Below are 109,020 nucleotides of genomic sequence, written 5' to 3' on the forward strand. Positions count from 1 at the left end.
TCCGCAGTCACAACCAGAAACTTCCGTGTCGGGACACTAGTCTTTGGCGCAGTCCGTTAGGTGTCCAGGGATTCCCTCTTTGGGTACGAAGTAGGGGACCATCGGGAAAGCGCCGCGCCATGACCTTCAAATAGTCGAGCCAGTATTTTGGGATATACAAGAGATATTGCTTACCCTTTGATCTCATCTTGGCAATGCCGTTATTCCAATCAATGTGGCCTGCTTGCATGCAACATAACAAGTGTGGTCGCATTTCTGTACTATCCAACAATTGCATCATAATTCTCAAGTCGGGTGGCGCTGCATCCAAGAGTCGTTTCACTTCATCGTCAGTCAGTAGCAGTGTCCGGCGCTCCATTGAGGGCTTGTGAACACCAGCAACCGGATTCTCTGCAATCAGCTTCTCGCGCTCACACCAATTCAAGAATGCGTTCACAACAGTCAGAACACCACACGCGCCACTGCTCGACCAGCCTTGCTCTCTCGACCAGAACTCTAATTGCCCTGGCGTCAGTTATTCAGGCGCGTACGTCCCGAATCTCTTGCGGAACTTTGAGAGTCGAGCCTTTGCTACCACCCAACTATTTTTTGAGCGCGTAGCCTTGCAATAAGCAAGATAAACATCTACTAGTGCATCCAGTGTGCGCGGCTTTTCTTGCTCATGCGGCGAGTTTGAAGTAATGGGCAGCTTAGTTCCGGTCAGACTATGGAACTTTTCCCATGCTGTTTTTTCGTCTTTGCCGAGATTGATTTGCTTGCCTTGATGGTAAACAAACCAACAGTCTCGATCGGATGTGAACCAAGGTTTTGCTTTCCGTGCCATGATTCTATGCCGTTGGCACAGAACCCGACGCGATGCCCTGCCAGTTGCCCTAGGCGTAAGTCCCTACAGTGTAAAGACTTCTGAATATGCCCGGCAGGATTTGAACCTGCAACCTTTAGCTCCGGAGGCTAACGCTCTATCCAATTGAGCTACGGGCACGTCTTATCTCAAGTATTGTTTCGATTGTGAACGCTGTGTCAAGCGGGTGGTGGGCAGTTGGTAAGGCAGGTCGAGCGGAAAAACGGGCAGGAGTGGCTGAGAACCAAAGGCAGTGAGGGAAGGGAGGAAGCGGTGAGCGCTGAGGAGGGGGTCAGCGCCCACCGGGACGCGTTCGGTCAGGATGAGGATTCCGAGGTTCCAAGTCGGCGCAGGGGGGTGTCGGAGAGCCAGCGTCGTAGGGTGATGAACCAGGAAACGCCCATGTAAAAGGCGGGGTAAAACAGTGAGATCAGGGTCAGGGTCCGGATCTCGGTCGTCCAGACGGGGGGCGAGTCGGACGGCATTCGCCAGAGGATCCAGATCAAGAGGAAGGTCCAGGGAACGGCCAGAAAGTTGCTCAGCATGTTGAGCCGTCCCGGCTGTGAGGGGTAAAGGTAGCGGCTCGGGATGAACGTCAAGAATCCGAACAGAATGAGGGTTGCCAGAGCCGCCCACTCGGGGATGGGAAGGACGTAAAGGTAAAAGGCGACGACATTCCAGTGAGAAGGGAAGCCGAGGAAATAGCCGTCGTCGGTCTTGGCCTCGACCTGGCAAAAGCCATAGGCGCTGGCCAGCAGCGGAAGCAAGAGCCAGGCTTCCAGGCCGGCGGGCAGAATCTCGGCTCGCCAGATGAGCAGCAGAGGCAGAAACGTGTAGGTCAGGAAGTCGGTCAGATCGTCGAGCTTTCGGCCGTCGAAGTTCGGCAAGACGCGTTTCACACCGACACCTCGGGCCATCGTGCCGTCGGTGGCGTCGACGAGGGTGGCGAGAAGCATCAAGGCGAACGACCAGCGGAACGCGTCGGCATCGCCTCGCACCAGAAGCACGGCGATGGAGGCGGCGATTACCAGACCGAGGGCCGTGTAGAGATGCACGCCCCAGGCCATGACGGTGCGGATCGGGTCTCCGGCACCCGGACGGCGCTGGTCGGCGTTTGGCTCGTCGGTGGTCAAGTTCTCTCCCATCAAGGATTCTCGGGATGTCATCCTCGTTCGCCTCCCTCAGGATCAAGCACCATCGTCGCCGGCGCGAGTGTGACGGGCGCGCGGTGGGTTTCCAGAACGCCGGTCTTGTGTCGGCGGACCAGCCAGTAATACGATCCCCCGGCCAGTAGCATGGCGGCCGTCGCCAGCGGGGCACTGTAACGCCGGGCCGTTTCGGTTCCGTAAATTTCCGAGCGGGGCCAGGACAGGTTCACGATCACGAAAATGCCCCAGACCACAGCCAGGAAGTTGACAAGCAGCCCCCATCGTCCCATCGAGAAGGCATCGGAGAAGTGGTGCGGGTGAGCCCCCCGATACGCCTTGCGGAGCCGCCGAGACAGCAGCGGCGCCGTTACCAGCAAATACGCAAGGTTCGCCCAGACAATCGCCACCGAGGCCATAACCTCGATCACCTGCGGGTAGTTGACGTTAACCACCAGCATCAGGATGGCGCACGCTCCGAGGAACACGGCCGGCCAAGTGGGTGTCCGAGACGTCTCGGAGATATGGGCGAGGGTCTCGGAGAACGGCAGGTTGTTATCCCTCGCCATCGCGAACATCAACCGAACAGCTGCGGCGTGCACGGTCAGGGTGCAGACGGTAATGGCCACGACCAGCAGGCAAAGCAAGGGGCGGCCCAGCCGTTCTCCCAGCACTTGCTTGATCACATACGGCATGCCGCCACTGACCATTCCGAGCTGTGGGTCGGCCGGATTCTCGACGGCGCAGAGGGCGGTGACAATCAGCAAGGCTCCGACCAGACCGACTGAGCCCAGCGCGAGCAAGATTGCTCGCGGAGCACGGCGTCTCGGGTTGTCGGTTTCCTCGGCGAGCGATCCAGCGGTGTCGAAGCCGTACATCACATAAGTTGCCGGCAAGGCCGCGGCCAGAAACGCGCCAAGAATGCCCAGCGATCGCCCTTCTCCCAGGCCCTCGACGTTGAGGACGATGGCCGGCCCCCGCCGCGCCGCGAAGGCCATCAAGGCCACAAGCAAGATCGCTCCAACGATCTCGGCAAAGACCCCCGCATTGTTGATTCGGGAGAGCAATCGAACGCCGACCGAATTCACAATCGTGCTGAAGACAATCAGGATGCAACCGAGGAGTACGGCGTTCTTCGCGGCGTCTTCCGCATTGGCGGCCGAACCAATGATCTGAAATCCGGACCAAAGCTGCGGCAGCGTGATCTGGAGCGCCAGGGCGACCGCGGCCAACGTAATGCCCGAGCATGCCAGATACACCCAGCCGGCCATCCAGCCCACACCCGCCGATCCAATGTGCTTGGACCACTGGTAAACCCCCCCGGACAGGGGATACCGGGCCGCCAGTTCGGCAAAGCAGAGCGCCACCAGGAACTGCCCGAGAAAGACCGTCGGCCAGGTCCAGAAGAAGGCCGGTCCACCTGCGGCGTAGCCCATGTAAAAGAGCTGAGGCAGGCCGGTCAGGATTGACAGATACGAGAAGCCGACGGCAAACGAGGAGAAGCTCCCCAGGGTCCGGTCAAGCTTCTGCCGGTACCCGAAGCCGGCCAGTTCGTGGGTGTCTTCGGTGTGTGCCTCCTGAGACACGCGGGAGATCCTCGTCACAGGTCATTCGGGGAGTACAAACGATGAACGCGGCAAGAAGGAACCATAACGTTTTAGCATAGACTGCGTCAGATTGCGCGACGAGTTGTTCGCGCGCACGTCCTTTGCCAGCAACCTTGAGGTCTCCCCTCCCTCGGTGTTGATTGCTCACTAAACCCTTACGACCCAGTTGAGCGGAACCCTTGCGGAGCCGGGGAATGCGTTTTACGATTGATTGGGTTGATTTCGGATTGTCTTGCAGTTCAATGATTGGTCGCATTGGGCACGGGTATGCCGCACCTGTCGGTGCTCTTTAAAATTTGGCTGCTGTTTCGGATCGTGGTCTGTCCCTGTTTGACAGGGGAGAATTTTCACGACTGGTCGTCGCTTGCCTTTTACCGATGGGCAGGAGCGGCCACGATTCCCTCAGATGACCTGTCTGATCCCTTCTCGGTGCCCGACTTCGGGCCCTGTCTCTGCGACGGCGCCCTCACGTCGACCTGCTCCCCTTGTTGGATCAACGACCGCTCCGGCGAGTTTCTGGACGAGTGGGCGATTCCTCTGGTCCGATCTGTCGATCTCGCTGTCGCCCATCTCAATGAGCGTCTTGTCATCGCGACGCGCCGAAACAGTGCGCTCTCCGTGCGCGCGATGCTGCAGAATTTCCGCTGCTAGACGCGGCTCCTCCCCTTTCTTCCCGCGAATCCCGGCATCCGCTCCGATGCAGGGGCTTTTCGCTCGTCGGGATCTGTTCCCCCCTTTCCCGATACCCGGGTCTCGATCGTCACGCCGATCGCTCCAGGTCTCGCGTCTGGTGATCGGCAGTTGAAGCGCCTTCCCCACCCGAGACATTCTCCGGACCCAAAAGGACCTTTGTCATGAGTCGCATGTTCTCATGGCTCGGCAACCTGATTGCCTATGCCGTGATCGCTGTCATCTTGCTCGCGGTGCTTCGACCGGATCTGGTCGAGATTCCAAGCCTCTGGAGCATGCTGGGCGAGCCCGAATCCGAGGCCGAGGAAACAACCGGCATGATCGTCGTCGAGGATGCCACGTCAGAGGATGAAGACACAGAGTCGACCTCGTCTGCGAGCAGCGACACCCCGCAGTATCACACCGCCGTCCGGCTTTCGTCTCCGGAGGTAGCGCAACGCATCGGTATGCAAACGGCGACGGCCGAACGCCGAACGCTCGTCGAACGTGTCGAGGGGAACGCCGAGACGGAATATGACGGCCACCGCTATGCCGAGATCGTCCCTCGGGTTGCCTGCGTGGTCCGGGAGGTGTTGGCGGATCACGGGACCAAATGTCAGCCCGGAGATCGCCTGGCCGTGGTGGATTCGGCAGAGGTCGGAACGGCGAAGGCCAATTACCTCTCCGCCCGAGCCATGGCGGAGTTGGCCGAGGCGACCCTGGAACGCACGATCACCCTCTCGGCCAGCGACGCGCTCCCGAAGGCCCGGGAACTCGAAGCCCGAGCCACCTTGAACACGGCCCGAGCCGACCTGCTCGGAGCCACTCAACGGCTTCGCAATTTCGGGTTCACCGAAGCGGATCTCGACCAAATTGCCGCAACGAACGACACCTCCTCCCTGCTAGACGTGATTGCCCCGATCGAAGGGACCATCGTCGATGTTCATGCCGTGATCGGCGAAGCGTTGGAGCCGAGAACGGTCATGTTCCTCCTCACGGACCTCTCGACCCTCTGGGCCTGGATCGACGTCCCCGAGGCCGAATACAGCCTGGTCAGCCGGGGGCAATCGGTGACCTTCGACACAAAGGTCGGATCCGAGTCCCCATCCGAGGGAATAGTCGAATGGGTCGATACGTCGATCGATCCGGTGACACGCACCGTTCGCGTGCTCGCCGAGTTGGAGAATCCCGAGGGACGGCTCCGAGCCAAGCAGTTTGGCTGGGGTTCAATCGCGGTGGCCAAGCCCCGGGAATCGGTGGTCATCCCGCGAGAGGCGGTGCAGGTGGTTGCCCCGGGCACAACGGTCGTCTTCCTCGACCACGCCGACGGCTCCTTTCTCCCCCGTCAAGTGGAGATTCGGTCGATCCGGGAGCCTGGCATGGTGGAAGTTGTGCAAGGTCTGCAACCGGGGGAAACGGTGGTCACCACGGGGGCCTTCTTCCTGATGTCGGAACTTCGCCGCGAGGAAATGGCGGGCGACTGATCATGTGATGTTTCGAACCGGCCTCCTGCCAGGACCTCCCCCATGCTCAATGCACTGATCAATGCAAGTTTGAATAACCGTTTTTTCATCTTGATGGCAACGCTGATCCTCGTGCTCGTGGGGGTGAATTCGGCGTTGAAGTTACCGCTTGACGCCTTCCCGGACACGACGCCGAACCAGGTGCAGATCAACACCGTGGCCCCCGCGCTGTCTCCAGAGCAGATCGAGCTGCTGGTGACTTACCCGGTCGAGCTTTCGCTCGGAGGGCTGAAGGGACTTCAGGAGGTCCGATCGGTTTCGAAGTTCGGCCTCTCGCAGGTGGTGGCGATCTTCGACGACTCGACGAACATCTACTTCGCTCGCCAGCAAATCACCGAACGACTCACCGGCTTGAAGTTGCCCGAGGGGATCGAGCCTCCTGAGATGGGGCCGGTCGCCACGGGCCTGGGAGAAATCTTTCACTATTACCTCGAAAGTCATGTTTACGATCTCACCGAATTGCGAACGTTGCACGACTGGGTCGTCCGCCCTCGATTAATGCGGGTGGATGGGATTGCCGAGGTCAACACGCTCGGCGGCCTGGCCAAGCAGTACGAGGTCCAGATCGACCCGTCCTTGCTGGCGAAGTACAACCTGACCTTCGACGACATCTCACAAACACTCCAAGAGAACAACCAGAATGTCGGCGGCGGCCCAGTCGACCAGGGGGGACAGATTGCCCTGATTCAGGGGGTCGGCCTTGTCCAATCGACGGAAGAGATCGCCGACCTCGTCATTACTTCGGTCGAAGGGGTCCCAATTCGAATCCGGGACGTGGCCAACGTGACCATCGGCCATGCGATCCGCCGGGGAGGCACCACGGCCGAGGGCCAGGGAGAGGTCGTGCTCGGGCTCGCCTTCATGCGAATGGGCGAGAATTCGAGAGACGTCACCCTGGCCATCGAGGCGGCGATGGACGAGGTCCGCAAACTCCTGCCCGAAGGGGTCGAAGTCGTCGTCGTTTACCGACGGACCGACTTGATCAACCGAGTCTTGCACACGGTCGAGGCAAATCTGTTCGAGGGGGCGATTCTCGTCATCGCCGTCCTGTTTGCCTTTCTCGGGAACCTGCGAGCCGGTCTGATCGTTGCCTCGGCGATCCCGCTTTCCATGATCTTCGCGCTGTCGATGATGCAGCGGGTCGGGATCGCCGGCAGCCTGATGAGCCTCGGGGCGATCGACTTCGGTCTGGTGGTGGATAGCTCGGTGGTAATGGTCGAAAACTGCGTCCGCCGGCTCTCGGAAGACCGTACCAACCGCTCGAAAATCGAAATCGTGCGGCAAGCGGCCATCGAGGTCCGCAAGCCCACCATGTTCGGCGAACTGATCATTATCATTGTATATCTGCCGATCTTGACGCTTGAAGGGGTCGAGGGGAAGCTGTTCCGTCCGATGGCCCTGACGGTGGTCTTCGCCCTGGTCGGCTCCATGATCCTCTCACTCACCCTGATGCCGGTCCTCGCCTCGCTCGGCCTGTCCAAAGGGAAGGAGGAGAAGGAAACGATCCTCGACCGCATCGCCCTCTGGGTCTACCGGCCGATCCTTCGTCTCTCGCTGAAGAACCCTCTCACAACCCTTCTGGCCGCCGTGACCCTGATGGCGGTGATGATTCGGCTGGCCCTCGGGCTCGGCTCGGAGTTCATCCCCCGGCTCGGCGAAGGGGCAATCGTCTTCAACACCGTCCGCTTGGCGAGCGTCAGTTACGACGAGTCGCAACGCTACGGCACCGAACTGGAACGGATCCTCCTGGAGGAGTTCCCCGACGAGATCGACCACATCTGGACCCGGATCGGCACCGCCGAGGTCGCGACCGACCCCATGGGCCTGGAGCTGAGCGACGTCTTCGTCACGCTCCGGCCGAGGGAGAAGTGGATCCGGGCTTCGACCCAGGAAGAACTCGTGGATGCAATGGCCGACGTCGTCGAGCAATTGCCCGGCAACGATGCGGTCTTCAGCCAACCGATCGAGCAGCGGATCAATGAGATGATCGCCGGCATCCGCGCCGATCTCGGTGTCAAACTTTTCGGTGACGATCTGGAGGTGCTTCAGGCGAAAGCGGGCGAGATTGCCGAGATTCTGGAAGCGATCCCTGGGGCGGCCGACGTCAGCGTCGAACAGGTGACCGGGTTGCCGGTGCTCCGTATCGTCGTTGATCGGTCGGCCCTGGCCCGACACGGAGTCCCGGGGCGCGTGGTCCTCGATGCGGTTCGGGCCGTCGGGGGCATCCCCGTCGGCGAGATTTATGCCGAGGAAGGAGGACGCCGCTTCCCCCTGGTCATCCGCTTGCCCCAACGGTACCGCGATCATCCCGATGCCTTGCAAGCGATCCTCATCCCGACCGCCTCCGGGGCTCGCATCCCCCTGGATCGGCTCGTTCGCTTCGAGGAGACGGTCGGCCCATCAACCATCCAGCGCGACTGGGGCCAACGTCGAATCGTCGTGCAATCGAACGTTCGCGGCCGTGATCTCGGGTCGTTCGTCGAGGAGGCCCAACGTCGGATCGAGGACGAACTGACCCTGCCCGTCGGCTACTCCATCACCTGGGGAGGTCAGTTCGAGAACCTGATCCGGGCCCGGAACCGGCTATACCTGGTCGTTCCACTGGCGCTCGGGCTGACGCTGAGCCTGCTCTACCTAACGTTCGGCTCGGCCCGAGATGCGGCCTTGATCTTCACCGGAGTGCTCTTTGCGTCGAGCGGGGGAGTCTTCGGACTTTGGTCACGAGGCATGCCGTTTACCATCTCGGCAGGGGTGGGCTTCATTGCACTTTCCGGGGCCTCGATGCTGATGGGTCTGGTCCTCGTCAACGCGATTCGACATCGCATTGACAGTGGTGTCCCGAAAGATCAGGCGATCCGAGAGGCCGCGCTGGAGCGCTTACGGCCGGTCTTGATGACCGGGACGGTTGCCCTCCTGGGGTTCTTGCCCATGGCGACCTCCGAGCGATTCGGTGCCGAGGTGCAACGTCCGCTGGCCACGGTCGTCGTCGCCGGGATGGGATTCAGCACCTTGACCACCATGGTCGTGCTGCCAATCCTCTACTCGCTCCTGGGACAGGGGCCTCGAAACGACCCCCACGATGCTCCCGAACCCGGGTCCGAGCCAGGCGCAGGGCCCTCTGCCAGCCCTTGAGGGATGGCCCGTTTCGACCATTTCCCGCTGCTCGCCCCAATCCGTGACTGGAGGAGATCGCTCGGACTCAGGACAGCAATCCTCACGGTAAGACCCGCTGGCCGACCGCTGTGTTCAGGGCGAGCATGCTTCGACGGTGTCGAACAAGCAGATCGCGCCAGCGGCGGATCACATCGTTGTATTCGCGTCGAACGTTGAGGTAGGCTACCGCGTCGATCTCGCCGCTGGAGAACAGACGGTCGGTCGATTCCAGAATCTGCTCCGCGGCCGGAAGCTGCTCGGCCTCGACGCGACGCAGGACAGACCGAGAGTTATGGAACTCTTGTTCCGCCTGACGAACTTCAACCACCACTTGCTGGACGATCGCGTCGTATTCCGAACGACTCTGTGAGAAGTTGACCCGTGCCCGCTGGATATTCCCCTGGTTCCGGTTGAAGACCGGCAAGGGAATGGTGATCCCTAATGCCCAGGAGGTCGCTCCCGGCAAGTCAAAGGGGGAATTATCCTGATAGGTAAACGGTTGATAAAGCAAGAAGACATCCGATAACCGATTGGCCACTTCCAGATCAACCTGCGCCTTCGCCCGATCGATCCCGAGCCGATAGGCCAGCAAGTCAGGACGGGCGGCCAGGGCCAGCTCGGTCAGTTCTTCAATGGTGGGAGGGGCGGCGATCGGATCGACCAGTTGCCCCTCGACCGGCATGTCTTCGGCCTCTGCCGGATGGATTGCCAGCAGCGAGCCGAGCGTCCGCTTGGTTCTTCGAAGTGCCTCCTCACTGTCGGCCAGGGCAATCTCGGCGTCGGTTTGCTGAATCCGAACGCGATTGACGTCGGCTTCGGTCTGAAGCCCTTGCTCGCGGAGCGTCTCGGTCAGTTCGAGCACCCGCTCCAGCCCTCGCGCACCGGCTTCGGCCAGTCGTACCGTCTCTCGGGCCGCAAGCACGTCGACAAAGGCAATCGAAAGATTGTCGATCTCTCGACGCACCGCATCCTGATACTGAGCCTCGATCACACTGAAAACCCGGCTGGCAAATCGGATTCGTGCCCGTCGCTTTCCGGTCAAATCGAGGGGATACGAAATGTTCAGATCGTATTGAGTCTGCCCCCCGGGCCGCGCATCGGTGTAGGGCTGATACGGAATCATCTGCGCGTCAGTGAAGAGGATCGGATTGGCCCGCAAGCCCGCCGTGAGCACGTCGGCCTCGGCCTGCGGCAACTCAAACGAGAGGGCTCGCAGGGTCGGATTGACCTCCATCAGGCGCTGAATGGCCTGGTCGAGCGTCAGCGCGTTCGGATCGAACGGAGCATCGGGGTCGGTGGGCAACTCCAGCGTGCCATAAAGCGGCATCGCGGCGATCGGCAACTCAGGAAGCGGCAGCACCCGTTCCAGCCCCGGAGGCGCGAGGCTCGATTCCGGCGTGGTGATCGAGAAGGGTACACGAGGCGTTCCCGGCCCCGGTCGATTGCCGATCGTCCCCTCCAGGCCTGGCCGATCCGACGGCATTTGTGTCGTCATCGACCCGGGGGCTCGCCCCAGCGTCGACTCTTGCAACCCCTGACCAAAGCTGGTGGGTGGCTCGGTCGCCTGCTGCGCCTTGGCCCCGTGCGTCGCCGGAATCACCGCCAGCATCAGCACAGTGCCGAGAATGGTGAAGCGGGTGATCATGAGTCTTTCGATGGCGAGCGCCACCCTCGAATCGGGACACCACACGTGTGTTCGGCCGTGAGATGCGTGCGAATCAGCGCGTCTGGGGTCGAGATGACCCCCACCGTTTCATACACGGCTCGCGGCGAAGCACTCGCACCGGCATCGGGCTCGTTCCGGAGCGTCATACCGATGTTTTCGGCAGAATCGTCCTGAATCCTGCATCCCTTACGTCGCGATTCTCGCGCTCAACACCGCAGCCGACGTTGAAGGCAATCGACGCCGACTGTCGGGAAGATCTCAAAAAAGTTCTCTGGTCGGTCGGGACCCCCATGCCTACAGTTTGCGTCTTGCACTCTCAAGGAGGAGAGTTATGCCTGCGATTCCGCCGCGTTTTCGATGCACACGGATGCTCCATCCGCAATTTCGCCTGTGTGCCCTTGTGATCCTTGGGCTCACCCTGGCTGACTCTGCAATCGGGCAGCCAGCGCAGAGCCGCTTGGCACTCCCTTCGACTTCGAGACCGGCACCCGTATCGGTCGAGCCCGGGCAAAACGGGGAGACCCTGGGGTCCTTGTACCAGGACATTGGCGAATTTGGCGGCCCGGACTCCGCGCCCAACGATCCGCCGGCTCCCGAAGGGATTCCTCGGGAGTTTGGGCCCCCGCCGCCTCCCAGGCTGGCCTTCGACTCCTGGTGGATCGGGCCTTCTCAGATCGGTGGGAGCCAGGCCGAGCTGTCGATGAGCTTCCTCTCCGTTGGCGGAGGCAAGCGATTCAAGCTGGGCAAGTGGTCGCTTCTGAGCGTCAGGCCCCAGTTTCAGACCTTGTTCCTTGGGGGACCGCCGAAGCCGGGGCCGGACCTGCCCGAACAGGTTTACGCGCTCACGACCGATTTCCAGCTCGAGCAGCCGCTTTCGAGGAAATTCAGCATCACCATCGGAGCGACTCCTGGCCTCTACACGGATTGGGAAAATCTCTCGGGAGAGGCCGTTCGAGTACCCGCCCGTCTCTTTGGTTCTTACATATACAGTCCGAAGCTGATCCTGATCGGTGGCGTCGTGTACACCGCACAGCCCGAGATTCCGATCATTCCGGCCGCAGGCCTGATCTGGAAGCCATCGGAAACCTGGCGCGTCGACCTGATCGCGCCTCGGCCTCGCATCGTCTATCGATGGAGTGAACAGCTTCAGCTCTACGGCCAGTTCGCGTTCGACTCGAGCACCTACGCAATACAATCAGCCGGTCGCAACGACCTGCTCGAATACCGAGACTTCCGCGTCGCGATGGGTGCCGAGTGGACGACGACGCAGAAGATGCGCCTCTTCGGAGAGGTGGGAGCCGCCTTCGCCCGAGACCTCGACCTGATGTTCCAACGCGGCAACACGGTCGATCCTGGCATCTACCTGCGAGCGGGCTTCCGATTCTGACACCCAGATGGTCGGGGCCGGGGCGAGCCAGAGTCGTTCATTCAACTCGGTTCGGCATCCCTCCCCCGGCAACCCTCGTGTCCTCACCAGGGGCATCCTTCGACCAACGTAACCGAAGGAGGAACGTCCTGACCGCCTCGGGCAGCGACTCCCACGAGGCGATCACTTCGGCCGGATCGGGGGCCGGACTGGTCACAGTTTGGGTCGCAGTTGAGGACAGACAAAGACGGAGACTGGCGTGATTGTCCGTCGATGGCTTCAGTAGGGGCTTGACGTAAACCCCTGCCAGAGTCGGCGCTTGGCGTCTCGTGTCGGTCAGAGTCAGAGTGCCGGCGGTGGGAGTCGAACCCACACGGAGGTTTCCCTCCGGAGGATTTTAAGTGTCTTTTGTCTGCCGGGGAATGGCACTGGGGCGGCGTGGGAGACGAGTTGGAATGAGCTGCGTCATAAGGAGTTGCGGCAGCCGATGTTTTTCGGACACATTGGGGTCGGATTGCAGCGACATTGGCAAGTAGTGCAGCAAAAACGCAGCGATTTTCCTTGACTGCGTGGATGTTGCCGAAATGGCAATCATAATCACAAATAATATTAATATACAAAAATATATGCCATTGCTGGACGCAACAGCATCTCTGCCTCCGGCGGCAGCTTGCTTCAGCTCATCCACGCTGGGGGGGCTTGAAGGTCACAGTGGCCATTTGTACAATGACACAGCCATTTGGCTTAGCCTGGAAAGGCTGGGAAGGATACCAGCGCAAAAACCGGCGTCACTGCATATCGTCCGTTCGGCCTCCCGACTATGGTAAGGGAGGATGATCCAATGTGTGCCCGCGTGGACATTGCGGGGCACGGGTTCCGCCGACGCTGGAGTAAGACGGGATGCCTCCTAAGTATCGCATCGAAGATTATGACCCAATCTTGGAGCTGGTCCGCAAGCATTGCAAGCACGATAGGATTGAGGACTTCTTGCGAGAGGCCAAGAAGATCAATCCCGACATCAAGTCTTCGGGCAGCAGCGACGAGATGGTCTTCGAGCATCTCAGAGAGGCGATCCAAGGCGGTGGTGAGTTGGCCGACGCCGCCGTGGACATGCTGGTCGATTCCGAGGAGTCGGGCCAGCAGCACATCTTCCTCCACAAGCCGAAGTCAGAGGATGTGAGAGCGGCGACGAGCGACGCCGAGTCAATTGCTTCGCGGCTGTTCGGGGCAGACTGGCGGACGCAGACCGGATTCCCGCTGGTACTCGCCCGGCCGCGCAACGAGCGATGGGCGGATTTTCGCATCGGGCCGACGGGGACGATGGGTTCAGGATGGACGGCGAAGCTCTATTCGGGGAAACTGCGATGGGAATCCCAGGGCAAGACACCTACGGACGATGAGACGCAGATCGAGGTGTGGAAGCACCGCCTCTCCCGCGACATCAAGCTGGTTCGGTGGCACGCCGATGGCATGCTCGAACTCAGGGTGCCCCAGGAGACCAAGCGCAACGATTTGCTGGAGTCGGTCAGCAGCTTGTGGACGGCCGTTGGAGCGGGCTTGAACGAGACCGATTTCGAGCCCTTTAATCTCAACCCTGCGTGCATGAAGCTCATTGAGAATCATCAGGATTACGGAGAGATGTGCCGCTTGGGGGATGCCCGAGTCCAGGATGAGCAGAGGGGTTCGGCTAAATTCGCGCCGCCATCGGGCCGAGATCATTTGATGAGCGACGTCACGCGCGAACAGGCGATCAGGTTGTACCGGTTGTGCAACGAGCTTGTGGTCACCTGGTATCTGGACCGCGAGGCCCACGGCGCGCAAGGCGAGCTCAGGACGGCGGTCGGAAAGTACGGAGCCAACAACATCCACGTGCGGGCGAAGACTACTGGAAAGGCGATCCAGCATGTTACCGACCAACTTCGCCGACTTGGCTGAGAGGCAACCGCAACTTCGCTCGGTCCTGGATACACTCGCGGAGTGGATCGAGAACAATCCGCATCTTGATTACATCGATATTCGTCGCGTTGTGTCCGAGAGGCCAGGCATCGACACCTCGCTTCTGGCGGTTGCGCTCGTCTCATTGGAACGGATCGGGATTCTTCGGGAGAAATTCGGCCTCATCGCGCCCACGAACCATGTCCTGGCCGATGACTTCTATGATTCATTGAGGGACATCCCGCCGGAGTCCCACGACACCACGGATCGCTCCTTTGACACTGGCGACGCGGAAGTGATACCCGTTTACGTCGGTGTCGATCGATGAATGCGAGCGAATCGCCGGACGAAGATGACATCGCGGCAATGATGTGGGACGACGTGATTGATATGCTCAACGAACGAAATGTCAGTCAAAAAAGGCTCATCGAATTCGAGGAAAAATGGCTGAAGGCAGGTGCTTCTCTACATGCCTGCAAGTTAGCCCGCCTCTTCGCCTCCTCAGCTGGCGCGTACCAGGCCGGGCAGGATGATACTATAGGTCGCATGGCGACAGAGTTCACCAGTGCCGTCAAGATGCTGCGAGACGCGCCGAGTGATCCCAGCGACCATGTGGCCACAAAAGCCCTCCCAAGGCTGGGCGATGCGCGGGCGGGTCACGCGCTGATCATGAAAGGGGGTGGCATTAAGGGCTTGGCGTATGTGGGCGCAATCGAGCATCTCACCCGCTGCTATAATTTCGATTGGTATGTAGGGACGTCAGCAGGTGCCGTCGCCGCTGTCCTCCTCGGCGCAGGCTATAACGCCGACGAACTGAGACAGATTCTGCGGGACAAGGATTTCCGTGACTTCTTTGACGCTGCCCATTGGAAGAAATGGGCCAATCTGGCGATTCATCATGGGTTTTATCCCGCGAACACGTTTACCGAATGGCTCGATAAGCTGCTTGCGGAGAAGCTCCGCAAGCCTTCGCGCGTGATGCTGTCAGACCTGCCTCATCGCGTCACGGTTTATGCGAGCCAACGCAACAGGCAGGCGCTGAAGTTCGACTCCAGAGATCGTGACGTCGCCGCTGCCTATGCCGTTCGTTGCAGCATGTCGATTCCGTTTATTTTCATCCCCCAGTCGGACCAGGGATTGAGGGCATATGACGGGGGCCTTCAGCACAATTATCCCGTCAACGACCTCCTGGCTAATAACCCGGGCACGCCGTTCATTAGCCTCTATTTAGGCTCCGAAATATATGAACCGGTCCGGCAACGATGGGTGTTATTGGATCTCCTCTCGATCTGTACGGAATCAGCCGACGCGGAGGCGATTACCAGATACCGCGATCGGACCGTCATCATCGACCCACGGCCAATCGATACTTTGGATTTCGCGCTTACCGACACCGAGAAAGAATATCTCGTCGCCTGCGGACGGGCTGGCGCACTCGCGCACTTGTCGAATGGCGCCGACGAGTGCCTGGAGGCGCAGCGTATCCGCGACAACCTCAAGGCGGATGTCGAAGAAGCTCGTCGGATCAAGCGGGCGAGACGACGTGTTTGGAGGTATCTAACGCTTGCAGCATTTTTTCTGCTGATGGCTGTGCTGAGTTGGTGCTTCTGGCTAAGCACCAGCCACCCCGAATAGACAACAATTAGCATAGACAAAACCAACTCATTCGATTGCAATCAAACTATTATTATCCCGCCTCATGGTAGTGTTCCTTATTTCATCACGCAACAATAAATAATTGACTGCTATTGCAATTCGCAATAGCCTCCATCTGCACGGGCGATGATGCCTGGCTAAACGATGGAGTTTCCTATGAAAGTCAATGAAATCTTAGAAGACGTGCATGAGGAGGTGATCCGTGCCACTACCAATTGGCCGCAGTTCAACAGCGCTCACGAAGGTTACGCCGTCATGCTGGAAGAGGTTGATGAGCTAAAGGCGCATGTCTGGATGAATCAGAAGCGGCGTAATCTGGAAGCCATGAAGAAGGAGGCGATTCAGATTGCTGCTATGGCAGTTCGGTTTGCGGTAGAAGTCTGCGGTGAGGACAAAGGCAGGAAATGAACCCCGCCGAACTGCGAGCAATCTGCGACTCGCTCAACGACGAGCGCGGCACGGGCGGGCAATCCAGGCTCGCCCGTCTGCTTGGTTGGAACTTCAGCACCGTCTGGCGGAAGCTGAACGGCAAGTCGCTGAGCACCGAGTCGGACGCACTGTGGCCATCGAGCGGGCCGTACAGATGGCTGAAGTCGAATAACGGTTACGACTTGCCGAATAGCCCAACGTCACCCCAACGCCAGCGAGCCGCCTGCTGCACTATTGCTGCAATCACCGTCCACCCCGAATCGACGTAAGTTAGTGCCGGCGGTGGGAGTCGAACCCACACGGGGGTTTCCCCCCGGAGGATTTTAAGTCCTCTGCGTCTGCCATTCCGCCACGCCGGCGATCGGATCGAGAGCGGGGATTAATCGAAGTATTCGTCGTCGGGGTGCCAGGCGGGGATTCCGAGCACGATCGTACGGACACCTTCCGTGCTGCGGAGGCGGTGGCGGGTGTACGGCTCGATCACAATCAGCATTCCCGGCTCGACGGAGACGAGGTCGTCATTCAGTTCAAGCTCTCCGGTCCCTTCGAGGATATAGTACAGCTCGGTGCAGCGGGCGTGGTAGTGCTTGACCGAGTCGGTGATGAAGGTGACATGGAAGTTGGCGGGAGAGGCATCCTCGAAGGTCAACAACCGGGTGCTCTGGCCGCACGGGCAAGGAACGGTGGGGGCTTCGTCGAGGCGGCGCACCAGGTAACCTGGTCCGGTTCGGGACGGGGCGGAGGTGTCCATCGCGGAGTTCCGTCGCAGAAATGTCGAGACGAAGACAGTAGGGACACCGATCACCGACTGGGAGGAGGAGGGCCGAGCGCGGCTCTGCCTCCTCCTCGGCGATCCTGGGATCACTTGCCGGTCAGGACGGCATCCTTCAAAGCCTTCAGCGGGGTGACCTTGACGGTGTTCCGCTTGGGCTTGGCCGGGATGTCGATGATCTCGCCGGTCTGGGGGTTGCGACCCTTCTTGGCGGGCGTGGCCTTCTTCTCGGCCAGGCGAATCTTGAGCATGCCGGGCAGGACAAACTGCTTCGGCCCGCCCCGCTTGGTGAGCGAAACGCGGACCAGTTCGTCGAGCTGCTCGAAGACGTTCGCCACGTCCTTCTTGGCCAGGCCGGTCTTCTCGGACAGCGCCGTGTAGAGTTCGTTCTTGGTCATCGGCCGGGCCTTGGCCTTGGCCGAAGCGGCTTCGGCCTTTGCAGGCGCAGCCTTGGGAGCAGCTTTCTTTGCGGCCATGGGTCGCATCCCCTCCTGATCGATGTTCGAATACCGTGTGGGAGCGCTCCTGGTGGCCCCAACCCGCATTGGGGAGGCTCGAACAACGCTCCTGCCGAACCAGATCGACGCTCTGGCCCGAAATATACAGGAAAAATTGTGATCTGGCTGCGCCCCGGCAGTCTTTTTCGCGGGATTGCCGTCTTTCGTGGACTCCGAACCCGTTGAGACTCAGTCTCCAGAGGCCTTTGAGGTCTGTCTCCTGGGGTCGTTGACCCCGTGGAGCAGCCCGGTTTCAGGGTCGATGACGATCGAGTGCGCATCCCCCTGCAACGCCGTCGATCGCACGCGATGGCCGCGGCGGCGGAGATCGTCGAGCATTTCCCTGGGCCACGAACCCCCCTCCACGGTGATCGCGTCGGGGAACCAGGCGTGGTGCGTTCGAGGGGCGTCAATCGCCTCTCGCGGCGATCGCTCGAACTCCAGAACGTTCAGCACGACCCAGAGCACCGTGTTCGGAATCGTCCGACCTCCAGGCGATCCTGTCACGAGTCGAGGTTTACCGTCCTTCAAGACGAGCGTTGGCGACATCGAGCTGAGCATTCGTTTGCCCGGGGCGATCCGGTTGGCCGGCGTCCCGATGAGCCCCGATGCCGAGGTGACACCTGGGACGAGGTTGAAGTCTCCCATCTCGTTGTTGAGCAGGAACCCGGCGCCCGGCACCACTGCCTTCGAGCCGTAACCGAGTTCCAGGGTGTAGGTCAACGCCACGGCATTTCCCAGGCGGTCGACGACCGAGAGATGCGTCGTGTCCGAGCCTTCAGCCAGGCCGGCGATCGGGAAGTCGGCCAGATCTTGACTCGGGGTGGCTTCGGGGCCGATCGACTCGGCCAGTTCGTCCGCGAAGGCAAGGGAGGTCAGTTCTTCGACCGGAACCTCAACGAAGTCGGGGTCGGCGATCCGGGTCGCCCGCACGAAGAAGGCCCGCCGCATGGCCTCGGTGATCCGATGAAGCGTTTCAGGAGCCTCGGGTCCATCGGCGGCGAGATCAAACCGTTCGAGGATCTGGAGCATCAAGATGAGCACAATCCCGCCTGACGACGGTGGCCCCATGCCGTAGACATCGAACTCCCGGAATCGGCCCCGGACCGGAGGCCTGACGACGGCGCGATACGATTCGAGGTCCTCACGGGTCATCACACCCCCGCCGTCCTGCATTGCGGCGACGATCAAATCGGCCGTCTTCCCGCCGTAGAATTCGTCGGGGCCATGCTCGGCGATTCGGGAAAGCGTGGCGGCCAGGTCGGGCTGTCGAAGGCGGTCCCCTGCCTGCCAGGGCATGCCATCGGCCTTGCGGAAGGCCGCGACCGAGCTCGGGAAATCGGCCAGGCGATCGACTCGGCCGCTGCCGTCGAGCAAATCCGCCGCACCGTCATCAACGAATAACTGGGCATTGAGCGACCGGGCGAGGGTCTCCGTCACAGGGAAGCCCTCCTCGGCCAAGGCCACTGCGGGGCGAACCAGTTCGGCCCAGGGGAGTGTGCCGAATCGTTCGTGAGCCAGGGCCAGCCCTCGGACGGTTCCGGGGACTCCGGCCGCCCTTGGCCCGGCCCGGTAGCGGCGGACGGGACGGTTGGCGTCATCCAGATACATCCGCTCGGTCGAGGCGAACGGGGCACGCTCTCGGAAGTCGACGGTGACGACCTCATCCTGTTCGGCCAGGTAGGCGACGATGAATCCTCCGCCGCCGAGATTCCCCGCCGCCGGGTGCGTGACCGCCAGGGCAAAGGCCGTGGCAATCGCCGCGTCGATCGCATTCCCCCCGTTGCGAAGCACGTCGCGGCCCACGTCCGAGGCGTTCGCCTCTTGCGAGACGACAACATGCGATCGGAATTCCTCCGCCCTCAGCGGCATCGTAGCCGCCAAGGGTGTCAGGATGAGCCCCAGGATCACCATCAACGCTCGCCGAGGCCGCCCGCACCAGGAGGCCCGAGGGTCGGATCGATCTCCACTCGACTCGGACCTGAAACCGCCGCAATCGGCCTGCAGGCCGGAGGCAAATCGCTGAGGCATGGCGAACACTCTCCGAAAGCAATCGATCGCGATCGGCCAAGGAGGCCCGATCGCTTGAAAAAAAATGCGAGTTGCGGCACCGATTGCGTCGAATCGGCGTTGACCGCAGGGGGATGGAGGCTATCGTAACGCCCGGAACGTGCCGGATCGCGGTCGGTGTTCCCCGGCGCGAGCAGTTCAAGGAGGGACGACATGGGTGATCGGATCCGAGGAGGGCGGCTGATTGCGCTGGCCGCTCTGATTCACATGGGCTTTGGGCTTGGCACTGCGACCGAGGCCCAGCAAGGAAACAAGGCTCCTGAGGCCAAGGCAGGGCAGCCCCAGAACCTGCCCACGCTGGTGCCCCGAGCCGTGCCGGCAAACCCGAGCGACCCGATCGCCGTGGTCAACGGGGAAATCATTTCTCGCCAACGACTGGCCGACGAGTGTGTCTCTCGTCACGGGCTCGAAGTCCTTGATACCCTGATCATGCGGAGCCTGCTCGACCAGGCGATCAAGAACCGCCAACTGACAGTCACGGCCGCCGAGATCGACGCCGAGATCGATCGCGACGCCGCCCGGGCCGGCATCAATCGGGAAAACTTCCTCCGCGCATTGGCTCGTGAGCGGAACGTCAGCCCCCGGCAATATGCCGAGTATATCGCCTTCCCCGGCGTCGCGCTCCGCAAGCTGGCCGAACCTCGGGTTCAGGTGACCGAAGAAGATATCGAGAAGGCCTTCGAGGCATTCTACGGCGACAAGCTGGTCGTTCGGATGATCCTTGTCGACACCCTGTCCAAGGCCAAGGATGTCTGGAACCGCGTCCGAGAAAATCCGGGCGGCTTCGCCAAGATGGCCCAGGAACTGTCGATGGACCAGGACTCTCGCGTGCTCGGCGGCTTGCTCGCCCAACCGATTGCCCGGTTCGCCGACCCCTTGCACGTCTCCGAGGCCGCCTTCGCCCAGCTCGTCGATGGCGACCCGAACGACAAAGATCCCAGCCACAAGCCCAAGGACGGAGACTTTACCGGCCCCATCCAGGTCAACGAGACCGCCTGGGTGATCTTCCAGCGCGAGCGGATCGAGGAAGGTCAGGAGTACAACCTCGACGACGAAAACCTTGTCGCTCAGGTAAAAACCTCGATCTTCGAGGCCAAGCTCCAGGCCGAGATGAAGACCGTCATGGAGGAGCTGTTCGTCCAGGCGGCGGTCGAAAATCACCTGACGGGCCAGGTCAAGCTCTCCGGCGTTCAGCAGGCCGAGGTCGCGGTCAAGGACGAGGAGGTCAGTCGGGCCCGCATGTCCAAGCCCGATCTGGAACTGCCTCCGTCCGGTGCCGAGGAGAAGCTCCGCGCCTTGCAGCAATCGTCGGGTGATTCGGAAGGAAACGTGGAACGCCCGGTCGGTGCCCCCGAGGCCCCCGCGCTGCCGAATCCGGCCGAGCCGAAGTGATCGGATTGACGTCCCGTTGATCCCTTCCGTCTCGGTTGCTGGTCTTCGAACGGTCGCATACGCGAACCGGGCGGCATGGCGTTGAGCCGTGCCGCCCGGTTCATGTTCGTGGAGTGTGTGTGGCCAGACGTTTCCAGTCCTCAGGCAGAGCAACGCTCTCGGTGATCGATCAATGCCCGGCTCGATGGGCTCCGTGACCTTGTCCCGAAGCCACTCCTTCCATTCGTCCAAAGATCATGCGGCCGGCACTGGTCTGCAAGACGCTGGTCACGGTGATCCGAACCATCTCACCCAGATGCCCTGAGCCCTGCTCGGCCACAACCATCGTGCCGTCATCAAGGTAGCCTACCCCCTGCCCCGCCTCCTCGCCGCGCTTGATCAGCTTCACGGCCAGTGCCTCGCCCGGCAAGACGACCGGCTTCAGGGCATTGGCCAGGTCATTGAGGTTGATGACATCAACCCCCTGAAGCCGAGCGATTTTGTTCAGATTGTAGTCATTTGTGACCACCTTGCCGTCGAGATGCTTCGCCAGAACGACCAACCGCTGATCCACCTCGCGGATGCCGGCCAGTTCGGGCAGCTCGGTGTCGAAGATCCGGATCTCCACCTCGGGCGATTTCTGCAGCCGATTGAGGATGTCCAGCCCTCGGCGACCCCGGTTCCGCCGAAGTTTGTCCGAGCTGTCAGCAATTCCCTGCAACTCTTGAAGCACGAACTGAGGGATCACGAGCGGTTGATCCAGGACCCGGGCCTCGGCCACATCGGCGATTCGTCCGTCGATGATGACCGAGGTGTCGAGCACCAATGGACAGGCCCCTTTGACCTCCTTCGAGAACTCCATGTAAGGAATCACGAACCGGAAGTCGTCCTTCGTCTGAAGCAAGGTACTGACGCAGATGTAGCAAATGGCCACCGTGCCCAGGGCGAAGACCGCCTGAACAATCTCCGTGGCGAGCCCCCCCCCAAACATGTCGATCGTCGGCTGCAGGGCGAGTTGCAAGAAATAGCTGAGAATCAGGCCGACAATCAAACCGAAATACACGGCCGAGATGGTCTGAATCCGCTTGCGAGGGGTAAGAACGTCGATCACCACCACAACGGCCGCGGCACCCATGACTATCGGGAAAAGCACCGCGGGAGCCCACGGAGGTCCACCTGCGAGCGTGGCCAACCGCGCCGCCAGACCGCCGGCCACCAGGATGAAGACTGCTCGAATCGCCACCAACATCATGATCCGATTTCTCCGAGGCAATCAGTTGCCCGACGCCCGTTTGTTCGTCTTCCATCTCGCATGATCATCAGAAGTCCTCAGAAGACCGTCGGGCCGATCCGGCGGTTCCCTCAATCATCCGGTCACGGTTCAACTCCGCAACCAGGCGATCGTACAGCTCCACAAGCCCCTGGATAATGACCTTCGTCTGCCCGAGGACAGGCATAAAGTTCGTGTCACCATCCCATCGAGGGACGATATGCCAGTGAAGATGACCGGGTAAACCCGCCCCGGCCGATCGTCCTTGATTCAATCCCACATTGTATCCGTCAGGACGAAAGATGCGGTCGAGGACACCGATCATCAGCCGAATCGTCTCGACCGGTTCCAGCAGCTCCGCGCCCTGGAGTTCACCCAGCTGCCCTCGATGCGATCGGGGAGCGACCAAGAGGTGCCCATTATTGTACGGGTAACGGTTCAAGTAAACCGCCGAGTGGGAACGCCTCCAGACCAGCAGATGAGTTCGATCGTCCTGCTGCTCCAACCCTCGGCAAAGGAAACAGGCGGCCGCCTGACCCTCCGGAGTCTGGCCCTGCTCAATATACTGTGCCCGCCAGGGAGCCCAGAGTTGTTGCATCGGTGATCGATCCGCCCCAGGTCTCGGCTCGAACCCTCCAGACCGAATGTGGCCGGAATCGGGCAACCATCAACTATACCAACACTTCAGCCCACAAGGTCGGACGCTTTCGTCTTTTTTTCGAAGGTGAACGTTCCCCGGTTCGAGGCAGTCGACCGCCGGTTCGAGTCGTTTGTAACACCCCCTTCACGCGTCCAGGAGTTCCCCGAGACCATCGTCTTCCCGAACGCTCGGATTGTGAAGCGGTTCGTTGACCTGAATGCCCCCCGTTGCGCACCGGTCTAGTGCGGTTTCCGTTTGCCTGTGAAGGGTCAGGGAAATGGGGACTGGCTCCGAGTCTTCGAGGTGCCTGTCCCACATTTCCCGGCGAGCCGCTCCGCTCAATCGATAACCACTCTAACCGATCAACCGACGTTTCCAGATGGGGTACGAGCAGGCCCAGGGCCGCCCAATCACCCAATCCGTCGGAACCAGTTCCAGTCGACTCGAAGACAGAATTTCCTGCTGCCACGACCCCTGACGTGAACGAGGCCCTTCGCAAACCACCAGCAGGGCTCGCTCAGGAACCTCGAATCGCCCCTGAGTCCTGGGCGTCAGCAACAAGCCCTCCGAATCGACAACGGGCTTGCGACCGTCAATCAAGATTCCCCCGTTGGACCAGGAAACAACCTGGCCTGCCACGGCAACCACCCTCGCCATCCCCTTTGGCCTGTCGATCGAGGACGCGGAAGTCTGCCGGTCCAGCCAGACCCATTGTCCGGGAGCCGGAGCCTGCTGCTCGTAGGCCCGACGATTGACCAGATAGCCTCCGTCCTTCGTCCAGGCCGGATACGCCAGCGTCAGGGCGACAAGAAGCCCCGGAACATAGCCGACAACCCCCAGGCCCACCGCCGCTGAGAACCAGGGGGCCCACGACCCAAACCCCGGAAAGGCCGACTGGCGAACCTCATCGGCCACCGATGCGCAGTGTGCGAGAAACGCTGCTCCCAGCAGCATCGCGCCAATCATCGATCCCCAGCCAAACCCCGCCACCATGACCGCAGACCAGTACCAGCCAAGGATGACCAACCCCCTCGACCGCTCTCCCCGCCGCCACTGAGGAACGCCCGGCAGGAGGAGAAACCACCCATGCCCCGCACCACCGGCGAACGCTCGATCCCCTCGCGCGCCCAGCCCGATCTGGTTCGTGATCATGGGCTCGCCCCTCTCGATCGACAACGCATCCGCTCCATCACGCTTGACTCGGACAAGTGTCAGGGAAATTAACGGGAGTCACGCCCGGTGTCAAAATGATTCCGATAACACAGGTAATCCTTCCTCCGGACGAACAATAAGAGGTCCTACCGCCGCACCAAGCGATTCGGTTACGCCGCCGGAACATTTCCGCTGCCCTACCGAATTTTCCCGATCCCGGAGCTCACCGCTCATTCGAACCTCACCCGGGGTTCCCACCCCCTCGGTCACGGCATCAGGACCTTCAGGAACACCCGCTCAGACGCCCGCAATGACCCTCTGGGGTCAGGGAACCGCATTGAACTGCTTGACCGAATTGCTACGATCGCTAGAATAGGTGCTCTGTACACTCACCAGACCTGCACGCCCCCTTCACACGCCTGACACGCGCGGTCCTTAACATGGAATGATCGCCTTGTCGGTCATCGCGTCGTGGCACAATCACCTGCTCGCGCGTCCGAATTATTGAGGTGCTACGGGGTGGCGGTCTCCCGTCGATCCGGCTGATCTTTCCCTCTCTTTTTTTCCTTTTAGTTCTGTTGAGGGGCTTGCTTCCCCTCGATGCAGAGGCGTCACCGGCCCATGGATAATCTCCGCGACCTGCGCAATATCGGTATCTCGGCCCACATCGACTCCGGCAAGACCACCTTGACCGAGCGGGTCCTGTTCTACGCCGGCAAGATCCACAAGATCGAAGACGTCCGTGGCGGCGGCGACGGCGCCAAGATGGACCACATGGAGTTGGAGAAGGAACGGGGCATCACGATCACCTCGGCCGCCACGACGGTGGCCTGGAAAGATCACAAGATCAACATCATCGACACGCCCGGCCACGTCGACTTCACCGTCGAGGTCGAGCGTTCGCTCCGCGTGCTCGACGGCGCCATCCTCGTCGTCACCGCGGTCGAGGGGGTTCAGTCCCAGACTTTGACCGTCGACCGTCAGATGAAGCGGTACGGCGTTCCCCGCCTCGTCTTCATCAACAAGATCGACCGCACCGGCGCCAACCCCCAGAAGGTCATCGAGACCGTCGAGCAGAAGCTCGGCCTGACCGCCGTGCCGCTGCAGATCCCGATCGGCCTGGAAATGAACTTTGAAGGGGTCGTCGACCTGCTCTCGATGGAGGCCGTCTACTTCGACGGCGAGAAGGGAGAGATCGTCCGCCGCGAGTCGATCCCCGACGGTCTGATCGAAGTGGCCAAGCAGCGCCGACAGGGCATGCTTGAGGCCCTCTCGCTCTACTCCGACGAGCTGATGACCATCCTTCTGGAAGAGGAAGAGCCGCCGCTGGAACTGGTCCTGAAAATCATTCGTGAGGCGACCATCGCCCAGCAGATCGCCCCGGTGCTGATGGGGACCGCTTACAAGAACAAGGGGATCCAGCCCTTGCTCGACGCGATCACCAACTTCCTGCCCAGCCCCCTCGACCGCGACGTGAAAGCCCGGGACAACCTCAACGAGCAGTCCGAGGTTATCCTGAAGCCCGACGACAACGAGCCCCTGGTCGCCATGGCCTTCAAGCTCGTCGAGGAGCCGTTCGGCCAGGTCACCTACATGCGGATCTATCAGGGCACCCTCAAGAAGGGGGAGTTCTACTACAACACCCGATCCAGCAAACGGGCCAGAGTGAGCCGGATCCTCCGAGTGCACTCTGACGAGCGCGAGGACATCGAGTCTGCCGGCGCCGGTGATATCGTCGCCGTCATGGGCATCGACTGCGCAACCGGCGACACGTTCTGCTCCGAGGGGATCAACTACTCCCTCGAAAGCATCTACGCCGCCGAGCCAGTGATCGACCTGTCGATCACCCCGAACAAGCGGGCCGACTACGACAAGCTTTCGAAGGCCTTGAACCGCTTCATGCGGGAAGACCCGACCTTCCGCGTGCACGTGGACCATGAAACCGGTGAGACGATCATCTCCGGCATGGGCGAGTTGCACCTGGAAATTTACGTCGAGCGGATCCGCCGCGAGTACAAGGTCGACTGCACCATCGGCCAGCCGAAGGTCAGCTACCGGGAGGCTCCCACCAAGGAAACTCCGTACAGCTATGTTCACAAGAAGCAGACCGGCGGCTCGGGTCAGTACGGCAAGGTCGTCGGCAAGCTGATCCCTCTGGTCGAGCCCTTCGAAGAGCCGTTCGAGTTCGAGAACAATATCACCGGCGGCCGTATCCCCGGCGAATATATCCCGTCCATCGAAAAGGGCTTCCGCCGTGGCCTGGTCAAGGGTCCGCTGGCCGGCTACGAGGTCATCGGCGTGAAGATGGCGCTGGACGACGGTGCCTATCACGACGTCGACTCCTCGGCCATGGCCTTCGAGATCTGCGCCTTCGACGCCTTCCGAGAAACCTTCCGCAAGGCGGACCCCGTCTTGCTCGAACCGATCATGAAGGTTGAGGTTGAGTGCCCAATCGAGTTCCAGGGCCCCGTCTCTGGCCAGGTCTCTTCCAAGCGGGGGATCATCACCAACACCGAGGCCCGCGAGGGCTTCGTGGTGATCTACGCCGAAGTTCCTCTCTCCGCCATGTTCGGCTACTCCAATGACCTCCGCTCCATGACGCAGGGCAAAGGCACCTTCAGCATGGAGTTCTACAAGTACCAGCGGGTGCCCGCCAGCCTTCAGGACGAGATCATCAAGAAGGCCCAGGAAGACGCCAAGACCATGGCCAAGGCCTGATCGCCAGGCTCCTTCCTGACTGATTGCGAAGGACTTGGTGCTGCCCCTCGCTTGACTGACGCATTCCACCACACCGGGCCTGACCCTCTCCAGTGAATGAGGGTCAGGCCCGGCGTGCGTTTTGCCTCCAGGTCCCCAGGGCGCTGAGCTCTCATCCCGCCCCTTTGCACGCAAGCGGTCGTGGCGGATCTGATTGCGAGCGACATGCATTCCCGTGTGTAGATTCTTCCACACCGTGTTGCGCAACTCCTTGACACACGGCGGCCTCGCCTCACATAACCACACCAAGGCGCTCTTCCCGAGCAACCGTCACGCTGCCCCTGCTCGGTCCCGGGTCTGTTGCCCGTCTTCTCAGGAGATCTCCAGGCATTCCCGCCTCTCCCGACCGCGGAGCCGCATCATGTCAAGCCATTCCCAGCCGCCGATCGAGTCGTCCGCCTCGGGGCATCGCACCAAACCTGCTCCCCGAGGGGTGGTGCTCTGCGGATTTGTCGCCCTGTTCGGGTTCCTTCTCTACCAGGGCCCTTCCCTCTGGGACGAGGTGAAGGCCCTGCGGCGCGAACTGACCGTGATGGACACGAACTCCGTCATCGGCTATGTCGGCATCAGTCCGAATCCGTCCTCGGCTCAGCCTCCTGGGAACTGCTACCGGGTCGAGGGGCAACACGCGCAGCTCTGGGCCGGCTGGCACTCGGAACAGGGCCACCGCTGGTTCAACACCCAGCCCACAGATCTCGACCAAAACCAGTTAAGCAACTCAATTGGCCGAGACCTGTTTCGGGGAATCGACCTGCCCCTCGTCGAGGTTGGTGGCGGTCCCATCTCCGAGAGAATCCCCGATCATCACGAGGTCGAGGCCATGCTGCTCGATGGTCAGGCCTGTGCGTACCCGATCCTGGTGCTCGATAAGGTTCTGGTCGTCAATGATGAGATCGACGGAACTCCCCTCTTGATCCTCTATGCGAAACCACCGGCCAAGGGTTCCTCAATCTTCGAAACGGTGCTGGATGGCCAGCGGCTTCACATGGGGTTCGCCGGCTACTTTTACAAGAATCAACCCTTGCTCTACGACCGCTCGACCGAGGGCTTATGGGTGGAACAGGAACAGGGGCTCCTCTCCCTCTCCGGTCCCAACCGGGGACGGATCCTCAAGCGCCTTGGGCGGATGCATCGGGTCCGCTGGGACGACTGGAGCCAGCAGTACCGCGACGGACGGGTCCTCATTGGAGCGGATCGGGCCGTCGCTTCCGCCGCCCTCTGAGCCGCTCGCCGAACGACTTGACGAGCCGGAATCGGCACGATAAGCTATGCCCGTTCATGGACTTACGCTTGAATCGCGCCGAGTCCGGCGTCGCGGTCCTCGCGTGAGGGTCCGCACCCCGGGCGCCGGCGATCCAGGGCGAACCGGGAGTCATCGCATCCGATGTCCGATCCCCAGAAACACGTTTACTCGTTTGGTGCAGGACAGGCCGAGGGCACGGCCAAGATGAAGGAACTGCTCGGCGGCAAGGGAGCCAACCTCGCCGAGATGAGCGCCATCGGCATCCCCGTGCCTCCGGGCTTCACGATCACCACGGAAGTCTGCGACCTCTATTACAAGAACGGGCAAACCTTCCCCGACGGCCTCGAATCTCAGGTCTCGGCCGCCCTGGCCAAGATGGAAGAGGCCTACGGATCGAAACTTGGCGATCCGAGCAACCCCTTGCTCGTCAGTGTCCGCTCCGGCGCCGCCCTGTCGATGCCGGGCATGATGAACACCATTTTGAATCTTGGTCTCTCCGACGCCTCGACCGAGGGCCTCGCCAAGAAAACCGGCAATCCTCGCTTCGCCTACGACGGTTACCGCCGCTTGATCGACATGTTCGGCTCCGTCGTCATGAACGTCGATCACGAGCACTTCGAGCACGAGCTGCAATCGCTCAAGGACGAAAAAGGGGTCAAGCTCGACACCGAGCTGTCGGCCGACGACCTCAAGGAACTGGTTCGCCGCTACAAGGCTGTATATGAGAAGCACGTCGGCACCGGCTTCCCGCAAGACCCGATGGAACAGCTCTGGAAGGCCGTTCAAGCCGTCTTCCGCAGCTGGATGGGCAAGAAGGCGATCGAGTACCGCCGGATCGAGAAGATCACCGGCCTGAAGGGCACCGCCGTCAATGTTCAGGCGATGGTCTTCGGCAACACCGGCAATACCTCTGGCACCGGCGTTGCCTTCACCCGAGACCCGAACACCGGCGAGAACGTCTTCTACGGCGACTTCCTCATCAACGCCCAGGGGGAAGATGTCGTCGCTGGCATCCGGACCCCCGAGCACATCGCCGATCTCGAAGGCGAAATGCCTGCGGTGTACAAGCAGTTGATGGAGATTCGGTCCAAGCTCGAATCCCATTACAAGGAAATGCAGGATATCGAGTTCACGATCGAGGACGGCACCCTCTACATGCTCCAGACCCGGACCGGCAAGCGCACCGGGACGGCCGCCGTCAAGATCGCCGTCGACATGGTCCACGAAGGGCTGATCGACGAGAAGACCGCCGTGCAGCGGGTCAATCCCGATAGCCTCAACCACCTGCTGCTTCCCCAGCTTGACCCGAAGGCCGGCGTCACCCCGGTGGCCCGAGGCATCGCCGCCAGCCCCGGCGCCGCCTCCGGCAAGGTCGTGCTGACGGCCGAAGACGCCGTCGCCCAGCGTGAGGCGAACCCGAACGTCAAGCTGTTGCTCGTCCGCAAGGAGACCAGCCCCGAAGACGTTGCCGGCATGGACGCCGCCGCCGGCATCCTCACCTCGACCGGCGGCAAGGCCAGCCACGCAGCGGTCGTCGCCCGAGGCTGGGGCAAGCCCTGCGTCGTCGGCTGCGAGGCCATCCGCATCCAGGAGAAGGATGGGCAGATCACCGTTGATGGCCAGGTCGTCAAGGCTGGCGATTTCCTCACCATCAACGGCACCACCGGCGACGTCATGATCGGCGAGGTGCCCACCATCCCCCCCAAGATGGCCGGCGACTTTGCCGTCCTCATGGAGTGGGCCGACAAGTACCGGACCCTCAAGATCCGGACCAACGCCGATAACCCGAAGGACTCCACCAAGGCCCGAGAGTTCGGGGCCGAGGGGATCGGCCTTTGCCGGACGGAGCACATGTTCTTCGAGGGTCAGCGCATCATCGACATGCGCAAAATGATCCTCGCCGATACCGAGGCCGACCGCCGCAAGGCCCTCGACTCGCTCGAACCGTATCAGCGCGACGACTTCATCGGCATCTTCGAAGCCATGGCCGGCCTGCCGGTTACGATTCGATTGCTTGACCCGCCCTTGCACGAGTTCCTGCCGCACGACGACGCCGGGCAGCAGGAAGTCGCCCGCCAGCTCGGCATCGATGTGCAGAAGGTCAAGGACCGCGTTGAGTCGCTCCATGAGTTCAACCCGATGCTCGGCTTCCGCGGCTGCCGACTGGCCGTCCGCTACCCCGAGATCCTTGAGATGCAGGTCCGCGCCATCATCGAAGCGGCCATCGCCGTCAAGAAGAAGGGGATCGAGGTCCTGCCTGAGATCATGATCCCCCTCGTCGGCACGGTGGAGGAGATGGCCCTGCTCCGCCAGGAAACAGATCGCGTTGCCAAGCAAACCATCGAGAAGGCCGGTACCCCCGTCGAGTACCTTGTCGGCACGATGATCGAGGTCCCTCGCGCTGCCCTGACCGCCGACAAGATCGCCGAGCACGCCGAGTTCTTCTCCTTCGGCACCAACGACCTGACCCAGATGACCTTCGGCTACAGCCGAGACGACATCCGGTCGTTCATGAGCTCGTACCTGGAGAAGAAGATCCTCCCCGAAGACCCCTTCCAGTCGCTCGACGAGACCGGCGTCGGCCAGCTCGTCGCCATGGGCGTCCAGAAAGGGCGATCAACGGGCAAGACCAAGGACGGCCCGCTGAAGATCGGCATCTGCGGTGAGCACGGCGGCGACCCCGCCAGCGTGGCGTTCTGCCACAAGGTCGGGCTCGACTACGTCTCCTGCTCCCCCTTCCGCGTGCCGATCGCCCGACTCGCCGCCGCTCAGGCCGCCATCAACGACGGCGCAACCGTTTCTCGAGACCGCTGATCGACTCCTACCTTGATCGGAATCGTCCGAGATCACACCCTAACGCCCCCGATTGGCCCCGGCCGGTCGGGGGCGTTGTCGCGTCCAGACCTCACGATCGGCCAACCTGTCACCGAACGCCAGTCGGATGCTTGCGTTGGGCGATTCGGCATGCTAGTCTCGGACCATTCCATTCTCTTTTATCTCGATCATCGTGTGACGTCCGGGAATTCCCCCATCGCGCCTTTGGAATCGATTCCCATGTCTCATTGCCGGACCCGATCCGGCCGATTCCCGGAACATTGGTTCCGATTCGCACGGTACCGTTCCGAGTTGCCTCTGCCTCGTCTCGTTCCTCGCCCGGGAGCAACGGCTCTCGTGGCTTTGCGTGCTGCGCGCCCCGCCGATCGGAGTCCCTCGCCATGGCCAAACACACCAAGGACTGGACCGACATCCTCGTCAAACGCGGGATTGTCGGCGCCGACCAGATCCAGGAAGCCCGAGGCATGGGCGACGCCCTTGAGGAGTCGCTCGTGCGACTCGGCTACGCCGAGATCGAAGACATCACCAAGGCCAAGGCCGAACAGAACGGCCTGGACTACGTCGACCTCCAGGAAATCGAGATCCCGGCCCAGGTCGTCGAACTCGTTCCCGAATCCCTCGCCCGGGAAAACGTCGTCATGCCCCTGGCCCAGGAAGGGGGCGCCATCAAGGTCATCATGCATGACCCGATGGACTTCGAGACGCTCGACAAGCTTCGCTTCGTCCTGAACCGGGAAATCAGCATCGCCCTGGCCCCCCGAGAGGCCATCGTCGAGGCCATCAACCGCTACTACGGCGGTGCCACGACCGAGTCCGAGTCGGTCGACTCGATGCTCCAGGAATTCACCGACACGGCCATCGACTATGCCGACGACATCGCCGCCGGCAAAGGGGTCGGCGGTGCCGAGGAAGACGATAGCGCCCCGGTCATCCGCCTGGTCAATCTTATTCTCGAAAAAGCGGTCCAGATGCGGGCCTCGGACATCCACATTGAACCCTTCGCCGACCGTATCCGCATCCGCTACCGGATCGACGGCGTCTGCCAGGAAATCGAGAGCCCCCCGCGCCGGTTGCTCGGCCCGATCATGAGCCGCCTCAAGATCATGGGCTCAATCGATATCGCCGAGAAACGACGCCCCCAGGACGGCCGGATCAAGGTCCACGTCACCGGCAAGGACATCGACCTGCGGGTCAGCGTCTTGCCCACCAACCACGGGCAGTCGATGGTCATGCGGATCCTTGACCGCGACAACATCAAGGTCAGCCTCCGCGACCTCGGCTTCGGCGAAGAGGACTTCAAGCGCTACCAGAACCTCATCAAACGGCCCAACGGCATTCTCCTCGTCACCGGGCCAACCGGGTCAGGCAAGACGACCACCCTCTACGCCTCGCTCAACGAGTTGAACCGGCCCGACGTGAAGATCATCACCGCCGAGGACCCGGTCGAGTACTACCTCCCCGGCATCAACCAGTGCGAGGTCAAGGCCCGCATCGGAATGACCTTCGCCCGGATCATCCGGGCCATGCTCCGGCAAAATCCCAACATCCTGCTCGTGGGCGAAATTCGAGACGAGGAGACGGCGAACACCGCCATCCAGGCCTCACTGACAGGACACTTGGTTTTCAGTACACTGCACACGAACGATGCGCCCAGTGCCTTGACACGTCTGGTCGATATCGGTGTTCAGCCGTTCCTGGTCGCCAGCTCGATCATCGGTATCATGGCCCAGCGCCTCGTGCGGAAAGTCTGCCCGAAATGTCGGGCCCGATACGAGCCACCGCCCCACCTGCTGAAGAGCCTCGGCATTCGCCCTGAGATTGCCTCAAAGGCCAACTTCATGCGCGGCAAGGGTTGCTCGTACTGCAACAAGACCGGCTATCGCGGCCGTCTGGCGATCTACGAGCTGATGAATATGTCCAGCCAGATCCGGGAGATGACCTTCAAGGGCGAAAACACGCAGGCCATCCGTAAACTCGCTCGGAAACAGGGGATGCGCACACTCTTCGAGGACGGGATGATCAAGGCCCTCAAGGGGATCACCACCATCGACGAGGTCCTCCGCATCACCCATCACGACGTCTCCGGCTCCTCCTGAACCGAATCGGCTCGGGGGAGAGGCCGAACAGACGCCTCCCCCTGCGCTTGGGGCGGGCCAACACCCGCTCCCCGCCGTTCACCTCGGCTCCCCCGGGCCCTTGCGACGGGATTGACCCTCGCTCTGGCCTGTTGTGTGAGGGAGTCAATTGTGTTCGGTTGCTTGATCCGTTCCGTCGTCTCTCCGAATAATGGGAGTGAACCGGGTTCCCGGGTCCTCTCGTCGCAACTCGTGATTCAGGGTCGTTCTTCCGTTTGACAGTTGGGTTGCGAGACATTGTCAAGCCCCGGCGTTCGCTCGTTTCGGGGCCACCCCCTTCCCTTATCGATCTCGATCGACGTGAGGAACCGGAGTCCATGGGCACGCTGCTGATCGACAAGCTGCTCCAGACCGTCTGTACCCAGAAAGCCAGCGACCTGCACCTGACCGTCGGCAGCCCCCCGATGCTCCGGTTGCACGGTCACATGCGCCCCCTGGCCACCAAGGTGCTCGAACCACCCGACACGGTGGCCCTGATGAAAAGCATCACCCCCGAACGCTGCCAGCAGGAGTTGCAAGAGGTCGGCGGCACCGACTTCGGCTTCGCCTTCGGCGAGATGGCTCGGTTTCGCGTCGCCATCTTCAAGCAGCGCGGCAATATCGGACTGGTGCTCCGGCGGATTCCGAATGAGTTCCTCACCTTCGAGCAACTCGGCCTGCCCTGGGTCATCGAGGAATTGATCCAGCGACCCCGAGGTCTGATCCTCGTCACCGGCCCGACCGGCTCGGGCAAGACCACCAGTCTTGCTTCGATGATCAACTGGATCAACGACAACCTCGATCGCCACATCATCACCATCGAAGACCCGATCGAGTATTTCCACCAGCATAAGAAGTCGCTTGTCAATCAGCGCGAGATCGGCATCGACGTTCCTGACTTCCCCGAGGCGATTCGTCGCGCCCTTCGAATGGACCCCGACATCATCCTCGTCGGCGAGATGCGAGACCTGGCCACCATCTCCGCGGCCATTACCGCGGCCGAAACCGGCCACATCGTCTTCGGCACCCTCCACACCAACTCGGCCGAAGGCACGGTCAACCGCATCATCGACGTCTTCCCGAAGGAGCAGCAGGACCAGATCCGCACCCAGCTCTCGGTGGCGATCATCGGTATCCTCGCCCAGACCCTCCTCCCGCGCAAGCCCAAAGGTCTGGTCGCCGCCTATGAGTGCCTGGTCGTCACCTCGGCCATCGCCAACCTGATCCGCGAAAACAAGACCTACCGAATCGATTCCTCCATCCAGACCGGCCGCAAACACGGCATGATCCTGATGGACGACTCACTGTTCAATCTCTGGCGGCAAGGCCTCGTCGAAGAAACCGAGATCATCTACAAGGCCCGCAAACCCAGCGACTTGCGCGAACGTATCGAACTGGCCAAGAAGGGCATCTTCGACGACCTGGATGAGGAGGACGAGGAGGAGGAAGGCGCCAAGAAGCGTTGATCCGCTCACTCCGTTTCGAGTGGCGCTGGCCATCACGATTTCCAGCGCCGCTCGTCAGCCCCTATCCCATCGGATGATGACCCCGTCCCGCTCACTTCCCGGCTCCGGCCGAGCAGCCCGAAGGTGATTCTCAGCCATGGCTCGACGTCTCGGAACGATCCTGGTCGACATGGGCTACCTCGACGAGGACGCCCTCTGGAAAGTCCTGGAGGAGCAAAAGAACACCGGCGGCGAGCTGATCGGCAAGGTCGCCGTCCGCCTCGGCCTGGTGCGCGAGGAACACGTGCTGCGTGCCCTCGGCGAACAGCTCGGTATGAAGGTCATCAAGCTCTCCGACACGACCGTCCCCCCCGAGGTGATCGAGACGGTCAATCAGTCGATGGCCGAAGCCTTCAAGGTCGTGCCGGTGGCCATCGGCCGCAAGGACAAGGCCGTCACCGTTGCCATGGCCGAACCCCAGAACCCGGCCACGCTCGATAGCCTGCGCTCCTTCCTCGGTGTCGAGGTACGCGGCGTCATCGCCTCGGAATCCGAGGTCATGGCCAAGATCGAGGAACTCTACGCCGGATCGGACAAGGAATCACTCAACGACGTCATCCGCCAAATCGAGTCCGACAAGGATCTCTCCCGCTTTCAGAACCGCAACGAGAGCACCATCGACCTCGAAGCCATCGAGGAAATGGCCGACGCCGCTCCGGTCCGCAAGCTCCTGAACATGGTGCTCCTGCTCTCGATCAAGGACAAGGCCTCCGACATTCACTTCGAACCGTTCGAAGATGAATACAAGATGCGCTACCGCGTCGACGGCGTGCTTTACGAACTCGTCCCGCCCCCCCGCCACCTCGCGCCCGCTATCGCCAGCCGCATCAAGGTCATGTCCAACCTTGATATCGCCGAGCGCCGCCTGCCGCAGGACGGCCGAATCGAGCTGAACATCGGCGGCAACTCGGTCGACATCCGCGTCTCGACCCTGCCGACCATGTTCGGCGAATCGGTCGTGCTCCGAATTCTCGACCGCACCGTTGTCCAGCTCGACCTCGAAAAAATCGGCATGACCCAGGAGACCCTCCGCCGATGGCGCGAGCTGGTCCACAAGCCCAACGGCATCATCCTCGTCACCGGCCCCACCTCCTCCGGCAAAACAACCACCCTCTACGCCACGCTCAACGAACTGAACACGGTTGAAGATAAGATCATCACCACCGAGGAACCGGTCGAGTACGACATCGACGGCCTCATCCAGTGCCCCATCAACGCCGAAATCGGCGTGACCTTCGCCGCGTGCCTGCGAGCCATCCTGCGGCAAGATCCCGACAAGATCCTGGTCGGAGAGACACGCGACCTTGAAACCGCGGAAATTTCCATTCAGGCCTCTCTCACCGGCCACATCGTCTTCACCACCCTGCACACCAACGACGCCCCCTCGGCCGTCACCCGGTTGCGGGACATGGGCATCCCCCCCTTCCTCATCACCGCCACCGTCGAAGGGGTGCTCGCCCAGCGACTCGTCCGCAAAATTTGCCCGAGCTGCCGAACCGAGTTCCGTCCCAGCGAAGAAATCCTGATGGAGCTCGGCCTCTCGCCCGAGGAAGGGGCCGCCCAGAAGTTCTTCTACGGTCGCGGTTGCGATCGCTGCAACAACACCGGTTACAAAGGACGCATGGGCCTTTATGAACTGGTCATCATGAACGATTCACTGCGCGAGCTGGTCGTCCGCGAGACCTCGCTCGACGAATTCCGAGACGCCTGCCGCAAGTACGGCATGCAAACCCTGCGCGAGTCGGGCCTCGAAGCCATCAACGATGGCCTGACCACCGTTGAAGAAGTGCTCAAGGCCACCATCACTGAAGACTGATCTCATTCCCATCGAATTCCGCAACGTTCTCAAAGCAACCGACCACCGCCCGCAAACCGACCGATCAGGACCACCCAGGGGGACGAGGAGATGCCGACCTTTCAGTACGAGGCGATGGACCACACCGGCAAGGAAGTCAAGGACTCCATCGACGCCTCGACCCAGGAAGAAGCCCAACAGCTGATCCGCCAGAAAGGCTACTTCGTCACCAAGATCAGCGAGCGGGCCGCCAAGAAAGCCAAGAAGGGCGGCACCGCCGCCGCCAAGAGACCGGCCGGCCGTCGCAAGAAGAAGTCGTTCACCATCGGCAAGGTCTCATCCAAGCAACTGACGACCTTTACCCGACAGCTCTCCACCCTTCAGGATGCCGGCCTGCCGATCCTTCGCAGCCTCAAGATTCTCGAAGGCCAGGCCAAGCCCGGCGTCTTAAAGAACTCCCTGGCCGACGTCATCGAAGACATCGAGAGCGGCTCGACCCTCTCCGAGGCCATGGCCAAGCACCACAAGTGCTTCGACCGCCTCTACTGCAACATGGTCAAGGCCGGTGAGGCCGGCGGTGCCCTCGAAGCGATTCTCCAGCGCCTCGCCGACTTCATGGAAAAGAGCCAGTCGCTGAAGCGCCGGATCAAGTCGGCCATGGTTTACCCGGTGGTGGTCATCTTCGTGGCCATCCTCATCGTCGGGTTCATCATGTACTGGATCGTGCCGAAGTTCGAAGCCATCTTCATCGACTTCGGCGTCGAGCTTCCTCAGATGACCGTGGCCCTGATCAATGGCAGCCACGTCGTGGTCAATTACTGGTATCTTGCCCCCTTGATCCCAGCCATCTGGTGGGTCTTCGTCAAACTCCTCTACCGGAGTAAAACCGGGGCCTACATCGGTGACCGCGTGCAGCTTTTGATCCCCGTCATGGGCACGATCCTCGAAAAATCGGTCGTCGCCCGGACCACCCGAACCCTCGGCACCCTCGTCCAGTCGGGCGTGCCGATCCTCGAATCTCTGAACATCGTTCGAGACACCGCCGGCAACGCGGTCTTCGAACGAGCGTTCAACCGCATTTACGACTCGATCCGCGAGGGTGAGACCATCGCCCAGCCGCTCCGCGAGGCGCGGATCGTCGACGATATCGTCGTCAACATGATCGACGTCGGCGAGGAAACCGGTGAGCTTGATACCATGCTCATGAAAATCGCCGACAACTACGATGAAGAAGTCGAGGCGGCGGTCGAGTCGCTCGTCAGCCTGCTCGAACCGATCATGATTGTCGTCCTCGGCGGCATCATCGGCTTCATCGTCATCGCTCTGTTCATGCCGCTGGTCAAGCTAATTAGCGAACTGTCGGGCTGATCCATCCTTCCGGCTCAGCGTCCGACGCCGATCCCCCTTCCCCTCGGGCCAATCGCGGCCCGAGGGGAGCCGACCGCAAGCCCGTCTCCACCCCGTCCGTCGTGCATGTCTCGGCCACCACTTGGCATCAATGCATGGCCACCCGCCTCAATGAGGGGTCAGGGGGATGGATTCGGGACATCGAGATGAAATTTCGTGAAACATCGTGTCACTGTTCTCGCTCGTAAGCGTAGTTCCCTTACCTCCCGACTCCCTTCTCGGATCGGCCCCCGCACTTCGGAGGATGCGATGATGACCCCCGCCGAACGCCGTCGGACCGGCTTCACCCTGGTCGAGCTCCTGGTCGTGATCACGATCATCGGGGTCCTCGTCAGCCTGCTCGTCCCCGTCATCTGGGCCGCTGTAGCCCGCGCCAACGACGCCCGGGTCGGGGGGGAGATCAACATCCTCGCGCAGTCGTTGGCCAGCTTCCAGACCAAGTTTGGCGACTTCCCGCCGAGCCGGATCATCCTGGTTGAGGACGGCGGCTATGACGTGGCCTCCGCGCCCGCCGCGCTCGATGCGGTCCCCTTCTACGCCGGCATGAGCTACCAGAGCCCCCCGCCCAACCTCGGCGGAAATCCCCAGGTGGTCACCGGTGCGGGTGATAAGACCTACGCTGCACTTGCGACCCAATCAATTTCATTTATGAGAAAGTTCTTTTCCAAGACTCAGTTCACTACCGGCCCGGCCGCATCGGGAATTCCGGGAGGCTTCTACGACTTCAACGGCAATGGCGTGGGCGACCAGAATCCGATCTACCTGGAAGGGCACGAGTGTCTCGCCTTCTTCCTCGGCGGTATTCCGACCCACACCATCGTCGGCAGCAGCTACACCCTCGAAGGCGTCGGGGGCTTCGGCGGCAATCCTCGAAACCCGTTCCGGCCCGCCTTCCTGCCCGACGGCACCCTCGACCCCATCGGCCAGAACCGCACCGAACCCTTCTTCGAGTTCCGCGCCGAGCGCTTGGTGGACGACGACTTCGACGGCATTCCCGGCTATATCGACCCGCTCGGACAGGGTCCGGCCGGTCGTTACTTCGCCTACTTCAGCGCCTACGGCGGCCGCGGCTACGACCCGAACGACGTCAACTACAACGCCGGTGCCATCTCCGAGCCCAACCCGGTCGCCCTGCCCTTCTCGGTCTCGTTCCCGGTCGTAGGGGGACCGAATCCGAGGGTCACGGGCTCCCCGCTGCCGAACCCTTATACCAGCAGCCTCCCCGTCGCCACGGGCGACAAGCCGGCCACGTTCCACCAGCCGCAGTCGTACCAGATCATCTCCGCCGGCCGCGACCGCCTCTTCGGCACCGGAGGCCAGTACACCGACAGCGGAACCGGCGACCGCCTTCCCGGCAATGAGCGCCGTCGCGAACGCGACAACGTCACAAACATTTCCAACGGCACGCTCGACTGATCACTTGCCCGTCGCTCTGAACCAAAAGGCGTGAAGGGATGAACCTCGGTCGATTCTCGAAAGACCGTTCACCAGGGGAGGATGCCATGCATCCCCGATCCTCGCCACGACGCCGCGCCGGCTTCACGCTGGTCGAACTGGGCGTCGTGATCCTGATCATCGGCATCATGATGTCCTTCCTCCTGGTCGCCTCCTTCGATGGACTCAAGCGCGCCAACGAACGGGCCACCCAGTCGCTCATTCAGAAACTCGATATCGCCGTCTCCGACCGGATCGAGGCCCTCGTCGGCCAGCGACCCGAGCCGAACAACGGCCACCGCTTCATGGCCATGTCGGTTGCCCCCGAACCGGTGAGCGGGACCATCCGCTACGTCGATTCGGAAGCCCGTGCCCGCCTCATCGCTCAGATAGACTACCTCAAGCGCGAGCTGCCCGACGTCTTCTTCGTGCAAGGGGATCAGCTCTACCCCTTGAACTTCGCCGGGGTTCCGTTCAAGCCGTCGTCGATGGCCCCAGGTCCAGGTTCCAGCTCCGCCTTCCCGCAGATCCCGGCGGCCTATGCCCCGTACGTCTTGCCGCTCGGCCACGCCATGCAGATCAATCAAGCCTGGGATGCCGATTCCAAGCTCTTCGGTGCGGGCCTCACGCGGCTCGGAGATATGAGCGGCATGGACCCGACTCAGGTCCGCTTCACCAGTCCCCCCGCAGGCCAGGGGATCTTCGGCGCGTCCTACTCGGCCATCGGCAGCCTGACGCGGCAGCTCGGCTACCCCCCCCGCGGCTACAACGGCATCGACGACGACGGCAATGGCCTCATCGACGAATTCACGATCGACGAACTCTATCGCTCCAACGACCCGGACCGCTCGGCCAGTTTCTCGGCCTTGCAGACGGACATCACGACCAGGCTCGGCAATCATCGGCATATCACCGCGCGTTCGGAGATGCTCTACGCCATCCTTGTCAGCGGGGTCGGGCCGCTCGGCAGTGTCTTCAGCGCCGATGATTTCACTCCTCAGGAAGTTCAGGACACCGACAACGACGGCCTCCCTGAATTCGTCGATGCCTGGGGCCAGCCGCTTCAGTTCTACCGCTGGCCGGTCTACTTCGTCACCGACTACGCTGCACCGTCCCGTGGCCTCCAGAAGGGTGATGCGCCCTACACTGCGGGCGATCTTCGGGAAACGCGAGAGGAAAACCCGCTCGATCCGAATCAGTTGCTCATTTCTCCCGGCTGGTGGGCGGATCCCACGACCGGCTATCCTGACAACGCTGCTCAGATGAGTGCGCGAGCGAATGTCTTCCAGCAACAGTTCTTCAGTCTGATCGATCCCTATGCGGACCTACCCCCGGGTTCGGTGGCTCAGCCCTTCCCGGCTCGCGGCTTCCTCTGGGATCGCACGCACTTCTACAAGCGTCGATCATACTTCTTCAAGCACCTGATTCTCTCGTCCGGCCCCGACCGCCAGCTCGGTGTCGGTAGTTTCGGGGTGACTTACTCGGGTTCGGGACAAACTCCCGGCCCGCTCCCTGCCGGTGATCCGGCCGCCACCGCCGCACGGATGACCCTGATCGAGAACCAAGCGTCCCGGTCCGACCCTCGACTCAGACAACCGGGCCAGGCTGGTCCCGGCCAGTTCGCCGATGCCGCGAATCTGACCCAACGCATGGCCCTCTACCAGTTGCCGGCCGACGCCAGTCCGTTTACGGTCCCCATCCGAGAACGCTGGGGCGTCGACGACGTGACCAATCACTCCCTCAACACCCTGGGCACGGGAGGACGCTGATGATTGCCCCGCGCATGCCCCGACGCTCGGGGGTGACCTTGACCGAATTGCTGGTGGTCATCTCCATCATTCTCATCCTCAGCGCCGCGGCCCTGCCGACCGCCTACGTCACCTTCGCCGAACGTGCCGTCAGCGAGGGGGCGAGCATGGTGCAAGCCAACATCTCCATGACCCGCGACCGTGCCGCCGGCACCGGCCAGGCCCAGGGGGTCCGCTTCCTGCCCGACCCCGACCTGACGGATCTCTCCACTGGCGTGGTCGTCTCGAACCGGATGGTCACGCTTACCACCCCGCCGAACTACTCCGAAGGGTTGGTGGTACCGGTAGTCGAGGTCTTCACCCCGGCCTTCACGGGACTCCCGTTCGAAATACGTCGCCTTTCAGTGTATGGGGCAAAGACCGACAACGACGGCGTCCCCTCCTCGCCAACTGCCTGGCATTTCAACATCCGTCAAGGGGAAACCCTACGCATTGGCGGCGGCGGCAACCAGTTCACCATCGCCGGGCCGATCACCGTTGGTCCGCAGTCCGGCAACCCCGAACGCTTCATCAACCGAACAGTCAATGGTCAGTTCTCCGGAGCCCAGGTCCAGGCCTTGCCGATCTCGACCGACCCCACCTACGAGATTCTGTACCTCGTGAACGGTCGCGACGATAGCGGCAACGGCTATGTCGACCCTCACTTCGATGGGATCGACAACAACGGCGATACCGTGACCGATCCCGGCTACAACGGTCTCGACGATAACGGCAATTCCCTGGTCGACGAACCTGCTGAATTGCTCCTCGGACTTCCGGCCTTCTCGCCCGAATATGAAACGGATGATCCCATCCTCCGAGCCTTCGAATGGGCCCGTGTGAACGGCGAGCAGGACGGGACAGGCATCCCCCTGCTCCGTCCACTGGCCAATCTCGGCGTCCTCCCCGTCTCGATCCTCGACCCGTCCGTCCGCCGTTATCGTTACGTCGTCTCCCGACGCCCCAGCGCCGCGACCGATTCCCGAGAATACACCCTGCCGGGCGGTGCCGTGATCGACTTCACCACCCTCGGACTACTCGATCCCAACATCATCCCCGAACGGTCTCGGGTGCCGATCGACCCGGTCACCGGAATCGTTGACCTGATGATCTACCCGAACGGCCAGGTGGTGCCATCGACTCCCTTCGGCCTTCGTCAGTCGATGACCACCGGCTTTCCATTCTACTTCCTCTGGATCGCCGCCCGAGAAGATGTTCATGCGCCGCCCGCCGGCGCCACCGCCGCCAATCAACCGCTTCTCCCCATGCCGCGCGAATACAACCTGCCGAGGCCCGAGTTCCTCGAAGGCTATCGCCGCATGGTCACGATTTCACCGAACTCCGGGCATTCCTCGGTAAGCGAGATTGCCGTGTTCAACCCACTAAACGTAAACGCCCCTTATGAAGAAGCCGCCCTCCATCAGCAGACGGGGAGGTGACCGAGGTGTTGATGCGTCGTTCATCGTCTGATCGGTCTGGAATCACTCTGACCGAGATTCTCATCGCCATCATGATCCTGGGGATTGGCATGGTCTCCGTGGCCACGCTCTTCCCAATCGGTCTCTTGCGCCTTCGGGAAGCCACGCGAGACGCCCGATCCACCATCCTCGCCATGTCCGCCAAGGACGATGCCGAGGTCCGCGGCCTGCCCAAATCACTCGGCGATGCCAAGGGCTTGGTCAATCCGGAATCATTCGTTCATCCGAATCTCCCCTGGTACGCACCCTGGCGTGCGGCCAACTTCGCCGGCTTCCCGTTCACGGTCACGCCGTTTACCTACGACTTCGACACCATTAACGGCACGCCCGGGACCGGGGTTGTCTCCGACTTCTTCACCCCCGGTCTCCCCGTCGCCTACGACCCCTTGTTCTGGGCCACCACACACTTCCAGTCCGAAGGGCTCGCCCCGGAACAGACGCCGATCGGCCTGCGTGGCAACCTCGGACAGGAAGGCCGGTTCGGCTCGGGCATCGGTTTCCTTCGAGCCGGGGCCGCCGCCCACGGGCTCCAACGCATCACCAATTTCGAACCCTACAACGCCGCGGTTCCCTGGCCGTATACCTACTCCCTGTCGAGCACTCCCGCCGGGCTCCAGTCCATCGCCGAGGTGGCCGGCAACGTCTTCACCTCGCTCGACGATCCCGTCGTCACCGGCGACGATTCGGGCCAGAGCGGCGTGCCGGTCGTCCCCTTCAACTTCTCCCCCGGCGCCGGTTACTCATCGCAACGTGAGTATGCCTTTAGCTGGATGCTCACCGGCCGCCTCGGCGTGGCCGGCGATCCCTCCATCTTCGAAGGCAACATCGTCATGTTCCACAGCCGCCCCATCGGTCTCGATACCGACCCGGGCACCGGCCTGCTCGTCCCCACGGGCGAGCGTACCGTCGAGGCCATTTGGGGCTACACCAACACCCCCAACGCGGTCAGCCCCATCCCGAACCCCCTTCCCAGTGTCGCCGGCACCGGCTACAGCACCGCCGACGACCGTACCGTTCTCCTGCGATGGCCCGCCGCCAGTCCCGACCCCTTGATCCGCGTTGGCGACTTCATCGCCGACGTCACCTACGAACGCTTCCAGGCCTCCTCGAATGCGAACTACCCCCGTGCCCTCCCCGGCTCTGGGCGGAATGGGGCTCAGTATTCCGGCCAACGGATTCATTGGTATCGCATCACTCAGAAGGGTGAGAACGAACCCGATCCCGTCGTTGCCGGTCACTTCCGAACGATCGTCCGGGTCGATACCCCCTTGCAGGCCAAAACCCGGCTGCAAACCAACGGCACCATCGTGGAGTCGGTTGTCCCCGAAGCGGCCTTGATTTGCCCCTACGTCGTCAACGTCTTCCCCATCATGCTCTACAGCCGATAACGCGGCCACGCGGACCGGCCGAAGCCCGGTTCGCCCGCGACAGCTCTCTCGTACGCTCCATCCGATCCGTTGGTCTCCCTGGACCGGCGCAATTGTCCTTGAAGTGATTGAGTGAGGAACCCGTCATGCGATGTCCGACAACGCGGCCGACCGCAGCCCTGCAACGCCGGGGCCTGACGCTCGTCGAGCTGCTGGTGACCATCGCCCTGATGCTCTTGATCATGTCCGTGATCGTCGGCGTCTTCACCTCCGCCACCGACGCCATGACGGGGATGAAGAAGGACCAGGAGCTCGCCTCCGAGGCCCGCCGCCTGGAAACGGTCATCCAGCAGGACCTCCGCGGCGCCACCGCCCGCTTCACTCCTCCGCTCAATCCCGCCGATAACCTCGGCTACTTCGAGTACGGAGAGAATTCCTTCTCCGACCCCCAGGGCGAAGACACCGACGACTACCTCGCCTTCACCACCAAGGCTCCTCCCGGCCAGCCCTTCACCGGCCGCGTCATGCTGCCCCGAGGCGTCTGGCCCGCCGGCGTCCCGCTCGCCGGCCAGCCCCGCTACCTTCCGGCCACCATCACCAGCGATACCGCCGAGGTCATCTACTTCCTCCGCCACGGCAATCTCTACCGCCGCGTCCTGCTGGTCGCGCCGAACCAGACGCTTTACGCCGACCTCGTCCCGTTCGCGAACCCCACCGGGTTCCGCTTCGCCGGAGTCGGTTCCGATGGCTTCAGCCTCACCGGCGCCAATGTGCCCGAGGTCAGCTGGCAGGGGGTGAACGATATCTCCGTCCGCCCCTCCAATTCCTTGGACGCAGCAAACAACGCCCCTCCCATCCCCAACACCCTCGGCGACCTGACCAACCGCCACAACCGCTTCGCCCGGCCGCATTTCACCAGCGATTTCAACGGTGACGGTGTCGCCGATGACGTCAACAACGACGCCGTCGAAGACTACTACCCCACGATCTATCCCACCACTCCTGCCCTCGGGGCCAATCAACCGGCCCGCCCCGCGGCCAGTCTCGACACCCTCGCCTTCCCGTTCCTCTTCCCCAGCGCCTATTCCCGCAGCGGCCCCGCAGCGTTCGGTCCCATCAACATCGGCCCGACCCTGGCGATGCCCAACCCGCCGTTCCCGCCGACCACCACCAACCATTCGCCGCTCGATCCGGCCGATGGCGATAACCTTCCCATTCCCGTCAGTCTCGCCGAAAACTGGACCTTCTGGGGCTTCCCCACCTGGGCCGAAACGCGCAACCCCCTCTGGACCTCCCCGAACAAACGTCTTGCCTTTGCCGATTTCCAGCTCCCCGCCGGGGAACAGGCCCGTGGGCTCTCCCAGTTGCGAGGTGCCGCCGATTTCCTCCCGCCCCAAAACCACTGGTACAGCGATGGCGCCGGAGGTCCGAACCTTCTTCCCCCCGCCTCCTCCTGGCAAGACGACCTGATCGCCACCAACGTCCGTAGCTTCGACATCAAGGTCCTCGACCCGAACGCGCCGGCCTATACCGACCTCGTCGGCGTGAACATGACGACCGATTATTATGACCTCGGTTACGGTCTGCCCCTGAAACTCACCTTCGGCGCCGGCGAGGGCGACACCCTCCCCGGCGAGACCACCACGCTCGGCCACGAAGGGCGCATCCCTCCGCTGCCGACCGACAACCGGGTCGATTACCACATGGAGCAGAAGTTCGGCATCATCTGGCCGATCGGCGACCCCAACGCCAACACCGTCCGGCTCCGCCGCGTCTGGGATACCTGGTCCACCGACTATGCCTTCGCTCCCTTCAAGGGAATCGACCCGTCGTTTTATCCCCCGCTGAGCAACACTCGGCCGGTCTATCCGTCGTATCCGCCGCCGTATCCCGAGCCCTTGCGAGGCATCCAGATCCAGATCCGGATGGCCTCTCCCGACAATCAGGTGCTCAAGGTCATCACCATTCGCCACGACTTCACCGACAAACTCTGACGCCGCCCGGCCGATCGATCGTCGGGGCCTGATCGCTCAAGACGGCCCCGATCCCATCCATCGCCAAGCGTCGTCTCCCCGCATTGCTCGCCGATCCGATGCGCCTCTCGGCCGTCGTTTACGAATCACTCAAGGGACCCGTCGAACAGAAGGAACCGAAGCCATGATCGCCCGACGACCCCGATCCCCCGCCTCCCGTCGCCGAGGTGTGGTCCTGATCCTGGTCCTGTCGATGCTGGGGCTGCTTGCGGTCATCGGCGTGTCGTTTGCCGCCTTCAGCGGTCAGGCCCGCAGCGCCGCCCGCAACTACACCAAGAAGCTCAACCGCCCCCTGGCCGACGACCTCGTCGGCTTCGGCATCCGCCAGCTCATCAACGACACCACCAACCCCATGTCCGCCCTCTACGGACATGGCCTCAAGCGCGACATGTACGGCAACGATGCGGTCGAGAACGGCTTCTACGACCGCAACCCCAACGGCTCGTTCCCCACTGTCGGCAACGTCACCGTGGTCCCCGTCGCCGCGGGTGAACCGGCCCGCTGGGACATCACGACGAACATCCCCAGCATCGTCGGCTACAACTTCACCGGCTGGATTCTCACCATTCCCGGCACCGGCGGCACCGTCGCACAAACCTTCGAGGTCGTCAACGGCGTCAATTCCGGCCCGACCTATGTGCTGGAAATCACCGGCTCTCACCGACCCGGCACCACCACGACCGGTCTGAACGGCGTCGTGGGCATGTCGATTCCAGTCACCGGCGCCATCTTCACCCTCGACGGTCGCTACCGACACGGGTTCAACGGCACCGGCATGGCTGCCCTCGCCGGCAATGTCGATCAGGCCATGACCGCCGGCAACGACCCCGGCAACCGCAACCCCGGCCAGTTCGCCAACTTCCGCGTCAGCGGCGGCATCCTCGAAGGGAATGCGGCCTACACCCCCCGTCCCTTCAACGTCAATCTTCTCCCTGTCGACGAAGATTACGACGCTCCTGACCTTGAAAACTGGTTCCTCGCCGCCCAGAGCGCCGACGGTCGCACCATCATCCCCTCGTTCCACCGGCCCGGCATCCTCGCGGTCGACGCCGCCGGCCTGAGCGACATGCGGGCCCCCCATCCGAGCAGCTTCCCCCCCGGCGCCCAGGGCACCCCCGAATATCGCCGCTCCGTCCGCGCCATTTCGAAGATCCTCACCCCCCGGCCCGTCGACCACCCGACCGCTGGTTTCCCCGACCTCCTCCCCGACGTCAACGGCCAAATCACCTACCCGGTGGACAACGATGGCGACGGCATCAACGACTCCGTCTGGCTCGACCTCGGCTACCCCGTTCAGCGCTCCGACGACGGCACCCTCTACAAGCCCCTCTTCTCCTTCATGGTCGTCGGCACGAACGGCCGATTGCCCCTGAACACCGCCGGCAACCTGAACGGCCGCCTGCTCGTCGACGACCCGACCACGCCCAACTTCGACGAGGCCGGCCTGCCGCTCTACGACCACGCCTCGCACCTCGGCTACAGCCCGAGCGAGATCAACCCCCAGTACGCCCTTCAAAACGCCTTCGACGCCACCGACGACGGCGCCGGCAACAACCTGCCCGACGACGCCAAGCCGCTGCATCAACAGTTCGACAATGCATCTCATCCCGTCACCGGCTTCGGCCATATTCCCGTCGCCCTCTCGCAGCTCCGCAGCCTCTTGACCGGCACCCGGATCAACCTGAACAACGACAGCGGCGAGCTGAACACGATTCTGATCAACGGCAACCTCGTCCGGTTCTACAACAACACGGTCGATAACGCCGACTTCCTCGTCGCCCGCAACGGCGGCCAGTCGGTCGACCGCTTCACCAACGAGGCCGTTCCCGGCCGCTGGGGAGAGCCCGACGCCATCCCCCCCGAGATGCGTCAGTTCCCCTACAACCCCGTCGTCGACCCCATCTCCCCCGCCCTCGACCGCGCCCTGAACTTCAGCAGCAGCCGAGTCGGTGCCCTCGATATTCCTAACCCGGTCCGTCCCGGCCAGTCCCCCTTCCCCCAGGGCCAGTACCTGACCGACGGCATTGACAACAACCTCGACACCTTCGACTTCTTCCCCGGCCGCACGCCTCGCGGTGGGAATTCGGCGGGAGGCCCTGAAGCCGGCCCCTCCTCGGCCTTCGATGTCTTCGCTCCGTCCGATGCGCACGACGCGGCAAACATGCCGATTCTGGCCTCCGAGCGCATCCGACGCTTCGTCACGCCAATCGACCCGACCGGCATCGGCCTCGTGGCCCGTTATAACCAGAGCCCGGTGCCTGGCAACCCCTTCATCCCGGCCGATATCGGCCCCGACGGGCGCGGCCGGGTCAGCTTTAGGCACTACTTCCGGCCCCCCGGCGTGCCCCTCGATGCCGACGATTTCAGCACTTTCGATCCCGTCCGGCCCGAGCGGTCCCGCCTGATCCGAAACAGCGGCACTCCCGTCGATCCCTCCTATGCCATCGCCCGGACCCACCATAACCGCTACCACGGTTTCCATGCCCACCTGTTCCCGGCCGGCAACAACGGGTTCATGATGGGAGCGATGCCCTTTGATCTGAGCAACGAGGCTGGAGCGATTCCTTTTCCTCCCCGCAACGCGCTGGGTGAATCGAATCCGCCCACCGACCTATTTGGCTCAGGGGCGTACGTCGGCACCTTCAGCACGACAATCAACGCCAATCCCTTCGGCCGCCTGCGTCGCGAACCGCTGGCATCCCCTGCCGAACCATACTTGGGGCCCCAGTTCGTCACCAATCCCACGACCGCCGTGCACGCCTACCCGCTCGGCAGTCCGTTGCTCAACGACCCGAACGAGATGAACCTCTACTGGCCCGACTCGACCGACGCCCCGTTCGGGCCGAACGACCTCGAATGGCTCTATCGCTTCGGCGATGTCGATGGCCTTTCGCTTCAAAGCCGCCTGAGCGACCTCGCCCCCATTAGTTTTGTCCACGCGGTCGATGCCCAGACCCGCCGTCGCCTCTTCAGCGTCGACACCTGGGACCGCATCGACTATTCCTTCGCCAACGACAACCCCATCGACCGCAATGTGATTTATCCCCCGGCGGTCGTCTACTCCCCGGGTGATCCGAGCCAGATCCCCCCGGCAGCCAATCCGGTTCCGATCGCCAACGCCCGCTTCGCCCCCGGCGTCTCGGCCAGCTTCGAGGCCCTCAACCAGGCGAACCCCGGCCTGACCCACGGCGGCCGACGGATCAACCTGAACCACCCATTCCCCCACTCCTATAACCCCAGGGAGTCGGTCCGGCAGAAGTGGATCTCCGAGACGTACGAAACGCTCAAGGTCATCCTGCCGCCGCACGCCATCGACACCCCGCACGAACTGGCCAAGCTCGGCCAGTTCGTCGTCAACATCGTCGACTTCCGCGACCCGGACAACGCCATCACCATCTGGGAGAACCCCGACGTCAGCCACCTGCCCGCCCGTCGCGTCAGCAACGCCGGCAACGACTACGACCTGCCGCCGTCGATCCATCTCCAGTACCGATCCGACGGTACTCTTGATCCGAACTTCGACCCGACCTTACCCCTCGTCCACTACGGCATGGAATATCAGCCGGTGGCCCTGAACGAGGTCCTCGGCTTCCAGTTCAGCTACGCCGAGGACGACGGCTCGGGAACCTTCATTAACACACGGGCCAACCGGCTGTTCATCGAGATGGTGAACATGCTCACCGAGCCCGGCCAGCCGGCCACCAATGCCAGCGACCTGGACCTCGAAGGCTGGGACTTCGTCCTCGTCAAGGAAGACCCGAACACCGCCTTCAGCGCCAACAACCCCTACTTCCACCCCGTCTTCACCCGCCCCGACCCGATCACCGGGCAGATTCCTAATGCCGCCCTCGCCGATGACGAACGCCCGGTCGTCCGCGACGACCCAGGCGTTGAGGCCCAGCAATTCCAGGCCAAGCCCGTGCTCGTCGGTTCCGGTGAGGAACCCGCACGCAGCGAAACAGCCCCCGACCTGGCGGCCTACCAGCAGTCCTACCGCGATTCCGGGCTGCCGGTCGTACCTCCGGTCGACAATCGCGTGCCGGCCATCGAATCCAATGGCGATCCCACCTACTTCGTCTTCACCGGCGCCCGAACCGCGAGTGGCGGTGGGACCGACATCCCCGCCATTAACGAGGTCGATCGGCCCGTCGATGACCCTGGCGACGCCAAGCGGGAATTCGCCACGGACGATTGGGCTCTGATCCCCGACGTCGATGACCCCGCCTTCAGCACCCCGACCGGCGGCCAGGGCCTCTTCTTCTGGCTCTACCTCCGTCGCCCGGCCAACCCACTGCTCCCGCCCGGCCCGGATAATCCGATGGTCGTCGTCGACTCCATCCGCTTCCCCTTCAGTTCCTCCAACGGCGCCGGCAGGGTAAACGGCATGGGCAATGCCGAGCAGGCGACCCAGCCGACCCAGCCGATCTACTCGGTCCAGCGTGCCCAGCCCTTCCGCGGCGGCCAGCTCGTCCCCGACCCCGAGGACCCGACGGTCCCGCTGTTCCTCTACGGCAGCTCCGAGCAGGTCCGGCCCGCTGAGCCTCGCGACACAGGCGACGATGAAGGCTACCGCACCTTCTTCGCCGTCCGCCCCGGTGAGGCCGCCAACGACCGCTACCGCACAACCAACAACATCTACGAGACCGTCGGCGGTCAGAACCTCAACTCACGCTTCCAAAACTTTCGTGGCCCGGACGACCCGCACGAGGCCTATGATTACTTCCCCTTCAACGATCGTGACTTCATGAGCGTCGCCGAGCTGATGCTCGTGCCCGCCAGCCCCCCCGGCCTGTTCACCAAGCAGTTCGCCGAGTGGGCCCCCTCGGCGCTGGTCACCCCGGGGCCGAATTCCTTCGCCGACATTCCTCCCACCGATATCTCGAACACGTCGCTTTGGGAGTATACTCCCGCACCTGACATCGGCGACCCCGTGCCTCCGCCCCTCGACCCTGCCACCGATCCCGTGCCCGGCGCCTCTCCGCCACTACCCCATCAACAAGTCCGCACCTACCCCTATCTGGCTCACGAGTTCTATTACACCTCCGACCCGAGCGAGATCGTCGATCCAACCAACGTGCTTGGACGCCCGAATCCGACCTTCCACCTCGTCGGCGGCCCTACCAGCGCCGGGTGGTACAAAATGTTCGAAATGTTCGAGGTCCCCACCCCGGTCCTCGACGCCATCGGACCCGTCGCCCAGGGCCTCAACTTCGACTGGTTCCGCCAGGATCGCCGCCCCGGCCAGATCAACCTCAACCTCATCCTCGATGAGGAGGCCTTCTTCGGCGTGATCGACGACCCCCGGTTGCTCGACGCCACCAACCTCCCGCGTAGTCTGATCGCCAACGACGCCGAGTTGCCCCAGATCGTCACCGCCGTCGGCCTCGACGGTCGACCGCTCGACAACTCGGTCGCCCCCTTCATCCGGGGCTCATACCCGATGGGGAACCGCGGCTTCACCGTCTTCTCCACTGACGCGACCGGTTACACGCTGAACACGGCCCCGACCTCGGCCAGCTTCCCCTGGATGCGCATGAAGCGATCCTTCGCCGACTTCCTCAAACAGCGGCACGGCGGCTCCGGTTTCCTCTTCGCCTACGGTGACGGCGTTACCGGCACCCAGGGCCTCCCGGCCTCCCCCACGCCTAACGTCGCCCGAGACCGACCTTACCGCTCGCTGTCGAATTACGACATCCAGCGCACCCTGATGCGTCCGGCCACGATGGATCCCTCCGACTTCACTGTGCCCGCCCTCAGCGACGCCACCCTCCGCGTTCGCGACCCTGGCCTGAAGGAGTCGCAATGGGACTTCAATGAGACGATCGCCGATCTGCTCGACCCCGGCTATTCTTACTTGCCGCCCGATCCTACGGCGATCGGGAGCACGGCGGATGTCCGGCTCTTCTATTCGAACCCGGTCCGCACCACTCCCTCGGGCATCAAGCCGATCGTCCCGCCGATCCCCCCCCGCCGGTGGTTCCAGCTCCCCGACTGGGCCGACCCGGCCGACGCGACAACCGCCTCGAATGCCTCGGTCGGTTCGGCCCAGGTCACCGACTATACGCCGATCACGAACACTAACACCGCCCTCTCGTCAATCGTCCCCACGGGCACCCACGGCAACTACCCTGGCCTGTTCCCTCTCTGGAGCTATTTCAACACCGGAGAGGAGATGCGCGACCGCGACACCGGCGCCTCGCCCCAGTTCGGCGGCTCGATCGTCGGCCAGGGCCCCGCGGGGACGACGTTCAACCAGCCCGATGGAACCACAGTGACCGTCCCCGAGCCCACGGGCAACGGAAACACGATCATCAGCCGCGACATGCGTCGGCACCCGTACTATCGGACCGAGATGTTGCAGAAAGTGTCCAACCTGACGACCCCGAGAACCCACCAGTACGCCGTCTGGGTCACGGTTGGCCTCTTCGAGGTCGTCCGGCCCGGCGACCGGGCTCAGTTGATCCCCGACGAGCTGGGCCCAGAGTTGGGCGTGGCCTCGGGCTCGAATGTCCGCTACCGTTCCTTCTTCGTGCTCGATCGCACCCGGGCAACCGGATTCAATCCGCTTCGGCCGGGCGACTATCGAGATGTCATCGTCTACAGCCGGCGGATCGAGTGATCGGCCGACCGTTTTTGGTTCGTTTGCGGGCCGTCGGTTGCCTCGGGGCACCAGCAATCAGCGTTGATTGCCTTGTCCCGGGGCATCCCTGGCCGATACACTTGTAAGACACGTCTCGTCGACCCATCTCGGAGTGAGGGAAACCGTCATGTCGATCCGTCACCGTCGTCCCGGCTTCACCCTGATCGAGCTGCTGGTGGTGATCGCCATCATCGGCGTCCTCGTCGGCCTGCTCCTGCCGGCCGTCAATGCCGCTCGCGAAGCCGGCCGCCGCACCCAGTGCATGAACAACCAGAAGAACATCGGGCTCGGCCTGATCGGCTACTTCAACGCCAAGAACACCTTCCCCAACTCCGTCGTCTGGGGAGAGGCCGACAATAACAACGCCACCCCGCTCGCTCTGGCGTACGAGGCCGGCAACATGGCCTTCGAGCTGGCCGGCCCGGCGACCCACCCGAATCACGACCTCGGCCCCTTGCATAGCTGGGTCGTCGAGATCCTCCCCTACATCGACAACCAGGCCCTCTACAACGATTTCAACCGCAACCAGGTTTACTTCAGTGTCGCCGGAACGACGACCAACAACCTGACCGTCTCCGCGACCGACATCGGCATCCTGAACTGCCCGAACGACGACACCCGCATTCAGGATCAAGGAAACCTCTCCTACGTCGTCAATTCGGGATTCAACCGCTGGTGGTACAGCGGTAGCGGCTGGAACGGCCAGAACGCTCCCCCCACCACCGGCCACGCCGTCCTCTTCGGCGCCGATCCCCAGACCGCCCGCAACAACGCCAAGCGCACCGGCGTCTTCTGGCCCGGCAGCATCCAGGGGAACAAGCCCTGGGACCACAAGACCACCGTCGCCGCCATCACCGACGGCTCCAGCACCACCGTCATGCTCACCGAGAACACCCTGGCCGGTGCCTCGACCACCAGCCCCTACTCCCAGGCCAGCGGGAGCCCGGTGGTCACCAACTGGGCCTCTGCCCACCCGAACTTCGTCGCCTTCATGGCCTCCGACGACGTTTGCACCAGCGGCACCGGCTCGACCAACTGCGTCGACGGGCAACTCGCCCCTCGCGCCGGCGGTGCCGGCCGGTTCGTCGATGGCCCCGGCTGGGCCCTCGCCAATAACAAGAACACCCGCGAAAACATCAACGGCGGCCGCTTGGTCGGCATCGAGGGCGGCTTCCCCTTCCCCAACAGCCTGCACCCGGGCGTGATCATCGCCGTCATGTGCGACGGCTCGACCAAGATCATCTCCGACACCATCGACGGCACCGTCTGGGCGAAGGTCATGACCCCCGCCGGCGAGTACATGGACACCCCCTTCAAGCAGCTCCCGGTCAACCAGAGCGACATCAGCCAGTAAGTCTTTTCTGGCCGATCGCCGCGGAGTGGACCCTCCTCGGCTCCCTTCCGAACCGTTTTTCTCCGAGATGCGGTGACCTCATCGACCCCGAGGCCCGGGAACTTTCCCGGTCTCGGGGTCCATTCGTTGAGACAGGCGGTTCCTCGATCCGTCCCGAGCACCTCGGCATCGACAAAGCCTCATCGGCTTCCGACCTTGCCAACGTTGCTCGATCGCGGTACAAGACCGTCTCAAAGACCGCTCGGGTCGTCCCACGGACGGGAACGGTCTGCGGAGCGATCGGGTCTCGACGCACGTCACATCTGCTGCGATCACGTCTTTTTTGATGCCTTGGGGGAGATCACCCTCCCTCGTCTTGCGTCGCTCCCGATCCATCGTCCCATCGGCAGAACCAGGCCGACGGCATCAACCGATCCCCCTTTCGGATCGGCCCCTTTGCCGTCGGATCGCTCGGGATCGAGAGCCCATGAGCGCAAGCCATCGTTATCGACCGCACTTGCTTCGGACGGCAGACCGCACCGACCCGCTCGTCGGCGAGCCGTCGCGGTCCCGCCGCCTCGCGCGGCCGACGATCGCGGCCCTCGCCTTCGGTGTCTGTCTCGTCGCCCTCGGCGCCGATGCCGACGGCCCCTATGGCCGGCTCGTCACCGAAATCCGCATCCAGGGCAACGATTCCGTCGCCGAGTCCCGCATCCGCGCCAAGCTTCTCACCCGAACAGGCCGCCCCCTCGATCCCGACACGGTCGAAAGCGACTTCCGATCGCTCAAAAATACGCAATGGTTCTCGCATGTTCGCGCCACGTTCCTCGAAGACCCCGACCGCGGCGGCATCATCCTCCTCTACAAGGTCGAGGAAATGCCCGTGCTCGACGCCGTCGAGTTCCGCGGCCGATGGGCCATCAGCCAGAAAAACCTTGAGGAAGCCACCGGCCTGAAGGCCGGCGCCCGCGCCGACGGCATCCGCGCCCAGTCCGCCGTCGCCCAGATCCGCCGCCTCTACGAAGAAAAAGGCTACCTCCAGGCCGAGGTCCGCCTGCTCGAAGGGGCCAAGGCCGGCGACACGCGCGTCGTCTTCGAGATTTTCGAGGGCCCCAAGTTCAAGGTCGGCGCCGTCGACTTCGAGGGCAACACCGTCTTCTCCGACGCCACCCTAAAGACCAAGATCCAGTCCAAGCCCCCGATCCTTGGCTTCCTCGGCCCCGGCTACAATGCCGAAGGCCCCGAGGAAGACGCCCGCCGCATCGTCGAGGCCTACCAGGCCATCGGCTACTTCGAATGCCAGTGCACCCCCGTCACCCGCCACGGCGGCCGCGTCGGCGACCTCCGCCTCAGCTTCGTCATCTCCGAAGGCCCTGAGTATTCCGTCCGCGACATCCGCTTCGAAGGCCAGGAACTCATCGCCGAGGAGGAGCTGCGCGAAGGCCTCGTCCTCCACTCCGGCCAACCCTTCCGCGACAACCTCCGCCAGCGCGACATGATCACCCTCACCGAGCGATACACCGCCATCGGCTGCATTGATGTCGATATCCTGCCCGAACCCCGCTTCACCGACACCCCCGGCGTCGTCGATCTCGTCTACACCATCAACGAGGGAGACCGCTACCTCCTCGGTGCCATCAACATCAAGGGGAACGAGCGCACCCGAGCCAAGGTCATCCTCCGCGAGCTGGCCGCCGCCGGGCTTTTGCCCGGCGAGCCCCTCGACGGCCGCCGCATGGAAACCGCCCAGAAACGCCTGGCCAACCTGAACTTCTTCGTCAACGATCCCCAGCAAGGCGAGCCGATCAAGATGGCGATCACCAATCGCCGAGGCCCCGACGCCCCTTACGGCGAGGTCGCCCTGCCCGACCTCGACGAGATCGTCCGCCAGGCCCGCTTCCAGACCCCCGACGAACCGGTTCAACTCGCCCACTTCGAACCAACCACCGTGGACGACGACGGGCCGGTGCCCCTCGTCCACTACCGACCCGCTCCCCTTGATGAGCCGCAGGCCGATGCCTCGATCCAGCGCGCCCGCTTCCAGGCGGTCGACGACCTCGGCCCTCCCGGCGGTGTCCCCGACCTGCCGCCCATCCCCCCCATCGACATCGAACCCCTCGCCCCCGGCGACGGCCCGGCCGCGGTCACGCCCTTCGGCTCCGGAGGTGCCTTCGAGCCCACCCCCGACGCCCTGCCTCCCATCGATGTGCCCCCACTCGTCGAGCCGCTGCCCCCTGGTCTCGGAGGCCGCCCCATCCCCCCCTCGTCCGACGGCACCCCCATTGGCACCTTTCCGTCCACGCCCGGTATGAACTTCTCCGACGTCGGCCCAGACCGTCAGGAACCGTTCCCGAACCGCTCCTTTGCCGACATCGCCACCCAGGCCGAGCCCCGAGGCTCCGGCCGCTCCTTCGCCGACCTGGATGTCGAGGTGCAGGAAGCCCCCACCGGCCGCATTTTGCTGGGTTTCGGTGCCACCAGCTTCGGCGGCCTCAGCGGCAACTTCATTGTCCACGAACGCAACTTCGACCTCTTCAACGTCCCCCGCTCCTTCCGCGAGCTGCTCAACGGCCAGGCCTTCCGCGGCGCAGGCCAGGAGTTCCGCCTCGAACTCTCCCCCGGCACTCAGATCAACCGCGCCGTCGTCAGCTTCCGCGAGCCCGATCTCTTCAATCAACGCATCGGCCTCAATACCTCCGGTTACGCCTTCTCACGCTTCTATCCCGACTTCTTCGAGCAGCGCGCCGGCGGCCGCTTCGCCCTCGGCAAGCAGTTCGGCACCCAGACCTACGCCGACTTCGCCGTCCGCGCCGAAAACGTGAACGTCTCCGGTTTCCAGACCCCCGCCCCGGCCGAGTTTTATGCCGTCTCCGGCAACACCTTCCTCGCCACCCTCCGGCCCAGCCTCCACTTCGACAACCGCAACGACCCCTTCCTTCCCAGCAACGGCTCCTATCTTGAATTCGCCTATGAACAAGGGTTCGGCGACTTCACCTTCCCCAAGTTCACCGTCGAAGGCCGCCAGCACTTCACCGTCTGGCAGCGCCCGGACATGACCGGCAAACATATCCTCAGTATGCGAGGCTTCTTCGGCATCTCCGGCGCCGACACCCCGCTCTACGAACGCTTCTACGCCGGTGACTTCCGCAGCCTCCGCGGCTTCGCCTATCGCGGCGTCGGCCCCTACGTCCTCGGCCAGAACGTCGGCGGCACCATGAGCCTGCTCGGCTCGATCGAGTACCAGTTCCCCCTCACCGCCAACGACCAGTTCCAGATGGTCGTCTTCTCCGACACCGGCACCGTCGAGAACGGCTATTCGATCACCGACTACCGCGTCTCCGTCGGCACCGGCCTCCGCGTCACCCTCCCCGCCCTCGGCCCCCTCCCCCTCGCCTTCGACATCGCCTTCCCCGTCGTCAAGGGTCCCGACGACCGCGAACGCATCTTCACCTTCTTCATCGGCGCCTTCTATTGATCCCTCATCCGTTCCTCCCCCTCTCCCCGCCCTCGGGGAGAGGGCCCAGCGTGGTGAAGCGCTTCGCCTCAACGAAGACGATCTCCCTCTCCCCGCTCGCGGGGAGAGGGCCGGGGTGAGGGGTCCCTCTCCAGGCTGCCCCGCTCGGCCTCCTCGCCACCGGCCACCCTGCTACCCTGCCACCCTTGGAACGGAATCATATCATTTGATCACCGGGTGGCCCGGGTTCCGCGCAGCGGACCCCGGGCGAGGGCTCAGCAGGCCCATGCGACTCCGCCCGGGGTCCGCTGCGCGGAACCCGGGCCACCCGCCGTGCCGTTGTCCGGTCGGCGCCGCCCCACGATGCCGATCCGGATGCCGTGCCTGTCCCTCACGCCTGGCGGGTGGCCCCGGTTGCTCGCCAACCCCCCCCTTTCAACATTTACGGAGACTTATTCGGGACAAGAGGTTGCGCCAACGAAGCTGGAAATCGGCTGGGTTCTTGCCCCGGCATCCTGTGAACGCCGGGGTCGCTGGCCACATGAACCGGCCCCGATCCAGACCTTCCGGGGGCCGCAGGCCGCGAACCGAGAAGTCGGATCGACAACCGACACCACATCGGGAAGCAGCCGAAATTGCACAACCCCATTCACAATATTGCCTTCCGCAAATGTTGAAAGGGGGGGTTGGCGAGCAACCGGGGCCACACGCGAGCCACCGGGGCCACCAGCGGACCGGGTCTACCGGGCCGTTCGCTCAACTCCTGGTTATCCGGTGTCGCTAGAACCATCCTTTGGGATCGCAAGGATGATCATCTCCTTCACGATGTCGTCGTCATTGCCCTTCCAATGGCCGAGATTCACATAAACTTGCTCGTTCCCTGGCGGTATCGGTTGGGACAAATACCGGGCAGCCCTTACCAAGGGCATAGTCGATGGTTCTATCTTGAGTGTAGCCTCAATCTCGATTCGATCGATGTGAAGTTCCAAACCCTCGGCTCGAACCAAATATCTGTCATTGAGATCGGAACTCGTCTGTATTCTTACCTTATAAGGTACGCCAAAAACATTAATCCCATCAAACGTCTCGGGTGCATTGACGATCTGTCTCCAGATGTCCATCAAACTCACACTTTGACCCGAAAGTCGATCTACAAAACGCTGCTCGTCAATCTGAAATTTTCCGAGTTGGGGCTCTTGGCCCACCGAATCTTCAAGTCCCCGAAGATGAATTTTCACCGCGTTCAATTCGCCATGATTGATGCACAATGGCGCAAATTTGGGGAGCCAATCAGCGACCACCTCATAATCCAAGTCTTCAAGGTTGCGAAGTTCGATGCCGACTGACGCTGCATACTCTTTAGCACCCAAAGCAAAACCCGTCGTCGAAACCGCCATGACGCTCTTAAAGGCGAATCGTTGACGTCTTCCTACAAGTTGCTCGATCCAACTTACAGGCGCAGGGCCCTCAGACGGTCTATCCCTACACTCGATCAACGCGCGATAGGAACTGGTGCCGATTCTGCCTGTGATGACAATGTCCAACTCTGCTACTTGGTGACCCCTGTCGTTGTAGACAGGCCTTCTTGTCTCTACCGAAAATCCACCAGGAACGAGCCAGCCTTCGATGAGGGCTACCATACGTTCGAGAGATTTGCCGTCGTTTCGCATCGAGTAGAACCTATCAGGCACAAGTCCGGAGACAGGAGAACCGCTCTACGCCAAAGCTCAGCGGACCCAGACGGCAAGGATCAGCCCCGATGTTACCACAGAGCGATCGCGTCGGCCGGGGTCCTCTACCGCACCGGGATAGACGGTTCTCTTACTCGGGAATCAACAGTTGCTCATCTACAGGCAGCCTCTCAGTCGGTGGACGACGATCTATATCCAGGAAGCGTTCTCGCCAGTCGTGGAGGAACCGGTAGCACACTTCCTCGATCGCTGGAAGGCGGTTGGCTACCTCGGCAACCTTATGTACATCGATGAAGGCAACACCATGAGACACGTCCAGCCTGACCGCGTAACTCTCGTCGATCCACTTGTCACGTCCCGCAATCACCGGCCACGCTGCACACGGACCCCACAGAGCCTCAAAGCAGGCCCAAACTTGGTTCTTGCTGCCCTTCTTGGCTCGCTCCATGTCGATCGAGGGGACGTAGCGATAGTACTTGCTAGCGACGATCTCGATGGCGTTCCAGAACGCCAGGAACCTGTCCAGCGGGTCGTCAGTCGTCAGCCCTTTGCGATACCAGCCCAGACTGCGTAGGAATGAAGGGCTTCCTCGTGCCAACTGGTGCGCTTCGCTAAAGGCGCTCTCAAACTGTTCCGGCTCGATGACCTGCCGTACTACGTGGCGTTGAGCAGGCATCCGCTCGCGCTCGGTCAGGCTCAAGTACATGGGGTGGTTGACCGCCAATGTAAGAGCATCGAGCATATGCCCGAAGAAGAAAACGGCGGCTTTGTAGGCGACCACATCGTCCGGTGCGCGGGCCGTCACCGTCGTCTTGAGGCCCGACGGTATCCCCATGATCTCGATATCACTGTAGAAGGGATCATGGACACGGAACCCTTTCTGCTGGGTAGTCCGCACGCGACGATGAACCGTGGCCGGGCCGTCTACATACAGAACGACTTCCCAGATAGGCGAGTCCGCCATCCGCCTTGCCTCCGCTTTAGCCGACAAACACGTTGTATACGAACGAACACCATCGTTCAAAACACGCCTCTTCGTCCCGAGAACCCGTTCCTTCAGCCAATTCTCTCGGCATTCTTGCGACGCGACAAGCGAATTCACGGTGAAACGCCGACGAACACAGGGCGACCAACATCGAAGCCGATCGGCTTCACAAAGGGCACCGGGGATGCCCCTCGGGCGACCCGACGGGCCGATCCGGCAGACGGGCCGGAAAAAGTGCTTAAACCCGCCCATCGCCACGATGATATCAGGATACGGCCGATCATCGTCCGAACACACACACAACCGTCCACCGACCGAATCACGCCATGCCCCCGCTCCCGAGAGGCGATCCCCCATGAGCACGCACCACGATCACGACGCAGGCCAGGAACCGCCCCGACCCGGACCCCGGACCGAGGAGGGCAAGGCCGCATGCTCGGCCAACGCCACGACCCACGGTCTGACCGCAAAACGGCCGCTCTCCGAGGAGGAGGCCGAGCGGATGAGGGTCATCGTCGACCAGTGGACGGTCAAGGCCATGCCCGAGACGCCGCCGGAGGAGGCACTGATCGCGTCGGCGGCAATCGAATATGTGCGCTATTTGCGCTGCGTCGAGGCCGAGGAGTCGCGGCTCGGGCCGGCGATCAGGGACGCCGTGCGCGACTGGCGCGAGGCGCAGCGGCATGCGATCCGGCGCAAGGCCCAGAACCTGCCGAACGACCCGGAACTGGTCGCCGCCGATCTCCTCGAATCGGCCTTCGGCATCGACTGGATGCTGCGGCACTGGCGAAACCTGCTGGACCTGATCGACCGAGGGGTCGGCTGGACCGGCGACAACCTGATCCAGGCAATGCACCTGCTCGGCCACAAGGCCGCCGCGCCGACCGACCCGACGAGCCTGCCCGCCTCGCTCTGGCAAAACGCCCTGACCGCCTTCCCGAAGGCGTGGAACCTCTCCGCCCCCCCGATCGGCGATCCCGAGGCCGTCGCCCGCATCCGGGCCATCGTCCTCGACACGATCGCCCACCTCGAAGCCCTCCGTCCCGTCGCCTGGGACGAGGTCGACGCCCCCCGAGAGCAGGTCGCCGAGGCCGCCGCCCTGATCGACACCTCCAAGGAAGGGCAGCTCCGTCACCGCTACCGCCGCGACGCCTTCCGCGACTTCCACCGCAGCCTCGCCGAGCTGACCCGCCTGCGCTCCGAGCGCTCCAAGACCCACGCCCGAGAGGCGAAGCTGATGGAGTCGGCCGCCTCCCGGCGCGATGACCGTCCGGCCTACGTCCCTCCCCCGAGCCGCCCCGAGCCGCCCGCGCCCGAATCACGAAACGAACCCCCTCCGGCGGCCGATCCTTCCACGAACGATCGACGCAACCCGTTCTCCGACCACGAGATGCCCAACGGAGCCCCAGTCCCCGCCTCGCCCGTCGAGGGGCGCACCAACGAGCGCACCGAGGGGCGCACCAATGAGCGCACCAGCGAGCGCCCCGAGGACCCTCGGACCGCCCCGGACGCCCCGAGCGGGGTCTCGCATCGCGCGAAGACCCCCGGGACCAAAGGGCGGAGTCATCCAGACAACCCGGCCCCCGAGAATCTTCGGAGGCCGGAAGGAGGGCCAGGCGATGCCGGGTCGACCGAGATCAATAGCTCAGCACGCTGACGATCTCCGTCGGCTCCAGCTTCGCCCGGCCTCCGAGGAAGCCCAGCTCCATCAGGAAGGCGCAGGCCACCACTTCGGCCCCGGCGTTGCGAACCAGGTCGCAGCAGGCCTTCATCGTTCCACCGGTCGCCAGCACGTCGTCGACCACGAGAATCCGCTTGCCCGGCTCCAGGGCATCGCTGTGCATCTCAAGCCGGTCGGTCCCGTATTCGAGGGCGTACTCGGCATGAACGGTCGAGAACGGCAGCTTTCCCGCCTTGCGGATCGGCACCAGGCCAACCCCCAGCGCCAGCGCCATCGGGGCCGCCAGCAGGAACCCCCTCGCCTCGGCCGCGGCGATCCCGTCCACCTGCCGTCCCGCGAACGGTTCGGTCAGCCGCTCGATCGCCGTCCGGAAGGCTCCCGGATGGGCCAGCAGCGGCGTGATGTCCTTGAACTGGATTCCCGGCTTGGGAAAGTCGGGAATGTTGCGGATGTAAGCGTCGAGGTCCAGCGCGTCTGTCGAAGCCATGCCCTGCAATTCTCCTTGAAGAAACGATTCCTGCCCAGGCCCCTTGACCATGCCCGAACCCGACCAAGCGTTCGCCCTTGCGTCGCGGATGCCGCGACCCGATCCGGACCCGACGCCACCATACTCCGCCAACCGCCGCGGCGCCTACATTTGCGCTTGCTCCGAGTGCACTCCCGGACTCGGGCAACGGTGACGGGGAGACCCCGGCCCGATCACCCCAATGACCCGGTCCAAGCAGGACCCCCGGAAAGTGAGATTGTGATGTGCTGGGGTTTCGACTATGGTCCGCTCGATCCTGCCGCAAGGACCCGTGCGGTTCTTGGCCTCGGGGCTGAGGTCGTCTCGTCCGAGGCAGATCGGGACCGCGTCGTCCTCGAACCCCGTCCGGGAGGGCGATCGGACGTGCGAGATCGCCTGCTCGTCCGGAAATCCTGGTGTGGAACCATCGGCCTGTGGGCCATGCTCGCCCCGTCCTGTCTCAAGGTCCGTGCGCAAGAGCTGCCCGTCGTCCTGCCCCCGCCTCCGCAGGAGGCCCCCGCGGTCGCTGATCCGCCGGCGACTCCCATCACGGTCGATCAACTCGCCGAACGCCTGGTCGAGATGGAGCAGCGGAACCGCGCACTCGCCGACGAGCTGGAGCGGTCGCGGCTGGAACACGCCGAGCAAATGCGGCAGATCCTCGATCGGCTCGATGAGGTCTCGACCCGTCTCCGCATCGCCGAGGACCCCGACCTGGACCTCGACCTCGACGAGGTTGGGCCGGACGGCTCGATCCAGCAGACTCCCCCCGTCGATCCCGGTACGGTCGAGAACCCGGTCCCCGACTATACCGAGGGCCAGTTCGCCCCCAATACACCAGCCCCCGGCTACCCGCTGCCGAGCATTGTCGAGCCCGGCCGATCGCTCCTAAAGGGGAGCTTCGGCCCCGGATTCCGGTTCCGGACTTACGACGGCGAGTTCCGGCTCAAGGTCAACTACGAGTCACAGGTCGAGGCCCGCGTCTGGGACCCGAGCAACCAGGTCCCGGCCAACAGCGGCATCTACCTGCCTCGCCAGCGAATCTTCTTCAGCGGGAACATCACCCGGCCGATCGAGTACGAATTCTCCATCAACCGGGGCTTCGGCGGGCTCAACATTCTGAACGCCTACCTGAACCTCCACCTCGACGACCGCCTCGAACTGCGCATGGGACGGTTCTTTACCCCCATGTTCTACGACCAGTTCGCCATCTCGAACTACTGGCTGATGCAGCCCGAGCGGTCGGTCTTCACCACGAACTTGTCGCTCAACCGCCAGTTCGGCGCGATGGCCTGGGGCTATCTGTTCGACAAGCGGCTCGACTACGCGGCCGGCGTCTTCAACGGCTCGCGCAACTCATTTGAACCGTTGAACAACGGTGTCGACTTCGTCAGCTATCTCAACGCCCGTCCCTTTCAGCAGTCCGAGGCCTTGCCCGCGGCCCGGTTCCTGAACCTGGGGGCCTCGGTGGCGGTCGGGAACCAGGATCAGGCTCCGGTTCCGCGGTCCTTCCGGATCGGCGGAGGGTCCCCCAGCGCCGATGTTCCCGGAGCGGCCACGGTACCGTTCCTCATCCTCGACCCGGGCGTGGTCGAGCGAGGCAACCGCCTGATCGGTTCGGTGCACGCGGCCTACTTCTACAAGCAACTCTCGCTGATCGGCGAGTGGCAGTACGGCTACGGCGGCTATGCCCCCTCGGTCGCGGCCGACTCCACGCGGGTCCCCTTCTCAGGCTTCTACGTCTCGGGGGGCTACTTCCTGACGGGCGAAACGATCGAACGGCGAGCCCGCCTCTATCCGCTTCGACCCCTCTTCCCGACCCGTGAGGACGACCGCCGCGGCATCGGCGCCTGGGAAGTCACCGGGCGGGTCAGCACGCTGCAGATCGGTGAACAGGTCTTCTCCGCCGGTCTGGCCGACCCGGATCTCTGGTCGAATCAGGCCGTCACGACCGAGTTGGGGGTGAACTGGTACTGGAACGAGTACACCAAGGTCTACCTCTTCTGGCTGCACGGCAACTTCGGCGACCCGGTCCTCTACCGCCCGGGACATCTCCAGGAAACGGCGGATATGTTCTGGCTACGATTCCAGCTCTATTTCTGATCGGCAAACATGTTCATTTATGAAAGAATATTGATCATCATCAGAGCGATTCGAGGAGGGATCGGAGGGAAGCGAGGTCGGGGTTCAGGAAGAGTCCCTCGATCACCCCGGGCTCTTTGAGCCTCCCAGCGGATTGAGCCGACTTGATCAGGCCGACCGCCTTGTCCACCAGGCTCTCCTGGGCGGACGAGGAGAGGTTCGGGTCCTCGGCGAGCAAAGCAAAGATGTTCGCGATCTCCAGAGGGAACGCAGCGACGGCTTCAGGGTCCGCAAGGAGTGCCTCCGCGGCCTCGACGGCTCCCTCTCGCATTCCAGCGCGGAACCGAGCCTCGATGCGTTGAATCTGCAGTTCCCATTGCGCTCTCGGATCGCTGGTCAGCGAGAGCGCCGCTTCAAGGTCGGGCACGACGGCTTCAAACCGGCCGAGGTTGAAGCCGGCCCGAGCCCGGGCCCGGAGCCCATTGAGTTGCGCCCGGCGGACCTGGTTCATGCGGGGGGAGTCGTCTGGAACGAGCTCAAGCTGGTTCAAGGCCGACGACAAGACGGACCAGGCGTCCTCCCACTGGCCGGAGTCGAGGTGCAGCTTCCCCAGGCGGGCGGACCGCAACCCTAGCTCGATCGGGTGGTTCGCGTCCCCCGGGCGGGTCTCCACCAGCGCTTCTAGCATCCGGAGGCCCTCCCGCTCTGCCTGGATGGCCTCCTCCGTGCGACCGAGCAGGCTGAGCGTCCGCGCGAGGTTCCCGAGCAGGCTGAACCGCATGTCCAGGTAATACGTCTCGCCGGGCTGCACGCGAAGCACTGCCTCCAGAACGCGATCGGACAGCTCATACGATTCCACCGCATCACGCGGATGGTCGTTCTGATTGAGCGTGTTGCCCAGTCGCATGGCAGTCACGATCAGGAGCTGCATGGCCTCGGGATCGCTTCGGTCGAACCCGTCCAGCCTCCGGGCCGCTTCCCAGGCTCTGGCCAGGAGGGGCTCGGCCTCGTCCACCCGGCCGAGATCGAACCGAACCCGGGCGAGCGTGAGGGCGACCTGAAGGTCGGCGATCGTCCACGAGGCGCCCGGTGGGAGGGAATCGAGGTACTCGACGCACCAGTCCGACAGGACCTGATGACCTGTGTCCCGCACGGAACGGACTTTGGGGTTGTCGAAGGGGCTGATGGCCAGCACGCCATCGACGACGGTGGTGTAGCCGACCAGGGTCCGCTGGAGGCTGAGGCTGGCAAGGTCGCGGGCGGCCCGAGCCTCGGCGGCGTTTTGCAAGGCCTGGCGTTCGCGAAGATCGGCCTGGCGGCGGAGGTCGGCCTCGACGATGGCGAACACCACCGAGCCGACGACGAGCGCCACCAGCAGGAGCCCGGCCAGCATGCCGACGGACGCGAACCCGGGGTTGCGGCGGCACCATCGCCAGGCCCGGCCCGCCGGGCGGATCGGCCGGGCGACGATCGGGCGGTTCTCCAGGAACCGCTCCAGATCATCGGCCAAGGCGCCGGCCGTCAGGTATCGCCTCCGGGGCTCCTTCTCCAGGCACTTCAGGGTGATCGTCTCCAGATCGCGGGGCACGCCTGGTTGAAGGTCCCGAGGGGAGACTGCCTCGGACTCCTGGACCATCCGAAGGGTGCTGGCCACGTTCTCCCCCTGGAACGGCGGGCGGCCGGTGAGCAACTCATAGAGAATGACTCCCAGGGCGTAGAGGTCGGCCGGGGGCCCGATGTCGTCGGCCCGGGCGGCGGCCTGTTCAGGGGCCATGTAGGCAGGGGTGCCAATGGGCTGGCCGGAACGGGTCAGCTCGGCCAGGTCGTGCTGCCATCGGGCCAGGCCGAAGTCGACGATCATCAGCCGGTCGTCTCCGAGGGGAATCGGGCCGGGACCCTCGGCGACGGCCCGCCCTCCCTCGGGCTTGAGTAGGATATTCGACGGCTTCAGGTCGCGATGGATGACCCCCTGCTCGTGGGCGTACTGAACCGCTCCGGCCAGCGTGGCGACCGCCCGGGCGGCCAACCGAGGGGCCAGGGGACGCCCCTCGAGCCGTTGGGCGAGCGTCCCTCCGGGCACAAATTCGAGGACGAGGTACGGCTGGCCGTCGTGGTCGCCGACCTCGTACACGGGAACGATATTCGGATGGTTGAGGGCCGCCAGCACCGCCCCCTCGCGTTGGAAGCGGTCGAGAACCGGGCGGGATTGCTCGTCGGCGGCCAGGATCATCTTCAAGGCGACGCGACGACCGAGCCTCGTATCGGTTGCCTCGAAGACCGTGCTCATGCCGCCGACCCCGGCGCGACCGTCGATGCGATACGGCCCGACCCGGTCGGGGAAGGAACGGGTGTCCTGCCCGTCGCGGCATTCGACGAGATCCGTTCGATGGTGAAGTGCGGCCCGGAGACGATCGCCGAGCCCTTGCTCCACCGGGTCCTCCTCGACCGGGCTGGCGAGGTCAATCTCAACCAGCCATCCCCGGAGTTCGGGGTCCAGGTCGGTCCAGCGATGAAGCAAGGCCTGACACGATTCGCAGTCGTCGAGGTGCGTCTCGATCGCCTCAGCCTCGGTTTCGGAGGCTTCCCCCTGAAGGAAACCTCGGAGCGAGGCGTGACCCGGGCAATTCATGATCATGGGTGGCCAGCATCCGGAGTTCAACATTGACCGTGGCGAGCAGGGGTTTCTGAGGCGGTTCAAGCGTCCGGGTCCAGCTCACGGACCGCCTCCCGGACGAACTTCTGGACCCGCCACCGGGCGTTGTAGACGTCGCCGACGCTCAGGCCCAGTTGCCGGGCGACTTCACTGCCCGGAAGGTCTTCGAGGGCCGTCAACCGAAACGCGTCCCAGGTACTCGGTGAGACCCGTTGCCTGACCCGGTCGAACGCCTGTTCGAGGAGAACTTCCCTGGCCTGGGCCTCACAGAATCGAGCAAGATCGTCCCGAGCGGCGACCGAGGCCAGTTCCTCCAGTGCGGCACTACCGCCGGTCGCGGCCTGGCGAGAACTCCGCTCGACCACTCGGATCCAGAAGCGATAGGCAATGGTCTTCATCCAGGCCCGGAAGCTGCCGTCGGGGTCGTAGCGGAAGTCCTTGATCTGCCGGGCCACGGCGAGCAGGGTGTCCTGGGTCACGTCCTCGGCGTCGCTCGGCTGGAGGCCCCACCGCCGGCACCACCGGTAGAGCACCTTCCCGTAGCGTGCAAGGAACTCCGCCCAGGCTTCTTCAGAATGCGGATTCTCCCGAAGACGATCGAGCAGGCTTAGCGAGGTCCGGGGCTCCATCGCGGGATACTCTCTCGTCCGGACGCGACCCGGGGTAGATTGACCCCGGCCATGACCGACCAGACCCTCGGGAAGTTCGTCTTAGATGTGGCCGGTGCGACGACGCTTCAACAAACGAGGAGCCAGGCCCCGTGGGATGAGTGGAGTTGCGTCCAACCGACCCGACATGCATGTCCCTTGTTGGGAATATGTTACTTCAGCTGAGCTGTCAGGTACAGAGGGGCGATGCACCTCTCGACAACTGCCGGGCCACCGCGAGGGAAGTTCGAGGCATCCTTTGGCATTTTCCAGGACCGGATTGCCAAGGAAGCTCGACGTCCCCGGTCGAGAAGACCGGGAACGGTGGCTGAACGGGACCGAATTGCCGGCCCTCAACCAGTAATATCGGGAAATCCGGGGGTTCTGGTCACCTTCTCTGATCGAAATCACTCAATATTTCACCAGGAAGCTGACTCCTCCGGTCAACTGGCTGAAATTGCCGCCTGGGGCACCCCCGCCCCCAAAGGCCGGCTCGCCGGCGAAGTCGCCCCGAATCTCAGGACGGACCTCGAGAATCCGGTTCGGATGCCAGTTGGTCCCGAGCGTCAGGGCGAAGTATTCGGTGTCGAACCCGGTTCGGGTACCTTCGGGGTCGCTGAACCAGTCGGCTCGGAAGTTGACGTCAAACTTCGGGGCGAGGTGGTACATGAACTGAGTGTAGATGCCGTAAAAGGATCCGGTGCCGACCGGGGTGTTCCGGTCCCAGCCCATGTTGTTCTGGATCACCTGGGTCAGTTTTTCACTCCAGTTTTGCTGGAGGCGCAGCTCGACCATGGTCACGAAATCGCCATTGAGCCCCGGGGCCGCGAAGATCGCGTCCGGACCGGCGTACACCGATCCCGTCAGCCGAGTGCGTCGTTCGTCGGTCAGCCAGTAATTGACCTGACCGATGTAGCAGTACGAGTCCTCGCTCCGGAGGGTGAAGAAGGTGTTGGCCCCCATCGTCATGCCGCTCCAGACGTCGAGCCGGTCGGTGACGTGCAGGTTCGCCAGGAAGCCGGTAAAGGCTCCGTCCTGGGCGTAGAAGAACTGATAGTCGTTCGAGTAGAACGGCCGATACGGGGCGAGGAAGCCGTTATAGCCGATAATGGTGTTCATGCGGCCGATTTTAAAGTCGAGTCCGCGCTCGGTGAGGATCGGCAGGTGGAAGGAGAGGTAGAGATCGCGGAAGTCCTGGCTGAATCGAGGGTCGGGATTTCTTCCGCCAATGCCTCCCAACGGCTGACCGGTGGCCGCGTTGGCACCAGCGAAGTAGCGGACGAAGAAGCCGACGTCGAAGCGGTCCTGCCGGAGCGGGCGGTCGATGACCAGGCCGATTTCGTTGAGCAGAAACTCGTCGCCGAAGCGATTGAGCCGAGGTTGGACGCTGAGGAGGCCCGGTCGGGTGGAAGCGCCGGTGTAACCGCCCTCGACCCAGCCGAAGACGTCGATGCCGAGCGTGTCGAGCAGGCCCGCCGAACGCAGGGCGTCGCTCAGGAGGTCGACGTCAGAGACCGGATACGGACCGAGCCGGAAGAACTCGGGAGCGCCGACGATGTCCTCGGCCTGCTCGGCCGGCAACGACTGAGTCTCCAGGCCCAGACCGGCAAATGCTCCCGGCAGGGTGAGGTCGGTGAGCAGCGGTCGGGGGAGTTCATCGTAGTCGGGGAATCGAGGGGACTGGACTTCAGATCCTCCGGGCGGAGGGACGGCCCCGATCTCAGAAGAGGACACTCCATAGTCGGGCAGTGGAGGAAGGGGGATCTCCTGCGCGACCGCAACGACGGACAGGGCCGCGATCAGGCCCAGCACGACCCCCGCTCGCAAACTCGTCCTCATCGGAAATCCTTTCCGGTACACCGTGATTGCCGTTCCCGAATCGCTCATCCTGGCGAGGGGAAGGCACCCGTTCAGGTCGTGGGGAGCCGATCGGTTCATCGGACGCAGGATGACGGCGAATTCAACGAATCAAGAAATCTCGGAAAAAGGGCGGGGACACACGCGGTCTCAGGAGATCGTCTTCGCCGACGATCCGGGCGCCAACGCCTCGACCTTGAGGTCGCCTCCGTCCGGCCTGTGTTTGAATTGAGCCATTGAGCTGCAACGCGGCGGAGGCCAGTCTCTACCGGACTGCCTTTCTCAATGCGAACGGGATCGGGCCGGGAAATTTTTCTGAATGATGAGAGAGATTTTGGATCTTTGCGGCAATCCATTCAGTAGCATTGGAGGTGGGTCGACCGCTCAGTCGTGAGACTGCGTCCACCGCGTCGTCCCTCTCCTGGAGGAAATTTCGGCCATGCGATCACCGCATCTGTCTTCGCGACGCGAGTTCGTCAAGGCCGCCGGTCTGGCCTCGGGAGCCATCGGCCTTTCCCTTGCCCGTTCCGCTCGCTCCGCCCCACCGATGGCGCAGGCCCCCGACCCCGACGCCGTGCTTGCCAAGCTGCTGGAAGGAAACCAGCGGTTCATGAACGGGCAGACCTCGCTTCTGACCCGCCGACGGCCGGCAGACTTCGCCCCGCTGGCCGAGGGGCAGGCTCCAACGGCGATCATCGTCGCCTGTGCCGACTCTCGGGTTGCCCCGGAATTGATCTTCGACCAGGGGATCGGCGACCTGTTCGTCGTTCGGGTGGCCGGCAACCACGTCACCGGGGCGGGGCCGATCGTCCAGGGAAGCATCGAGTTCGCCGTTGCCGTGCTGGGTGCCCGGCTGATCGTGGTGCTCGGACACGACAAGTGCGGCGCCGTCGAAGGGGCGATCGCCCGGTCCGAGTCCGACGATCCCCTGCCCGGGTCGATCGACGCATTGGTGAAGATCATCAAGCCTGCCGTTGCCGACGCCGCGGGGAAGCCCGGCGACCGGCTCGAGAACGTCATCCGGGCGAATGTCGCGCGCTGCGTCGGCAGCCTGAAGACCTCCGGGCCGATCTTGCCCGAGTTGGTCACGTCTGGGGAATTGAAGGTCGTTGGCGGTGTGTACCAGCTGGAGTCGGGAAAGGTCGAGCTGCTCGATTGAGCCGAACGTCACACACCAAAAAGAGTTGAATTGCTCGCGTGACTGTGGGAGCTCCGTTTTGCTTCCCCTATGCGTGAGGGCGATCCGGATGTGATCGCAAGGTGCGCGGGAACCGTTGCGGAGCATTGACACGCTCCGGATTGATGACGTCCTTTTCAGTTGATTACTGTTGGGTCTTTCTCCATCCCCCGGACTGAGCAACCTTGAGTACGCTCGATCGCGAGACAATCGCCCGGTATGCCGCCGCGGTTCCGGTTCCGGTCCTGGCGGTCTTTCGGGGAATCGGCCAGGTGTTCTTTCAAGAGAACGCCCTGACGGGCCTGAGTTTTCTGCTGGGGATCGCCATCAGCTCGCCGTTGATGGCCTTCGGAGCGTTGGTGGGCTCGGTGATCGGCCTGGCGACCGCTCGGCTCTTGAAGTTCAACACCGAGGAGGTCGAGGCCGGGATCTTCGGCTTCAATCCCGCGCTGGTTGGCATCGCCACCTTCTTCTTCTTTCAACCCAATGCGTCGAGCGTTGGGCTATTGCTTGGGGGCAGTGTGGCGGCGACGCTGCTCACGAGATTCTTGCGATCGTTTGTCCCGTTCCCAACGTATACCAGTCCGTTTGTGCTGATGGCCTGGGTGCTCTTTCTGGTCGGGCCGTCGCTGGGCTCGGCCTTTGTGGAACCAGGAGCGCCGGCGGAGGCGGGCAGTCCCTTGCAGGGAGTGGCCCACGGGATTAGCCAGGTGATGTTCCAGGCGAATCTGGCCACGGCGGTGCTGTTCCTGATCGGGATCGCGTTGAACACCTGGCAGCACGGGGTCTGGGTGGTGGCGGCCTCGGCCCTGGGAGTCCTCGTGGCGAATTACCACGTCACCCCGGAGATGCGCGCCCTCGACCCGGAGCGCCTGATTCAGCGATTCCTGGCCGAGAACATCTCGCTGGGACTGTATGGCTACAATGCGACTCTGGCGGCCCTGGCCCTGTTCATCTGGCGGAGGTCGCTGATCCCGACTTTGCTGGGCATCTTGATCTCGGTCCCCCTGACCGAACTGGTGCCGATGACCGGCCTGCCGGCCCTGACGGCGCCGTTCATTCTGGCGACCTGGGCCGTCTTGATCCTCGGCTGGTTCGATGCCCGGTTCCTGCCCGAACCTATCGTCCCGGCCACCGAAACCTATGTCCGAGAGCACCCGTCCGCCGCCGAAGCCGAGGCCGACGCCATCTGATTCCCCCCTTTCCTTCCGCCGCCGGGAGCCGACCGACTCATGAATCTCTCTCCGCAAGAACGGGACAAGCTGCTGATCTTCGTGGCCGCCCAGGTGGCCCGGCAGCGCAAGGATCGCGGCTTGAAGCTGAACGTGCCCGAGGCCACCGCCCTGATCACGGCCGAGTTGATGGAGATGGCCCGCGATGGCAAGTCCGTCGCCGAGATCATGGCGGCAGGCCGGGAGATCCTCTCGCGGGACGACGTGATGGAGGGCGTTCCCGAGATGATCTCCATGATCCAGGTCGAACCGACCTTCCCCGACGGAAGCAAGCTCGTCACCGTTCACGAGCCGATCCGCTGACCGGCCGTTCCGTGTTGCCCATTTCCTGGTTGTGACGACCCTCAATCACGAGGATGATCATGGTTCCGGGTGAATACTTCTTTGACGGTGACGACCTGGAGCTCAATGCGGGCCGGCCGGTCGTGACCGTGACGGTCAACAACACCGGCGATCGGCCGGTCCAGATCGGCGCTCATTATCACTTTTTTGAGGTCAACCGCGCGCTCGTCTTCGACCGCGAGAAGGCCTACGGGATGCGGCCCGACCTTCCGAGCGGCACCTCGGTCCGGTTCGAGCCGGGCGAGGTCAAGCAGGTGAACCTCATCCCTTACGGGGGGCGCCGGGTCGTCTACGGCTTCAATGCCCTGGTGTCGGGCCGGCTTGACGACCCGTACATCAAGTCGACAAGCCTTCAACGCTTCAAGGATCAAGGGTACGGTCACTCGCCGTCCGAGTGATCTGTCGGCCGCATTTCGGGCCGATCGGCCCACTCCACTCCCGGAGACGACTTCACGATGAGCGTCCGACTTTCCCGCAAGGCCTACGCCAAGAAGTACGGCCCGACCAAGGGCGACCGCATCCGACTGGCCGACACCGAGTTGATCATCGAAATCGAGCACGACTCGACCGACTACGGCGAGGAGTCGATCTTCGGCGGCGGCAAGTCGATCCGAGACGGACAGGACCAGTGCCCGCTCGAAGAACCGATGAGCCCGCCGCACTGCGACCTGGTCATCACGAACGCCGTGATCATCGACTACTGGGGGATCGTCAAGGGGGACATCGGCATCCGGGAAGGCCGGATCGTTGCCGTTGGCAAGTCGGGCAACCCCTTGACCCAGGACGGCGTCGACCCGAGGCTCGTCATCGGCCCCGGCACCGAGATCATCGCGGCCGAGGGGAAGATCGTGGTCGCCGGCGGGGTCGATACGCACATCCACTTCATCTGCCCGCAGCAGATCGAGACGGCCCTGGCGTCGGGCATCACCACCCTGATCGGCGGCGGCACCGGTTCGGCCACCGGCACCTGGGCGACGACCTGCACCCCCGGCCCCTGGTACATCCAGCGGATGCTCCAGGCGTTCGAGGGGTTGCCGATCAACGTCGGCGTCATGGGCAAGGGGAACAGCAGCCTGGCCCTTCCCCTGGACGAGCAAATCGAGGCCGGTGCGTGTGCACTGAAGCTGCACGAGGACTGGGGGACCACCCCCGCGGTCATCGACACCAGCCTGACCGTGGCCGATCGCTACGACATTCAGATCGCCATTCATACCGATACGCTGAATGAGGCGGGCTTCCTGGAGGACTCGGTCGCCGCCATCAAAGGGCGGGCGATCCACAGCTTCCACACCGAGGGGGCCGGCGGCGGCCACGCGCCGGACATCATCGCCATCGCCGGGTTGCCCAACGTGCTGCCCGCCAGCACCAATCCGACGCGGCCGTTTACCGTCAACACAATCGACGAACATCTCGATATGTTGATGGTCTGCCACCACCTCTCGCGCGAAATCCCCGAGGACGTTGCCTTTGCCGAAAGCCGCATCCGCGCCGAGACGATTGGAGCCGAGGACATCTTTCACGATCGCGGCATCATCAGCATGACGAGTTCCGACTCGCAGGCGATGGGCCGCATCGGCGAGGCGATCGTCCGGACCTGGCAAACCGCCCACAAGATGAAGGTCCAGTACGGGGCCATGCCCGGCGACACCGCCCGCAATGACAACGAGCGCGTGAAGCGCTACGTCGCCAAGTACACGATCAACCCGGCGATCACCCACGGCATTGCCCAGCACGTCGGCAGCATCGAGGCCGGGAAGCTGGCCGACCTGGTGATCTACGAGCCGGCCTATTTCGGGGTCAAGCCATTCCTCGTCGTCAAGGGCGGTCTGATCGTCTGTGCCCAAATGGGCGACCCGAACGCGAGCATCGCCACCCCGCAGCCAGTCTACATGCGTCCTCAGTTCGCGTCGTACGGCCGGGCGCTGTCGAAGTCGTGCCTGACGTTCGTGTCGAAGGCCTCGCTCGAGCGGGGCATCGTCGATCGCTATGGCCTTCAGCGCGAGGTGGTGGCCGTCGACGGCTGCCGAACGATCGGCAAGAAGGACATGAAGCGGAACGAGGCGGCCCCGAAGATCGAGGTCGATCCGGACACCTACGAGGTCCGCGTCGATGGCGAGAAGGTCGGCAGTGAGCCCCTGGCCGAGTTGCCGATGACCCAGCGTTATTTCCTTTTCTGACGGCGTGAAAATCTAACGGCCTGAAGACGTGATGACTGACCCATGAATCTCGGCCTGCTCCAGATCGCCGACTCGGCCCTCCCGATCAGCGGCTACACCCACTCCTGGGGACTCGAAGCCTCGATCGCCAAGGGAGCGGTCCACGACGCCGAGAGTCTCGAAGGCTGGACGGCAACCTGGCTTCGCACCGTGCTTGGCCCGCTGGAGGGGGTGCTCGTCGCCTCCTCTTGCCGGGCGGTTCGGGCCGGGGGTTCGGAGACATTGCTCGAACTGAACGAAGTGGCCGAGGCGTCGATCCTCCCCCCTTCCATCCGCAACGCCAGCCGAGAGATGGGCGATCAGCTCATCACGCTCGGAGCGACCTGGGGCTGGTCTGCCGAGCGGCTGGCCGCGATCCTGAGCACCCTTCCCCATCGTCCCGAGGCATGGCACCATGCCGTGGTCTTTGGCCTGCTCGGCGCCCTGGCCGGGGGAGAGGTCCGTGAGGTGCTGGTTGCCTATCTCCACCAGGCGGCGCTCGGGGTGATCGGGGCCGGGGTCCGGGCCATTCCTGTCGGCCACACCCACGGCCAGCAGATCCTGGCCTACATCCACAACGACATCCGAGAACAGGCTGACGATCTGGTCGACCGTGGTCCCGAGACGGCCGGGTCCGGATGCCCTTTCTACGAGATCCGATGCGATGAACAAACGCGACTTTATGCCCGCATGTTCCGATCCTGATCCCTCGTCTGGTCAGGTGCGACCCTTCGATCCTGCCAGGCGCCGGTTCCGCCCCCCCGTGGTCTTCCACAACGACCCGGGGCACGACCACATGGGCCGTCCCGGCATGGCCCGGTACGCCGGGCCGACGCGGCAGGTCTTCACCCTCGGTGTTGCCGGGCCGGTCGGTTCGGGCAAGACGGCACTGGTTGAAATGCTCTGTCATGCCCTCTGGCCCGAGATCAACCTCGCGGTCATCACCAACGATATTTACACGCATGAAGATGCCGAGTTCCTCTCGCGCCGCGAGGCCCTCCCCCTGGAACGAATCGTCGGCATCCAGACCGGCGGCTGTCCGCACACCGCCATCCGAGACGACGCCAGCGCGAACCTCAGCGCCGTCGGCAACTTTCAGCGCCAGTTCCCGGGCCTTGAGCTGGTTATCGTCGAGTCGGGCGGCGACAATCTCACGGCCGTATTCTCGCGAGAGCTGGCCGATCGCTTCATTTTCGTGATCGACGTGGCCGAGGGGGACAAGATCCCTCGCAAGGGGGGGCCGGGAATTTGCAACTCCGATCTGCTCGTGATCAACAAGACCGACCTGGCGCCTTACGTGGGGGCCGATCTGGAGGTGATGCATCGGGACAGCACCCGGATGCGAGGCGAGCGGCCCTTCCTGATGACCAGCATTCGCCAGAAAGAGGGGGTCGATCAGGTGGTCTCCTGGGTCCGGGAGCAGCTCGCCGCATCGAGCGTTCCGAGCTCCTGACCCCTCCCGAATTCGTCGGCATCGAGTCTCTCGGGCACCCCGCCGCCCGCGTTGGCGGCGCCCGGATCGAATTGATCCACGACCGGGGACAGACCCGCCTCGGCCGATGCTATCAACAAATCCCAATTCGACTGATGCCCCCGTTCGCCATCGAGGACGAACCGGCCGCCCTGCTCTACCTGATCACCCTGACCGCCGGCCTGCTTGATGGCGACGCTCAGCTTATCGAGCTGCTTGCCCGGAGCGGGACCCGATCGGTCGTGACGGGCCAGGCTGCGACCCGCATCCATCCCGCCGCTGACAGTTTCTGCTCGCAACAATGGGAGGTGGCGGTCGAGGATGACTCGATTCTCGTCGTTCTACCCGGGCCGGCAATTCCGTACCGAGGCTGCCGCTACTACCAGCGAGGCCGGGTCGAGCTGGCGCCGACGGGCCGCGTCATCTGGGGAGACATCTGGCTGGCCGGTCGGTACCAACGTGGCAGCCTCTCCGAGCGGTTCGTCTTCGATCGGATCGTCCAGGACTTCGAGGTGCGCCGATCCGGCAGGCTCCTCTACCGCGACCGTTTCCGATGGGACGGGCCGTGGTCGACGTCAGATGTGACCTGGCACTTCGGGGGCGAGCTTGCCTCCGGATGCCTCTACGCCTCCGGGCCGATTCCGGAGTCGCTCCCCGAGCCGGGACCGGGCCTGCGTCAGGCCATTTTCCCGCTCGATGCCGGGGGCTGCTGCGTCCGATGGTGCGGCGAGCCGTCTCGTGTGACCGCGGCGCTCGTCCAGACGGCCCTGCAGATTGCTGCCGAGTGGACCGATGGTCCCGGCTCCCCTCCCTGGCTGCTCCAGTCGAGCGACCTGGCGCCGAATCACTGGTTCTCGACGCCGCCCGGCGGATCGTCGGGAACCTAATAGTCCTCGGCCGACGAGAGGCCGATAAGGCGTTTCTTCATCACCGCAGAAACACCACAGATCACCGCGCGTCGCGTCCTGCAGCCCCGCCCACCGCGGCCGACCGCGATCGAGCGCGCTGCTCGCAGAAGCGCCGCCAGAGTTTCTTGAAGAAGGTCACTTCGCCCGGCTCCGATCGATCGATCGCATGCCCGAGGAACTGAACGAGGAATCCGCCGTCGAACAGCAAAAACGCCAGCATGAAGACGGGGACCGACAGCAGGGTGACGTAGATCGGGATGTACAGCACCCCCAGAATGGTCGGCGGAATTGCCAGGATGTGGAGGACGAAATTGACCGGCCGACGGTGTCGGGCGATCCAGTCCTGCACGACCGGGTCCGGCGAGAGCGGCGGGCAGATCATCGGTGCAAGTCTCACAGGTGTTCACGCAACGGGGGCGGCCCAGGTCGATCACAACCCTGGCGATCGGCCACAACGCTTGGCAAAGGTCTCCAGGCGGCGATCGAGACCGGGGCGGGCGAACGACCGAAAACAGAACGTCCCGTCCGAATCTCCGATCGCGTCTCAACGACCCGACCGCATCGCTTGACGCTGGCAATGGGGCTCGGTAGCTTGAACCCCTAACGCAACGTACTGGCCAGTTGCCAGGATAGCCACTCCTCGCCCTCGCTCGCAAGCCGCTCCCCCGCCCCGAGCCGCCCTTCGTCTCGCAACGGCCCACGGCAACGGATCTCGGCGTTTGCGAGGCGAGGGCCCCGTTCCGTTCCCCGGACACTCCCTTTTCGCGAGACGAGCGAGCATCGCCCTCATGGCTTACGAAGTCACCCTCATCACTGGCGACGGTACCGGCCCCGAACTGGCCGAGGCCACCCGACGCTGCATCGACGCCACCGGCGTCAAAATCAACTGGGATGTTCAGGAGGCCGGCGTCGACGTCATGGAACGACTCGGCACCCCTGTGCCCGACAGTGTCCTCGAGTCGATCAAGCGCACCGGGGTCGCCCTGAAGGCTCCGATTACCACCCCCGTCGGCACCGGCTTCCGCTCGGTCAACGTCTACCTCCGCCAGGTGCTCGACCTGTATGCCTGCGTCCGCCCCTGCAAGATCTACGAAGGAGTTCGCACCACCTTCTCCGATCACAAGATCGATCTCGTCATCGTCCGAGAGAACACCGAAGACCTGTACGCGGGCATCGAATTCGAGCTGGACAAGCCCGAAACGGCCGAGCTGATCGGCACCATCAAGCGCCTCGGCGGCAAGTCCATCCGCCCTGATTCGGGCATCTCCATCAAGCCGATCTCCGTTGAAGGCTCGCGCCGGATCGTTCAGTATGCCTTCGACTACGCCCGCAAGAACGGCCGCAAGAAGGTCACCGCCGTCCACAAGGCCAATATCCTGAAATTCTCCGACGGTCTGTTCCTCAAGACCGCCGAGGAAGTCGCCAAGCAGAACTCCGATATCGAGTTCGACGAGCGCATTGTTGACAACATGTGCATGCAGCTTGTCCAGAAGCCCGAACTGTACGACGTGCTTGTCTTGCCGAACCTGTATGGTGACATCCTCTCCGACCTTGGCGCCGGCCTCGTCGGCGGCCTGGGCATGGCCCCCGGCATGAACGTCGGCGACAAGGGAGCCGTCTTCGAGGCGACCCACGGCTCGGCCCCCAAGTACAAGGGCTTGAACAAGGTCAACCCGGTGGCGTTGATCCTCTCCGGCAAGCTCATGCTCGACTACCTCGGCGAAACCGATGCCGGCGCCCGGCTCGAAAAGGCCGTCGCCCAGGTCATCGCCGAAGGGAAGGATGTCACCTACGACATGAAGCCCCACCGCGACGACCCCACAGCCGTCGGTACCTCCGAGATGGCCGACGCCATCATCAAGGCCATGGGCTGAGGTCTATGAGCCCTTGCTCATGACGGTCTCAGGATGAGACACTCGGGAGGCTGGGATCGTCTCGATCTCAGCCCCCCGTTCGTCTCATCGAACCCTCGGGTTGACGCATTCGCCACCCTCCTGGCGAGTCCTCGTGGAGTCCGTCCATGGACTTTGCCTCCAGGCTGGGCGGCCTCGCCGCCATCGTGGCGGGCGGCTTCATGATCCTCATGGCGATCGGCTTCACGACCCTCGGCGCAGGAGATCGTGACGATCCGCTGCCGGCCCCCTCGATCGCTCGACTGCTTCGCGATGACGAACTGGGGCCGCTCCTTTTCGGTGGCATCCTGCTCGGCCTCGCTGGCCTCTGGCTGGCCTTCCGCAAGCCCGAAGCTCTCGGCTGATCAGTCGGTCAGACGTTCGGCTCCGGCCGACTCACGGCCAGTGGACACATTGGTATATTCTCATTTTTTAATCGCTATAGCGATCATGGTTCCTCGGCGCAGGACCTGAATGGTGTCCGCCGGGTCGAACCGCTTGGCAGCCCTCAACGCGGCGATCGGGCCGTTCCGATCCCCGACCGCGACCCGGACCGAGCAAGGCCGATGGCTGACTCCAATCCCATTCCCACACCTTCCCGCCGCTTCGAGGTTGTCTTCCGGCTGATGAACCACCTGGCGACCCGATGGGCGACGCCGGGCTCGGGGCGGGTCGGCGTGTGCAGCCCGCTGGTGGGGGTGGTGTCGGGCCTGGGGGCGGTTGCCTTTTTGCTGCTGCTGGAAGCGGTGGTTCACGGGGTGCTCGGTGAGTGGATGGGCTTGCGGCCGCCGCCGACGGGAGAGGGAACGCCGCACCCGATCTCATATCCGAATACCTGGTGGCTCGTCCTGCTCATCCCCGCCCTCGGCGGCCTGATCTCCGGGCTGATGGTCTTTACCTGGGCCCCCGAGGCCGAAGGGCACGGCACCGATGCCTTGATTCGCGCCTTCCACCGCGGCGGAGGCCAGATTCGGGGCCGAGTGCCCTTGATCAAGGGGCTCTCGTCGATCATCACCATCGGCTCGGGAGGTTCGGCCGGCTCGGAGGGGCCGATCGCGCAGGTCGGTGCCGGCTTCGGGTCGTTCCTGGCTCGGTTGCTGAAGCTGACACCGGACGAGCGCCGGCTCTTGATGCTGGCCGGTGCCGCTGGGGGAATCGGGGCCATCTTCCGGGCGCCGCTGGGTGGCGCCTTGTTCGCTTGCGAAGTGCTGTACCTGACGGCGGCGATGGAGTCGGCCGCGCTCCTGCCATGCCTGGCCAGCGCGATCGTGGCCTATTCCACCTTCGCGCTGTTCATCACCCCGAGGCCGATCTTTATCGTCCCGAACCTGGAGTTTCACGGCCTGCTGGAGCTGCCCCTGTTTGCCCTGCTCGGGCTGGCCTGCGCGGGGGTTGGCTGGCTCTATGTACGGGTCTTCTATGGAATGCGCGATCATCTGTTCCGCCCCTTGCCACTGCCAAGGCACGTGAAGCCGGCCATCGGCGGGCTGTTGCTGGGGATCATGGCGCTGGCGTTTCCGCAACTGATGACCGGCGGATACGGCTGGGTGCAATGGGGAGCGATCGGCATGCCGCCCTCGCTGGTCCTGCCCGACCAGCCCGTCTTCGACCCCGGCATGGGCGTGATGCTGCTGCTGAGCCTGGCGCTGCTGAAGACGGTCGCCACCGGCCTGACGATCAGCTCCGGCGGCAGTGGGGGTGTGTTCGGTCCGTCGATCTTCATCGGCGGGATGCTCGGCGGCGCGCTGGGCCAGTTGCTTGACGCCGCGCTGCCAACCTGGGATCTGAACCCCGCCGCGTTTGCCCTGGTGGGGATGGGGGGCTTCTTCGCGGGGGTCTCCAAGGCGCCGCTGGCCTCGATCGTCCTGGTTTGCGAGATGAGCGGATCGTACAGCCTGCTCGTTCCCTTGATGCTCGTGTGCGGGCTCAATGTCGGGCTCTCCCGACGCTGGACGATCTACGAGGAGCAGGTTGCTTCGCCGGTTGACAGCCCGGCCCACCAGGGAGACTTCGTCGTCGACGTGCTGGAGCGGCTCCGGGTCGACCAGGTCCGAGTCCGCACCGAGGGCTTGGAGATCGTGCCCGAAGCCACTCCCTTCAGCCAGGTCGTGCGACGGGTGGCGGGGTCGACTGAGACGCTCTTCCCGGTCGTTGACGACGAAGGGTTGCTGACCGGCATCTTCTCCCTGCGCGATGTGCGCCTGGCCCTGTTGGGGACCGGAAACCTCGGCGCGCTGGTCGTCGCCGACGATATCGCCCGGCCTCCCATGACCGTCACCCCCGAAGACGACCTGCATACCGCCCTGAAACGGATGACCGAGCTGAACGTCGATGAGTTACCCGTCGTCCCGGCCGACGGGCCGAATCGCCTGCTCGGTCTGCTCGGCCGCAAGGATCTCGTCAGGGCCTACACCGCCCAGATCGAGGCCCTTCGGTCCCCCACCGAGCCGGCCGCAGCCTGATCGCGGATCGCTCGGCAACGTTCCATGCTCAACGAGAGGCATCGAGCACGTCGGCGAGGGCAGCCCGAAGGCGAGGCTCGGCGCCGGGGGCGACCCAGCACCATTCGTTAAGGTTGGTGTCGCCCTCCGACACGGCCTGGTCGGTGGGGATGTAGCCGGGGGCACATTCACCGTAACCGAGGGCCATGATGAACTGGTCGGGGCGAAGCTGCTGGGCGAGAATTTGGTACTCGACGTAGGACTCACCAGGGAGGAGAACGATCTGAGTCGGGCCGAAGTCGATGGCGGGCAGGTCGATCGTGCGTCCTTGCTCGTACCGCTTCTGCCAGCTCAGTCCGAGGGCGGCGAGGCACTGGCCGAAGGGCTTCGGGTCGTGTTTGAGCCGGTCGAGGAGGGCCTCGGGTGTGAAGGAACCAGTGGAGCGAGGAGGGAGGTCGAGAGAGACAGAGCGGAAGGAGACCCGTTCAAGCCGAGTTCGCTGCGTGGACTGCCAGGAGGCGACCATGGCGAGGTGGAGGCGATCGGCGAGGATGTCGCGGTATTCGGGGGAGCCGTCGTTATATTTACCGGCGGTGACGTTTCCGCTGCATCCGGACAGATACATTTGAAAAACCGTGGGATCGTCGGCCTGGCGGCGGGTGCGGGCGAGGCCGACGAAGTCGCTGGAGACGAGGCCGCGGCCGTAGGTGCTCATGGGGTGGACGGCGTAGGCGTGCAAGGCGGCGAGGGGCTGTTCGTCCTGCCAGAAACTCAGCGTGCGCAGAAGGGGGTCGATGACTCCCTCCGGCTGAGACTGAGGGTACGGATCTCGGGTCGCACTGCCTCGTGAAAAGGAGGGCGTCCCATCAGGCAGGAGGTAGCGGCGGTTGGAGGCGACCCGATCGACCGGGGCGCTTCCAAGGCCGATTGCGGTGACCGGACGGGCCAACGGGAGGCTTGCCTTCAGATCGGCGGCGACACGTTGGACGGCATGTTCATGAAATTCAGGGTCACAAATGCTTCCCCGTGCCGCATGACTGCGGAGCAGGCGCTCGGCTTCGAGGTCAACGACGGGGGCATCATGCTGATGGATGCTGTTGACGAGAACCCGTTCCGGAGTGGTGCCGGCGGCCTCGGCCAGCAGCGATCGCCAGCGGTCGAAGGCGTCGTTGCGGATCTCGCACCAATCGACGGCGACCACGACCAGGGGATGATCGGGGCCGAGCAGCACGATGCCCCGGGCGAGCAATGGGTCGCGAATTTCGGAGGCGGGCTCGACCCCACCGCCCATGCAAGGGTGGCCGAGGGGGATGGTGACGTCGGTCGAGAAGGTGGCGAGGCGGAAGCCTTGTTCTGGTTTTGCTCCGCGAGCCGATCGGGCCAGGCTGCCGGCGATCGCGGCAAGGCCACCGAGAGCGGCACGGCGAGTCATGGAATGGGATATTCTCATCACAATTTTAGATTGGCAATTTTGAGCACGTAAAGATACCCCCAACGAGACTCAGCCTAATACGCCGCCGATGGGAGTTCCGTTGCAAAGCCGCAAAGGGCGGCCGAGGGTGTCGACCAGCTCAAGCTCAGGGGCAACGCCGAGGCAGTGGTAGATGGTGGCGGCGATGTCGGCGGGGGTGACGGCATCGCGGGAGGGGTAGGCGGCCCAGCGGTCGGAGGCACCATACACGGTACCGCCGCGGATGCCGGCACCGGCGAGAACCGTGCTGAAGCAGTGGGCCCAGTGGTCTCGGCCGTCACGACCGGCCCCGGCGCCGCCGACGACGGACTGGCCGACCTTGGGGGTGCGGCCGAACTCGCCGGTCCAAACCACGAGGGTCTCGTCGAGCAGGCCGCGGGCCTCCAGGTCGTCGAGCAATGCGGAAAAGGCCTGATCGGCCGGGGGCATGAGGCGGTCTTTCAGGTCGATGAAGTTGCGGTTGTGCGTATCCCAGTAGACGCTGACATTGGTGATACCGTCGTTCTGCCAGAAAACCGTTGTCAAGGGCACACCGGCCTCGACGAGCCGGCGAGCCTGCAGGACCGCCTGGCCGTGGGCGTGCATGCCGTAGCGCTCGCGGAGGCGGGGGTCTTCCTTCGAGAGGTCGAAGGCTTGCATCGCGCGGCGGTCGGTCAACAAGGCGTGGGCACGCTCGTAGTGGGAGGACATGGCATCGACCTGAGGAGTCTGCTCCAGGTGCCGGGCCTGCTGCTCGACAAGCTGGAGGAGCCCCTGGCGAACGTCTCGTCGCGTGGGGCCAACCTCGGCGGGAAGGCGGAAGTCGCCGACGTCGTAATTGGGGAGGCTGGGGTCGTGATCAATCGAGAACGGATTCAAGGCCGGGCCGAGCCAGCCGGCTCCCTGGCCGTGGCTCTGCTCGACGAATCGAGGGGCGCCGTCGGTGCTGACGGGCATGAACTGGACATAAGGGGGCAAGGGAGAGCGGCGCTGGAAGTGGTCGAGGTGTTCGAGGACCGCTCCGTAGTGGGGCCAATCCTCGTTCATCGGGCCGCCGCCGGGCCGGGGGATCGGGTGACCGGTGAGCAGTTCGTGGGTGGCGGTGGTGTGATTCACGTCGCGGTGGTGGACGGATCGGATCACGGCGAGCTTGTCGCAGCGGGTCGCAAGGCGGGGGAAATGCTCGGAGATCATCAGGCCGGGAACGTTCGTCTCGATCGGCTTGAATTCACCGCGGACCTGCTCCGGAGCCTCGGGCTTCAGGTCCCAGGTTTCCTGCTGCGCGGGGCCTCCCCACATGAACAGAAGAATGCAGGCCTTGGCCTTGCCAAAGCTGGAGGGTGGGGCAAGCACGCCGCTCGATCGGGCCTGAGCATTCAGCAAGGTCGGCAGGTTGAGGCCCAGCAGTCCAAGCCCTCCGGCGCGGAGGAACTCGCGCCGAGAACGCTGAAGACCAGACCGGAAGGCCCCGCAGCCCTGGTTGACGCTCCGCTTCATGCAGCCCTCCCCCTGTCTTGCGTCCCCTCGTTCACCCCAACCGATCCCGCGACCCGCAGCCCTTCGGAGGGAAAATCAACAAGCATTCAACCTATCCGATCCGGCCTGGTTCGGGCAAGTCGGACCTTGGTCGAGTGCTTGACTCCGAGGCATCGTGCAGGTTGGGATGACTCGGGGCGTCTCGACTTCACAGGATCCCCTCAACTGGGGATTCCGCAAGACGCGGGGCGATCGTGTCCAAGGCAGCCGTATTGGGAGAACCGTGATGACTCGAACCTGGCAACGGGCCTGGTTGCTCGCCGCAGGACTTGGCTCCTCGATCCTCTGGTTTGCGTGCTGGGCAGCCTCGGTTGTGCCCGGGACGTCGGCCGTTACCGTTCCGTGGGCCCTGGGCAATTTGGAGGCAGTGCTGACCGGAGCGACGATCGGAGCGGCCTGGATGTGTCGATCCCATGCTTGAATCGCTCGGCCGTTTCCGCCAACAACAGGCTCGGAATCCCGGTCGATTGGCTTGCGATCGAGGTCTTCCACGCCCACGTGGCCAGGGCATTCCTCAGCGTTTATCATCGGTTCGATTCGGTAGCGGTCGAAAGTCTGGTCTTTGTGTGTGTGTGAACTGGAAGCGATTGCCATGCCCCACGTCGTCTTGCTCGGAGACTCGATCTTCGACAACGCCGCGTATGTGCCGGGAGGGCCGTCGGTCCTCGATCATCTGCAGAAGCATCTGCGCCCAAGCTGGCGGGTCACGCAGCTGGCCGTCGATGGTGCATCTACCGAGGACGTGGCCCGACAGCTCAAGGGTCTTCCCCGAGACGCGACGCATCTGGTCGTGAGCACAGGAGGCAACGATGCGCTTGGCGCTCGCTCCTGGATCCTGCACGAGCCGGCCGACTCCGTGGCCGAGGTGCTCACCGCCCTGAACGCGATCCGGGACGCGTTCCAGGCCGCTTATCGGGCCATGCTCGACCGACTTCAGTCATTGCACAAAGCCGTTACGGTCTGCACCATTTACGATGCGATCCCCGGCCTCTCCCCCGCCGAACGGGCTGGGCTGTCCGTGTTCAATGAAGTGATCCTTCGCGAGGCGTCGCGTTCCATCGTCTCGGTGATCGACCTCCGCCTGGCGTGCAACGACCCCGACGACTTTTCAACGCTCTCCCCGATCGAGCCTTCCGCCTTCGGAGGCGGTAAAATCGCCCGCCTGATCCGTCGGGTCGTGGCCGAGCAAGACGTCTCAAACCTCGCCGCCCGGATTTACCGCTGATCTCGTCTTCCTCCCCGACCAAAAGGACCGTCCACGGATGGATCGCATCGCCTTTCACCGACTCATCCGGGGCGAAACGCTTGGCCCCCGAGCTGCGATGGCAAGGGCGGCGCTCCGGGTCGCCTCCGCGGGCTACCGCATCGGAATCACGTCCCGGAACGCTCGGTTTGATCGCGGCCGGGGGGTGGAACGGGCCGAGGTGCCGGTCGTCTCGATCGGTAACATCACCGTCGGCGGCACCGGCAAGACGCCGATGGTCGAATACGCCTGTCGACACTTCCGCAGGCTCGGCCTCCGCGTCGCCATCCTCAGCCGAGGCTACGGCGCGACCGAGGGTCTCAACGATGAGGGGCTCGTCCTCGACGCCAACCTGCCCGACGTCCCCCACTTTCAGGACCCCGACCGCGTCTCCCTGGCCCGGATCGCCGTGGAGGAGTGTGAATCCCAGGTCCTCGTCCTCGACGACGGCTTCCAGCACCGTCGGCTCGCCCGAGATCTCGACATCGTCCTGATCGACGCCCTCGACCCGTTCGGCCTCGGCCATCTGCTCCCCCGCGGCCTGCTCCGCGAGCCGATCCGCTCCCTCCGTCGCGCCGGGGTCGTGGTGCTTTCGCGGGCCGACCTTGTTTCCCCCGACGATCGCCGCGCGATTCGGGCCGAGGCCGAACGCCACGCCGGGCCCCTGCCCTGGGCCGAGGCGCGTCACGCGCCCCGCGACCTGATCGACGATGCCGGCCAGGCGTTTCTGCTCGATCTTGCCCGATCCGGCCCGGTCGTCGCCTTCTGCGGGCTCGGGAATCCGGAAGGGTTTCGCCGCACCGTCCTTGGCCTCGGGGCGAACCTCGTCGCCTTCCGGACCTTCCCCGACCATCATCCGTACGATCGCTCGGATGTCGATTCCCTAATTTCCTGGGCTCGCGAGCATCAGGCCAGCCTGGCCTTGACCACGCAGAAAGATTCGGTCAAGCTTCGTCTCGATCATCTGGGGCCTGTTCCCCTGCGCGCGGTTCGGATCGGTCTGGAGCTGCTCGACGGGGCCGACCTCCTCGACGCCTCGCTCGATCGGATCGCCGCGAAGGCTCCTCTCGACCCGGGGCCCTGACGCTCGTCCGTCGCCTCCTCCCCCTCCGACTTCGGGAAAGGATTCCCCGATGCGGATCGTCGTCTTCTGCCCGAACCTCGTCGGCGACACCGTTATGGCCACGCCGACCCTGAGAGCCCTCCGCCAGGGGTTCCCGACCGCCCGGATCTCCGGAATGATCAAGCCGAACGTCGCCCCGACGCTCGATGGCGCTCCCTGGCTCGACGACCTCATCCCCTTTCACCCCAAATCAGCCGACCCCGACCAACGGATGCCCGGTGTCATTTCCCGGTTGCGTGACGAGCGGTACGACCTCGCCATCTTGCTGCCGAACTCGATCCGATCGGCCCTCATGGCCTGGCTCGGAGGCGTCGAGCGCCGGGTCGGCTACGCTCGGGGCGGTCGCGGCCTCCTGCTGACCGACCACCTCCACGCCCCCCGCGATCCTCGGGGCCGTTTCTCCCCCGTGCCGATCGTCGAGTATTACCTCGCCCTCGCTCGTCACTTGCACTGCCCGGTCGATTCGCTTGCCTGCGAGCTGTTCACGACCGCCGACGACGAGCAGGCCGCCGACCTTGCCTGGCAGCGGCTCGGCCTGCTCGGCGATCGGCCGGTCGTCTGCCTGAACACGGGAGGCGCTTTCGGCCCGGCGAAGAACTGGCCCGACGCCCACTTCGCCACCCTCGCCCGTCGTCTGGTGAGCGAGCTTGGGGTGAAGGTGCTTGTCGTCTGCGGTCCTGCCGAACGGGCCTCGGCTCGGGCAATCGTTGCTGGGGCCTCGCATCCCGACGTGGTCAGCCTGGCCGAGGAACCGGTGAGCATCGGCCTGACCAAGGCCAGTGTTCGCCGATCGGCCCTGCTCGTCACCACCGACTCCGGCCCCCGCCACTTCGCCGCTGGCTTCGGTGTGCCGGTCGTCAGCCTTTTCGGCCCAACCCACATTGCCTGGACACGCACCTATCACCCCCTGGCCATCCACCTGCAACAGCCTGTGCCTTGCGGGCCGTGCCAGAAACCCGTCTGCCCGCTCGGCCACCACCGATGCATGACCGAACTGCACCCCGATGCCGTCTTCGAGGCCAGCCGACGCCTCCTCTCCCGGCCGTCCTCCCGCCGAGCGGCCTGACGAAGTCCCAGGAGCAACCCCCATGTCCACCTGGCTCGTCACCGGAGGCTCCGGATTTCTTGGCCATCATCTGTTGAATCGGATGGTCTGTTCCGATCTCGGGATCACTCGGCTAATCGCCCTCGGCCGTCGGCCCCCTGAGGGCTGGCCCGCCGACGCCTTCCTCCGCGCCGACCTCAACGACCCCGCCAGCCTCTCCCGAGCCCTCGCCACCGTACGACCGAGGGTCGTTCTCCACCTCGCCGGCCTAACTCCTCCGGCCGACGAGGCGACCTTGCACCGCGTCAATGCGGGCGGGACCCTGGCCTTGCTGCGGGCCTTACAGGCGATCGGCCGGCCTTGCCGGATCGTCAGCGCCGGATCAGCTGCCGAGCTGGGTCCTGTCCCCGAAGCCTTGCTTCCCGCCAACGAGACGATCCCCTGCCGACCCGATTCCCCCTACGGCCTGAGCAAGTGGTTCGCCTCCCAGGCCACCGTCGCCAGCCCCAGGCCGATTGAGGGAATCGCCGCCCGCATCTTCAACCCGATCGGCCCGGGCATGCCGTCCTCCCAGGCCTTCGGCCGCTTCGCCGCGCAGCTTGCCGCGCCGAGCCCCGACCCGCTCTCCCTTCAGACCGGAAACCTCGACGCCCGCCGCGACCTGATCGACGCCCGAGACGTGGCCGACGCCCTGATTGCGCTGGCCCTCCGTGGTCATCCGGGACGGGTCTATCACGTCGGGACCGGCTCCTCGCACCGCATCGGCGACGGTCTTCACCGCCTCATCGCCCTGAGCGGCCGTCGCGTGGTCGTCTCCTCCGACCCGAACCCCGGCCCCGGCCCGGTCGACTCCCGCGCCTGCATTGCCGCCATCAGGCGAGACACCGGCTGGTCTCCTCGCATCCCGATCGACGAGAGCCTGGCCGACCTCTGGAACTCGGTTCGCCCCCGATCCCTCCGGCCCGATGCTCCTCACCCCCCGCCGTCTCCCAACCATCGCTCCGAATCGACGCCGATCGCCTGCCACCCATCGACCGACTGACCTTGACCGTTCTCGCAAACCCTCCGACAATCCCGGCCAACGGTCCAGGGAGCGGACCGCGCTCTTGATCCGATGTTGTCCAAGGAGGGCGACGCGGTGATCCCCCGCCATCGACCGCTGATCGCCATACTCGTGCTCACCGCCTGCCTGCACGTCGTGGGGATGATCCGCACCCCCCTCCCCTCGCAGGATGGCCTGAAATTCATCCGGATCGCCCGCGAGTTCGGCGAGCAGCCCTGGGCCGACGTCGTCCGCAACGCCGACCAGCACCCGCTCTATCCCGCCCTGATCGCCGCCTTGCATCCGTTCATCGCCCCGAGGATCGCCGACACCCCCGACTCGTGGCGGATCGCTGCGCAAGGGGTCTCGATGCTGGCGATGCTTGCCGCCATCCCCCCCTTCTTTTTCCTGGCCCGTCGTTGCGTCGGACGGCAATCGGCCGTGCTCGCCACCGTGCTGTTCCCGATCCTCCCGCTGTTTGCCGAACTCGGCCACGAAACGCTCAGCGATGCGACCGCGCTGGCGTTTGCCGTCGGTGCCCTCGCCTTTGGAACACAAGCACTGACCACCGGAGATTCCCGAGCAGCGATCGCGAGCGGCCTCTGCGCTGGCCTCGGCTACCTCGCCCGCCCCGAGGTCGCCGCAGTCCTCCTCGCTCTCCTCGCGGCCGGCGCCCTGTCCTGGATTGCTCCCTTCCGAACCCTTTTGCGCACCGCGTTCGACCGCCACTTACCCCTTCTGGCTCCGAAACACTCCGTTCACCCCGGCCCTCTCCCCGCTCTCGGAGAGACTGCGGCGGCCATTCGTCAACCCTCGCCATCGCTCGCGAGGGAGCGGGTGGCCGAACGCCGGGTGAGGGGGTCCTCCGTTTCCGGCGTGCTTGCGGAACGGAGTCGAAGTCTTCCGCGAACGCTGCTCGCAATCACCGGATTCCTGCTGCCGTTTCTGGTCCTGCTCGGTGCGTATGCCTCCATCAAGGGAACCGTCTCCGAGAAGCTCTCGCTCCGCTTCGCCACGGGTTTGGGAAACGGCACCGGTGTTTCGCGCACAGTGCCACTCTGGGTCCCTCCGGGACTTGACGACCCACGCTGGGACTTCGCCCCGAAGGAAGAATCGAACGCCCCCGGCCGACTCTCCCTCATCCCCGCCTCGGTCCTCGTGGCCCGTCGCGCCACCGAGGCAACCGCCTGGCTCCTCGTTCCCCTGGCCTGCTGGGGAGCCTGGCACCATCGCGGCCCCCGCCGATCGCGTCCGGCCCGCCAATCACTTGGTTTGCTCGCATTCGGCTTCCTGGCCATCCTGATCCGACACACGATGACCACCGGGTACCTGTCCGATCGCCACTGCGCTCTGCTCGTGGTGGCCATTGTCCCGTGGTCGGCCGTTGGGCTGCTCGATCTGGCCCGACGATGGGCCGATCGTCGCGCACTCGTTCCCGCACGTCGGCAACGCTTGGCAAGACTGGCCCTTGTCATGCTCCTCGTGGGTGTTGCGGCCCTTCAGCTCAAGCCCGGGCACGCGAGCCGATGGGGCTATCAGCAGGCCGGACAGTGGCTCGCCCAGCGAGCCGGACCGGGCGACGCCGTGCTCGATACCCGAGGCTGGGCCGCCTTTGTTTCCAATCTGCGATCGTACGGCCCATGGCACATTCGCCAGGCGTTGACCGACGAAAAGCTTGCGTATGTCGTCATTTCTGAGGACGAGCTCACCGCCAGAAGCCGCCGCGCCGAGACGCTCGCCGCCCTGCTCGACTATGCCGCCGAACCGGTCGCCGCCTTCCCCGAACGGCAAGGGGACGACACCATCGGCGTTCGAGTTTACCGCTACGCTCGGCCCGAGTCGTGGGAGGGAATCCTTCGATGAGTCCACCGCAAGCCACTCCCTCCGACTCCCTGCTTCATCGCCTGACGCGAGGCACCCGCTGGGCCTGGCGATCGCCGAGCCACGGCGACCGCTTGCCGCCCGACCTCGACGCGATCGTGATGCAGATCCAGTCCGACGACCGGCTCCACGCCAAGCAAGGCCGCTCGACCTGTCGCGTCCGGTTCGATGCCCCCAGCGGCCCACTCACCGTCTACCTGAAGCGGCATTACCAGCTTCCCTGGCCGACCCGAATCGCCGCTCTCATGCATCCCAACGGCCGCCACTCTCCCGCCGGGGCCGAGTGGCGCCACCTGCACCGAGGGCGAGAACTGGGCCTCCTCGTTCCCAATCCCGTCGCCGCGGGCGAATCGATTGGGCCCTGGGGACGCGTGCAAAGTTACTTGATGGTTGAGGAACTGACCGGCTTCCTTCCCCTTCACGAAGCCATCCCCGTCCTGAAGGATCGCCTTGATCCCTCGGCCTTCGCCACCTGGAAACGACGGCTCATCAGCGGCATGGCCGAACTGACCGCGCGTCTTCACCAGGCCCGCACGTTCCACAAAGATCTGTATCTTTGCCATTATTACGTTGACATTGAGCGAAGCGATTCCCCCCTCTACCTCATCGACCTCCACCGCCTTGCCTCTCACTCCTTATCGAGCTTCTGGTGGCGTTGGAAAGATCTGGCGCAACTGCTCTTTTCCACCTTCGACGTTGAGGGGATCGACGACCGCGACCGGCTTCGCTTCTGGCTCCGCTATCGCCAAAGGATGAATCTGCGTTGGCCCGAACTCGACGCTCGCGTTATCCAGGCTCGGGCCGATCGCTATCACGCGCACAATCTCAAGAAGGTTCGCGGTGGCTAACCCCTCAGAACGTGCGACCGATTCGGACCACCGCCTCGGGAGGCCCTCGATGCATCTTGCGATCACCTTTCAGCGCGTCGATCCGTCAAAGGGAGGCGCCGAGACCTACGTTGCCGATCTCTGCCGACGCCTCGTCGAGCGCGGCCACCGCGTTGACCTTTACACCGCTTCCTGTGCCGACGGAGCCGTGCCTCCCGAGGTCCGGATCGTTCCCGTTGCCGCCCATGGTCCGACCCGTTGGGCTCGCATGCTCCGCTTCGCCCGCAACTCCGAAACCGCGCTCCAACAGGCAACGTTCGATTGCTCGGTCGGATTCATCAACACCTGGCATCACGACGTGATTATTCCTCAGGGGGGCATCCATCCTGCCAGCCTCGACCACAACGCCAGACGCTTCCCCGAAGGCTGGAGACGCATCCTTTACCGCCTCAGCAAGCGAGCAAACCCGAAGGACTGGCTCTACCGATCCATCGAGCGCCGCCAGTACGACCCCCAACGCTCGGCTCGGGTGGTTGCCGTCAGCCGTTTCGTCCAAGGGCATCTTGAGCGGCAATACCACGTTCCGGCCGATCGCATCCGTGTCATTCCCAACGCGATCGATGCCTCCCGGCTCCAGGTGGACAACCCCCAGGCGGCTCGCACGGCATTCCGGTCTCGGCTCGGTCTGGCCGACGATGCCCTCATCGCCCTTTTTGTGGCACACAACTTCCGCCTCAAGGGGCTCGATCCCTTGCTCGACGCCCTTCGGCTTCGGCTCGATCGCCAACCCAGCGCCCGCCCCGTTCACCTGGCCGTCTGCGGCGGTGGCAAGCTCGCCCCGTACCGTCGCAAAGTCGCATCGATGGGCTTGCAACACACGGTCCACCTCATCGGCTTCGAACGCGACATCCGAGAGGCCTTTCACGGCTCAGATGCCTTCGTCCTGCCCAGTTATTACGATCCCTGCTCCCTCGTTGTCTTCGAGGCCCTCGCCTGCGGCCTGCCGGTCATCACCACCGCCACCAACGGCGCAGGAGAGGTCATCACCCCGGGCGTCGAGGGGTTCGTCATCCCCCGAGCCGACGACTTACCCACCCTCGCCGACAGCCTTGATGCCCTCTGCGACGACGATCACCGTCGAACCATGGCGCGGGAGGCGACCCGGCTGGGCCAGGCCCAATCATTTGATGTTCATCTCAATCGCTTGATCGCGCTCTTTGAAGACGTGGCCGCCGAGCGCTCCACCGCTCGCGCAACGCAACGGCCGACCCGTCTCCGACCCACCGCCGCCGCCTGAGATCACCCAGGCCCGGCCGTTCCCTTGACGGAGGATTCCCAAGGATGCAGGCAATCGTTCTGGCAGGTGGAAAGGGGACCCGGCTCCGGCCGTTCACGCATGTCTTCCCGAAGCCGCTCATGCCGCTGGGAGAAGCCGAGCCCATGCCGATCCTGGAGGTCGTCCTCCGTCAGCTCGCGCGGCACGGCTTCCATGATGTCACCATCATCACCGGATATCTCACGGAGCTGATCGAAGCCTTCTGCGGCAACGGTCGCCGATTCGGCACCTCCATCGACTATCAGCGCGAAGTCACTCCCCTCGGCACTGCGGGCGGCCTGGTGATGGTCGATCGGCCGAAGGAGCCCGTCCTCGTCCTCAACGGCGACATCCTCACCACCCTCGACTTTTCGGCAATGGCCAGCTTCCACCGCGCTCAGGGGGCCAAGGCGACAATCGCCTCCTTCCCTCGCACGGTGCGTATTGATTTCGGCGTCCTCGAATTTGCCAACGATCCGCACGTACTGGCCGGATACCGCGAGAAACCTGAATTCTCATTTCAGGTGAGCATGGGTCTTTATATGCTCGACCCCGTGGCCTGGGATTTCCTCGCCCCCGGCCGCGAACTGACGATGCCCGACCTACTGGAACAGATGCGTGCCGCCGGCCACCCTGTCCACTGCTTTCGCCAGGACTGCACCTGGCTCGACATCGGCCGGCACGACGACTACGCCGCCGCCAATGAGATGTTCGAGGCCCGCCGCACCGAGTTCCTCGGCCTTCCCGACCGACCCCGGCTCAAAATCGGATGACCCCGACGATGACCCTTGCCCTCTCGTCCCTTGCCGTCGTTCTGGCCTACCTCATCGGCTCGATCCCTTTCGGCTACCTCGTGGCGAAGGGGGTGAAGGGGATCGACATTCGCACGGTCGGCTCAGGGAATGTTGGGGCTACCAACGTCGGTCGCATTCTTGGATTCCGCTATTTTGTCCTGGTCATGACACTCGACCTGCTCAAAGGGCTCGGGCCGACGCTCGGCTTCCCCTTGCTCGTCGAGGCGATCACCGGCCAGGCGGTTCCCGTGCTGGCGGTTCCCGTGGCCCTGGCTGCGATCCTCGGCCATAACTTCTCCGCCTTCCTCCGCCTTCGAGGGGGCAAAGGGGTCGCCACCAGTCTCGGCGCGGTCATCGCCCTTGACCCTACGGCCGCCCTTGCCGCGGCGGTCGCCTTCGTGATCGTCCTGGTCATCACTCGATACGTGTCGATGTCGTCGATCCTCGGTGGAACGGTTTTTGTGATCGTCCACTTTGCGTCGGTCACGACGCCGATCTCGACCTCCGACGTTCCTCTCGCACTCCTGATCGTGGTGCTTTATCTCATGTTGATCTACCGCCATCGATCGAATCTCGCTCGCATCCGCGCCGGCACCGAGTCGAAGGTCAGCTTCGGCAAGGGGAAATCGAAGGGCACGGAAACCGACCCGACCCGTCGCGACGGCCGCGCCTGGCCGATCGTTCTGGCCATCGTCGTCCTGCTTGGCGGGGCCACGCTGGGGGCCTCGACCCTGCTCGACGCCGACCGCCGTGCCCCGACGCTTCGCCTCGGCTCGGCCGAACTGACCGAGGTCGCCCGCTTCCGCACCGGTCATCAACGCGCCGGTGCGCTTACGTTTGCCGATGAGGGCCGCCTGCTCGTGGTCGCCTGCCCCCGCTACAATCGCCTCGTCCTGTTCCAGGTCGACGAGGATGACCACGTTTCCATGTCTCATGACCTCCTCCTTCACGGCCGCCCTGTGGCCGTTCAGGAACAGGGGGATCGCCTGTTCGTGCTCCAACGTCCCACGGCCGACGACCGCCATCTGGAGGCCGGATACTGGGAAGCCTTCTCGCACGATGGCGAGCCGCTCGGCTCGAAATTCCGAGTCGGCTGGGACCCGGACGACTTCGCCTTCAGTCCCGACGGCCGCCTTGCGTATGTCATCACCTCCGGTCGATCCGAAGGCGGAGACGAGAGCAAGCCCGCGCCGGCCCTCGTGGTCGTTTCGGTCGGCGATTCCACCGAAGACCATGAGATTGTTGCTCAACTCGAATTCCTTGAATCCGACGACGACCCCGAACGGATCATTCTTTCGGACACCGGCCGGTTTGCTGCCGTTGTCCTGGCCCGGTCGCAAACCATCGCCTGCGTCGATCTCTCCGACCCGTCCGCCCCCGTCGTGACCGGTCGCGTTCCGCTGGCCGCCCGAGAAGTTCCTTACCTCTCGGCAACCCCCCTCGACGGCGATGAAATTCTCATGCCCGTGGACTCGAACCGAGACTCGTTGCTCATTCCCGAGCCTCCCGGCACCGAAGGCCCGCTGCTCGTGACCACCTTGCCCTTTGGCTCGGCCCTGGAGCTGGTCCACGGTCGCAACCGCCGAGCGGTCGGTCAGCTGCCGCTGCGAGGCCCGCTGAACTTCGGCACGATTATCCCGATCGGCCTGGCCTACAGTCCCGATCGAGGCTTGCTGGCCATCTCCGACCGTTCCGGAGGCGTCCGCCTCGTCGCCTTCCGCGAGCTTGAGACCGCGGCGCTCGCCTCGTCGGCGACCCTCGATTCCGAGCCTTCCGCCCGCTGAGGTGACCCGAACTCCCTGTCGCCGGTACCCATCGCGGTCCTCTCCGACTACACTGGAAGGGAGACAAGACGCAGGGAGTTCGCATGCGGGGATCACGTCCAATGCCCCGCGACCTGAGAGGATCACCCATGCGGGACGACTGGCCCGGGACGCTCGACGACCCCGGAGGCGATGCGCTCCGGGGTCGAACCCGCCGACCCCCTCCCCGGTTCTGCCCCGGATGTGCGAAGCCGAAACGGGCAAACCATTCCGACCTCTGCCCCGAGTGCGGCGACCGCCTCCTGATCCAGGGCTATTGCACCGTCTGCGAATCCTACTGGCCGCTTCCCGCCGAGTCCCTTTGCCCGAAGCACGACCTCCCGCTCGCTCCCGAACCTCCCGAGCCCTTGCTGACGTTCGCTGACTCGCAAACGATTGATTGGGTGACGGTTGGCTCCTTCCCCCTTCCCTTCCAGGCCGAGGCCGCTCGGCTCCGGCTCGATGCCGAGGCCATTCCCACCCTGATCGACGGCCACCGCATGGCTACCCACGGCTACCACCTCGTCTCCGGCGGCATCCGCCTTCAGGTCCCTCGCTCCCTGGCTCAAGACGCCCGCATCATCCTCTCGCAAACCTGGTCGGTCCCCTCCGATGACGACGAGGACGACGACGACCTCGACTGGGACGACCCTCCCCGCTCGTCCGGATTCCGCTCCGACGCCCCCGATTGGCGCTCGACCCTGGTCTTTTGGGGAGTCGTTCTTTCGCTCCTCGTCGTCCTCGGCGGGCTCATCGGCCTGATCCGCGCCTGAGGACAATCGGCTCGGTTCTCTCCACTCCTCGGCTCTTCAATCGGATGGGACCTGGCGACATCGTTCCTTCGACGGCACACCTTTGACACAAAACACAAAACTTGATGAATTAAATCAACGCATCCAGTTCCGGAACACTCCCAAGCTCAATAAGCTGATCGGTTTTCCAAAAATATCCTTGACATTGATTTTGTTGACCTTGATGGTAATTCCCTTCAGGCAAAACGGGTCATCGGTCTGTCACTGATTTTCCAGGCTCGACGACGCTTTTCCTTGCGCACGAGGAGCGCCGTCTCGTCGAAAAATGGAACAGACCGTGGTTGTGACGCCTTAATCGAACACCATCTGCTGTGATCAGTCGAACGACCACCGAGAACATTCCATGTGGACGCGCGTCGCCAGTTCAGTTGGACGGAGTCTGTCCAGTGGCAATCGTCTGTCTCACGGTCCGCAATCCAGGGCCCTCCGAGATCGAAACCGCCATCGCCTCCTCTGCCGCCTGGAACACCTGGAAGAGCGAACCTTGCTGAGTACCATCTCAGAAAGCGGCGGCGTGGGTGGAACCTCAAAAACGCTCACTCTCCCCAGCTCACTGAACCTGGTGGAGTTCTCTTGGGAAAACTACTCGATCCCGGACGAGTTCCAGATCTTGCACGGAAGTCAGCGCATCGCTGGCAATGTCGGCCTGCAGAGTGGCGGCGCGAGCGGGAGGACGGTTGTTGCCGCTCGCAGCTCGAACGACCAGCTTAGCATCAAGGTCACTGCCCCCCGGGAGGGAACGGCCTGGGATTTTACCGTTCAGGTCATGCCGGTTGAGCTCAAGGTGGACGCCAAACTTGGGGATGTCACCAAGGTGAGCATCGACTGGCTGTTCCGCACCACCACCGGTCAGACACTCGACTCCGTCGGGCTCGATCCGACCACCTTCCAGTTCGTGAGCACGACGAATGCGAGGGGCAAGGTCGCCCAGGTCGACAACTGGCAGGACGAACTCAAGCGGGGAGTCTTCTACTTCGTCCCGACCGTTTCCGGCACTCCGCTGCCTTACGGTCAGTCCCACACCAACGACGCCGGACTCGGTACCAGCGAATTGTACATCCGAGGGACGATCACCGACCCCAGCGATTCTTCGGTCTCCTCGCGTGAGATCGAAATCCCCGTGGTGTTCAACGTGACCGCTGGCTTTTCCACGTCGTTCCCAGACCCGGAGCTCAGACAGACAATCCCGGCTGTCGATGGCGCGGGGACAACCAGGCTCGACATCTTCCGCCAGCAACAGCGGCTGGCCTACCTGGGCTACCCCGGAGGATCGGCCGGCAATCCTCTCATCGTCGATGGCAACTCCGGGGGCAACACGGAGTGGGCGAAAAAGCTCTACAGCATCGTGCTCGACCCGAAAATCACGGGACGGGGGAACGTGCAGAATCCGGCCTCCGGGACGCAATACTTCAAGTCTCATATCAACTCTGCCAACGCCCCCTTTTGGCGCGATCTGCGAGGCATCCCAGGCCTTACGTTCCCACCGGGGCAAAACCAATCCCAGCGATTTTATGGCTCAGACATCGCCGCAAACATGATCGTCGCCGCCCAGGGCAATCCTGCTCGCCCGTTGATCTCCAACGGCGTGGCGCAAAAGTCTGGCGTGGGGAGTCCCAGCAAATCGCACGACGGTGGTCGAGGCGTCGACCTCCTGCCCTGGTATGGCCAGGGGCGATACTTTTTCGAGGATCAGCAAGGTCTCGTGCTTGCGAGCAGCTCAGGTGGAGGTGGGTTCATCTACAAAAACGCAAGCGGCCAGTGGCAAGGGGGTGGTCAGTTTGGCAACCCAACTCACGTCAATAATGGTCTTCAATCAACATTTCTCGTGAGCCAATCTTCGGGAGCACTTGTCAGTTCTTTAGAAAACGCTGGTCTGCTGAGTTACCGGCAGGAGCGACACGTCATCGAGGGGCTGCTTCAAGCGTTCCTCAACGCGGGCGCACCGCGGATCCTCTACAACGACCCGCGGTTCTTCACGCCCACTGGTCCCATCATTTACAACGCTTCGGGCGCTGTGAATCACGCCAATCACGTCCACATCGACGTTCCCGGCCTGGTGTCCGGGAACATCCCGTTGGCAACTCAGAGCCTTTCCATCCTGGCATCCGGCAATTTCGCCGGTCTTGCGTCCTCTCAACTCTTGAGCGTACCCAGCTTGAGTACCGCCATCGACCTCGGTCGTCTGGAAGCAACCCAAACCGTCTCCGGGACGCTTGACGTCGGAGAACCAGAACGGTTCTATCGTTTCCAGATCGGAGACGTCGGAGAGTATGGCGCGACCTTCGACACACTCCGCGACCTGTCCGTGATGATCAATGGTCTCTCCGACGACGCCGACCTTGAACTCATCGTCGACCCGAACGACGACGGCGAGGGTTGGGTGCTGTTCAGCTCCGAAACCGCCGGGACCGCGGCCGAGGTGATCGACGCACCGGAACTGGGCAGCGGCGTGTATTACGTCCGGGTGTTCCAGAAGGCCGGCGACACAGACTTCAACCTGACACTCTCCCTTGCCCCGCTTCCCGTCCCGTCCGACACCGCGGGCGAGACCGTCGCCACCGCGGCCGACCTCGGCCCGCTCAACGGTACCGTAAGCCGTTCCGACTTCGTCGGTGAAGTGGACCCAGAGGATCTCTACACGTTCGAGTTGACGGCCGTCAGCGAACTGGTCGTGACCCTCGACGGCCTGGACCAGGGAGACCTGGCCCTGGCACTTGGACGGGACACCAATGGAGACGGCATCCTCAGCCCCGACGAGGTCATCGCCTCCTCCGACGAGGAGGCGAACGCCGCCGAGTCGATCCATCGAAGGTGGCTTCCGGCCGGAAACTACCTATTGCAGGTTCTCCGCATGAGCGGAAACTCAGACTACATGCTGCAGGCCACCGCGACGCCGTCGTCGGTACCCGTGGACCAGGCCGGTAACTCAATCGCCACCGCGTTCGACCTTGGACCCTTGTCAGCGCCGATCAGTCTCAGCGGCTTCGTCGGCGAGATCGACCCGGTCGACCTCTACAAGTTCACCGTCTCCACCAGAACCGGTTTACGGATCGACCTGACCGGCCTCTCCGCCGACGCGGATCTCTGGCTCTTCAACGCAACCAATGGCGATGTTTCTTTCGGTCCGGAAGCGGTGCTGGCTCGCTCCACAAATCCGGGGGACAGCGATGAGTCGATCACGCTGACAGGCCTGGCGCCGGGAACTTACGTCCTCCGTGTGAACCAGTTCGAGGGAGACACGGATTACGACCTTTCGATCACGCCGCAAGCCGTCAGCGGTGCCGATCTGGTCGTCACGAGGACGGACTCCCCCCTTCCCGCTGACCTTGGGAGCCAGTACACCTACTCCCTCCGGGTCACGAACAACGGCCCCGACACTGCGACCAATGTGAGGCTCACCGAAACGATTCCGTCCGGGCTGAGCCGAGTCCGGGTGACGCTGTCAATCCCCGGGGGTTTCATCCAGAACATCCCCGGCGGCTTCGTGGGTAACATCCCCAGTCTGGCCCCGGGCGAGAGCGTCAGCATTGACGTGACCGTCCAGTCCTTCATCGCCGGGTTGCTGCCGTCAACGACGACGGTGACCTCGGACACTCCCGACTTCGACCTGTCGAACAACAGTCTCATCGAGCTCAAGCGCGTCAACACCATTACCTCGCCACCGGCCGATCTTGAGCTCAGCCAGGTCGTTAGCAACCTCAACCCGGACCTCGGCGACCCAATCACCATCACCCTGAGTCTGACCAACAAGGGCCCGGGCACCGCCACGGACATCCAGATCCGGAACCTGCTCCCTGCCGGCCTGGAATTCGTCAACTCCAGTACAGTTCCGGGCTCTTCCTTCGACCCTTCCTCGGGAATCTGGATCGTCGGAAACATGCAGCCCAACGAAACCCTTCAACTGCAGATCACCGCCAAGGTACAGGCGGCTCAGACCTTGACCAACACGGCCGAGGTGATCGCTGTGGCCGAAAACGACCCGGACCTGGCGAACAACGTAACCACGATCTCGCTGCAGGTTGGCCCGATCGTGACGATGGGCCCGCAGATTACCGGGCTGCAACGTTTCGGTTACGCCCAATCCCAGACGACCTTTGTCCTCTCCTTCGATCAGGAAATGGCTGCAGATCACGCGACGGATCTCGGCAATTATCGACTGGTTGATGCGGGTCGAGACGGCCGATTCGCGACCAGGGACGATCGGACCATTCTCCTCCGATCCGCCGAGTACAACCCCTCGGAACGAACGGTCACCCTGTTCCCGACACGACGCATCTCCCCCCACCGGCAGCTCCTACTCATCGTCAACGGCACCACCGACTCGGGGTTGACCGATCTCGCGAACAACCGGCTCGCAGGCAACGGCGACGGCCAGCCTGGAAGCGATTACACGGGGGTGATCCGCGGGTTCGTGGGGGCTCCCTATCAGACCCGAAACGCTCCTTCGACCGACGCCATGCGACACTTCATCTGGGGTTTCTCCCAGGACCACCCGATCGTCCCTCGCAATCTCATTCGACACCCCAACTTCACCATCGACGACCTTCGACAGCTCCGCCTGCAACGACGCCCCCTGCCCCTCACGTTCCTTCAGACACAACGACCCGCATTCTTGAAATAACACGCAATTGTTCGTGCGAACTGCCAAGCAGTCGGCGAGGGTGGCCAACGACGAGAGCGGCTGCCCCACACACGAGCGGCATGTCCGGAAACAGGGACCAGCTCCGAGCCCATGAGCCGGCTTCCCCCGTTTCCGGCAGTGCCAATTCCCTCCGAGGACTCCGGGACAAGAGATCCCAGAGTTCCGGGTGTCCCTCCTTGACAAGGTTTCCTTCCTGAATCGCAACGATTTCAATCAGGGGACCATATCGGCAACGGTTTCTCCACTCTATCGCAGAACAAAGAAAACGACAAAATGTTTTCATGCGCATTAGTTCTGTTATAATTTTAATCTTGTTCTCATTACGTTGCGACAAGAAGTGTTGAGTCACCAGGCCCACCCGACGACTCGACATCTGGCTTCGTATCGGTCATGCTGGAGTGATCCGAATCACGAAGCCGAGGGGGATGCATCCTCAATCCCGCCGATCGCCGAGTTTGCTGTCCGCCCGCCTGTCCGCCTGCGCCGGAGGCACAGTATCTCATGCATCCGATTCGCTCTGTCCGATGGCCCCTGCTCACCGTGCTGTTCGGCCTGGCAACGCTCTCCTCCTCCCTGCTCGCGCAAGATTCCAACGACCCGAACGATCCCCGCTCGGTCGCCTTTTTTGAAACGCACATTCGGCCCATTCTCATCGAGCGTTGCGTCTCCTGCCACGGTCCCGACCAGCGCAAGGGGGGACTTCGGCTCGACTCGAAGACTGCGGTCTTCGACCTCGGCGGCGACTCCGGACCCGCCATCGAGCCCGGCGATCCGGACGCGAGCCTCCTGATCGAGGCCATTCGCTACGACTCCTTCGTGCAAATGCCCCCCTCGTCCAGGCTCCCCGATGCCGAGATCGCCCGATTGACCGACTGGATCGCCCAGGGAGCCGCCTGGCCCGACACAACCACTCCCGGCGAAAACGACGACTCCTCCCGCCCAGCCGAGACCTTCGACCTCGCCGCCCGGGCCTCGCACTGGAGCCTCCAGCCGATCACCGATCCCCCCCTGCCCGCCGTCGATCGTTCCGCCTGGCCCCGCAACCCGATCGACCGCTTCCTCCTGGCTCGTCTCGAAGCCGAAGGGCTCGAACCGGCCCCCGAAGCCGAACGCCATACCCTAATCCGTCGCGCTTCCTTTGCCCTGACCGGCCTGCCCCCGACCCCCGAGCAACTCCTCACGTTCCTTGCCGACGACCAGCCTGACGCCTTCGATCGCCTCGTCGATCGCCTGCTCGAATCCCCCCAGTACGGTGAACGCTGGGCGAGGCACTGGCTCGACCTCGTGCGCTATGCTGAAACGTCCGGCCACGAATTCGACTACGACATCCTCACCGCCCACCGCTACCGCGATTACGTCATCCGCGCCTTCAACGACGACGTGCCATACGATCAAATCATCGTCGAACACCTGGCCGGCGACCTTCTCGACAACCCTCGCCGCCACCCCGAAACCGGCACCAACGAGTCCATCCTCGGCACCATGTCGTTCTTTTTCCCCGAGGGAACCCACTCTCCCGTCGATATCACCGAGGAAATGCGCACACGAGTCGACAACCAGATCGACGTGCTCGGCAAGGCCTTCCTCGGCCTGACCGTCGCCTGCGCCCGCTGTCACGACCACAAGTTCGATGCCATCTCGACCCGCGATTACTACGCTCTCGCCGGTCACCTGCAAAGCACTCGCCATCAGTACGCCGTGATCGACCCCCCCGAGGTGTTCGACACTCCGCTCGCCGAGCTTGACGCCCTCCGCCTCGCCCTCGCCGCCGAAGCCGAACCGCCTGCCCCGACCCGCGCTCCGTCCCCCCCTCCTCGCGATGGCGACTCGCTGTTCGAGGACTTTTCCTCCCCCAACTTCTCCTCCTGGTTTTCCTCCGGCCACGCCTTCGGCTCCCGCCCCACTCAGTCGGGCGATGTCGCGGTCGATGCCGACGGAAATCTTCTGCTCCTCGCTCCCGGCTGGGCCCATAGCGGCGCGATCGCCCCCGGCCTCGTCGGCGTCCTTCGGTCGAAAACCTTTCCAATTGATCAACCCTATGTTCACTTGATTGTTTCAGGAAAATCAGGACGCGTCAACCTCGTCATTGATGGCTTCGAGAAAATCCGAAGCCCCATCTACGGCGGCCTGACCCGTACCGTGAACCACGGCACCGAACCGCGATGGCTCACGCTCGACGCCTCCATGTGGCGCGGCCATCTCGCCTACCTCGAACTGGCCGACGGCGCCTCATCCGACTACACCGGCGCGATCACCTCCTTGATCCCCGGTGACGGGCACCTCGCCATCGGCCACATCATCACGTCCAATCATCCCGAACCCCCTGGAATACCCTCCTCCGTCTCGTCGGGGCCAATCCGCAGCCGCATCCCTCACGCCTCGCTGACTGATGCGGCCTCCTCCCACATCGACCGCTACCAACAGATCGCCGCCAGCCTCCCCCAGCCAACCCTCGCCCTTGCCGCCGCAGCCGGCACTAGCATCGACGTGCCCGTGCACATTCGAGGCAGTGCGAAGAATCTCGGCGCCATCGTCCCGCGCGGCTTTCTCGAAGTCCTGGGGGACGACGCTCCCGATCGCCTGACCCTCGCCCATCGCATCGCCGACCCTGCCAATCCGCTCCCCGCCCGCGTCATGGTCAATCGCCTCTGGGCCCACCACTTCGGCCGCGGCCTCGTCGCCTCTCCCGACGACTTCGGCGTCATGGGCTCTCCCCCCTCCCACCCGGAGCTCCTCGACTGGCTCGCGACCGAGTTCGTCCGCTCCGGATGGTCGATCAAGCACATGCATCGTCTGATCATGACGTCTTCCGCGTATCAGATGTCCAGCCGCCCTCGATCCGAGGCCGACGTCATCGACCCCGACAACCGCTTGCTCCATCGCGCCAACCTTCGCCGCCTCGATGCTGAATCCCTCCGAGACACCATGCTGGCCCTCTCCGGCCGCCTCGACCCCACCCTCTACGGCCCCAGCGTCCCCACCCACCTGACCCCCTTCATGGACGGTCGCGGACGCCCTCGCGAATCTGGCCCGCTGGATGGAAACGGACGCCGAAGTCTTTATCTGAACATCCGTCGCAATTTCCTCTCACCCTTCCTCCTTGCCTTCGACTTCCCCAACCCCGCCACCACCCGGGGCCGGCGTGATTCGTCCAATGTCCCCGCTCAGGCCCTCGCCCTGATGAACGACCCCTTCGTCCTCGACCAGGCCCACCACTGGGCCGATCATGCCACCGCCGATCCCACAATCGCTCCAGAGGCCGTCGTCGACCGCCTCTACCTCGCCGCCTTCTCTCGTACCCCGACCGACACCGAACGCTCCCGAGCCCTCGCCTTTCAACGCTCAAGCTCCTGGGACGACCTCTGCCACGCCTTGTTCAACGTCAAGGAATTCCTTTATCTCGACTAACCGGAGCCTCCACCCGATCCCTCGACAGAACCAATCCGGCCTCCTCTCCCCGTCTAAAGGGAAAGCGCTGGGGTGAGGGGTCCTCGGCGTTCTCAACAGACCCCGTCCCTTTCCTCCAGGCCCTTCGCTCCCAGCAGCATCACACTCCGCGCCGCCCACGACCACCGTTGCTCGCTTCTTGTCTTGCCGACTGCCGACTGGAGCCACTCGATGAGCCGCCTCACCTCCCCTCTCTCACGCCGAGCCTTGCTCTCCCGCGGTGCCAACGGCTTCGGTGCACTCGCCCTAACCTCCCTGCTCACCGACTCAGCATTCGGCGCCTTGCTGGCCCCCACTGCCGACCTTGGAAGCCCGGCCTCCCCCCTGCACCACCCGCCCAGGGCCAAAAGCGTCATCTTCCTCTACATGGATGGCGGTCCCTCTCAGGTCGACACCTTCGACCCCAAGCCCCGCCTCACCCGAGAGCACGGCCAACCCATCCAGACCCGCGTCGAACCCACCCAGTTCAACGACGTCGGCGCCGTCCTCGGCTCCCCTTGGGCCTTCCATCGCCGGGGAGAGAGCGGCATTCCCGTCAGCGACCTCTTTCCTCACATCGGATTGTGCGTTGACGATCTGGCAATCATCCGATCCATGGTCTCCAACTTCTCCGAACACACGAACGCCAATTATTTTCTTCATACCTGCCACGGTCAGCAAGGACGCCCCAGCGCCGGCTCCTGGATCACCTACGGACTCGGCTCCGAGAGCCAAAACCTTCCCGGCTTCGTCGTCCTCAACGGCGGCCTCATTCCTCCCGGCGGACTCGACTGCTTCGGCAACGGCTTTCTCTCCGCGTCTTACCAGGCTTCGATCCTCAAATCCGGCGACCAGCCGCTTGCCAACATCGCCCCTGCCGACAACTCCCTCGACGCCCAGCGCCGCAAGCTCGACCTCATCCGAGCAATGGATCGCGATCTGCTCACTCAAATTGGTGAACACGATGCGATCGAATCCGCCATCGCCAACGCCGAGCTTGCCTTCCGCATGCAATCGGCCGTCCCCGAGCTGACCGACCTCTCCGGAGAGTCTCCCGCGACCCTTCGCCTTTACGGCTTCGACGCTCCGTACCCTGCCACCCAGTCCTACGCCCGCCAGTGCCTCCTCGCCCGCCGCCTCGTCGAGCGCGGAGTTCGCTTCATCGAGCTGACCTGCCCCGGCGTCGGCCACGACCGCTGGGACCAGCACTCGAACCTCAAAAAGGGCCACGAAGACAACGCCCGAGCCGTCGATCAACCCATCGCTGCCTTGCTTCGCGACCTCAAAGCCCGTGGCCTGCTCGACTCCACCCTCGTCCTCTGGGGAGGCGAGTTCGGCCGCACTCCAATGGCCCAGGGCACCAACGGCCGCGACCACAACCCCTTTGGCTTCACCATGTGGCTTGCCGGTGGCGGCATCAAGGGGGGCACCATCCACGGCGCAACCGACGACTACGGCTACCACGCCATCGAGAACAAGGTCGAAATCTACGACCTCCACGCCACCATTCTCCACCTCCTCGGCATCGACCACACCCGCCTCACCTACCGCTTCAGCGGTCGAGACATGCGCCTGACCGACGTCCACGGCCACGTCGTCCACCCCATCCTTGCCTGATCCTCCGTTTCGTTCAATTTCAGTCAACTTCACGGCATGTTTCATGGAACCAGCGATGATCACCTCTTTGAAATTCACAGGTTTCTTTTTCCTTTTCGTTCTTCTGTCCGGTTGCGGCACCCCACCCTCCGACCCCGCCTCCGACACCCCTACCTCAACAACCGCCGACCCCGCTTCCGACACCTTCCGTCAAGAGGCCCGCGCCCTCACGAAATCCTTCGCCGAATCCCTTAAAGCCGAACTCTCCGCCGCCATGACCGAGGGAGGCCCCGCCCTTGCCATCCCCGTTTGCTCCGACAAAGCCCCTGCCCTCGCCGCCGACGCCTCCGCCAACGGCCTGACCATCCGCCGCATCGGCACCCGAGTTCGCAACACCGCCACCAACACCCCCACCGACGCCGAGCGTGCCGTCCTCGAACGCCTGACCGACCAGTCCCCCGAGTTCGTCGGCGAACTCGACGGCTCACTCACCTTCATGCGTGCCATCTTCATTCAAGAGGCCGTTTGCCTCAACTGCCACGGCTCCCCCGACATCCTGCACCCCGAAGCCCCCCCCTTGCTCGCCGAACTCTACCCCGACGACACCGCCACCGGCTACGCCCTCGGCGATAAGCGCGGCGCCTTCGTCGTCAAACGCAGCTCCCCGCTTCCTGATCCCCAATAAGCTCGACCGTTCGCCCGATTTATCCGATGGAGGACCGTCTGACTTCGATTCAACTTAACGCGGAAACGCGGAAAAAAGGATCAAGGCCCCAAGCGCGAAGGCTCCAACCGCAAACAGCTTGCTATGCCGAATCAATGGTGGGATCACCCGTTCGGCAAACCGGCGATGCCATCTCCACGGCAGGAGCAGCAACCCCACCGCTGTGAGCACCATCAGCCATCCAAAGACCCGGAATACCGCTGGGAACATCATCAGTGGTGAGAAAATGATGATCCCCACACCGGCGATCAATCGTAGCACCTGCTCCGCCACGTGGACACGGGCAGACCGAGCGAAGGCCATCAGAAACGCTTCGGCGCGATCAGGGGCCACGAGGATCAACCCCGCCAAACCAATCAGCCAAAGGCCGAAGGTCACAACAATCGCTCCAGCAACACCGCTGATGACATTTCCCATCAGACACGCTGAATCGTTCATGGACTCCCCTGGTCGCCCTGTCCGATCCTCCGCGCGATCAGCAACGCCAGAATCACTCCCACCACCAGCCCCCGCAAAGACGCGTTTCTCTTCTCTCTTCCGTGCCCGGAGACCGCCCCAGCCCCCGAAATTGCCTGCAAGCCGAGGCCGAACGACGGTCCGCCTCCATCTCTAGACCTCAACCTCAATGTGTTCCGTTTCCACTCCGAACCCGCCGACGAACATGTCGAGATACTCTTTGGGGGTTCCTCGCCGCTTCGCGTCCTCAAGAGACTCCCGCTCCAATGCCTCCCGCGTAGCCTCTGCCCGGCTGCGATCGCGAAACGTCGCGAGGCGAAGCCCGCCGAGGGTCGACACGCAGGGATCGAGCGAATCCAGCCAGCCCTGCTCATACCCGGGGAGCATATCATCATCATCCTTCCACAGAAGCAGCTCGACGGTGAAGACCTCCACCCGCGCGTGGCCCTTCAACACCGCCGCCGCCCCGCTCCCCGCCGCGTCCCCACGTTTCGCCGGCGGGTCGAGCTCGCCCACCTCGTACAGACGGAGCCGGTCGAGGGCGGCCAGGACCGCCTGGCGTTGCTTGGCGCTCCGCTGGGACTGGCCCGCCCACCACCACTTGCCCCAGTCGCGAAGCTGGTCCTTCCCCGCCGCGGGGGGAGTCATCCCGGCATCGACCAGCAGGCCCCGCAACCTGTCAGGCTCAAGGCTCGTCAGGTCCGCCAGCCTGTCGCCCCGAAGCTCGAACGGGTTCATGCCCCCAAGATTCTTCTTGAGCAGCCGCTCGCTCAGCGTGTTGCAAAGCGCCTCCGCCCGGCTCCGGCTTGTGAACGCCCTGACCGGCCCTCCCCACTCCCACCGCAGCGGGCCCCTGTACGACCCGGCGGCCGCGCTGTTCTCGAAAATGCTGTCCCACCCGGCTTCATACAGCCGACGGACCAGGAACAACGGCCCATCCATCTCGATCGCCGCCCCAGGCTCCCCCTTCGGAGCCTCCTTCCGAGTCTTCGCCACGGTCCGCTCCTCTTGTAAAGTCCTGTCCCTTGGTCGTTCTCTCCCGGTGCCATTGGATTGGCCAGTGCGCTCCGTCCGATCGTCACTGGCCAGGCCAGTGACACCCAGCTCATGACCCTGGCCATTGGCCTCGGGAGCCCCTCACAAGCCGTCGGCCGACTCCGCGGCCCCTGACCCTCCACGCGTCGTCGTCTCCGGGGACGACCCCGGCACTGGCTGCCGGCACGGCCGACCCGAGCGGTACAGCCCCTTCGTCAGCAACCCCAGCGCCTCCTCCTGCCGCCTCACCGCCTCCGCAAACTCCCCCGCGTCCGCCAGCGCCGCCGCCAGCGTGTCGAGGTGGTCCGCATCCTTCCACCCGCCCAGCTCACACGCCTTCGTCGCCGACTCCACCGCCTTTGCCCCATCCCGGTAGGCCTCATCCGGGCAGGTCGCCCACAACCAGGCGCGGCTGTTGTAGGCCTTCGCGTCCTTCCGGTCGAGTCAGATCGCCTCGCTATAGTCGGCGATCGCCCGGTCGTACTCAGCTTTGTGAAACCAGGCATTCCCACGGTTGTTGTAGCTCACTTCATTGGCCGGGTCGAGCCGGATCGCCTCGTTGTAGTCGCTGATGGCGATGTCGTACTCACCCTTCTCCTTCCAGAGAATCTCCCGACTCTGGTACAAGATGGAATCGCCAGGATTGGACCGGATCCGGAACGTGACGTAGTCGGTCGCCTGGTCGTACGGCACGACTTGATCGGTCTTCACCCAGCCGCTCGCACTCCCCCCCTCCTGGACCAGCCAGAGCCAGGGACCGTTGACCGCCTTCACCCGATCAACACGGACTTCGCGTCGTTCTCCGCCTCGCGAAGTCTGCTCGCGATTCTCGTCATCGACGACCTCCCCCTTGACCTTCAGCACAGTGCCGAAGTGGGTGATCACACGTTGGTTGATCCAGTCATTCGCCGACGAGTCGGTCACCGTCTGCCCGGCCGCAAAGGTCGCGGCCATCAGGGAAGCAGCCCACATCAGGGACATCAGACGCCTCATCGACGCGGTCTCCTTCACGGACCTTACTGATGCGTGGGATCGAGATCCCGAGGGAAGTCCATCGCCTGATTGTGCGGCATCATCCCCGCGCCCTGCAACACAAAATCCCCCTCCCAGCCCTCGCGGGGACGACGCGGCCGAGTCAGCCCCGCAACCCGTTGCAGGCCACGCGCGACCGCCTCCTGATCGAGCCTCATCGAGGCTCCCGAGCCCTCCAAGGTCGTCCCCGCTCCGAATCGCATGCAACTGCCCGACGAGGTTGTCGCGACCCTCCCAGGCGGCGGGCGCTCTCAGCCTCGGGCCGCCTCACCGCAATCGCTTCCCCCCCTCCCCTGCAACGCCGGTCAGGCGCCAATGCTCCTCCCCTCGTCGGCTCCATTCCGGATTTCCCCTTTTGGTTCCCGAATCGTTCCGGATTTTGTGCTTAAGCCTCCCCTTCGCCCCGATGATTTCGGTATGAGCCCGCATGAGTGCTCCGCACGCCAGGCCGACCTGATCCACCCCCCCATCGAGGCGAATCGACTCCCATGAGCCACTCCACCGGACCCCGCACCGACGACGGAATAACCATCTCC

At 63.6% G+C, this 109,020-nt stretch carries 75 protein-coding genes and 2 tRNA genes; 53 read left to right on the forward strand and 24 right to left on the reverse strand.

The genetic code is table 11. The annotated features are described in order from the left end of the window. Positions 1-908: 908 nt before the first annotated feature. The 3 genes from HG800_RS24210 to HG800_RS24220 all read right to left on the reverse strand — a co-directional run bounded on the left by HG800_RS24210 (position 909) and on the right by HG800_RS24220 (position 3,572). Positions 909-982 (reverse strand) — tRNA-Arg (locus tag HG800_RS24210). A gap of 176 nt (positions 983-1,158) precedes the next feature. Continuing rightward, entirely contained in the window at positions 1,159-2,007 is an 849-nt protein-coding gene (locus HG800_RS24215) for a CDP-alcohol phosphatidyltransferase family protein (RefSeq protein ID WP_206352438.1), read from the reverse strand. After that, entirely contained in the window at positions 2,004-3,572 is a 1,569-nt protein-coding gene (locus tag HG800_RS24220) for an amino acid permease (RefSeq protein WP_169980453.1), read from the reverse strand. The genes HG800_RS24215 and HG800_RS24220 overlap by 4 nt, the downstream gene beginning before the upstream one ends. A 276-nt stretch (positions 3,573-3,848) precedes the next feature. Here HG800_RS24220 and HG800_RS24225 point away from each other — a divergent pair, with 276 nt between their 5' ends. The 3 genes from HG800_RS24225 to HG800_RS24235 all read left to right on the forward strand — a co-directional run bounded on the left by HG800_RS24225 (position 3,849) and on the right by HG800_RS24235 (position 8,917). Then, complete coding sequence (locus HG800_RS24225) at positions 3,849-4,244, forward strand: hypothetical protein (RefSeq protein WP_169980455.1); 396 nt, start codon at positions 3,849-3,851, stop codon at positions 4,242-4,244. A 203-nt stretch (positions 4,245-4,447) separates the two neighbouring features. Then, on the forward strand, positions 4,448-5,746 hold the full coding sequence (locus HG800_RS24230; RefSeq protein WP_169980457.1) for an efflux RND transporter periplasmic adaptor subunit: 1,299 nt from the start codon (positions 4,448-4,450) through the stop codon (positions 5,744-5,746). A 42-nt stretch (positions 5,747-5,788) separates the two neighbouring features. Beyond that, positions 5,789-8,917, forward strand: a complete 3,129-nt coding sequence (locus HG800_RS24235; RefSeq protein ID WP_169980459.1) for an efflux RND transporter permease subunit — start codon at positions 5,789-5,791, stop codon at positions 8,915-8,917. An 82-nt stretch (positions 8,918-8,999) separates the two neighbouring features. Here the strand turns inward: HG800_RS24235 and HG800_RS24240 are convergent, their stop codons facing one another. Further along, on the reverse strand, positions 9,000-10,583 hold the full coding sequence (locus tag HG800_RS24240) for a TolC family protein (protein ID WP_169980461.1): 1,584 nt from the start codon (positions 10,581-10,583) through the stop codon (positions 9,000-9,002). Between the two features lie 553 nt (positions 10,584-11,136). On the opposite strand from HG800_RS24240, the gene HG800_RS24245 reads away from it, so the two are divergent. The 6 genes from HG800_RS24245 (at position 11,137) to HG800_RS24270 (ending at position 16,259) form a co-directional block, all read left to right on the forward strand. Next, on the forward strand, positions 11,137-11,991 hold the full coding sequence (locus HG800_RS24245) for a DUF6268 family outer membrane beta-barrel protein (protein ID WP_169980463.1): 855 nt from the start codon (positions 11,137-11,139) through the stop codon (positions 11,989-11,991). A gap of 966 nt (positions 11,992-12,957) precedes the next feature. After that, entirely contained in the window at positions 12,958-13,905 is a 948-nt protein-coding gene (locus HG800_RS24250) for a hypothetical protein (protein WP_169980465.1), read from the forward strand. Further along, positions 13,874-14,233 carry a hypothetical protein gene (locus tag HG800_RS24255; RefSeq protein WP_169980467.1) on the forward strand — a complete coding sequence of 120 codons (360 nt, stop codon included), beginning with the start codon at positions 13,874-13,876 and terminating at the stop codon, positions 14,231-14,233. The genes HG800_RS24250 and HG800_RS24255 overlap by 32 nt, the downstream gene beginning before the upstream one ends. Further along, positions 14,230-15,540 carry a patatin-like phospholipase family protein gene (locus HG800_RS24260; protein WP_169980475.1) on the forward strand — a complete coding sequence of 437 codons (1,311 nt, stop codon included), beginning with the start codon at positions 14,230-14,232 and terminating at the stop codon, positions 15,538-15,540. Before HG800_RS24255 ends, HG800_RS24260 begins: the two co-directional genes overlap by 4 nt. 177 nt (positions 15,541-15,717) lie before the next feature. Continuing rightward, entirely contained in the window at positions 15,718-15,969 is a 252-nt protein-coding gene (locus HG800_RS24265; RefSeq protein WP_169980477.1) for a hypothetical protein, read from the forward strand. Next, positions 15,966-16,259 (forward strand): helix-turn-helix domain-containing protein, encoded by a 294-nt coding sequence (locus tag HG800_RS24270; RefSeq protein WP_169980479.1) that lies wholly within the window; start codon positions 15,966-15,968, stop codon positions 16,257-16,259. Before HG800_RS24265 ends, HG800_RS24270 begins: the two co-directional genes overlap by 4 nt. A gap of 5 nt (positions 16,260-16,264) precedes the next feature. Here the strand turns inward: HG800_RS24270 and HG800_RS24275 are convergent. The 4 genes from HG800_RS24275 to ggt form a co-directional block, all read right to left on the reverse strand. Then, positions 16,265-16,349, reverse strand: a tRNA-Leu gene (locus HG800_RS24275). Positions 16,350-16,369: 20 nt separating this feature from the next. After that, entirely contained in the window at positions 16,370-16,741 is a 372-nt protein-coding gene (locus HG800_RS24280) for a cupin domain-containing protein (RefSeq protein ID WP_169980481.1), read from the reverse strand. Positions 16,742-16,851: 110 nt separating this feature from the next. Further along, the gene (locus HG800_RS24285) at positions 16,852-17,238 is read right to left on the reverse strand and encodes an HU family DNA-binding protein (RefSeq protein ID WP_169980483.1); all 387 of its coding nucleotides are present in this window, start codon (positions 17,236-17,238) and stop codon (positions 16,852-16,854) included. Positions 17,239-17,448: 210 nt separating this feature from the next. Continuing rightward, the gene (gene ggt / locus HG800_RS24290) at positions 17,449-19,290 is read right to left on the reverse strand and encodes a gamma-glutamyltransferase (RefSeq protein ID WP_235963938.1); all 1,842 of its coding nucleotides are present in this window, start codon (positions 19,288-19,290) and stop codon (positions 17,449-17,451) included. A 192-nt stretch (positions 19,291-19,482) separates the two neighbouring features. Between ggt and HG800_RS24295 the strand changes: the two genes are divergently transcribed. Continuing rightward, positions 19,483-20,721 (forward strand): peptidylprolyl isomerase, encoded by a 1,239-nt coding sequence (locus HG800_RS24295; RefSeq protein ID WP_169980485.1) that lies wholly within the window; start codon positions 19,483-19,485, stop codon positions 20,719-20,721. Positions 20,722-20,890: 169 nt separating this feature from the next. Here the strand turns inward: HG800_RS24295 and HG800_RS24300 are convergent, their stop codons facing one another. The 3 genes from HG800_RS24300 to HG800_RS24310 all read right to left on the reverse strand — a co-directional run bounded on the left by HG800_RS24300 (position 20,891) and on the right by HG800_RS24310 (position 23,762). Next, on the reverse strand, positions 20,891-21,952 hold the full coding sequence (locus tag HG800_RS24300) for a PIN/TRAM domain-containing protein (RefSeq protein WP_169980487.1): 1,062 nt from the start codon (positions 21,950-21,952) through the stop codon (positions 20,891-20,893). Between the two features lie 67 nt (positions 21,953-22,019). After that, positions 22,020-22,568, reverse strand: a complete 549-nt coding sequence (locus tag HG800_RS24305) for an HIT family protein (protein ID WP_169980490.1) — start codon at positions 22,566-22,568, stop codon at positions 22,020-22,022. A 396-nt stretch (positions 22,569-22,964) separates the two neighbouring features. Continuing rightward, positions 22,965-23,762 (reverse strand): hypothetical protein, encoded by a 798-nt coding sequence (locus HG800_RS24310; protein ID WP_169980492.1) that lies wholly within the window; start codon positions 23,760-23,762, stop codon positions 22,965-22,967. Positions 23,763-24,383: 621 nt separating this feature from the next. Between HG800_RS24310 and fusA the strand changes: the two genes are divergently transcribed. The 15 genes from fusA (at position 24,384) to HG800_RS24385 (ending at position 56,965) form a co-directional block, all read left to right on the forward strand. Next, the gene (gene fusA, locus HG800_RS24315) at positions 24,384-26,480 is read left to right on the forward strand and encodes an elongation factor G (protein WP_169980494.1); all 2,097 of its coding nucleotides are present in this window, start codon (positions 24,384-24,386) and stop codon (positions 26,478-26,480) included. A 400-nt stretch (positions 26,481-26,880) separates the two neighbouring features. Then, the gene (locus HG800_RS24320; RefSeq protein ID WP_169980496.1) at positions 26,881-27,741 is read left to right on the forward strand and encodes a DUF3179 domain-containing (seleno)protein; all 861 of its coding nucleotides are present in this window, start codon (positions 26,881-26,883) and stop codon (positions 27,739-27,741) included. Positions 27,742-27,903: 162 nt separating this feature from the next. After that, complete coding sequence (gene ppdK / locus HG800_RS24325; RefSeq protein ID WP_169980498.1) at positions 27,904-30,576, forward strand: pyruvate, phosphate dikinase; 2,673 nt, start codon at positions 27,904-27,906, stop codon at positions 30,574-30,576. Between the two features lie 401 nt (positions 30,577-30,977). Continuing rightward, positions 30,978-32,693, forward strand: a complete 1,716-nt coding sequence (locus tag HG800_RS24330; protein WP_169980500.1) for a GspE/PulE family protein — start codon at positions 30,978-30,980, stop codon at positions 32,691-32,693. A gap of 356 nt (positions 32,694-33,049) precedes the next feature. Then, positions 33,050-34,177 carry a type IV pilus twitching motility protein PilT gene (locus HG800_RS24335; protein WP_169980502.1) on the forward strand — a complete coding sequence of 376 codons (1,128 nt, stop codon included), beginning with the start codon at positions 33,050-33,052 and terminating at the stop codon, positions 34,175-34,177. A 136-nt stretch (positions 34,178-34,313) separates the two neighbouring features. Next, positions 34,314-36,032, forward strand: a complete 1,719-nt coding sequence (locus HG800_RS24340) for a GspE/PulE family protein (protein ID WP_169980504.1) — start codon at positions 34,314-34,316, stop codon at positions 36,030-36,032. Positions 36,033-36,122: 90 nt separating this feature from the next. Further along, positions 36,123-37,379, forward strand: coding sequence for a type II secretion system F family protein (locus tag HG800_RS24345; protein WP_169980506.1), 1,257 nt, complete (start codon positions 36,123-36,125; stop codon positions 37,377-37,379). Between the two features lie 288 nt (positions 37,380-37,667). Next, complete coding sequence (locus HG800_RS24350; protein WP_169980508.1) at positions 37,668-38,834, forward strand: prepilin-type N-terminal cleavage/methylation domain-containing protein; 1,167 nt, start codon at positions 37,668-37,670, stop codon at positions 38,832-38,834. Between the two features lie 86 nt (positions 38,835-38,920). Then, positions 38,921-40,621 carry a type II secretion system protein gene (locus HG800_RS24355; RefSeq protein ID WP_169980510.1) on the forward strand — a complete coding sequence of 567 codons (1,701 nt, stop codon included), beginning with the start codon at positions 38,921-38,923 and terminating at the stop codon, positions 40,619-40,621. After that, complete coding sequence (locus HG800_RS24360; protein ID WP_169980512.1) at positions 40,621-42,078, forward strand: pilus assembly FimT family protein; 1,458 nt, start codon at positions 40,621-40,623, stop codon at positions 42,076-42,078. Before HG800_RS24355 ends, HG800_RS24360 begins: the two co-directional genes overlap by 1 nt. Before the next feature lie 11 nt (positions 42,079-42,089). After that, positions 42,090-43,505 carry a type IV pilus modification PilV family protein gene (locus HG800_RS24365; protein WP_169980513.1) on the forward strand — a complete coding sequence of 472 codons (1,416 nt, stop codon included), beginning with the start codon at positions 42,090-42,092 and terminating at the stop codon, positions 43,503-43,505. Positions 43,506-43,630: 125 nt separating this feature from the next. Beyond that, positions 43,631-45,478, forward strand: coding sequence for a PulJ/GspJ family protein (locus tag HG800_RS24370; RefSeq protein ID WP_169980514.1), 1,848 nt, complete (start codon positions 43,631-43,633; stop codon positions 45,476-45,478). 163 nt (positions 45,479-45,641) lie between these two features. Beyond that, on the forward strand, positions 45,642-52,136 hold the full coding sequence (locus HG800_RS24375) for a hypothetical protein (protein WP_169980515.1): 6,495 nt from the start codon (positions 45,642-45,644) through the stop codon (positions 52,134-52,136). 148 nt (positions 52,137-52,284) lie between these two features. Continuing rightward, on the forward strand, positions 52,285-53,511 hold the full coding sequence (locus tag HG800_RS24380) for a DUF1559 family PulG-like putative transporter (protein ID WP_169980516.1): 1,227 nt from the start codon (positions 52,285-52,287) through the stop codon (positions 53,509-53,511). 466 nt (positions 53,512-53,977) lie between these two features. After that, on the forward strand, positions 53,978-56,965 hold the full coding sequence (locus HG800_RS24385; protein ID WP_169980517.1) for a BamA/OMP85 family outer membrane protein: 2,988 nt from the start codon (positions 53,978-53,980) through the stop codon (positions 56,963-56,965). 746 nt (positions 56,966-57,711) lie between these two features. Here HG800_RS24385 and HG800_RS24390 read toward each other — a convergent pair. Continuing rightward, on the reverse strand, positions 57,712-58,614 hold the full coding sequence (locus HG800_RS24390) for a restriction endonuclease (protein ID WP_169980518.1): 903 nt from the start codon (positions 58,612-58,614) through the stop codon (positions 57,712-57,714). A gap of 151 nt (positions 58,615-58,765) precedes the next feature. Then, positions 58,766-59,599 carry a methylamine utilization protein MauJ gene (locus tag HG800_RS24395; RefSeq protein ID WP_169980519.1) on the reverse strand — a complete coding sequence of 278 codons (834 nt, stop codon included), beginning with the start codon at positions 59,597-59,599 and terminating at the stop codon, positions 58,766-58,768. Positions 59,600-59,975: 376 nt separating this feature from the next. On the opposite strand from HG800_RS24395, the gene HG800_RS24400 reads away from it, so the two are divergent. After that, entirely contained in the window at positions 59,976-61,277 is a 1,302-nt protein-coding gene (locus tag HG800_RS24400) for a hypothetical protein (RefSeq protein ID WP_169980520.1), read from the forward strand. Here HG800_RS24400 and HG800_RS24405 read toward each other — a convergent pair. Next, complete coding sequence (locus tag HG800_RS24405) at positions 61,258-61,788, reverse strand: adenine phosphoribosyltransferase (protein WP_169980521.1); 531 nt, start codon at positions 61,786-61,788, stop codon at positions 61,258-61,260. The two genes, HG800_RS24400 and HG800_RS24405, sit on opposite strands and share 20 nt — an antisense overlap. A gap of 261 nt (positions 61,789-62,049) precedes the next feature. Between HG800_RS24405 and HG800_RS24410 the strand changes: the two genes are divergently transcribed. Further along, positions 62,050-63,909 carry an OprO/OprP family phosphate-selective porin gene (locus HG800_RS24410; protein ID WP_235963939.1) on the forward strand — a complete coding sequence of 620 codons (1,860 nt, stop codon included), beginning with the start codon at positions 62,050-62,052 and terminating at the stop codon, positions 63,907-63,909. Between the two features lie 40 nt (positions 63,910-63,949). Here HG800_RS24410 and HG800_RS24415 read toward each other — a convergent pair whose 3' ends face one another. The 3 genes from HG800_RS24415 to HG800_RS24425 form a co-directional block, all read right to left on the reverse strand. Continuing rightward, positions 63,950-66,523, reverse strand: coding sequence for a serine/threonine-protein kinase (locus HG800_RS24415; protein WP_169980522.1), 2,574 nt, complete (start codon positions 66,521-66,523; stop codon positions 63,950-63,952). Positions 66,524-66,582: 59 nt separating this feature from the next. Beyond that, positions 66,583-67,170 carry an RNA polymerase sigma factor gene (locus HG800_RS24420; RefSeq protein ID WP_169980524.1) on the reverse strand — a complete coding sequence of 196 codons (588 nt, stop codon included), beginning with the start codon at positions 67,168-67,170 and terminating at the stop codon, positions 66,583-66,585. A gap of 429 nt (positions 67,171-67,599) precedes the next feature. Beyond that, a complete protein-coding gene (locus HG800_RS24425; RefSeq protein ID WP_169980526.1) occupies positions 67,600-69,027 on the reverse strand; it encodes an outer membrane beta-barrel protein in 1,428 nt (475 codons plus the stop codon). Positions 69,028-69,484: 457 nt separating this feature from the next. On the opposite strand from HG800_RS24425, the gene HG800_RS24430 reads away from it, so the two are divergent. The 8 genes from HG800_RS24430 (at position 69,485) to HG800_RS24465 (ending at position 76,349) form a co-directional block, all read left to right on the forward strand. Next, positions 69,485-70,204 (forward strand): carbonic anhydrase, encoded by a 720-nt coding sequence (locus HG800_RS24430; protein ID WP_169980529.1) that lies wholly within the window; start codon positions 69,485-69,487, stop codon positions 70,202-70,204. Positions 70,205-70,407: 203 nt separating this feature from the next. Further along, positions 70,408-71,415 carry an urea transporter gene (locus HG800_RS24435; RefSeq protein ID WP_206352439.1) on the forward strand — a complete coding sequence of 336 codons (1,008 nt, stop codon included), beginning with the start codon at positions 70,408-70,410 and terminating at the stop codon, positions 71,413-71,415. Positions 71,416-71,454: 39 nt separating this feature from the next. Then, complete coding sequence (locus HG800_RS24440; RefSeq protein ID WP_169980532.1) at positions 71,455-71,757, forward strand: urease subunit gamma; 303 nt, start codon at positions 71,455-71,457, stop codon at positions 71,755-71,757. Between the two features lie 59 nt (positions 71,758-71,816). Next, a complete protein-coding gene (ureB, locus tag HG800_RS24445) occupies positions 71,817-72,194 on the forward strand; it encodes an urease subunit beta (protein WP_169980534.1) in 378 nt (125 codons plus the stop codon). Positions 72,195-72,251: 57 nt separating this feature from the next. Then, positions 72,252-73,973, forward strand: coding sequence for an urease subunit alpha (ureC, locus tag HG800_RS24450; RefSeq protein WP_169980537.1), 1,722 nt, complete (start codon positions 72,252-72,254; stop codon positions 73,971-73,973). Positions 73,974-74,015: 42 nt separating this feature from the next. Beyond that, positions 74,016-74,696, forward strand: coding sequence for an urease accessory protein UreF (locus HG800_RS24455; RefSeq protein ID WP_169980539.1), 681 nt, complete (start codon positions 74,016-74,018; stop codon positions 74,694-74,696). A 106-nt stretch (positions 74,697-74,802) separates the two neighbouring features. Beyond that, positions 74,803-75,444: an urease accessory protein UreG gene (gene ureG / locus HG800_RS24460; RefSeq protein WP_390622663.1), complete on the forward strand. Its 642-nt coding sequence runs from the start codon at positions 74,803-74,805 to the stop codon at positions 75,442-75,444. A 134-nt stretch (positions 75,445-75,578) separates the two neighbouring features. Beyond that, positions 75,579-76,349, forward strand: a complete 771-nt coding sequence (locus HG800_RS24465; protein WP_169980541.1) for an urease accessory protein UreD — start codon at positions 75,579-75,581, stop codon at positions 76,347-76,349. A gap of 61 nt (positions 76,350-76,410) precedes the next feature. Here HG800_RS24465 and HG800_RS24470 read toward each other — a convergent pair whose 3' ends face one another. Beyond that, entirely contained in the window at positions 76,411-76,752 is a 342-nt protein-coding gene (locus HG800_RS24470) for an Mpo1-like protein (protein ID WP_169980543.1), read from the reverse strand. Between the two features lie 406 nt (positions 76,753-77,158). Here HG800_RS24470 and HG800_RS24475 point away from each other — a divergent pair, with 406 nt between their 5' ends. The 3 genes from HG800_RS24475 to HG800_RS24485 all read left to right on the forward strand — a co-directional run bounded on the left by HG800_RS24475 (position 77,159) and on the right by HG800_RS24485 (position 80,724). After that, positions 77,159-78,244 (forward strand): isocitrate/isopropylmalate dehydrogenase family protein, encoded by a 1,086-nt coding sequence (locus HG800_RS24475; RefSeq protein WP_169980546.1) that lies wholly within the window; start codon positions 77,159-77,161, stop codon positions 78,242-78,244. A gap of 146 nt (positions 78,245-78,390) precedes the next feature. Then, a complete protein-coding gene (locus HG800_RS24480; RefSeq protein WP_169980549.1) occupies positions 78,391-78,627 on the forward strand; it encodes a hypothetical protein in 237 nt (78 codons plus the stop codon). Positions 78,628-78,828: 201 nt separating this feature from the next. Beyond that, a complete protein-coding gene (locus HG800_RS24485; protein ID WP_169980551.1) occupies positions 78,829-80,724 on the forward strand; it encodes a chloride channel protein in 1,896 nt (631 codons plus the stop codon). Between the two features lie 28 nt (positions 80,725-80,752). Here the strand turns inward: HG800_RS24485 and HG800_RS24490 are convergent, their stop codons facing one another. Together HG800_RS24490 and HG800_RS24495 are read right to left on the reverse strand one after the other, a co-directional pair. Further along, the gene (locus tag HG800_RS24490) at positions 80,753-82,135 is read right to left on the reverse strand and encodes a hypothetical protein (RefSeq protein ID WP_169980554.1); all 1,383 of its coding nucleotides are present in this window, start codon (positions 82,133-82,135) and stop codon (positions 80,753-80,755) included. A 69-nt stretch (positions 82,136-82,204) separates the two neighbouring features. Beyond that, entirely contained in the window at positions 82,205-83,650 is a 1,446-nt protein-coding gene (locus HG800_RS24495) for a DUF1501 domain-containing protein (RefSeq protein ID WP_169980556.1), read from the reverse strand. Between the two features lie 265 nt (positions 83,651-83,915). Here HG800_RS24495 and HG800_RS24500 point away from each other — a divergent pair, with 265 nt between their 5' ends. The 15 genes from HG800_RS24500 to HG800_RS24570 all read left to right on the forward strand — a co-directional run bounded on the left by HG800_RS24500 (position 83,916) and on the right by HG800_RS24570 (position 105,922). Continuing rightward, positions 83,916-84,110, forward strand: coding sequence for a hypothetical protein (locus HG800_RS24500; protein WP_169980558.1), 195 nt, complete (start codon positions 83,916-83,918; stop codon positions 84,108-84,110). A 171-nt stretch (positions 84,111-84,281) separates the two neighbouring features. Then, complete coding sequence (locus tag HG800_RS24505; protein WP_169980560.1) at positions 84,282-84,914, forward strand: SGNH/GDSL hydrolase family protein; 633 nt, start codon at positions 84,282-84,284, stop codon at positions 84,912-84,914. A 37-nt stretch (positions 84,915-84,951) separates the two neighbouring features. Then, on the forward strand, positions 84,952-86,016 hold the full coding sequence (gene lpxK / locus HG800_RS24510) for a tetraacyldisaccharide 4'-kinase (protein WP_169980562.1): 1,065 nt from the start codon (positions 84,952-84,954) through the stop codon (positions 86,014-86,016). Positions 86,017-86,065: 49 nt separating this feature from the next. Next, on the forward strand, positions 86,066-87,121 hold the full coding sequence (gene waaF / locus HG800_RS24515; RefSeq protein WP_169980564.1) for a lipopolysaccharide heptosyltransferase II: 1,056 nt from the start codon (positions 86,066-86,068) through the stop codon (positions 87,119-87,121). Between the two features lie 22 nt (positions 87,122-87,143). Next, complete coding sequence (locus HG800_RS24520; RefSeq protein ID WP_235963940.1) at positions 87,144-88,142, forward strand: NAD-dependent epimerase/dehydratase family protein; 999 nt, start codon at positions 87,144-87,146, stop codon at positions 88,140-88,142. 96 nt (positions 88,143-88,238) lie between these two features. Next, entirely contained in the window at positions 88,239-90,005 is a 1,767-nt protein-coding gene (locus HG800_RS24525; protein WP_169980568.1) for an ArnT family glycosyltransferase, read from the forward strand. Continuing rightward, positions 90,002-90,871: a lipopolysaccharide kinase InaA family protein gene (locus HG800_RS24530; protein WP_169980570.1), complete on the forward strand. Its 870-nt coding sequence runs from the start codon at positions 90,002-90,004 to the stop codon at positions 90,869-90,871. The genes HG800_RS24525 and HG800_RS24530 overlap by 4 nt, the downstream gene beginning before the upstream one ends. A gap of 49 nt (positions 90,872-90,920) precedes the next feature. Next, complete coding sequence (locus HG800_RS24535) at positions 90,921-92,147, forward strand: glycosyltransferase family 4 protein (protein ID WP_169980572.1); 1,227 nt, start codon at positions 90,921-90,923, stop codon at positions 92,145-92,147. 44 nt (positions 92,148-92,191) lie between these two features. After that, a complete protein-coding gene (locus HG800_RS24540; protein ID WP_169980574.1) occupies positions 92,192-92,938 on the forward strand; it encodes a nucleotidyltransferase family protein in 747 nt (248 codons plus the stop codon). Between the two features lie 8 nt (positions 92,939-92,946). Continuing rightward, on the forward strand, positions 92,947-94,743 hold the full coding sequence (plsY, locus tag HG800_RS24545; protein ID WP_169980576.1) for a glycerol-3-phosphate 1-O-acyltransferase PlsY: 1,797 nt from the start codon (positions 92,947-92,949) through the stop codon (positions 94,741-94,743). Positions 94,744-94,844: 101 nt separating this feature from the next. Further along, positions 94,845-95,534, forward strand: coding sequence for a hypothetical protein (locus tag HG800_RS24550; RefSeq protein ID WP_169980578.1), 690 nt, complete (start codon positions 94,845-94,847; stop codon positions 95,532-95,534). A 382-nt stretch (positions 95,535-95,916) separates the two neighbouring features. Next, positions 95,917-100,194, forward strand: coding sequence for a pre-peptidase C-terminal domain-containing protein (locus tag HG800_RS24555; RefSeq protein WP_169980580.1), 4,278 nt, complete (start codon positions 95,917-95,919; stop codon positions 100,192-100,194). A 522-nt stretch (positions 100,195-100,716) separates the two neighbouring features. Beyond that, entirely contained in the window at positions 100,717-103,623 is a 2,907-nt protein-coding gene (locus HG800_RS24560; protein ID WP_169980582.1) for a DUF1553 domain-containing protein, read from the forward strand. Positions 103,624-103,833: 210 nt separating this feature from the next. After that, entirely contained in the window at positions 103,834-105,258 is a 1,425-nt protein-coding gene (locus HG800_RS24565; protein WP_169980584.1) for a DUF1501 domain-containing protein, read from the forward strand. Between the two features lie 55 nt (positions 105,259-105,313). Beyond that, complete coding sequence (locus tag HG800_RS24570; RefSeq protein ID WP_169980586.1) at positions 105,314-105,922, forward strand: Tll0287-like domain-containing protein; 609 nt, start codon at positions 105,314-105,316, stop codon at positions 105,920-105,922. 54 nt (positions 105,923-105,976) lie between these two features. On the opposite strand, the gene HG800_RS24575 is transcribed toward HG800_RS24570, so the two are convergent. The 4 genes from HG800_RS24575 to HG800_RS24590 form a co-directional block, all read right to left on the reverse strand. Further along, positions 105,977-106,399: a hypothetical protein gene (locus tag HG800_RS24575; protein WP_169980588.1), complete on the reverse strand. Its 423-nt coding sequence runs from the start codon at positions 106,397-106,399 to the stop codon at positions 105,977-105,979. 171 nt (positions 106,400-106,570) lie between these two features. After that, positions 106,571-107,413, reverse strand: coding sequence for a hypothetical protein (locus HG800_RS24580; RefSeq protein ID WP_169980590.1), 843 nt, complete (start codon positions 107,411-107,413; stop codon positions 106,571-106,573). Positions 107,414-107,896: 483 nt separating this feature from the next. Further along, complete coding sequence (locus HG800_RS24585) at positions 107,897-108,445, reverse strand: tetratricopeptide repeat protein (protein ID WP_169980592.1); 549 nt, start codon at positions 108,443-108,445, stop codon at positions 107,897-107,899. A 23-nt stretch (positions 108,446-108,468) separates the two neighbouring features. Next, complete coding sequence (locus HG800_RS24590) at positions 108,469-108,642, reverse strand: hypothetical protein (RefSeq protein ID WP_169980594.1); 174 nt, start codon at positions 108,640-108,642, stop codon at positions 108,469-108,471. Between the last annotated feature and the right edge of the window lie 378 nt (positions 108,643-109,020).

Origin of the sequence: Tautonia rosea (genome assembly GCF_012958305.1) — a bacterium.
Lineage (GTDB): Bacteria > Planctomycetota > Planctomycetia > Isosphaerales > Isosphaeraceae > Tautonia > Tautonia rosea.

Excerpts from the sequence above, each read along its gene's own strand:
- HG800_RS24215 (WP_206352438.1), bottom strand. The coding sequence starts at position 2,007 with ATGACATCCCGAGAATCCTTGATGGGAGAGAACTTGACCACCGACGAG.
- HG800_RS24230 (WP_169980457.1), top strand. The coding sequence starts at position 4,448 with ATGAGTCGCATGTTCTCATGGCTCGGCAACCTGATTGCCTATGCCGTG.
- HG800_RS24235 (WP_169980459.1), top strand. The coding sequence starts at position 5,789 with ATGCTCAATGCACTGATCAATGCAAGTTTGAATAACCGTTTTTTCATC.
- HG800_RS24240 (WP_169980461.1), bottom strand. The coding sequence starts at position 10,583 with ATGATCACCCGCTTCACCATTCTCGGCACTGTGCTGATGCTGGCGGTG.
- HG800_RS24255 (WP_169980467.1), top strand. The coding sequence starts at position 13,874 with ATGTTACCGACCAACTTCGCCGACTTGGCTGAGAGGCAACCGCAACTT.
- HG800_RS24260 (WP_169980475.1), top strand. The coding sequence starts at position 14,230 with ATGAATGCGAGCGAATCGCCGGACGAAGATGACATCGCGGCAATGATG.
- HG800_RS24265 (WP_169980477.1), top strand. The coding sequence starts at position 15,718 with ATGAAAGTCAATGAAATCTTAGAAGACGTGCATGAGGAGGTGATCCGT.
- HG800_RS24270 (WP_169980479.1), top strand. The coding sequence starts at position 15,966 with ATGAACCCCGCCGAACTGCGAGCAATCTGCGACTCGCTCAACGACGAG.
- HG800_RS24280 (WP_169980481.1), bottom strand. The coding sequence starts at position 16,741 with ATGGACACCTCCGCCCCGTCCCGAACCGGACCAGGTTACCTGGTGCGC.
- HG800_RS24285 (WP_169980483.1), bottom strand. The coding sequence starts at position 17,238 with ATGGCCGCAAAGAAAGCTGCTCCCAAGGCTGCGCCTGCAAAGGCCGAA.
- ggt (WP_235963938.1), bottom strand. The coding sequence starts at position 19,290 with ATGCCTCAGCGATTTGCCTCCGGCCTGCAGGCCGATTGCGGCGGTTTC.
- HG800_RS24295 (WP_169980485.1), top strand. The coding sequence starts at position 19,483 with ATGGGTGATCGGATCCGAGGAGGGCGGCTGATTGCGCTGGCCGCTCTG.
- HG800_RS24300 (WP_169980487.1), bottom strand. The coding sequence starts at position 21,952 with ATGATGTTGGTGGCGATTCGAGCAGTCTTCATCCTGGTGGCCGGCGGT.
- HG800_RS24305 (WP_169980490.1), bottom strand. The coding sequence starts at position 22,568 with ATGCAACAACTCTGGGCTCCCTGGCGGGCACAGTATATTGAGCAGGGC.
- HG800_RS24310 (WP_169980492.1), bottom strand. The coding sequence starts at position 23,762 with ATGATCACGAACCAGATCGGGCTGGGCGCGCGAGGGGATCGAGCGTTC.
- fusA (WP_169980494.1), top strand. The coding sequence starts at position 24,384 with ATGGATAATCTCCGCGACCTGCGCAATATCGGTATCTCGGCCCACATC.
- HG800_RS24320 (WP_169980496.1), top strand. The coding sequence starts at position 26,881 with ATGTCAAGCCATTCCCAGCCGCCGATCGAGTCGTCCGCCTCGGGGCAT.
- ppdK (WP_169980498.1), top strand. The coding sequence starts at position 27,904 with ATGTCCGATCCCCAGAAACACGTTTACTCGTTTGGTGCAGGACAGGCC.
- HG800_RS24330 (WP_169980500.1), top strand. The coding sequence starts at position 30,978 with ATGGCCAAACACACCAAGGACTGGACCGACATCCTCGTCAAACGCGGG.
- HG800_RS24335 (WP_169980502.1), top strand. The coding sequence starts at position 33,050 with ATGGGCACGCTGCTGATCGACAAGCTGCTCCAGACCGTCTGTACCCAG.
- HG800_RS24340 (WP_169980504.1), top strand. The coding sequence starts at position 34,314 with ATGGCTCGACGTCTCGGAACGATCCTGGTCGACATGGGCTACCTCGAC.
- HG800_RS24345 (WP_169980506.1), top strand. The coding sequence starts at position 36,123 with ATGCCGACCTTTCAGTACGAGGCGATGGACCACACCGGCAAGGAAGTC.
- HG800_RS24350 (WP_169980508.1), top strand. The coding sequence starts at position 37,668 with ATGATGACCCCCGCCGAACGCCGTCGGACCGGCTTCACCCTGGTCGAG.
- HG800_RS24355 (WP_169980510.1), top strand. The coding sequence starts at position 38,921 with ATGCATCCCCGATCCTCGCCACGACGCCGCGCCGGCTTCACGCTGGTC.
- HG800_RS24360 (WP_169980512.1), top strand. The coding sequence starts at position 40,621 with ATGATTGCCCCGCGCATGCCCCGACGCTCGGGGGTGACCTTGACCGAA.
- HG800_RS24365 (WP_169980513.1), top strand. The coding sequence starts at position 42,090 with ATGCGTCGTTCATCGTCTGATCGGTCTGGAATCACTCTGACCGAGATT.
- HG800_RS24370 (WP_169980514.1), top strand. The coding sequence starts at position 43,631 with ATGCGATGTCCGACAACGCGGCCGACCGCAGCCCTGCAACGCCGGGGC.
- HG800_RS24375 (WP_169980515.1), top strand. The coding sequence starts at position 45,642 with ATGATCGCCCGACGACCCCGATCCCCCGCCTCCCGTCGCCGAGGTGTG.
- HG800_RS24380 (WP_169980516.1), top strand. The coding sequence starts at position 52,285 with ATGTCGATCCGTCACCGTCGTCCCGGCTTCACCCTGATCGAGCTGCTG.
- HG800_RS24385 (WP_169980517.1), top strand. The coding sequence starts at position 53,978 with ATGAGCGCAAGCCATCGTTATCGACCGCACTTGCTTCGGACGGCAGAC.
- HG800_RS24390 (WP_169980518.1), bottom strand. The coding sequence starts at position 58,614 with ATGCGAAACGACGGCAAATCTCTCGAACGTATGGTAGCCCTCATCGAA.
- HG800_RS24395 (WP_169980519.1), bottom strand. The coding sequence starts at position 59,599 with ATGGCGGACTCGCCTATCTGGGAAGTCGTTCTGTATGTAGACGGCCCG.
- HG800_RS24400 (WP_169980520.1), top strand. The coding sequence starts at position 59,976 with ATGAGCACGCACCACGATCACGACGCAGGCCAGGAACCGCCCCGACCC.
- HG800_RS24405 (WP_169980521.1), bottom strand. The coding sequence starts at position 61,788 with ATGGCTTCGACAGACGCGCTGGACCTCGACGCTTACATCCGCAACATT.
- HG800_RS24410 (WP_235963939.1), top strand. The coding sequence starts at position 62,050 with ATGTGCTGGGGTTTCGACTATGGTCCGCTCGATCCTGCCGCAAGGACC.
- HG800_RS24415 (WP_169980522.1), bottom strand. The coding sequence starts at position 66,523 with ATGATCATGAATTGCCCGGGTCACGCCTCGCTCCGAGGTTTCCTTCAG.
- HG800_RS24420 (WP_169980524.1), bottom strand. The coding sequence starts at position 67,170 with ATGGAGCCCCGGACCTCGCTAAGCCTGCTCGATCGTCTTCGGGAGAAT.
- HG800_RS24425 (WP_169980526.1), bottom strand. The coding sequence starts at position 69,027 with ATGAGGACGAGTTTGCGAGCGGGGGTCGTGCTGGGCCTGATCGCGGCC.
- HG800_RS24430 (WP_169980529.1), top strand. The coding sequence starts at position 69,485 with ATGCGATCACCGCATCTGTCTTCGCGACGCGAGTTCGTCAAGGCCGCC.
- HG800_RS24440 (WP_169980532.1), top strand. The coding sequence starts at position 71,455 with ATGAATCTCTCTCCGCAAGAACGGGACAAGCTGCTGATCTTCGTGGCC.
- ureB (WP_169980534.1), top strand. The coding sequence starts at position 71,817 with ATGGTTCCGGGTGAATACTTCTTTGACGGTGACGACCTGGAGCTCAAT.
- ureC (WP_169980537.1), top strand. The coding sequence starts at position 72,252 with ATGAGCGTCCGACTTTCCCGCAAGGCCTACGCCAAGAAGTACGGCCCG.
- HG800_RS24455 (WP_169980539.1), top strand. The coding sequence starts at position 74,016 with ATGAATCTCGGCCTGCTCCAGATCGCCGACTCGGCCCTCCCGATCAGC.
- ureG (WP_390622663.1), top strand. The coding sequence starts at position 74,803 with ATGGCCCGGTACGCCGGGCCGACGCGGCAGGTCTTCACCCTCGGTGTT.
- HG800_RS24465 (WP_169980541.1), top strand. The coding sequence starts at position 75,579 with ATGCCCCCGTTCGCCATCGAGGACGAACCGGCCGCCCTGCTCTACCTG.
- HG800_RS24470 (WP_169980543.1), bottom strand. The coding sequence starts at position 76,752 with ATGATCTGCCCGCCGCTCTCGCCGGACCCGGTCGTGCAGGACTGGATC.
- HG800_RS24475 (WP_169980546.1), top strand. The coding sequence starts at position 77,159 with ATGGCTTACGAAGTCACCCTCATCACTGGCGACGGTACCGGCCCCGAA.
- HG800_RS24480 (WP_169980549.1), top strand. The coding sequence starts at position 78,391 with ATGGACTTTGCCTCCAGGCTGGGCGGCCTCGCCGCCATCGTGGCGGGC.
- HG800_RS24485 (WP_169980551.1), top strand. The coding sequence starts at position 78,829 with ATGGCTGACTCCAATCCCATTCCCACACCTTCCCGCCGCTTCGAGGTT.
- HG800_RS24490 (WP_169980554.1), bottom strand. The coding sequence starts at position 82,135 with ATGACTCGCCGTGCCGCTCTCGGTGGCCTTGCCGCGATCGCCGGCAGC.
- HG800_RS24495 (WP_169980556.1), bottom strand. The coding sequence starts at position 83,650 with ATGAAGCGGAGCGTCAACCAGGGCTGCGGGGCCTTCCGGTCTGGTCTT.
- HG800_RS24500 (WP_169980558.1), top strand. The coding sequence starts at position 83,916 with ATGACTCGAACCTGGCAACGGGCCTGGTTGCTCGCCGCAGGACTTGGC.
- HG800_RS24505 (WP_169980560.1), top strand. The coding sequence starts at position 84,282 with ATGCCCCACGTCGTCTTGCTCGGAGACTCGATCTTCGACAACGCCGCG.
- lpxK (WP_169980562.1), top strand. The coding sequence starts at position 84,952 with ATGGATCGCATCGCCTTTCACCGACTCATCCGGGGCGAAACGCTTGGC.
- waaF (WP_169980564.1), top strand. The coding sequence starts at position 86,066 with ATGCGGATCGTCGTCTTCTGCCCGAACCTCGTCGGCGACACCGTTATG.
- HG800_RS24520 (WP_235963940.1), top strand. The coding sequence starts at position 87,144 with ATGTCCACCTGGCTCGTCACCGGAGGCTCCGGATTTCTTGGCCATCAT.
- HG800_RS24530 (WP_169980570.1), top strand. The coding sequence starts at position 90,002 with ATGAGTCCACCGCAAGCCACTCCCTCCGACTCCCTGCTTCATCGCCTG.
- HG800_RS24535 (WP_169980572.1), top strand. The coding sequence starts at position 90,921 with ATGCATCTTGCGATCACCTTTCAGCGCGTCGATCCGTCAAAGGGAGGC.
- HG800_RS24540 (WP_169980574.1), top strand. The coding sequence starts at position 92,192 with ATGCAGGCAATCGTTCTGGCAGGTGGAAAGGGGACCCGGCTCCGGCCG.
- plsY (WP_169980576.1), top strand. The coding sequence starts at position 92,947 with ATGACCCTTGCCCTCTCGTCCCTTGCCGTCGTTCTGGCCTACCTCATC.
- HG800_RS24550 (WP_169980578.1), top strand. The coding sequence starts at position 94,845 with ATGCCCCGCGACCTGAGAGGATCACCCATGCGGGACGACTGGCCCGGG.
- HG800_RS24555 (WP_169980580.1), top strand. The coding sequence starts at position 95,917 with ATGTGGACGCGCGTCGCCAGTTCAGTTGGACGGAGTCTGTCCAGTGGC.
- HG800_RS24560 (WP_169980582.1), top strand. The coding sequence starts at position 100,717 with ATGCATCCGATTCGCTCTGTCCGATGGCCCCTGCTCACCGTGCTGTTC.
- HG800_RS24565 (WP_169980584.1), top strand. The coding sequence starts at position 103,834 with ATGAGCCGCCTCACCTCCCCTCTCTCACGCCGAGCCTTGCTCTCCCGC.
- HG800_RS24570 (WP_169980586.1), top strand. The coding sequence starts at position 105,314 with ATGATCACCTCTTTGAAATTCACAGGTTTCTTTTTCCTTTTCGTTCTT.
- HG800_RS24575 (WP_169980588.1), bottom strand. The coding sequence starts at position 106,399 with ATGAACGATTCAGCGTGTCTGATGGGAAATGTCATCAGCGGTGTTGCT.
- HG800_RS24585 (WP_169980592.1), bottom strand. The coding sequence starts at position 108,445 with ATGAGGCGTCTGATGTCCCTGATGTGGGCTGCTTCCCTGATGGCCGCG.
- HG800_RS24590 (WP_169980594.1), bottom strand. The coding sequence starts at position 108,642 with ATGAGGCTCGATCAGGAGGCGGTCGCGCGTGGCCTGCAACGGGTTGCG.